This is a genomic window from Gordonia sp. KTR9 (genome assembly GCF_000143885.2).
Taxonomy (GTDB): domain Bacteria; phylum Actinomycetota; class Actinomycetes; order Mycobacteriales; family Mycobacteriaceae; genus Gordonia.
In genome coordinates this window covers 4,531,441-4,646,783 of record NC_018581.1, presented here as the reverse complement: position 1 = coordinate 4,646,783, position 115,343 = coordinate 4,531,441, and the positions used below count along the sequence as shown (strand labels likewise).

The window sequence follows — 115,343 nt, the reverse complement described above, 5'->3', positions numbered from 1 at the left end:
TGCAGGAGGAGGTCGGCCCCGACGACGTGGCGCAGGTCGTGTCGGCGTGGACCGGAATCCCGGCCGGACGCATGCTCGAGGGCGAGACCGCCAAGCTGCTGCGTATGGAAGAGGAACTGGGACACCGGGTCATCGGCCAGAAGGACGCGGTGCAGGCGGTGTCCGACGCGGTGCGTCGTGCACGCGCGGGCGTCGCCGACCCGAACCGGCCACTCGGCTCGTTCATGTTCCTGGGCCCGACCGGCGTCGGCAAGACCGAGCTCGCCAAGGCGCTCGCCGAGTTCCTGTTCGACGACGAGCGGGCCATGGTCCGTATCGACATGAGCGAGTACGGCGAGAAGCACAGCGTGGCTAGGCTCGTCGGCGCACCGCCCGGCTATGTCGGGTACGAGGCCGGTGGTCAGCTGACCGAGGCGGTGCGGCGTCGTCCGTACACGGTGGTCCTGTTCGACGAGATCGAGAAGGCCCATCCGGACGTCTTCGACGTGCTGCTGCAGGTGCTGGACGAAGGTCGCTTGACCGACGGGCAGGGCCGGACGGTGGACTTCCGCAACACCATCCTGATCCTGACCTCCAACCTCGGCGCGGGCGGCGACAAGGACCACGTCATGATGGCCGTGCGCTCGGCGTTCAAGCCCGAGTTCATCAACCGTCTCGACGACGTCGTGATCTTCGACGCCCTGAGCCCGGAGGAACTGGTGTCGATCGTCGACATTCAGCTCGGCCAGCTCAAGAAGCGGCTCGCGCAGCGCCGCCTCGACCTCGAGGTGTCGACCAAGGCCAAGGAATGGCTGGGCGCACGGGGATTCGACCCGCTGTACGGTGCCCGTCCGCTGCGCCGGCTGGTGCAGCAGGCCATCGGTGACCAGCTCGCCAGGCAACTGCTCGCCGGAGACATCCGCGACGGTGACGTGGTGCCGGTCAACGTCAGTGCCGATGGCGAGTCGTTGGTACTCGGCTGAGTTCAGCTCGACAGAGTTCATCGCAAGACAAGGGACCCATCCTTCGGGATGGGTCCCTTTGTCGTCGGTGGGTGATCGTCGATGTGGGGGCGCGGTTCAGTGGGTGGCCAGGAGCGTCATCAGGTGCGCTTCGACGAGGGAAGGCCGGGGTGGGAGTGGGCCGGTTCGTGGCGGTCGGACGTCGATGACGTGGCTGGTCTTCAACCATGAGCGGCGCGGGTCGTGGTGGTGTGGCTTCTCCGGGCGAGCTTGATCGCCGGGCCGGGTGGTCGGTCCGTGGATCTCGTCGCGCACGGTGTTCAGATGTTCTGCGAACCGCCGGGGTATGTCGGGTCGGCGGTTGATGTGTTCGGGGTTGGGTGGGGCGCCGGGTTCGGCGTTGAGTTTCCAGGCGCAGCGGCCTTCGTCGGGTCCGGAGCGTTCGATGCGGGTGGTGTACTGGCCGGGCTGGTCACCGACCATGCGGTTGTGTCGTGGGCATGCGGGTGCGAGGTCGTCGATGTCGGTGAGGCCACCGTCGGCCCAGTCCCGTTGTGCGTGGTGCATGTCGACGTGGGTGGCCGGTTGGTCGCATCCCGGTGCCGAGCACACCTCGCCGTCGGGGCGGGCGAAGGACACGAGCCGCTGGTTCCGCGTGGCGAAACGTTTTCCGCGCCCGAAGTACAGCGGAACGGTGGTGGCGTCTTTGAAGATCGCCAGCCATGGTTGCGTGTCGGCGGCGAGTGCGATGACGTCTGGGATGGGCAGCAGGGTTCCGGTGGCGGTCGTGGCGAGTCCGGCTTCGCGGACGAGGTCGCCGAGGTCGGCTTTGATGATCAGTTGCACGGGCAGGCCGCGGTGTGTCGTGCCGAGCGTGCCGTCGGCGAAGCCCGCGGTGAGTGCGGCATCGAGAGCGTCGTGGTTGATCTGGGCGAGGGTGCGGCCGTCACGATCGGCTGCGGTGGCCACGGCTTCGGGGTCGGCGGTGCCGGCCGGCCCGCGGGGCGAATGAGGGTCGTCGGGGTTGTTGAGTCCGGGTTTGCCCCAGACCGCGAACATCATCGTCATACGGGCGACGAGTTCGGGGGTCAGTGTGCCAGAGATCTTGGCGGTACCGTCGGCGCGCTGCCGGCCGATCCACAGGTTGCGGCGTCGTTTCTGGTCGGTGTCGTCGGCCAGGGTGCCGTCGGGGTCGAGATGCGCGAGGAGCCGCGAGCCGAGTTGGGTGATGTCGGCGGGGGTGTGGGCTTCGGCGATCTCGGCCATCTGTCGTTCGGCGGCGACCCTCACGTCGTGGTCGACGGCTGTCGGGATGCGGTCGAGGACATCCAGTGTGGCCTGCACGTGCGCGGTGCCGACCGTGCCTTGAGTGAAAGCCTCAGCCAGGCAGGGGTGTTCGGGTGGCAGGACGTCGCCGCCGAGGCTGGTCCGGTTGGTGGTGGCGTCCATCTGCTTACGGCGACGCATCGGATTCGACACTCGCAGCCGGTGGGTCATGAACTGCATGAGGGTTCGGCAGCCGGTCTTGCGGGGGAGGTCGCGGGCCTCGGCCTGGTCGATCTGCCGGTCACCGGCGACTGTCAGTCGTGCGATGGCGCGTTCGGTATCGACTGCGACGTCGATGAGTTCGGCATCGGTGCACGGCGACAGATCCACCGACTGCAGCTCGTCGAGCACGCGGTGGAGATCGGCGAGCAACGCGACCGCACGAGGGGATGGCACGTCGGTGCCGACGTCTCGTTGGGAATCGAACATGACCGTCACCCCCCCGTGTGCGGTTCGAATATCGTTCAAGTGTACATCAATGTCGACGCATGGCAAGCCCAAACACCGTGTTGTGCAACGCTATTCGGCAGCCTCAACTTGTCGGTGCCGTGTGGTAGAGGGCTCGGGCGGGAGTGTTCTCTCGCGACTCACGCTGCGATCTGACCGACAGGCGGCCACCGCGCCACCGCTCAGACGAAGATCGCCTGCAGGGCTCGTACGACGTCGTGGTGGTCCCGTATCGGCCGGCATCGCCCGTGGCCGATGAGCGCCAGGTCCTGGGCGAGTTCGGTGTCGTGTTCACCCGAGGTGTCGAGTAGCACGTCGAGGCGGGGGAGCCGTCCGGCCACGTCCCGGGGATCGGGTCCGGCGTTGTGGACGCAGTCGCTCAACAGGATCACGCGGGCATCGGCGGACGGTACACCGGAAAGCTGTTCGAGGGCGGTCTGAAGTGGGAAGGCCACATTGGTCAGGCCCTGCGCGGGCAGGGCGAGGAGTTCGTCGACGAGACGCTCGGTGGTCACCGGCCGGCCGAGGGGGACGATGAGCGCGGCGTCGGACCAGAAGGCGATGACGGCGAGATCGTCACGCCCGAGTTCACCGGCGAGAGCGCCGGCAGTCGCTGCCGCGGTGCGGACCTGTTCGCCACGGGTCGAGCCGGACACGTCGACCGCGAGCACGATCGAGCGCCGGCGCCGGACCCGCTCGCGCACGCGGATGTCGTCGTCCTCGGGGATCGGGTTGCCGATGAGTGCTTCGAGTGTCGCGTCGAGGTCGAGTTCGTCGGAGCCGCCACGCCACCGCTGGGTGGTGAGGGTTCCGTTGGCGCCGCGACGTGCCTTCAGTGTGTCCACCGGACGCGCGAGACGGAGGCGCCTCGCGAGCTGTACGGCTCGCTCGCGCGCGATCGGGTCCGGTTGTGTCGCGGCGGATTCGTCGTCACGGGCACCTGCGTCGTCGGTGACCGTGCCGATTCCTCGCGTCGAGCCCGACGGTGCGTCTCGCGTCCTTCGGCGATGTCCCACCTCGGAGAGGGCTCCGCCACCACCGGAGGATTCGAGCAGCACGGGGTTCTCCGACAGCTGTTTGGGTTTGCGCCGCAGGGGTTTCCGGCGACGGGCCCGTGCGGTGACCGAATCACGCCGGAGGGGTGAATCGGCCTCGACCTCTCTTCAACCCGGCTCAGCCGCCGCCGGCGCCAGCAGGAAGTGGTTCTGCCAGATCTCGGCGAGCACCTGCTCGGCAGTCGTGAACACGGTGTCGTCGAGGTGGATTCGGCCGGACAGGGCGACCTGCATGGCGTCGAGGAAGGTCGCGGTGTAGTCGGACGGCAGGTCGCGCGGCGGTGCGATCGCGTCGTCGGCCGGAATGGTGATGCCGCGCATCTCGCACAGCTGATGTGCGAGCAGTGCGGTGTCGATGGCTCCGCGTACGCTGCTGCCCTGTCGGACGGCGTCGTTCCGGCGGGTGTCGCGGGTGACGCCCACGGCGTCTGCGACCACCCGCCTCGACGTCAAACCCGTCCTGCGCGAGACGATATCCCGTTCGGCCGCATCGTCCTGGTAGTCGACGACCAGCCGGCACATCCGGTCGTAGACCGAGGTCGACAGGCGTGTCGTCCCGACGTTGTCGAAGGGGTTCATCGACGCAACGATGCGGAAACTCGGCTGTGCGGTGATGGTGCCGACGCGTGGGACGGTGATGGTGCGCTCGGCCATCGCGGTGAGCAAGGTGTCGATGGTGTCCTCGGGTGCCCGATTGAATTCCTCGACGTAGAGGAACCCGCCGGCGCGCATGGCCTCGATCAGTGGGCCGTCGACGAAGTTGTCGGGCGAATAGTCCTCCCGCAGAACCCGTGCCGGGTTGTGGTGACCCACGAGGCGACCGGGGGTCAGGTCGGCATTGCCCTCCACCAGTACGAGCGGAATGCCCCAGTCGGCGGTGATCGATCGCAGCAGCGTGCTCTTGGACGTGCCCGGCGGGCCTTCCAGGATCAGGTCCCGGCCGGCGGCGACCGCGGCCAGAACCAGATCGAGCTCGCGATCGCGGCCGACGACCTCGGCGGCGATCCGGGCCCGGATCGCCGCGAGGCCGTGGGTCTCCAGCGTCCGAAGTGCGGTCATCTGACCGGCTCCTGATTGACTCCGGTGAGGAGCAGGTGACCGGCATCCACCGGGATCGTCACGCCGGTGACGGACGCTGCCAGATCCGAGTTCAGGTACAGCGCTGTGTTCGCGATGACCTCGGGTGGCATGAACGAGTGTCCCTTGAGGGCGTGGAAATGGTATCCGCCTTCGATCAGGTCCTCAGGAGTACCGCCCTCGTGGCCGGCGAACATGTCCCACGCGCCCTGCTGATCGGTCATCGGAGTGCGGATGGCGCCCGGATTGATCGAATTACACCGGATTCCGTGCGGCGCGAGTTCGAGTGCGATGTTCTTCATCAGCCCGATCACGCCGTGCTTCGTGGCGACATAGTGCGCGTAGTTCATCCCCGGTTCGAGTCCGTTGACCGACGAGGTGATGACGATCGACCCGCTCTGTCGCTCGATCATGTGCGGCGCAACCGCTTTGGCAGATTTCCACACCCCGGTGAGGTTGACGTCCATCATGTCCGACCACATCTGCTCGGACATCTCCCAGAACGGTGCGCGGGTCCAGATGCCGGCGTTGGCGATGAGAACGTCGATCTTCCCGATTTCGGCGATCCCCGCAGCGACCGCGTCGTCGAGTTGGGTCTGGTCCCGGACGTCGGCGTCGAAGGTGAGTGCCCGCCGGTCGAGCGCCTCGACCTGGCGCACGGTCTCGGCCATGTCATCGGCTGTCGCCAGTGGGTAGTCGACGGAGTCGAGCTGCCGGGTGATGTCGAGCAGGATCACGTCCGCACCCTCGCGGGCGGAGGTGAGCGCGTGCGCGCGACCCTGGCCGCGCGCTCCGCCGGTGATGAGTACGGTCTTGCCGTCGAGTAGTCCCATGTCGGTGCCTCTTCTAAAGTCGTCCGCCGGCGTCGACGACATGGGTGGTCCCGGTGACATAGCGGCCGTCGTCGGAGACGAGGTAGAGGATGGCGTTCGAGATGTCGACCGGTTCGACCATCGAGACCGGCAGCCGGTTCATCTCTCGGGCGGCCTCTTCGAAGTCGGACAGCTTCGGGCTTTCGAGGTCGGGTCGGAAGAGCTGGTAGGTGGCGTCATTGAGGATCATGTCGGTCGCCACCGTCGTCGGGTGGACGGTGTTGACCCGGATGCTCTGTGGCCCAAGCTCTTTGGCGAGAACCTGCATCATTCCGACCAGCCCGGCCTTCGCGGCGGTGTAGTGGGCGATGTTCTCGTAGGCGATCAGCGCGGCCAAGGAACTCGTCAGGACGATCGAGCCGCCGCGCCCGCCCGCGACGATGTGTGGTGCCGCGGCGCGCACGGTCTTCCACACGCCGGTGAGGTTGATGTCGATCATGGTCTGCCACATCTCCTCCTCCATCTCCAGCGCAGGTGACATGGCGCTGATACCGGCGTTGGCGAGGACGATGTCGATACGCCCCAGTTGTGCCATGCCGTCGTCGGCGGCCTTCTGCAGCGCCGGCAGGTCGCGAACGTCGGCTTCGGAGGCGACGATCCGGCGGTCGAGTGCCTCCACTTGACGCACGGTCTCCTCGAGGTCGCCCGGCCGGGCGGTGTCGTAGGGGACGGTGTCGACCTGCTGGGAGATGTCGACCGCGATGATGTCGGCGCCCTCCTGCGCCAGGCGAACCGCGTGACTGCGTCCCTGACCGCGCGCTGCTCCGGTGATGAAGGCGACTTTGCCCTCCAGCTTGCCCATGGTGATCCCTTCGACATGACGTGCGACCAGTGATGCACGTCTCCCCGACGACGATATGTCACGGCGTGCCATAACGGTGGCGAAACAATCTTTTCGATGTCAGGTGGGTGCGGTCGGGTAGGGGTGACACGATGGCGGGCATGGAAACCGCACGGTCCTCGGAGGCGCGCGCCGACCGGGGTGGCCGTCCCGCGACGACCAGCGCACATGAACTCGCCGCCCGAGCTCAGGAACTGTTCCTCGAGCGAGGCTTCGAGAAGACGAGTGTGGGCGACATCGCCGACGCGGCGGGGGTCAGCCGCCGGACCTTCTTTCGCTACTTTCCGACCAAAGCCGACGTCGTGTGGGTCGAGTCGGCGGCCGAACTCGATCACTTCCGCCAACTCGTCGCCGCGGCGGCCACCGACGCCCCTCCCCACCTGATCGTGACCGAGGCGTTCATCGCCTCAGTCGATCACGGCCGGGCCGAAGCGCGGTGGGCGCGCCATCGGGCGCAGCTCATCCTCACGGTCCCCGCGGTGCAGGCGCAGGCGAACGTCGTCTATCGGCAATGGCGGACGGTCATCGCCGATCTCGTCCGGACGCACTCGGCCGGCCGTGACGACGACGCGTACCCGACCGCGGTTGCATATGCAGTCATCGCGGGATCATCTGCCGCACACGAGATGTGGCTCGAGCGTGACGATCTGGAGCTCGGTGACTGTCTCCGACGCATGTTCGAGCTGATGGTGCCGGAGCCTCCGTCCGACCGGTGACGTCAAGTGGCCACCGCCTGAGTGGCACTCAGTGCTGCGCGGCCGTGACATCCGTGCCGCGAGGCACGAGCGTGAAAACGGCCACGGCGACGACGATGAGTGTGAGTCCGCCGATCAGGCTCGTCTCCTGCATGGCGTCGGTGAACGCCGTCGCCGCCCGCTCGGCGAGACCCGGGGCGCCGGCCGACTCGGCGAGACCCATGGCGGCGCCGAGGGATTCGGCGGCTGCGTCGGTCACCTCGGCGGGAACGCCGGGGATCGGGTCGGTCGTCAGCGTGGACCGGTACAGGATCGAGGCGACGCTGCCGAGGATGGCGACGCCGAGCACGTTGCCGAGGTCATAGGCGGTCTCCTCCAGCGCGGCCGCATTGCCCGCCTTGGCATCCGGGGTGCCGGCCATGATCATCGCCGACGCGATCGCCAGCGAGCCGATACCGGATCCGACGAGCACCTGGGCGACGGCGACCGTGCCGTAGCCGAGCCCGTCGGAACCGACGGACATCAGCGCCATGCCGACACCGGCGATGCCGATGCCGCCGGCCACGACGGCGCGCGCGCCGATCATGCGGGACAGCGGGGCGGCGATCATCGAGGAGACCATCGCCGCCCCCGCCACCGGCAGCAAGCGGACACCGGCCGCGATCGGGGAGTGTCCCTCGACCAGCTGGAGCCATTGGGCCAGCAGCAGCAGTGCCGCGGCGAGTCCGAACATCGAGCCGAGCGCGGCGAGGACTCCCGCGCTGAACGGGCGGCTGCGGAACAGGGAGATGTCGAGCAGTGGTTCCGTGCGACGCCGGCAGCGCCGCACGAACAGGGTCAGGATGAGGACCGCGCCGAGGAGGGCCAGCCAGGCGGCCGGCGCGAGGAGGCTCTCTTCTTTGGCGAACCGCTTGATCGCCCAGACCAGTGCGACCATGCCGGCGATCGACATCAGGGCACCGACGGCGTCCCACCGGCCTGGTTGCGGGTGCTTGGACTCGGGCAGGATCACCAGGGCGGCGACGATCGCGACGACCATCAGCGGGACGTTGACCAGGAACGCGGCCCGCCACGAGAAGTACTCGAGGAGAACACCGCCGACGATCGGGCCGACTGCCGCGCCGAGACCCGACACCGCGGCCCACAGCCCGAGGGCGGTGGCGCGCTCGGCGGGGTCGGTGAAGATGCTGCGCAGCAACGACAACGTGGTCGGCATGATCATCGCGCCGCCCACGCCCAGCAGCACCCGCACCGCGATCACCGCGCCGGGCGAATCGGCCAGCAGGACCAGTGCCGAGGCGCCGCCGAACACCGCGAAGCCGGTGACCAGCATTCGCTTTCGGCCCCACCGGTCGGCCAGCGAACTCATAGAGAGCAGCAGCCCGGCCAGGACGAGGGAGTAGGCGTCGATGATCCACAGCTGCTGATCGGCGGTCGGGCGCAGGTCGGCGGCCAGATCAGGCAGCGCGACGTTGAGGATCGTCAGGTCGACCGTGATCACCAGCAGACTGGCCGACAGCACAGCGGCCGACGCCCATCGGCGCCGGAAGGACAGGCCCGGTGCGGTGCCTTTCGACGAGCTGGTCGTCGACGGGTGTTGCGTCATCATCGGCTCCGGTTCTCGTCGGTCGGCGAAGTCAGCCCGGTCAGGGCCGTCAGGGCGGCGGTCAGGTCGTCGATGGACAGCGGTGTCCCGTAGAGGAGTGCGTGCATCGCCACCCCGTCGGTGTAGGCGGCGATCGCGCGGGCGGCCGTGTGACCGACGCGGGGCGCCAGCATCTCGACCAGTCCGTCGGGCCAGCGGACCGCGAGCGGACGCAGCGAGGGATCGATCACCGCAGCCGACACGAGTGCGAGGTCGGCGCGGATCAGCCGTTCGTCGGACATGTACTCGTGGAGCGCCTCGGCGAAGACCGCGGCCGAGGGCCCGTGTTCGTCGAGTGTCTCCGCGACCTCGGCAAGTCCGGAGTCGATGTCATCGGCCAGGCGGCCGAGCGCTGCCTCGCGCAGATCGTCGAGCGTGGCGAAGTACTGCGTCGTCGAACCGAGTGGCACGCCGGCACGTCGGGCGACGAGTCGGTGTGTGAGACCGTCCGAGCCGACCTCGGTGATCAGGGTGGCGGCGGCCTCGATGATCGTCCGACGGCGTTCCTCGGGATCTCGGCGGCGGCGGGCCGTGGCCTCCGTCATGACTGTCCTCTCGGCGATAATGTACGTATGTACATGTACAAAAGTACATTAAGGCTTGCCGGTGTTCCAGGTCAAGTGCTGGCATCATGCGACCATGGCGGTACGCAGGATGGATGCGGTCGAGCTGCCCCGGACGGCCCTCGAGGCCTTCCTCTCGTCGTCGGCCTTCGCGGAGATGCTCGATCCAGACGACGAGCGGACGGCATCGCGCGGTGCGGCGGCGCGACGTGCCGAGGTCGCCGACGTCGTGCGCGCCGTCGACCGTTTCGCCGGCCGGCGGTTCGTCGACCGGGAGCGAGCCGGTGAGGTCGTCTTCGGCGGGGTCACCGGTGGCGGGCTGGGCGTCCGGCCGTCGGTCGTCGACGAGGTGCTCGCCCTGTTGCGGCCGGTCGCGGTCCCGCCGCCCGGTCCCCCGAAGCCGGTTCCGCACGAGGCTCGGTCGGCCCTCGGGGTGTACGCGTACGCCCTGATCGATCCGCGCGACGCATCCTTGTTTTATGTCGGCGCGGGCCGCGGCGACCGCGTGCACCGCTACTCGGCTGCCGCGCTGGCGGGGGTCGTGCCCGATCCGGCCGACGTCGTCGGTGATGACGACCCGGCCGCGGTCGCGGACGCGATCGCCGAACGCATCCGCGACATCGATGCCGATGGGTTCGGCGTCGAGCACTGGTTACTGCGCTACGGCATCGGCAGCGCCGATTCGGCTGAACTGCATGCTCTTTCGCTGAGGCGCTCCGGGCTCGACGTCGCCGCCCTGGCCGCATCGGACCTACCGGCCGCGCCGGATGCACCCGGGCCCTGGCGCATCGAGGAGCTCGTCCTGCGATACGCGGCGCCGGTGTCGCCGCCGCTGCCGGACCCGTGCGTGCTGGTGAAGGTCGACGCATCGGCTCGCAGCGACGCGACCGCCGAGGTCATCTACGAACATTCCCGCAGCGCCTGGCGTGCGGGGCCGCACCGGACCGTGCCCGACCTGCCCGTGCTGGTCTTCGCCGATGATCTCGTCCGCGCGGTCCACCGCGTCGACTACTGGGAGTCCTATCGCGACGCCGAGGGCAATCTCGACCCGAAGCGATGGGTGTACACCGGCAAACCCGACGCGGAGCTCGAAGCCCGATATGTGGGCACGAGTCTCCGGGAGGTGCGGCAGGAGCGCGGCGGGAAGTGGAACCCGTCCGGGTGGCACCCCTACGGACACGTTCCCTGAACCCCGGCCTCACCCCCGATGGAACAAATCCGCTTCGTCGTCCAGAGCCGGGGCGTGCGGCCTGGTAGAACTCGCGGCATCGTCCGTCGACAGAAGGCCACCCCATGTCACCAGATCGCCGCACGACACCAGACCGCCGCACAGCTCTGATCACCGGCGCCTCCGCGGGTATCGGCAAGACGTTCGCGGCGCACCTCGCCGCGGAGGGATACGACCTCATGCTGGTTGCGCGTCGAGCGGACCGGCTCGACGAGTTGTCCGAGCGACTGGGTCGAGAACACGGTGTCCGATGCGAGGTCTTCGCCGGGGACCTGTCCGACCCCGCGACACCGGGCGCGATCATCGAGCACGCCGAGGAGGCCGGGCTGGGCATCGATGTGCTGATCAACAACGCCGGGATGTCCCTCAGCACCAAGTTCGCCGAGACGCCGTGGGAGGAGGTGGGAGGCCAGCTGCAGTTGATGCTGACCTCATTGACCGAACTGTCCCATCGAGTGGCTCCGGGGATGAAGGAGCGGCAGTGGGGGCGGATCGTGAACCTGTCCTCCATCACGGCGATGTTGCCTCCCGCGGAGGGCCTGCTCTACAGCGCCATCAAGTCCTATGTACTGCTGATGTCCCAATCCCTGGACATGGAACTGAAGCCGCACGGTATCCACGTGACGGCGCTCTGTCCCGGATTCACCAGGAGCGAGTTCCACGATGCGATGGGCGCGGAGACCCGTCAGACCGCCGATCGATTGCCGGGTGTGCTGTGGCAAGACCCCGAAGACGTCGTGGCCGAAGGGTGGAACGCGGTGATGAAAGGCGACGCGGTGTGCGTGACGGGGATGGTGAACAAGCTGGCCACTGCGGCCGTGCGGCCCATTCCGCCGGGTATCCAGTACTTCCTCGGCCGGACGCTCAACCCGTTCAAGTAGAACCAGCTCGCTACTTCTCGAGGCGTCGGCTCCCGCCGTGCCAGTCCTCCTCGGCGCCCGTCTCGTCATCGGTCACGCCGAAGGCACGCAACTGTGGCTTCTCCCGCAGGCTGTGCTTGAGCTCGGCGAAGCCGGGGAAACTCGCCAGTCCGATCACGTGATCCCACAACGTGATCGCCTCGTCGTCGCCGGGTAGGCGGCTGATCACGGGCCCGAAGAACGCAACTCCGTCCGGTGGCCGGAAGTGGATGATCGGCGTACCCACGTCGCGCCCGGTCAAGGTCAGGGCCTGATCGGTCTCGGCCTGGATCTCGGCGTCGAAGCCGGTGTCGTCGAGTGCGTTCAGGTGATGCGCGGGCAACCCGAGCTCGTCGAGGACCGGTCCGAGGAAGTCCGCGGTACCGCGGAAGTCGGTGTCGTCGACCGTGTAAGAACCGGTGTGTGCGTCGAAGATCCGCGTGCCCAGCGCCTCGTAGAGCGGGCCGATGGCAGCTCGCCCGTGGTCGCCGCGGATGCTCGCCGCGGCCCGCAGCAGTCGTAACCCGGCCGTGTGTCCGGCCTCGTACTCCGGTGGGAACTGAGCGTCGTAGTCGACGTGCGCATTCAGCAGGCGTAACGAGATGAACCGCCAGTCGACCGTGTAGTCGCGCTGGGACTGCACCTTTCGCACCCATTTGCTCGTCATCCACGCGAACGGGCAGACGGGGTCGAAGTAGAAGTTGACGTCGGCGTCGGTCATGCGTCCCGACGGTAGCCGACGAAGAAAGCCGACGCGGGCGGGAGAGGTGTCGTGACAACCTCTCCCGCCCGCGGCGGTACGACGATCAGCGCTGGGCGCTCGCGAGTGCCTCGTTGAACGTCGTGCTCGGACGCATGACGGCGGCGGTCTTGTCCCAGTCGGGGTAGTAGTAACCACCGATGTCGACCTGCTCACCCTGCACCGAGTTGAGCTCCTCGACGATCTTGTCCTCGTTGGCGGCGAGGGTCTCGGCCAGCGAGGCGAAGTGCTTCGCGAGGTCGGAATCCTCGGTCTGCGCGGCGAGTTCCTGTGCCCAGTAGAGCGCCAGGTAGAACTGGCTGCCGCGGTTGTCGAGTTCGCCGGTCTTGCGCGACGGTCCCTTGTCGTTCTCGAGCAGCTTGCCGGTGGCGGTGTCGAGGGCCTTCGCGAGGATGACCGCGCGCTTGTCGTCGAACTTCTTGCCCACGTCCTCCAGGCTCACCGCGAGCGCGAGGAACTCTCCGAGCGAGTCCCACCGGAGGTGGTTCTCCTCGATGAGCTGCTTGACGTGCTTGGGTGCCGAGCCGCCCGCGCCGGTCTCGTAGAGTCCGCCACCGGCCATCAGCGGGACGATGGACAGCATCTTGGCGCTGGTGCCCAGCTCCAGGATCGGGAACAGGTCGGTGAGGTAGTCGCGCAAGATGTTGCCTGTGGCCGAGATGGTGTCCAGGCCGCGGACGACGCGCTCGAGGGTGTACCGCATCGCGCGGACCTGCGACATGATCTGGATGTCGAGGCCCTCGGTGTCGTGGTCGGGCAGGTACTTGTGAACCTTCTTGATCAGCTCGTTCTCGTGCGGGCGGTATGGGTCGAGCCAGAAGAGGACCGGCATCCCGGAATCGCGGCACCGGTTGACGGCCAGCTTGATCCAGTCCTGGATCGGGGCGTCCTTGACGATGCACAGACGCCAGATGTCACCCTCTTCGACGGTCTGGGTCAGCAGCACCTCGCCGGTCTCGAGATCGGTGATGTTGGCGGTGCCGCCCGCGGGGACCTCGAAGGTCTTGTCGTGTGAGCCGTACTCCTCGGCCTTCTGCGCCATCAGGCCGACGTTGGGGACAGTGCCCATCGTGGTGGGGTCGAACTGCCCGTTGGTCTTACAGAAGTTGATCATCTCCTGGTAGATGCGGGAGAAGGTCGACTCCGGGTTGACGGCCTTGGTGTCCTTGAGCCGTCCGTCGGCGCCGTACATCTTGCCGCCGGCGCGGATCATGGCCGGCATCGAGGCGTCGACGATGACGTCGCTGGGGGAGTGGAAGTTGGTGATGCCGCGGGCCGAGTCGACCATCGCCAGCTCGGGGCGATGCTCGTGGCACTTGTGCAGGTCGTCGATGATCTCCTCGCGCTGCGCGCTGGGCAGCGACTCGATCTTGCTGTAGAGATCCGACAGACCGTTGTTGACGTTGACGCCGAGCTCGTCGAAGAGTTCGCCGTGCTTCTCGAACGCCTCGCGGTAGAAGACCTTCACCGCATGCCCGAAGACGATGGGGTGCGAGACCCGCATCATGGTGGCCTTGACGTGCAGCGAGAACATCACGCCGGTCTTGTAGGCGTCCTCGATCTGCTCCTCGTAGAACGCGATCAGGGCCTTCTTGCTCATGAACATGCTGTCGATGACGTCACCGTCGGTCAGCGACACCTCGGGCTTGAGGACGAGGGTCTCGCCCGAGTCGGTGAGCAACTCCATCTTGACCTTGCGGTCTCCGGAGACGGTCATCGACTTCTCGCCGTGGTAGAAATCGCCTTCACGCATGTGGGCGACGTGGGTGCGCGAAGCCATCGACCACTCGCCCATGCTGTGCGGGTGCTTCCGGGCGTACTCCTTGACCGCCTTGGGCGCGCGGCGATCGGAATTGCCCTCGCGCAGAACGGGATTGACCGCGCTGCCCAGGCACTTGGTGTACCGGTCGCGGATCGCGCGTTCTTCGTCGGTCTTCGGGTTGCCGGGGAAGTCGGGGAGGTCGTATCCCTTCTCCTGCAGTTCCTTGATGGCGGCGAGGAGCTGGGGAACCGACGCGCTGATGTTCGGGAGCTTGATGATGTTCGTGTCGGAAGCCTGTGTCAGCTTGCCGAGCTCACCGAGATTGTCGGTGACCTTCTGGTCGTCGGGCAGGAGGTCGGAGAACTCGGCGAGGATGCGAGCCGCGACCGAGATGTCACTCGTCTCGATGGCGATCCCAGCCGCTCCGGCGAACGTACGCACCACCGGCAGAAACGCGTGAGTGGCGAGCATGGGTGCCTCGTCGGTCAGCGTATAGATGATGGTCGGCTGTTCGGCACTCATGCGATGTGTTCTCGATTCTGTCTTGGTTGACGCTGCAGTGTGCGGCCTTGTGGGTCCGGCTTTACCGATATCACGACGGGGATGGACTCGTGTGACATCCACCCATGATTTTGCCTGTCCTCACCGGACGACGGGAGACGTGGTGGGTGGAATCGGACAGAACGCGTGGTGCTAACGGCTGTGACCTGGCCTGAGTCCCAAATTTTGTGTGGCCGACGACACAGCGGTTTCTGTCCTGGTCCGGACGTGAGTCGACCCCACTCGGGTGGCGTGGTCGCCGGCGAGCGGGGTCGGTCGGAACGGTGGAACGGGAGGTGTCAGGCGGCGCGACCGGGGACGGTCTGCCGGAGCCGGATCAGGCCGTCGCGAATCCGGGACTTGACGGTCGGCAGGGCCACCTCGAGGTGTTCGGCGACCTCCCGGTAGGTGAGTCCGTGGAAGTAGGCGAGTTCGATCGCCTGTCGCTGCAGCGGGGTGAGTGTCTCCAGGCCGGTGTGGATGAGACGGGCGATCTCGCGCCGCTCCACCGACTCGCTGACCTCGTCGATTTCGCGGCCGGTGTCGGCGATGCCGTAGGCGACGGTGCGGCGGGTCGCGGCGGACTCCGACCGGACGCGGTCGACGGCGCGGCGGTGCGCGAGCGTCAGAATCCAGGAGAGTGCCGAACCGGAGGCGGGGTCGTAGGCATCGGCGTTGCGCCAGACCGCGAGGAAGGTTTCCTGCGTTGCCTCTTCGCTGTACCCCGGGTCGCGCAGCACGCGGAGCGTCATTCCGTAGACGCGGTCGCAGGTTGCGTCGTAGAACTGCGCGAACGCGTCCATGTCGCCGGTCGCCACCCGGGCGAGGAGGGCGCTCAGATCGGTGTCTTTCATCACGAAGCTCCTTGCCGCAGATGTTGGTGACGCTCTCGGAGTCCGCTCCGGCGATCACTGCCCGGGGTGTCCTGCGATGCGATGTGTCCAACGCTAGGCGGGCCACCGTCGGAAGTGATCATCGCGAGACACAACGGGATGGATTCGCAATGCTTGGTAACGGTGAGATAACGGTGGCGATCGAGGCCTCATACCGGCGATGAGCAGGGATGTCGGCGTCGCGGAGTAGCCTCCTCGCGACGAGAGGGACATGCATGCCTGACGACACGATAACGATCGCCGACGGCCGGGCGCGCTGCTCGTGGGCGGCGCGCGAGCCGGAGACCACCTACCACGACACGGAGTGGGGTTTCCCGGTCGCGGGCGACACGGCGTTGTTCGAACGCGTCTGCCTCGAAGGTTTCCAGTCAGGGCTGAGCTGGCGGACCATCCTGATGAAGCGGGACAACTTCCGTGCGGCGTTCGCCGGATTCGACATCGAGCAGGTGGCACGGTTCACCGATGCCGACGTCACCCGGCTGCTCGGCGACGCCGGCATCATCCGGCACCGCGGCAAGATCGAGGCGTCGATCAACAATGCACGACGCGCCGTCGAACTCATCGATGAGCACGGGTCGTTGGAGTCGTACTTCTGGGGTCACGCGCCGAGCGGGGACCATGTGCCGGGCTCGATGACGACCTCGCCCGAGTCGGTCGCGTTGTCGAAGGACTTGAAGAAACGCGGCTGGCGGTTCGTCGGTCCGACGACGATGTTCGCCCTCATGCAGGCGACGGGGATGGTGAACGACCACGCATACGGCTGCGTGATCCGTGCGGAGGTGGACGCGGCGCTGCGGGACGCGCACCCACAGAAATTGTAGACAATCCGACAATGTGTCATCATCCCTGCATGACGGCCCAGATCGGCATCGGGATGGTGTGTCCGTTCGACATGGCTCTCGACCGTGAGCTGTGGCGATGGATGCCGGATTCGGCGTCGTTGTATTTCACCCGCACCGGGTTCATCGACGCGCCGGTCGACGTCGAACTGTGTCGCGACCTGAACAATCACGCCGAGATCGCCGCTGCGGTGCGAGCCGTGTCGTCGGTTCGACCGCGTGCGTTCGGCTACGCCTGTGCGTCGGGCAGCTTCGTCTACGGGATGGCCGGTGCGCTCGAGATCTCGAACTGCATGGTCGCGGCCGGTGCCGACCGGGCGGTGACGACCTCCGAGGCATTGATCCGCGCACTCGACGCGCTGGACATCGGCACGCTCTCCGTCGCCACCCCGTACACTGCGGCTCTCACCGGATTGCTGTGTGACTTCCTCGCCGAGTCCGGCCGGAGCGTCGTGGCGCAGGCCGGACTCGGTCGAGACCACGAGATCTGGACGATCCCGTACCACGTGACCGCCGATCTCATCCGGGCCGCGGACCATCCCGACGCCGATGCCATCTTCGTGTCCTGCACCAACCTGTGGACCTACGACATCCTCGCCGGCCTCGAAGACGAGCTCGGCAAGCCGGTCCTGTCGGCGAACCAGGTCACCGCCTGGGCGACCCTCCGCGACGCCGGGGTTCTCGGAGAATTCACCAGGCCCGCAGGCTCGTCGAGCGGCCATGCGCAGGCACTGTTTGCCCGTAGCATTGCCGCATGACCTCGAGCGCGGCGACATTCGGCGAAGCAGGCACCGCCAAGTACGTGAACCTGACGACCTACCGCAAGGACGGAACCCCGGTGACCTCACCGTTGTGGGCGGCGCTCGACGGCGACCGCCTGGTCATGTGGACCGTCGCGGACTCGTGGAAGGTCAAGCGTCTGCGGCGCGACCCCCGTGTGGTCGTGCAGGCCTGTGATGTGCGGGGAAACAAGACCTTCGGCGCACCAGTCAGCGGTACCGCCGAGGTGCTCGACGAGGCCGGCAGCGACCGCGTGAAGCAGGCGATCGCTCGCAAGTACGGACTCCTCGGCAAGATCAGCATCTTCGGCAGCAAGATCCGCCGCGGCAAGCACGGCAGCGTCGGGATCGTGATCACGCCTGGGGCGTAGAACTTCACGACCGGGCGGGTCGAGCGCGTCGTCAACGCGACGTCAATAACCGCGCGGTCCGCGTATGGAATGCGTTAAGGACTCTCCCGCGGACCCTGGGGCTGCGTGATCCTTCGATGAGGCCACCGAACGGGTGGATGTCGAAGTGATCGGAGAGTGACTCTCGTGGCGGACCTCGTCTACGTGCTGCTGGCGATCGCGGGGTTCGCCCTGTGTGTGCTGGCCGTGCGTGCTCTCGATGTCAGGACCAAGTCGTGACCGCCGACGGGGTGATCAACGTCGTGCTGCTGGCGCTCGCGGCCGCGACGGTCCTGTTCCTCCTCGGTGCGCTCGTGTTCCCGGAGAGGTTCTGATCGGTGAACACAACTGTTGCGGGGCTGCTCCAGGTGGTCGCGCTCGTGACGATCCTTGCCGTGGCATACGTCCCGTTGGGCGACTACATGGCACGCGTGTACGCCGGTGGGAAGGACCTACGCGTCGAGCGCGTCCTCTACCGGATGGCGCGCGTGGACCCCAGCCGCGAACAGACTTCGACGGGATACGCCCTGGCGGTACTGGGCTTCTCGTTGATCTCGTTCCTCGTCGTCTACCTTCTGCAGCGACTCCAGGGGGTCCTGCCGTGGTCCGACGGCAAACCGGGCGTGTCCCCGTCGATGGCGTTCAACACCGCGATCTCCTTTGTGAGCAACACCAATTGGCAGTCCTTCTCGCCCGAAGTGGTGATGAGCAACTTGACGCAGATGATCGGGTTCGCCGTCCAGAACTTCGTCTCTGCGGCGGTGGGCATGGCGGTCGCGATGGCCGTCATCCGCGGCATCATGAGCCGACGCGGAACCGGTGAGATCGGGAACTTCTGGGTGGATCTCGTGCGTGGGTCGATCCGAATTCTGTTGCCGCTCAGTCTCGTCCTGGCGACACTGCTGATCACCCAGGGTCTGGTGCAGTCCTGGCACTCCGGATTCGGCTGGACCACCCTCGACGGAGCCGATGCGCGGAGCGTGGTCGGTCCGTTCGCCTCCCAGGAGGCCATCAAGGAACTCGGCACCAACGGTGGTGGCACCCTGTCGGTGAACTCGGCGCACCCGTTCTCGAACCCCACGCCGCTGTCGAACCTCCTGGAGATCGTCGCACTCCTGCTGATCCCGGTCTGCCTGACGCGCACGTACGGGACGCTGGTCGGCGACCGGCGGCAGGGCCTGACGTTGCTCGCCGTGATGGCCGCGATCTGGTCGCTGATGCTCACGCTCGTGTGGGCCTTCGAGACCCGCACCGCCGGAAGCGCTTCCGCGGCCGCCGGGGCCATGATGGAAGGCAAGGAGGTCCGATTCGGGATTCCCGGATCGGCACTGTTCGCGGTCTCGACCACCGGCACGTCGACCGGCGCGGTGAACTCCGCGCACGACAGCTTCTCCGCGGTAGGCGGCGGCGCCGTCCTGTGGAACATGCTTCTCGGCGAGGTCGCGCCCGGCGGGGTGGGATCGGGTCTGTACGGCATTCTCGTGATGGCGATGATCACCGTCTTCGTCGGCGGTCTGCTCGTCGGACGCTCGCCGGCCTTCCTCGGCAAGCGCATCGGGCAGCACGAGATCACGATGGCCGCGCTGTACGTGCTGGTGATGCCGGCACTGGTGCTGACCGGGGCCGGGATCTCCATGATCCTGGGTTCGACGACCGACGCGCAGGGCAACAGTGGGGATCCGGGCAGCCCGGGTTCGATCCACGGGTTCAGCGAAGTCCTCTACGCGTATGCCTCGGCAGCCAACAACAACGGCAGCGCCTTCGGCGGCCTCACGGCGACCGGTGACTGGTTCCAGGCCTCCCTCGGCATCGCGATGCTCCTGGGCCGATTCCTGCCCATCGTGCTCGTGCTCGCGCTCGCCGGCCTCCTGGCACGCCAGACCCCACGCGGCGGTGGCACGAGCACCGGTACCGCCTCGCCCGTTGCCGTTTCGCCCGTTGCTGTTTCGCCCGTTGCCGGTGCCGTGAACAGCGACGACCCAACGACAACCGCAGTCCTGCCTGCCCCCGCCGGCACCGCCCCGAATGCCGTGGAGCCGGACACGCGTTCGACGCTGCCCACCTCCGGGTTCCTGTTCGGATTCCTTCTGGCCGCGACCATCGTGCTCGTCGCCGGACTCACCTTCTTCCCGGCCATGGCGCTGGGACCGATCGCCGAGGCACTGCTGTGACCACTCAACTCATCTCGACCGACGAACCCGCGAAGCGGCGCGTCGAGGACTCCGACGAACCGGGATCGGCGCTGGTGTCGCGAGGAGCCTTCGACGTCCGCTCCCTGGTGACGTCGATGCCGCTCGCCATACGGAAGCTCGACCCGCGAGATCAGGCCCGGAATCCGGTGATGTTCGTCGTGTTCCTCGGAGCCGTCGTCACCACCGTGCTCGCGGTGGTGCGTCCGTCTTGGTTCAGCTGGACCGTTGCCGCCTGGCTGTGGTTCACCGTCCTGTTCGCCAACCTCGCCGAGTCCGTCGCCGAGGGGCGTGGACGGGCGCAGGCCGACAGTCTGCGGAAGGTCAAGCGCGACACGGTCGCTCGTCGGCTGTGTGCCGACGACGACCTCGCCGGTACCGGGACGACCGAGGAGGTCGCCGGCAGCGACCTGCGGATCGGCGACCTCGTCGTGGTCGAGGCCGGCGAGATCATCGCCGGTGACGGTGACGTCGTGGACGGGATCGCCACCGTGGACGAGTCGGCGATCACCGGCGAGTCGGCGCCGGTCGTCCGCGAGTCCGGTGGGGACCGATCGGCGGTCACCGGTGGAACCGTGGTGCTCTCCGACCGCATCGTCGTCCGGATCACCACCACCCCGGGAGAGACCTTTGTCGACCGGATGATCGCGCTCGTCGAGGGGGCGGCCCGCAAGAAGACCCCCAACGAGATCGCTCTCGACATCCTGTTGACGAGCCTGACGGTGATCTTCCTGCTCGCGGTGGTGGCCGTCGCGCCGATGCAGGAGTACGCCGGACAGTCGCCCGACCCGGTGAAGCTGATCGCGTTGCTCGTGTGCCTCATACCGACGACCATCGGCGCCCTGCTCAGCTCGATCGGCATCGCCGGCATGGATCGTCTGGTGCAGCGCAACGTACTGGCGATGTCGGGGCGCGCGGTGGAGGCCGCCGGCGACATCGACACCCTGCTGATGGACAAGACCGGGACGATCACCTACGGCAACCGTCGAGCCACCGACCTGTACCCGGCGCCGGGAGTCCCCGTCGACGAACTGGCGCGGGTCGCCCACCGATGCAGCCTCGCCGACGACACACCCGAGGGACGCAGCATCGTCGACCTCTGCCGGTCCGCTTACGGGATCGCGCCGGACGGGGGAGTGAGCTCGGACCGAGCACACGACACGATCGTCCCGTTCACCGCCCAGACCCGGATGAGCGGGGTGGACTCGCCGACCGACGGCATCCTCGTCGAGTACCGCAAAGGCGCCGCCGACGCGGTCACCCGATGGGTCACGGCCGGGGAGGGGACGGTCGACGACACCGTCGCCGCCGACGTGGAACGGGTGTCGTCGGCGGGTGGGACACCGCTGGTGGTCGGCGTCCGCGCCGCCGGGGAACCGGCCGAGGTCATGGGTGTGATCGCCCTGTCCGATGTGGTGAAGCCGGGAATGACAACACGTTTCGCGCAGCTGCGCGCGATGGGCATCCGCACCGTGATGGTCACCGGCGACAATCCGCTCACCGCCCGGGCCATCGCGACCGAGGCCGGCGTCGACGATTTCGTCGCCGAGGCCACGCCCGAGCAGAAGCTCGACCTCATCCGCTCCGAGCAGGCCGCCGGGCGCCTGGTCGCGATGACCGGTGACGGCACCAACGACGCGCCCGCACTGGCGCAGGCCGACGTGGGGCTGGCGATGAACACGGGGACGTCGGCGGCCAAGGAAGCCGGCAACATGGTGGACCTCGACTCCGATCCGACGAAACTCATCGAGGTCGTCGGCATCGGCAAGCAGTTGCTCATCACCCGGGGTGCCCTGACGACGTTCTCCCTGGCCAATGATCTCGCGAAGTACTTCGCGATCCTCCCCGCGATGTTCACCGCCGTCTACCCGCAGCTCGACGCCCTCAACATCATGGGCCTGCATTCGGCGCAGTCGGCCATCGTCTCGGCGGTGATCTTCAATGCGCTGATCATCGTGGCACTGATCCCGCTGTCGTTGCGCGGGGTGCGCTACCGGCGGGACTCGGCGTCGAAGTTGTTGGGCCGCAACCTACTCCTGTACGGGGTCGGCGGGGTCATCACCCCGTTCGTCGGCATCTGGCTGATCGATCTCGTCGTTCGACTACTTCCGGGAATGGGATGACTCCATGAACACGATCTGGTCCGGCTTCGTCCGGCAATGTGTCGCCGCCGCAGGCATGATCCTGGGTCTCACGCTGATCCTGGGGGTCGCCTATCCCGCTGCGGTGTGGGCGGTCTCGCGAGTGAACACCGACGGCGCGGAGGGCTCGCAGGTCTCCGACGCCGCGGGCTGTCCCGTCGGGTCCACGCTGATCGGCGTCGATCCCCTGGTCCAACCGGGTGCGCCCGACCCGTACCTGCATGCCCGGGTCCTGGGTGCCCCGGGCGAGCCGATGGCGACCGGCGACCCGTCGGCGTCGGCGGCGTCCAACCAGGGGCCCAACAGCGAGGTCCTGCTGACGAACGTCACCGCGCGTCGAGCGCTGATCGCAGAGCGGGAGAAGGTGGCGCCGTCCGCGGTGCCCGCCGACGCGGTGACCGGGTCGGGATCGGGACTCGACCCGCACATCAGTCCCGAATACGCCGAGCTACAGGTTGCCCGGCTGGCCCGCGAGAACCGTCGTACGCCGGCCGACATCCGGGGAATCATCGACGCCTCCACGCAGGGCAGGCAGTGGGGGTTCCTCGGTCAGCCCCGCGTGAACGTCCTCGAGGTGAACCTGGCGCTGGGGCACGCACCGGCCGAATGTCGGGCCCCGTGACCGAGGCTAGAATCGATCGATGAGCTCTGCGGCCGGACACCCCGAGGGACGGGGCAAGCTGCGAGTGTTCCTCGGTTGCGCGCCCGGAGTGGGGAAGACCTACGAGATGCTCGCGCAAGCCCGAACCCTCGTCGACGAGGGAACGGATGTCGTGATCGGCGTCGTCGAATCCCACGGCCGGGTGGCCACCGCCGCTCTCGTCGAGGGTTTGGAGACGATCCCGCGCATCAGCCGGTCGTACCGCGGGACGCCACTGGAGGACATGGACCTCGACGCGGTGCTGGCGCGCCGGCCGGAGGTGGCGCTCGTCGACGAACTCGCCCACACCAACATCCCCGGGTCTCGAAATCGCAAGCGGTGGGAGGACATCGAGGAACTGCTCGGCGCCGGCATCGACGTCTACTCGACGATCAACATCCAGCACCTGGCGAGCCTGAACGACGTCGTCGCGCAGATCACCGGCGTGGTGCAACGGGAGACCGTGCCCGACGACATCGTGCGCGGTGCCGACGAGATCGAACTCGTCGACATCGATCCACAAGCGTTGCGGCAGCGCCTGTCCGCGGGCAAGGTCTACCCGGGCGGACGGGTGGACGGCGCCCTCGCCAACTACTTCCGGCAGGGCAACCTCACCGCGCTACGCGAGCTCGCGCTGCTGTGGCTGGCCGACCAGGTCGACGACAAGCTCGCGGATTACCGTGCGGCACATTCCATCACCGAGACATGGGAAGCGCGTGAGCGGGTCGTCGTCGCCGTCACCGGTGGCGCCGAATCGCCGACGCTGCTCCGACGCGCGAGCCGGATCGCATCGCGTTCGAGCGCGGAACTGCTGGCCGTCCACGTGGTCCGGGGCGACGGGTTGACCGGTGTGGGGGTCGACCTCGCCGCGCTCAAAGAGCTCGCCGCGGGATTCGGGGCACGGATTCACACCGTCGTCGGCGACGACATCCCGGACACGTTGTTGGAGTTCGCACGCGGGGTCAACGCCACCCAACTCGTCCTCGGCACCTCACGGCGACCGAGGTGGCAGCGGATCTTCGACGAGGGTGTCGGGGCGGCGGTGGTCAGCGACAGCGGCCGCATCGACGTGCACATGGTGACCCACGACGAGACGTCACGACGGTCGCGCCTGGACATCCGGGACACCCGTTTCCGCCGGCCGTTGAGCTGGCTCTTCGCCGTGCTGGTGCCCGCGGGCGTCACCGGTGTGCTGCAGCTGCTCGACCCGTGGCTCGGGTTCGCCAGCCAGTCGGCGTTGTACTTCGTTGCGGTGCTGGCGGTGTCGATGCTGGGCGGAATCCTGCCGGCAGCCCTGTCGGCGGTGATCTCGGGTCTGCTGCTGAACTTCTTCTTCACCGATCCGAGGTTCACGTTCACGATCAGCCAGCCCGACAACCTGATCACCATCCTGGTCATGCTGATGATCGCGATCGCGGTTGCCGCGCTGGTCGATTCGGCGACGGTACGCCGGGCGCAGGCGCAGGACGCCGCGCGCGAGGCCGAACTGCTGGCGCTGTTCTCCAGCGTCGTGCTCGGCGGCGCCGACGTCCCGGTTCTCCTGGAGCGGTTCCGGGAGACCTACGATCAGTCCGCGGTGTCGGTCGTGCGGCGGACCTCACGCGCCGGCCGCGTGGTCGAGGCCGCCGTCGGCGAGTCGCCTCCGGTGTCGCCGGAAGACGCCGACACCGTCTGCGTCGTGCCGGGTGAGAAGTTCGAACTGCTCTTGCGCGGACCGAAGCTCGGCGCGCGGGACCGGCGCGTCCTGGCAGCCGTGGCCGGGCAGGCCGCGGGCGCGGTACAACGCCACGCGCTGGAAGCAGAGGCGGCGACGGCCGAAGCCCTCGCGCGCACCGACGAGCTTCGGCGGGCACTGTTGTCAGCGGTCGGCCACGACCTCCGGACACCACTGGCCGCGGCGAAGGCCGCGGTGTCGAGTCTGCGCAGTGACGATGTCACGTTCAGTCCCGAGGACACCGCGGAACTGCTGGCGACCGTCGACGAGTCGGTCGACCACCTCACCTCGCTGGTGGGTAACCTGCTGGATTCATCGCGGCTCGCCGCAGGTGCGGTTCGGCCGCACCGGCAGCGGACCTTTCTTCCCGAGGTCGTCCACCGCGCCGCCGCGGCCGTGGCCCGAACCGACCGGGAGCCGGCCCTGACCTTCGATCTCGGTCACGCCTGGGCGTACACCGATCCCGGGTTGCTCGAGCGTGCCCTGGCGAACCTCATCGACAACGCGCGCCGTCACGGCGGTGGGCATGTGGAGGTCACCGCTCGGTTGACCCCCGCCGACCCGCCACGATGCGAGATCCGGATCATCGACCACGGACCAGGGCTCCCGGTCGTGGACCGCGACCAGATCTTCGCGGCGTTCCACCAGGGCGGCGACACCAGCGGTGCGTCGTCGGGGGTGGGTCTGGGGCTGTCGGTGGCACAAGGGTTCGTCACGGCCATCGGGGGAGTGCTCGGCGTCGAGGACACGCCGGGCGGCGGCGCCACGATGGTCGTCGACCTGCCCGCGACCGACGACCTCGACGTCCCCGTCGAGACGGCAGGACCGGTCCGATGAGCACGGACAAGACACGCGTCCTGGTCGTCGACGACGAACCGCAGTTGTTGCGTGCCCTGCGCATCAACCTCAACGCGCGTGGCTTCGCGGTCACGACCGCCGCCACCGGCGCGGCCGCGCTGGCGGCAGCGGCTCGGGAGAACCCGCACGTGGTCGTGCTCGACCTGGGACTGCCCGACATCGACGGTCTGACGGTTCTCGAGGGACTGCGCGGATGGACGACGGTTCCGGTCATCGTCCTGTCGGCGCGAACCGATGCCGCCGACAAGGTGGTGGCCCTGGATTCCGGGGCCGACGACTATGTCACCAAACCCTTCGGTATGGAGGAGTTCCTGGCCCGGCTGCGAGCCGCGCTCCGGCGCGGTGCCGCGTCGCACGCGACGTCGGAGTCGCCGGTGGTGGACGCGGGTGCGTTCGTCGTCGACCTCGCCGCCAAACAGGTGACGCGCGGGCAGGCGCCGGTCCATCTCACGCCGACCGAATGGGGCATCCTGGAGCTGCTGGTACGCAACGAGGGAAAGCTGGTGTCGCAGAGCGACATCCTGAGCGCGGTCTGGGGTCCGGGATATCTCGGGCAGAGCAACTACCTGCGCGTCTATCTGGCGAGTCTGCGGCGCAAGCTCGAAGAGGATCCGGCGCATCCCCGCCATCTCATCACCGAGGCGGGAATGGGTTACCGGTTCGTTCGCGGGGCGCCGTGATCGGCGCTGCCGGAGTGTCCCGATGATCACCGCGGCGGAGATCCCAGACGGACTGTCGGAGCAGGCCGCGCTCGGTCCGCTCTGGGCGGACTGGCTGCGGCGACTTCCGGGTGCCGTCTCGGCGCTCCTGGACGAGTGGGGTCTGCGCCGTGACGGTGAGGAGTTGTGGCACGGTTTCGAGTCGCTCGTGGTTCCGGTGATCGATCGGCACGGCACGCCCGCGGTCCTCAAGGTGGCGTTCGACGGTGACGACGAAGGCGCGCAAGAAGCACTGGGACTGCACCATTGGCAGGGTCGTGGGGCGGTACGCATGCTCCGCGCCGATCCCCGTCGCCGCGCACTGCTCCTCGAACGTCTCTCGCGGCGTGACCTGACGACGGTCGACGACGACGAGGCCTGCCTGGTGGTGGCTGATCTGTACGGCCGGTTGCACATTCCGGCACCGGGCCGGCTCACTCCGCTCACCGCGCATCTGGAGCGCTGGCTGGGCGATCTGGCCAGTATCCCGCGGGACGCGCCGGTGCCGAGGCGCTTCGTCGAACAAGCGCTGTCTCTAGGACGAGACCTGCTGGCCGACAATGCGACCGTCGGTGTCATCGTGCACGGCGACCTGCACCATGAGAACGTCCTCGCCGATGCCGACGGGCGGTGGGTAGCCATCGACCCCAGCCCGATGTCGGGTGACGCACACTACGAACTCGCCCCGATGCTGTGGAATCGTCTGGGCTCGCGCGCGTCCGACGTGCGCTACGACATCCGTCGGCGGTTCTACACCATCACCGACGCGGCCGACCTCGATCAGGATCGTGCACGCGACTGGGTCATCGTACGGATGATCCTCAACGCGCACTGGGCCATCGTGGATGCCGAACGCGCGGCGCGCCCCCTTCGCCCGACCGACCGCGAATGGATCACCACCTGCGTCACCGTTGCCAAAGCGGTGATCGACTGACCTGCGCCCGATGTCGTCGACTGTGCGTCGTGTGGCGAGCCTCCCGCTGGTTCGAGTGGGTGCCCTTCTCCGCTGGTTGAGCCGGCACCGAGCGAAGCGAGGGGCCGAGTCGAAACCATCTGGCGACCCGAGAAACTCAACTACCGAGAATCAGGCCGTCCCCACCCCAACTACGTCGACCCGTGAATCCGGATGCGTCGCAACCCGTCACGACAATGATGCGATCTACTGTGGAGACTCATCCGGAATTGTCCGTGGTCGGGTCTAGATTGGTCGTAACAGATCACCCAGCTCGGGGTGGGTGATCGGTACAGCCGTCGGGGGGGCGTGGTGAAGGTGTGGACCGATCTGCCAGGCGAGTTCGTCGCCGGGGCCGATCCTGCCCACGCGACCGAGACCGACATGGTCACGTTGATGGGCGGCCTCGACGCCACCCGGCGCGGAGAGTCCTACCTGGCGTGGCATCGATATCAGACGATCGCGGCGATGGCCGACCGACTGATCACCACCAGCGCATCGGGATTCGTCATGGACGGTCATGCTGACTGCGCCGCCCGCATCGCCCGCCAGGCCGGGGTGTCGCGTCGACAGGCAGAGATCCTGATCGATGAGGCGATCGCGCTCCGTGACCGCTTGCCCGAGGTCGCCGACACCCTGCGTGACGGGATCTTGTCGTTGTGGCAGGTCCGGTTGGTCATCTCCCGGACCGAGTTGATCCCTGCCGATGACCCGATCACCCCCGGGCTGGATGCCGAGATCGCCGATACTTTGCGCCGCCGCACAGGTGTGTGGGACCGGGCCCGACTACGAGACATGGTCGACCGCCTCGTCTTCCGCCACGACCCGGATGCGGTGCGGCAACGTCGCCGCGACGCTATGGACCAGCGTGGGGTGTGGACCCACGAACTGCCCGACGGCACCGCCGAACTCACCGCCGTGATGTCGGCGGAGAATGCACGGATCTCGGCGAAAGCCGTCGCCATCCTGGCCGACGCGGTGTGCAAGCGTGACGGCCGCACCAAAGGGATACGGCAGTCCGATGCGATGTTCGCCCTGTTGACCCGCACCAGCTTCGACTGCCAGTGTCACGACGAACAGGAGTGCACCGCCGTCATTCCGGAGCCACAAGATGTGCTCGACGCGGTGCGCACCGAGATCGTGATCCACGTGGTGACCGATGCCGCGACCCTGGCTGGGGCGCCGGGGGTGGGGTTCCTCGACGAGCACGGCATCATCTCCGATGAACATGTGCGGGACCTCGCCGCCCGCCCGGATGCCACCCTCACCACCGTCACCCCGGCCCGCACCCCACCCACTTATGTGGCCGGCAGTAGCGACGACGATGCGCAGCGGCGGAGCGCCCAGCGCTCGGCACCAGCCGAGTACACCCGAGCCGACAGCGAAGACGACCCCGCCACAACGCACTCTCACGACACCACCGCATCAGTGGCGGTGGTCTATCCGGCGACTCACCCCGGTAATGGGTATCGGCCGACCGCGTCGTGTGCCGATTTCGTGCGGGTCCGGGACGGGTATTGCACCGAACCTGGCTGCACCCGTTCAGCCTTCGCCTGCTATCTGGACCACGTCACCGAGTACGACCACACCGACCCTTCCCGGGGTGGTGCGACGTCGAGTGAGAACCTCAACGCCAAATGCCGGGCCGGTCACCTACTCAAGACCCATGGGGATTGGGTGGATGTGCAGTACCGCGACGGGGAGGGTCGCCTGGTCACCGAGTACGAGACCCCCGAAGGTGTCATCCTGCCCGGGGATGCCGAAACCCTCGAGGACACCTTTCCCAACCTGCGGCGTATCCGGTTCGAACAGGCCGCCCAAGCCCCACCCGCCCCGCGGGTGATCACCTCCGACAACCCGGAGCGCGCCCCCAGCCGACTGGACGCCAAGCTCGCCCGCCGGCGGAACGAACGCGCCCGCAACAAGAGAGCCCGCGAAGAACTCGACCGCCTCGACCCACCACCGTATTGAGCGAGTGGGGGTCGCTCAACCGGCAGCGGAGGTGAACAGGCTCCCGAGGCCGGGGACCTCGACGGAGAGACCGGTGAGTCGGAGCCCCTCCCACGCGGTGACCTGGTTTGCGGTCAGCACGGGTTTGCCGAACCTGGCCTCGAGGTCGGTGATCCACATCGCGGTGTGCAGCGCGGTGTCGGGAACCAGAATCGCCTGTGCTGATTCACAATCGGCGCGCGCCAGCATCTCGAACAGGCCGTCGCCGTCGAACGTCCCCGCCTCGGTCGCCGTCCCGATGTCGTTGGCGCGCAATGCCACCACCTCGACACCGGCGTCGGCGAGGAATCCGGTGAAGCGGGTCGCCAGCGGCTCCGGGTAGGTCGCGGCGATCGCGATCCGCGACAGGCCGAGATGCCGGCACGCCTCGGCGAACGCCAGTGACGTCGACGACGCCGGGCGACCCGCCCGCCGGGCGACGTCGGCCGCCTGGCGTCGGGCACCGTCGAAGCCGTAGACGAAACTGCCGGAGGTGCACGCCCACATCACGGCGGACGGGTGCAGATCATGCGCGCGACGCACGCCGTCGGCGAGGCGGTCCTGCTCGCCGACCGCGGCCATGGCCTCGATGGTGTGGTCGTCGGAGTCCACTGCGGTGATGAGGACCGGCAGCCGGACATCGAGTGCGGGTTCGGCGGCGCCGATGGCCGCCTCGATGAGTTCATAGTCGTCCTCGGCGGCGTGGCCGGGATAGAGCATCGCGACGGCAGTTGTCACGCCCACACCTCCGAGGTAGATTGTCAACAATCTACCAACTGTCTCCGAGGGGGCGCATGTCGGACGCCACGCGATGGCTCAGCGCCACGGAACTTGCCGAGGCCTACCGTACCGGTGCGCTCACACCGGAAACGGTGGCCACGGAACTGCTCGACGCCATCGAGGCTGTCGATCCGTCGATCAATGCGTTCTGCCTGGTCGACCCCGACCGCACGATCGCCGAGGCCCGGGAATCCACTGCGAGGTTCGCTGCCGGGACACCCTTCGGCCCACTCGACGGCGTCCCGGTCTCGATCAAGGATCTCCTCCTGACGGCGGGATGGCCGACACTGCGCGGCTCGTTGATGATCGAACCCGACCAGATGGTGTGGGACACCGACGCGCCCGCGGTGGCACGCCTGCGCGAAGCCGGCGTGGTGCTGCTCGGAAAGGTCACGACGCCGGAGTTCGGCTGGAAGGGTGTGACCGACAGCCCCCGTACCGGAATCACCCGCAATCCGTGGGACACCTCGTGCACGTCGGGTGGATCGAGTGGTGGCAGCGCCGCCGCGCTCGCCGCCGGCCTGGGACCGCTGTCGGTCGGCACCGACGGCGGCGGTTCCATCCGGATACCGGCCGCGTTTTGCGGCGTCGTCGGATTCAAACCGACGCTGGGACGGGTGCCGATGTATCCGCCGAGTCCGTTCGCACCGGTCGCCCACGTCGGGCCGATGACGCGGACGGTATCGGATTGTGCTGCGCTGCTTGATGTCCTGAGTGGATTCGATGCCCGCGACTGGTCGGCTCTGCCTCCGCCGACGACAGGTGCGGTCGCAGCGATCGCCGATGTCCGCGACCTCGCGGACCTGCGTGTCGGTTACAGCGCCGATCTCGGGTTCGGCTCCAATGACCCTGGCGTGCAGGCCAACACCGATCGAGTGGCGTCGGTTCTCGAGCAGCTCGGCGCGACCGTGGAAAAGGTGGACCTCGGATGGGATGACCCGGCCTGGGCGTACCACGTCATCTGGTACGCCGGGGCCGATGTCGTCGTCCGCGGGCTCGGACCGCGTGCGGCCGAGAGCGTGGATCCACTGCTGATGGAGGCTCTGGAGCGCCACCGCGATCTCAGGGCATCCGATGTCGTCGGTGCCACCGCCCTGCGGATGGAGATGGGTACCCAGATGAGCCTTCTCCATAAGGAATTCGATGTCCTGCTGACGCCGTCGATGCCCACCGTGGCATTCGGGGCCGGTCGCACCGTTCCGGATGGGTCGCCGTCCCCCGAATGGACCTCGTGGACTCCGTACACCTACCCGTTCAATCTCACCGGACAGCCGGCGATCACCGTGCCGAGCGGATTCGCCGACGGCCTGCCGACCGGGGCGCAGTTCGTCGGCGCACGGCACCACGACGCCACGGTGCTGCGTGTCGCCGCGGCATACGAGGCCGCTGCCGGGTTCACCATGTTGGGGGATCGGGCGTGACCGATGAACAGCGGGGCGGCGTGCGGTCCCGGGATGACCGATTCATCACCGTCACACTGGAGAGGCGAGGCGTCCGCGCCGTGGCGCGGATACTGGACACCGAGGCGCCGCGCACCGCCGCCGCGGTCTGGGACGCTCTGCCGCTGGGCGGGCAGGTCTTTCACGGCAAGTTCGCGCGCAATGAGATCTACACGTTGCTGCCGGCCTTCGCCCCGGCGGAACCGGGCATGGAGAACACCACCATCACCCCGATACCCGGTGACCTGTGCTACTTCACATTCGACGGGGTGCTCGAGAATCCGGCGTACGGCTACGAGCTCGGATCGGCGCCCGCCGAGCACCGGCTCCTCATCGACCTCGCGGTCTTCTACGGTCGCAACAATCTGCTGGTCAACGGCGACGTGGGCTGGGTCCCGGGCAACGTGTTCGCGACGATCGTCGAAGGACTCGACGAGTTCGCCGCAGCCTGCAACGACGTCTGGATGGGCGGCGCGCGCGGGGAAACACTGACTTATGCGCGCCATTCACGGTAAGAAAGAGGGGATGACGGTGACGATGAAGGTGGGGGCCGAGGCTCCGGGTCCGGAGGACCCGGGGACGAACAGAACCGTTGTCCACCAGCCCAAACAGGGTAAATCGCCACGTCGCCGGGTGTTGTCGCCGTTGGTTCAGGAATCGACACCGGCGATCATCGCGCGTAAGTTGCACGATGCGATCGCAAATGGGGACTTCGCACCCGGCTCGCAATTGACGGAGTCGGGCCTGGCGGCCGACCTGGGCGTCAGTCGTGGTCCCCTCCGCGAGGCCATGCAGCGTCTCACCGCTGAGGGGCTGCTGGTCAGCCACCGCAACCGCGGCCTGTTCGTGGTCTCGATGGAGGACGACGACATCCGGGACATGTACGTCGCGCGGACTGCCGTGGAACGCGCTGCCGTGCAGCAGGTGATCGCGCACGGCGAGCAGGAGACGGTACAGGCGCTGGCCGAGGCGGTCGACGCGATGCGTGACCACATCGAGGAGCCGAACGGCGCCGGGATGGCGGAGGCGGACATGGCCTTTCACCAGACCCTGGTGGAATATGCCGGAAGTCAGAGGCTTTCGCGTCTGCACGAGACAATTCTCGTGGAGACACGGATGTGCCTGCGAGCCATGCGAGGAACGTATTCCTCGGGAAAGGACCGGATCGACGAACACCAGGCGTTGGTGGACGCCATCGCCGCGGGAGATGCCGCGGCGGCGGATGCTCTGATGATCGAGCACATGGCTGACGGGTTGCGTCGCCTGATCGGTGACGGCGAGGACGTCGCCGGCCTTCAGGTGGCCAGGGGCTGATCGCCCGCGGCCGGAGGAAGCACGCAGCCGAGAACTCGCTGCCAGTGCACCTCGTGGGTCCACCGAGCGCTGCACGACGAGCTCGACCCTCAGCGGCCCCACGAATCAGGAAGCGCAGATGAGCGATACGACGACAGCAGACACCTACGAGCAGCTCGCACCGGACCCGAACTCTCCCGAGGGCAGGAGACTCCTCCGCAAGGCCATCGGTGCCTCAGCGATCGGCAACGCCACCGAGTGGTACGACTACGGCGTCTACGCCGCGGCCTCGGTCTACCTGACACAGGCATTCTTCCCCGGCGAATTCGGAACCGTCGGCACCATGCTGGGTTTTGCGATCTCGTTTGTCCTGAGGCCGCTCGGCGGCATGGTCTGGGGTCCGATCGGGGATCGCATCGGACGCAAATCTGTTCTCGCGATGACGATCCTGCTCATCTCCGGGGCGACCGCGCTGATCGGTCTGCTGCCCACACACGCGTCGATCGGTTTCTGGGCGCCGGTACTGCTGATCCTGCTCCGCGTGATCCAGGGTTTCTCCACCGGCGGTGAATACGGCGGTGCCGCAACGTTCATGGCCGAGTACGCGCCCGACAACAAGCGCGGCAAGTACGGGTCGTTCCTCGAATTCGGAACCCTCGCCGGCTTCTGCGGCGGCACACTGTTCGTCCTGTTGCTACAGCTGGCGTTGACCGACAGCCAGATGGACCAGTGGGGTTGGCGTATCCCGTTCCTGCTCGCGCTGCCGATGGGCCTGATCGGCCTGTACCTGCGGTCGCAGATGGAAGACACACCCGTGTTCCAGGAACTGGAGCAGGACAACGAGATCAAGGGATCGGCCTACAGCCGATTCAAGGATCTGCTGGTCAACTACCGGCGTCCGATCATCACCATGTTCGGTCTCGTGATCGCGCTCAACGTCGCGAACTACACGCTGCTGGCGTACCAGCCGACCTACTTGCAGAACACGATCGATCTGTCCGAGACCTCGGCCAGCGTCGTCAACCTCATCGGCCAGCTCGTGATGATGTTGCTGATTCCGTTCTTCGGGTGGTGGTCGGATTCGACGGGCCGCAAACCCATGTGGTGGGGTTCGCTGATCGGCCTGTTCGTCCTCGCGCTACCGCTCTATTGGCTGATGGGACAGGGATTCGCCTGGGCCATCGTCGCATTCGTCATCCTGGGCGTGCTCTACATACCCCAGTTGGCGACCATCTCGGCGACGTTCCCGGCGATGTTCCCGACCCAGGTCCGCTATGCGGGTTTCGCGATCTCCTACAACGTCGCGACCGCCGCTTTCGGCGGGACGGCGCCGCTGGTCAACGACGCTGTCGTGGAAAGCACCGACTGGAACCTGTTCCCCGCCGTCTACATGATGGGTGCGTGTGCCATCGGCATGGTCGCCCTGTGTTTCCTCAAGGAGACCGCGGGTGCTTCGCTCCGCGGCACCGAGATCCCGAGCCTCGAGAACGATTTCACGGCGCTGCAGAAGCAGGAGGCGAACTAGGGCCCGAGCAGGCGCATCGCGGCGAGGGTGTAAGCCCGCGCCGCGGTGACCAGATCGGCGATGGCGACCGACTCGTCGGGCTGGTGGGCGTCGGTGTTGATGTTGCCGGGTCCGAGCACGATCGACGGGACACCGAGGTCCCGGCTGACGAAACCGCCGTCGCAGGCAGCGGTCCACCCGCCGACGGAGGTGACGGCGCCGGCGTCGACGACCGAACCGACAGCCGTGGTGACAAGCGGATGCGCGCCGTCGGTCGCGAAACCAGGCATCTCCATGGTCACCCGGACGTCGACAGTGATGCCGTCGGTGTCGATCCCGCTGTCGCGGATGGCCGTTCGCAGGTCCTCGGCGATCCGATGCGGGTCCTCATCGGGCATCAATCGCCGGTCGATGCCGAGTGAACAACCGGGTGCGACCACCGAGATGCCGTGTCCGCCCGCGATGGTCCCGACATTCCAGGTGCCGTGGCCGAGCAGATCGTCGGCGGACTCGGCCAGCCGCTCGCCGTCGGCCCGGATGATCTCGACGATGGCCGCCGCGGCGTCGATGGCACTGCGTCCGTCCGAGGGGCGTCCGGAGTGTGCGGCGCGTCCGGTCACCTCGATCTCGATGTACGACGCGCCCCGGCAGCCCCGGACCACCTGCATGTCGGTGGGTTCGGCCACCACGCAACCGAGGAACTCGTGGTCGGCGGGACGGCCCACGAAGTCCCGCACGCCGGTTCCGTGTTCCTCCTCGTCGACCGTGCATACCAGGCGGACCGGTCCGGAGAGTTCGATGCCGGCCTCGCCGGCCCGGCAGAGGGCGTTCATCGCCGCGACGACGGCGGCGAGTCCGCCCTTCATGTCGGTGGCACCGCGGCCGTAGATCCGGCCGTCGCGGATACGGACCGTGTACGGATCGGCCGACCAATTCGGGCCCGCCGGGACCACATCCGAATGTCCGAGGAACATCAGCCCTGGTGCTGTCCCGGCGCGCACGGTGGCGACGAGATTGGGTCGCCCCGGGGACACTTCGTGCGTCGTGACGTCGAAACCGAGCGTGCGGCAGGCATTCTCGAGGACCGCGACTGCGGCCGACTCGGTGCCGCCGGGGTTCTCGCTGGACGCCTCGACCAGGGCCGAGGTGAGCGAGGTGATGGCGGCCTCGTCGATGAAGCCGAGCACTGCGGACTCGGCTGCAGTCAGGTCAGGTTCACCACTCACCCGACCATCTTCTCAAGACTGGCCGTGAGACGCCGGACACCCTCGTCGATCCGCTCCGGGGTGCTCGATGCGAAGCAGAGGCGCATCGAGTTCCGGAAGCGTCCGCCCGGCGACAGCGCGGGGCCGGGGATGAACGCCACACCGTCGGCGAGCGCGATCTCGAAGAGCTCCCGGGTGTCGATCTCGGCGAACTCCTCGCGCAACGTGACCCACAGGAAGAACCCGCCCTCGGGGTTCGTGGTCACCACGCGATCGCCCAGATGACGCGCGATGGCGTCGAGCATGGCGTTCTTGCGCTCTCGGTACAGCACCCGGATCCCGGCGAGGTGGTCCTCGAGACCGCCGCGGGCGATGTACTCGGCGACGATGTGCTGATTGGGCACGTTGGTGCACGTGTCCATCGCCTGCTTGCCGTTGATCAACAGCTGGCGCAGCGACGGATCCGCATCGACCCAGCCGACCCGCCAGCCCGGGGCGAGGATCTTGGAGAAGGTGCGCACGGAGAAGATCAGCGGATCGCCGGGGCTCAGGGTCTGGAAGGTCGGGATGTCGGTGCCGGCGAACCGCAACAGCCCGTACGGATCGTCGTCGATGACGACCGAACCCCAGGTGTGCGCCAGCCGTAGCAGTTCGCGGCGTCGTTCCTCGGACATGGTGACGCCGGACGGATTCTGGAACGTGGGGATGGTGTAGATCGCCTTGGGCGTTTGACGGGTGCGCGCGACGAGCGCCTCCAGCTGGTCGACCTGCATACCGTCGTCGTCGACGGGGACCTCGAGCAGCTGCGCGCCATACGACAGCGCGGTGGCGCTGCCGTTGGTGTACGTGGGGGACTCCACGACGACCAGATCGCCGGGGTCGACGAACAGCTTGCAGGCGAGGTCGAGTCCCTGCATCCCGCCGGTGGTGATGACCAGCCGGTCCAGGGTGGACGGGTCGGGAGTCGTGGCGAGATAGTCGACGAGGAGTTGCAGCAGCCGTGGTTCGCCCTCGGTGGCCCCGTAGGTGAACGACGAGTTGTCCAGGATCTCACCGGCGATCTGACGGAACTCGTCGGCCGGCACCGCCTCGTCCGCCGGGGACCCCATCGCGAAGCGCACGATGTCGTGCGACTGCGCGGCCAGCAGCGAGGTCGACGAATCGATCATCGAACCGACCAGGTCCTTGGCACGGCCCGCCAACGGTAGTGTTGGTGCCGAATGCCGGGTCTGATAGGCGGTTTCGGTTGTGGTCACTTTCTTCACCTCGTCTCTCTGTGGCTACTTCTGGATCAGTTCGCGGGGGAAGTCGGTGAAGGTCTCGACGCCGGTCGGGCTGACGCGGACCGACTCGGACAGCTCGAAACCATAGTTGTCCATCCACATTCCGCAGACGATGTGAAACGTCATGTTGGTCTCGAGCACCGACTCGTCCTCGCTGCGGATGCTGATGGTCCGCTCGCCCCAGTCGGGCGGATACCCGATGCCGATCGAATAGCCCAGCCGCGAGGGCTTCTCGAGGCCGTACTTCGCGAGCGTCCAGTTCCACGTGGACGCGAGTTCGCGCGTGGCCACGCCCGGTTTGATGGCTTCGAGCACGTTGTTGAGTCCCTCGGCGGTGGCCTTGGCGACGTAGTCGAGGTCCTTGCTCGGGGTGCCGAGCGACACGGTTCGGGCGAGCGGGCAGTGATAGCGGTTGTGTGCACCGGTCAATTCGATGACGACTGCCTCGTTCTCGACGAAAGTGCCCTGGTGCCAGGTGAGGTGCGGGGTGTCGGCCGCCGCGCCGGTGGGCATCATCGGGACGATCGCCGGATAGTCACCGCCGTACTCCGGGGTGCCGGTGATCTGCGCTTGCGAGATGGCCGCGGCCGCATCGCATTGCCGGACACCGATGTCGATGGTGTCGATGGCGGCGCGCATCGCCTTCGAGCACACCATTCCGGCCTGGCGCATCAGCTGCACCTCGGCGTCGGATTTGACCGAGCGTACCCAGTTGACGAGCTCGAAGCTGTCGACGAGCTTCCACTCCGGGATCGCGTTGAACAGTGCGCGGTAGGCCTTGGGGGAGAAGAAGTGTGAGTCCATCTCCAGACCCACCGACCCGGTGTTGGATGCCGGTGCGATGAGGTGCCGCTGGCGCAGCGACCAGGCGACCCAGTCGAACGGGTGCAGGTGCGGACGGTGCACGTAGCTCTCCGGATAGCCGACGATCTGATCGGCCGGCAACCACGTCGTCCGGTGTGCGCCATGCGCATCCATCTCGCGAGCGTAGAAGACCATCTCGCCGTCGATCGGCACGAACAGCATCTGCGGGGTGTAGAACGACCAGGCGTTGTAGCCGATCAGGTAGAAGATGTTGGCCGGATCGGTGACGATGATCGCCGACAGACCCTGACGGTCCATGAGCTCACGGACACGGGTCAGGCGCTGCTCGTACTCGCTGTCGGTGAACAGCTGAGCACCCAGGTACATGGTTTTCTCGCTCCTGCCTGTCTGAACCCAGACCGGTTCCGGAAATGTTGTCAGCGAAGGGGAATCGGCGTGGCCGTGTACTTCATGTCGAGAAACTCCTCGAGGCCCACGCGTCCACCTTCGCGTCCGAGTCCCGATTCCTTGACCCCGCCGAACGGGGCCGCCGGATTGGACACGGCGCCGGTGTTGACCCCGACCATACCGGTTTCCAGCGCGGCCGACAGTCTGGCGCAACGGTCGACGTCCTGGCTGAACAGATAGCCGACCAGCCCCCACGGTGTGTCGTTGGCCAGCGCGATGACCTCGTCGTCGGCCGCGGGATCGTCCGGTTCGTAGGCATTGCCGAACGGGACGATCGCGGCCACCGGCCCGAAGATCTCGGTGCGCATGAGATCCGCGTCGAGTCCGACGCCGGTCAAGACGGTCGGTGGATAGAAAAAGCCTGGGCCCTCCGGGTTCTCACCTCCACAGACCACCGTTGCACCCTTGGCCACGGCGTCGGAGACCAGCGTCGAGACCTTCTCGACGGCCGCGCGTTCGACGAGCGGGCCGACCTGGACGTTGTCGGCCGCACCGTCGCCGACCCGCAGCCCGGCCATCTTCGCGGCGAAAGCGGCGGTGAACTCGTCGATCACGCTGCGGTGCACGAAGACCCGGTTGGCGGCGGTGCAGGCCTGACCGATGTTTCGCATCTTGGCGAACATCAGACCGTCGACGGCTCGTGGGATATCGGCGTCGGCGCACACGATGAACGGCGCGTTGCCGCCCAGCTCCATCGATGTCCGCATGACCGTGCCCGCCGCCTGTCGCAGCAACAGTTTCCCGACCTCGGTGGACCCGGTGAAGCTGATCTTGCGGGCGAGGCCGCTCTCCATCCACTCGGTGACGACCGTCGACGGGTCGCTGGTGGTCACGACGTTCAGCACACCCGGTGGGAGGCCCGCCTCGACGAGGATGTCGGCCAGCAGCAGAGTGGTGAGCGGGGTGAGTTCGGCGGGTTTGAGGACCATGGTGCAGCCAGCCGCGATCGCCGGCCCGATCTTGCGGGTTCCCATGGCCAACGGAAAATTCCACGGCGTGATCAGGATGCACGGGCCCACGGGTTGCCTGGTCACCACGATCCGATGCGATCCGTCGCCGGTGGTGGTCGAATCGCCGCCGATGCGGACGGCCTCCTCGGCGAACCATCGGAAGAACTCGGCGCCGTAGGCGACCTCGCCCTTGGCCTCGGCGAGAGGCTTACCCATCTCGGCGGTCATCACCGCGGCAATCCCGTCGACCCGGTCCATGATGAGCCGATGTGCGCGATAGAGGATCTCGCTGCGGCTGCGCGGTGAGGTGGCCGCCCACCCGGCCTGATGCGCGGCCGCGGTCTCGAGCGCATGCCTGGCGTCGACGGCGTCGGCGTCGGCGACGCGGGCGAGCACGTCGCCCGTGGCCGGATTCACGACGTCGAAGCGCTCGCCGGAAGCGGCAGGAGTCCATGTGCCACCGATGAACAGGTCGGTGTTGACGCGGGACACGGCTTCGGGAGCGTTGTGCGGGGTCACGGGGGCGGGGGCCGTCATGGTCGTACTCCTCGGATGTCGGTGGCTGTATCGGGTGACGTGGCGAGCAGCTCGGCGAGATGGACTCCGCGTGGCCGCCCACGGGAGAGGTTGTCGTCGACGGTCGCGAGGTGTTCGACGGCCATCGCGCAGCTGAAACCGTCGGTGACGACGGGCCGATGCGGGCCGTCGCGCAGTGCAGGTGCCAGGCCGTTTTCCGCGACGGCCATGCTGACCTCGTAGTGCCCCTTCTCGAAACCGAAGTTGCCGGCGACACCGCAACACCCGTCTGCGGTGTGCACGGTGACCCCGAGGGCCTCGAGAGCGGCGACGCCGACCCGCGCGCCGAAGACCGCGTACTCGTGGCAATGGGTCTGCAGCGTCACCTCGTCGGGCAGGGCCGGTGGTCGCCAGCCCGCATCGAGCAGAGCGGGGAGGTGGGCGGCGAAACTCCGCACGCGTGCGGCCACGCGCCGCGCGGCCTCGGTCGGAATGAGTTCGGGAAGATCCTTCGCCAGCGCCGCTGCACAACTGGGTTCGACAACTACGATCGGCCTGTCCGTGCCGTCGTCGAGGTCGGCGACGGTGCGGCGCAGCACCTTTCGGGCGCGGCCCAGCTGCCCCGTCGAGATCCACGTGAGGCCGCAACAGTTGTCGGACGCACAGCCGACGGGATCGGACGCACGGTCGACGGAGTGGGCAGCGCGGAGGATCTCGGCCACGGCGGTGGCCACATGCGGGCGGAATGCTCGGGTGAAGGAGTCGACGAACAACACGACCGAGGAACTCGCGTCGACGGGGGTGAGAGGTCCGAGGTGGGTGCGCCGGGCCCGCCGCGAGGCGAAGGCGGGCATGGTGCGTCGGGGATCGAGGCCGCCGGCGCGTGCGGCGAGACCGCTGAGCCGGGACCGCAGTGCGCGGTTGAGAACCGGTGCCGCGAGCCCCGCCGCGGACAGCCACGCGGGCATCCACCCGAGGGAGTAGTGCGACAGCGGCCGGAGCCGCCGCCGATAGTGGTGGTCCAGGAACTCCGATTTGTAGGTGGCCATGTCGACCCCGGTCGGGCAGTCGGTGGAACACGCCTTGCACGACAGGCACAGTTCCAGGGCCTCGGCGACATCGGTGGACCGCCACCCGTCGTCGACGGTGGGAGCGGTGCGGACCATGTCCTGCAGCACGCGGGCTCGACCGCGAGTGGAGTCCTTCTCGTCGCGGGTGGCCTTGTAGCTCGGGCACATCACCCCGCCGGCATCCGCACGACACCGTCCGACACCGATGCACCCCTGCACCGCGTGGACGAACGGGTCGATGAGTGGGAGCTCCGCGGGATCCGGTCCGGCGGTGTCATGTCCGAGGGTGAAGCTGGTGGGCCAGCTGCGACGCGGCACGTCGGCGAGGGCGAGGTCGGTGGTGATGGGTGCCGGGTCGACGATGCTGCCCGGGTTGAGGATTCCGTGCGGATCCCAGATCGCCTTGAACCGTGCGAAGGCCGACATCATCGCCGGGGTGTACATGATCGGCAGGAGTGCCGACCGGGCCCGTCCGTCGCCGTGCTCGCCGGACAGCGAACCTCCGTGCCGCACCACGAGTTCCGCGGCCTCGGTACAGAAGCGCGCCATCACCGTGCGTCCCTCGGCGGACCGGAGGTCGAAGGTGATGCGGACGTGCATGCAGCCGGCGCCGAAGTGTCCGTACATGACACCGGTGAGACCGTGGTGGTCGAGCAGGCCGGCGAAGTCGTCGAGGTAGTCGGCGAGCCGCTCGGGCGCGACGGCTGCGTCTTCCCAGCCCGGCCAGGATTCGTAACCGTCGCCGATGCTCTCGTCGTCGGGATCGGCCAGTCGTGACGAGAGACCCGCGCCGTCCTCGCGGACACGCCAGAGCGCCTTGCGGTGGACGGGGTCGTCGACCACGGCGGCGCCGATCATCCGCCCCTGCGCACGCAGGTGGTCCAGGAGCCGCTTGGCGGTGGCCGACACATCGGATTCGGATTGTGTGGCGGCGCTGTGTTCGTCGAGGTCGACGAACAGCCAGGCCGATCCCGCGGGCAGGCCCGCGACGGACTCGCGGCCACGCCGGGCCGCCATCGTGGCGACAATCTTGCGGTCGATGCCCTCGATGGCCGACGGCGCGAACGGCAGGATCGCCGGTACGTCCCGAGCGGCGTCGGCGGGGGAGCGGTAGCCGATGCACAGCAGGAGCTGCGATGTCGCGACCGGCACCAGCGCGACGCTCGCCGACACGACGATCGCGCAGGTTCCCTCACTGCCGACGAGGGCGCGCGCCACGTCGAAACCGTTCTCCGGCAGCAGCTTGGCAACGTGGTAGCCGGAGACCTGCCGCGGAATGGTCTCGAGCTGGGTCCGCAGGATGGCCAGGTTCGCAGCGGTCAGCTCCCGCAGCGATCCGGTGATCTCGGCTGCCCGCGTCACCGCCGCACCGTCGGCGGGATCGGTGGCCCGCAGTCCGTCGCGGGTTGCGGTGAGCAGCAACCCCTCCGCCGTGACGAGATGCAATTCGACGATGTGATCGCTCGTGCGACCGTGGCGGACCGAGTGATTGCCGCAGGCGTCGTTGCCGATCGCACCGCCGAGGGTCGCACGCGACGCCGACGACGGATCCGGCGCGAACGTGAGCGTGCCGTCGGTCGCGGCCCGTGCCTCGGCGGCGAGGGAGGTCAACACGATCCCCGCACCTGCGACCGCGGTCGCGGATTCGGCGTCGACGGACAGGACCCGATCCAGATGCCGGGACAGGTCGATCACCACTCCGGGGCCGATCGCGTTGCCGCCCATCGAGGTACCGCCACCGCGAGGGACGACGGGTACCCGGTGTTCGTGACACCATCCGACCACAGTCGCGACCTCCCGGGCGGTGCGCGGGAAGGTGACGGCCAGCGGTGGAACCCGGTAATTGGAAGCGTCGTAGGAGTATTCGGCGAGGCGACGCGTCGAGGAGTCTGCGTCGACGCCGAGTCTGGTGAGTTCGGCCGCGATGTCCACCGGAACCGGGCTAACCGAGCGCGGTGGCGAGTGCGGCCGCGAACCGGGCGACACCGAGGTCGATCTCCTCGGCCGTGACCACCAGAGCGGGGATGAGACGCACGACGTTGGCCGAAGGCCCGCAGGTGAGGGACAGCAGCCCCTGGGCCGTGGTGGCCTGCTGGACGGCGAGCGCCGCCGCCGCGTCGGGCGTGGTGTTCCCGGCGGCATCCGTGGTGACGAACTCGATCCCGGCCATCAGTCCTAGGCCGCGCACGTCCCCGACCCCGGGGAACGCCGCACACACCTCTCGCAGGCCGGCGAGCAGCTGCTCACCGCGTACGCGAGCGTTCTCGACGAGACCCTCGGACTCGATCACGTCGAGGGTCGCGATCGCGGCGGCGGCCGCGACGGCGTTCCCGCCGTACGTGCCGCCCTGCGACCCCGGCCACGCCTTGCTCATCAGGGCCGTCGGCGCCGCGATCGCCGAGATCGGGAAGCCGGATGCCAGACCCTTGGCGGTGATGAGGATGTCGGGGATCAGTCCGTCGGCGTGCTGGTGACCCCAGAACCTGCCGGTGCGACCGAATCCCGCCTGCACCTCGTCGAGGACGAGGAGGATGCCGTGGCGGTCGGCTCGTTCCCGCAGACCCTGGAGGAACCGCGGTGGGGTGGGCAGGTATCCGCCGTCGCCGAGGACAGGTTCGATGAGGAACGCGGCGGTGTCGTTGGGTGCGACGCGCGACTGGAGCAGATAGTCGAGCTCGCGAAGCGCGAAGTCGACGGCGGTGTCGGTGTCCCAGCCGTATCGGTAGGCGTAGGGGAACGGCGCCATGTGCACGCCGCTCATCAGGGGCGAGAAGCCCGCCGAGAAGCGGGTCCCCGCGGTCGTCAGGCTGGCGGCCGCGACCGTCCGGCCGTGAAATCCGCCCTGGAAGACGATGATGTTGGGTTTCGCGGTGGCCATCCGTGCGAGGCGGATGGCGGCCTCGACGGCTTCGGAACCGGAGTTGGCGTAGAAGACGGAGTCGAGTCCGGCGGGCAGTACCGCCCCGAGACGAGCGGTGAGCTCCAGGAGCGGCGTGTGTATGACGGTGGTGTACTGCGCGTGGATGACCTTGGCGCACTGCGCCTGTGCGGCGGCGACGACGTGCGGGTGGCAGTGTCCGGTGCTGGTCACACCGATACCGGTCGTGAAGTCGAGGTAGTCGCGACCGTCGGTACCCCGGATCCACGAACCCGCCGCGGTGTCGACGACGACGGGCGTCGCCTGCTTCAGCGCCGGGCTCAGCGACGCGGTCTGGCTGTTGCGGATCGGGGAGTCAACGCTGGCGGTCATGCGTACACGGTGACGCCCGATCGTACGATTGTCAACAATTGGACATCAGCGCTGGCCGTCGAGTGTGTCGAGTGCGGCGCTGAGGTCCTGGAGTGCGTGCAATGCCTGTTCCCATCGGACGGGGTCGAGGACGGTCGCCAGTCGGTCGGCTGCCTCGCGGTGCCCGGGGTCGATGGCCCGCACGGCCGCGAGACCCGCGGCCGTGGGGGCGACGAGCTTGGCCCGCCGGTGGGCCGGATTGTCCCGGTATTCGGCCAGTCCGTCGGCGACGAGCAGGTCGGCGGTGCGCTGGACGCTCTGTCGCGTGATCCCCATCGCCCGCGCGACACCCGCGACCGGCAACGGTTCGTCGAGGACCGCACCGAGCACCTGCCAGCGCGTGGCGGTCAGGGCGGCGGGTTCGGCGAGACGTTCGGAGAGCGCGAGGAACTGGCCGTTGAGGCGGAAGGCGGTCAGCGCCGAGGCCGACAGCAGATCTTGGTGGTCGCTCACTGCTCGCCGGCCAGGGCGTAGAAGCCGCTGGGGTCCTGGTGGCCGTAGAGCTGATACCAGGCGTCGAGAACCGGCGGAGAGTAGATGCCGAGCAGTGCGAAGACCTCGCGTGCGAAATCGACGGGTGCGATGGCCGCGGCGGTGATGACTCCGCGATCGGTGACGGCAGGGGCGTCGACGTAGTGTGCGGCTCCGTCATAACCCGTAGGTGTCAGCTGCTCGGGCGCGTTGCTGGTGTGGCGTCGGTCGTCGAGCAGCCCCGCGCGTGCGAGGCCCATGGTGGCTCCGCAGATCCCGGCGACCGGAGTTCCGGCATCCGCCCAGCGCCGGGCGGCGTCGACGAAGGCGTCGTTGGACTCCCAGATCTGGGCGCCGGGCAGGACCAGCATCGCGCTGTCCTCGGGCCGGACGTCGTCGAGTGTGGTGTCGGGCACCATCGTGACCCCGCCGATGGTGCGGACCGGCTCCCGCGAGGCGCCGACGGTCACGATGCGGAACGACCCCGGCTCGGCCTGGTACTCGGGATTGTTGACACCCGATGCCACGTAGCCGAACTCCCAGTCCGCGAGGGTCGGGTACAGGGCGAGATGGACGGTTTTCATGATGCCTCCTCGAAACGATGATGACAGCATCCTGTCATTAAGACAGGATGCTGTCAATATCCGCCTCGGCTCAGCTCCGCAGACGCTGTCGTCGTGGCGGTCGTCCGGCGAGGGCCGGCGCGGTCTCCCGGATGACCATCAGGCAGCAGAGGCTGATCGCCATCAGTGCTGCCGCGTAGATCCCCACGGGGATCACACTGCCGGTGGCACTGACGATCCGGTTCGCGATCATCGGGGCGAGACCGCCGCCCAGCACCGCGCCGACCTGGAAGCCGATCCCGATGCCGCTGTAGCGCTGCGTGATCGGGAACAGCTCCGCGAAGGTCGTGAGCATCGGACCGTAGACGAAGCCGGTGAGTGCGAACCCGATCGAGATGACCGTGATGCAGGCCGCCAGGGACCCGGACGCGGTGACCCAGAACAGGATCGGCGCGAACAGCAGGGAGGTGATCATCCCGAATCCGATCACCGGTTTGCGGCCGAATCGGTCGGACAGGTGACTGCCGAGCACGACGGTGGCCGCATGGCACGCGAGCGCCAGCGTGCTGCCCAGGACCACCGGCGACCGCTCGAAACCGCGTCCCGGATCGGTCTCGGTCAAGAACGAGAGCATGAACGTGAACAACAGGAAGGCGTAACAGTTCTGACCGACGTTGATCCCGGCGGCCAGGGCGACACGACGCCAGTTCTGCCGGAGAACCGCGAAGGCCGGCGGCGAGTTCTCCTCTGCCCGCTTGGACTCGACGAAGTCCGGTGTCTCGCTGACCCGGGACCGCGTCCACACCCCGATCGCCAGTACGACGCCGCCGATGAGGAACGGGATGCGCCAGCCCCACGCCAGGACCTGCTCCATGGGCATCAGCAGCACGAGCGCGAACGACAGATTGGCCAGGATGCCGCCGACCGGCGAACCGAGGGTGACGAAACACCCGTACAGACCACGCCGGTGCGCCGGGGCGTGTTCGGCGGCGAGCAGGGCCGCGCCGCCGATCTCACCGCCTCGTGAGATGCCGTGCACCATGCGGAGGAAGATCAGGATGATCGGCGCCACGATCCCGATGGCCTGGTAGTCGGGGAGGACGCCCATCGCCAGGGTCGACCCGCCCATGAGGAGGAAGGCCGCGGTCAGCGCCTTGCGCCGACCGAATCTGTCCCCGAAATGTCCGAAGATCAGGGCTCCGATCGGCGCCATCACGAAACCGACCGCGAAGGTCGCGAATCCGAGGAAGGTGCCGAACCAGGGATCGTCGACGTTGAAGAAGATCTTGTTGAAGACCAGTGCCGTCGCGGTGCCGTAGATCGCGAAGTCGTAGAACTCCATGATCGTGCCGACGCCGGACGCGACGGCGACGCGGGTGGTGCGCTCCCGCCGGGGCGGGGCGGCACTCGGTGCCGACGGGTCGGGTGGTGCAGAGTTGTCGAGAGTTACCACGGATCACTCCTCATCGGTGGTCGAACGGGCCCTGGAGGCCGGCATTCGTTTGGCTGTACTCGTGGATGGATCGATTGTGTCGGACCCGCGGCTCGCGGGGAATCGGGAAAAGCTTTACCGCGCCGACTCATTGGACGCGACCGGGCGTGCTTCACCGCGCCGCCGGGGACTCCGGTGGCGGGACGTGGGCGTCTCCCGTCGGGTCAGTCGGCCTTGCTGAACTCCTCGTGGCGGGCGAGGCGTCCGACGGCGTCGAGCACTCGGGCGAAGTCGGCGATCCGCTGCGCCCGGTAGTCGGCGACGGTGGTCGGGTCGAACTCGTAAAAGCCTGCGCCGTCGGATATCCCACGGCGGCCGGACGTTATGTTCGTCTCGACCAGCGCTGCTGGTGCGAACCTCTCGCCGAGCTCTCGACGTAGGTAGTTCGACGCGTGGAAGAGGGTGTCGCAGCCGCCCCAGTCGATGAACTCGAGCAACCCGAGAACCGCGAAGCGCGAACCGAATCCGATGCGGACAGCGGTGTCGATGTCCGCGGCGCTCGCCACCCCCTCGGCCACCATGCGCGCGGCCTCGTTCATCACCAACGCCTGGAGCCGGGGGACGATGTACCCGGGCGAGGGGGCGCACACCACGGGGACCTTCCCGACCGCGACCAGCAGGTCGCGGGTGGCTTCGACGGCCCCGGGACTCGTCGCCGTGCCGGGCGCCACCTCGACGAGCGGCATGAGATCGGCCGGGTTGAGCCAGTGCGCGTTGAGGAATCGCGCCGGCGCCGCCAGCGAGCCGGCGAGTTCGTCGACGAGGAAACTCGACGTGGTCGACGCGATGGGGACGGTGTCGCCGACCATGGCCTCGATCCAGGTGAGCGTGTCGCGCTTGACCTCCGCGACCTCGGGCACGGCTTCGAAGACGAGATCCGCCCCGGCCATCGGGGCGAGGGCGTCGACCTCTCCGACGACCGTCACCAGAGCCGCGACGTCCTCGAGGTCCTCGACCGCCAGCAGACCGAGCGTGACCTTGTGCGCGAGTGCCTGCCGAACCGATGCGCGGACCCCGTCGAGATAGGCCGCTGCGCCGGCGCCGCGGTCGCGGAGGTCGACGACCGTCACCGCGACATTCCCGAAGGCCAGCGCAGCGGCGATGCCCTGGCCCATCCGGCCGGCGCCGACAACGGCGACGTGGCGGCCCGTCACTGCGCCGGCCCGTCGTGGAGAAATGCCCGCATGCCGGACGGGTCGAGGTCGGCCAGCCCCAGGTTCGCCAAGGTGCGCCCGCGGGTCGCGGCCGGGCGGCCGGTGACCGCCCCGGCGAGGGCGAGCAGGCCGTCGGCCACCGGAGACGGCACGTCCGCCCACGTCGCCACGGAACTCAGCAGCGCGAGACCAATCTCGACGTCCTCGGTCATGTAGCGGTGGGTCCGCAGGTCGATGCTCTCGCGCCAGTCGCCGCTGTCGGTGAGCTTCTCGTGGGCGGCGTTGCCGTACATCCACTCGTCGCCGTCGGCGGTGTAGTGGTCGGCGAGCGGGAAGTGCGGCGCACCGTAGCCGAGTGCCTCCCGGACCGCGATGCGCTCGGCGTCGAGCGCGGAGGTGACCCGCCGGATGGAGTCCTGGGTACCCTCGTTGTGGATATCCCACGACGGAAAGTGTTCCAGTGGACCGGCATTCATCAGGATGAGCGGCGGGTGGATGATGGGCCCGGCGTTCATCAGCGCGCCGCTGAGGGCGTCCTCGACCCGCTCGACGGCGGGGTAGACCTCGCCGAGAACCGCGAGCGCCCGATCGGTGTGCCGCGCCGGGAAGACCCCCGTGGGCAGACGCGTGGCGTATCCGCTGACCACGACGCGGGTGTCACCGTGTTTGCGCGCGAGGTAGGGCAGGGTGCCGGTCTCGGCGAACGCGACGTCGGCGGGGTTGCCCGCCGCGCGCACGGCTTGGGCGAACACGATCGACCCGAAGCTGCCCGGCGGCAGGTAGACGATCTGACCGTCGCGCAGGTGCGGCGCGAGTTGCCGGGCGAGCGATTCGTGGGCGAAGGCGGGCACCGGCGCGACGACGACCTCGGCGTTGGACACCGCCTCGGCGAGATCGGCGACGATCGAGATGCCACCGCCGGTTCCACCGCCCGTGTCGCCGTCGCCGAGGTGCAGACCGTCGACACCGATCTGCCGCCGGCCGAGGTGATCGTCGATGTCGAGCGTCCCGCGCTCGACCAGCGACGAGAACGCCGCGGAGTCCCGTCGCCACCAGGTGACATGGTGGTCCTTCTCGCTGAGTTCCGCCGCAGCCGCGTAAGAGCCGTGACCTCCGCCGATGACGCAGACTTTCACTGATCGTCCTCCTCGTTTCCGGACCGCCCGTGCGGCCACTGGGTGTTGGGAGGAAACGTAGGAGCGCTGCCGCGGGCTGTCCCGGCGACTGCCGATACCGAAAAAAGTTCACCGCGTGATGCAGGATTGTTGCGTGCCGGACGACCTCGATTATCAGATCGTTCACGCTCTGCAGGTCGCGCCACGGGCGCCCTGGGGCGTGGTCGGCGACGTCGTGGGCGTGAGCGCGGCGACCGCGGCCCGTCGCTGGGAGCGGCTCGTCGACAGTGGGCTCGCCTGGATCGTGACCTATCCCGGTGCCGCGTACCTCAACACCCGCTGCAGCGCCTTCGTCGAGGTCCAGGCGTCGTCGCGGCGCGAGGAGCTCGTCGAGCACCTCGCCGCCGACCGGCATGTGGCCACGATCCAGCGCACCGCGGGCGACGGCGACCTCCTGCTGACCGTGATGGTCCCGGACCTCGGTTTTCTCGGCGACTGGGTGCAGCGCCTCGCCGAGACCGAGGGCGTCGCCAGGACCCGGACGAGGGTGGTGATGCGGGTCTTCGGCGAGAGCGAACGCTGGCGGGTGCACACGCTCTCCGACGCCGACGAGTCGGTGCTCGGCGAGTACCGGCCCGAGCATCGTCCGCTGGTGCACGGACCCGACGAGATGGATCTGCGGCTCATCGCCGCGCTGGCCGAGGACGGTCGACGCTCGGCGGTCGACCTGGCTGCCGCGAGCGGACTGAGTGCGCCGACCGTCCGGCGTCGGCTGACCGCCCTCGTCGCCGAACGCGTTCTGTCGATCAGATGCGAAGTGGCCCATGTCATCAGCGGCTGGCCGGTCACGGCGAACGTGTGGGCGCGGGCGTCGTCGCGGTCGATCTCGGCGCTCGTAGGCGCGCTCGACGACCTGCCCCAGGTGCGGGTGTGTTGCGAGGTGACCGGCACCGCGAACATCGTGATGGGCGTGTGGTTGCACACCATCGGCGAGTTGTCGGAGTTCGAGCAGCAACTCGAGAGCCGGGTACCGGGGCTCGTCGTCGCGGACCGTTCGGTCACGCTGGAGACCCCGAAGCGACTGGGCTCGCTGCTCGACCGGTCGGGCTGCCGCACGGGGTCGGTTCCCGTCGTCCTGTGAGGATCCGTCAGCGGATGGACGATCCGATGCTGATGCCGCCGTCGACGTCGAGGACGATGCCGGTGATGTAGCGGGCGGCGGGGGAGCACAGGAATGCGGCGGCTTCGGCGATGTCCGCGGGATCACCGGTAGTGCGTTGGGGCACTTTGGAAACCAGCTTGTCGCGGGCTGCGGCGTCCATCGAGGCGAGCATCGGGGTTTCGATGAGTCCTGGCGCGATGGCGTTGACGGTGATGCCGTCGCGCGCGGTTTCCAGTGCGAGGGTGCGGGTGAGTCCGACGATGCCGGCCTTGGCCGCGACGTAGTTGGACTGACCGAAGTTCCCGCGCCAGCTCATCGAGGAGAACGACACTATCCGCCCGTACTGGTTGGCACGCATGTGGGGGAGTGCGGCGCGGGCGCAGAAGAAGGTGCCGGACAGGGAGACGTTGATCACCGCGTGCCAGTCGGCGTCGGAGATGTTCTCGGCACGGTTGTCGCGGATGATGCCGGCTGCGTTGACCAGGACGTCGATGCGACCGTGCCTTTCGGCGATCGAGTCGATCCACTCGGTCACCCGAGTGGAGTCGGTGACATCGATGGCGTCGGCGTGGCATTCCCGGCCGACGGCGGCGGCGATCGTGTCGGCGGTGGCCCGGGCCGTGTCGGCATTGACGTCACCGATGACGACAATGGCTCCCTCGGCGGCGAACTGCTGGGCCATGGCTGCTCCGAGTCCTTGGGCGCCGCCGGTGATGACGACCACCTGTGAGTCGAAACGGTTCATCGTCGTGCTCCTGTCTGAGATACCGCGGTCTGGGGCACTGCGGGTGCCGATGTTGTCGGTCGAGTGAGGAATTTCTTCAGTGCAGTGGGGACGTCGTGTGCGCGCCAGTGTGCGTCGAACGTGTCGAGCTCGAGGGCGAGGCCGGTGTGCGGGTCGACGGTGTCGAGGTCGAACAACAGTCGTTTGTAGCGTGCCTGGGCGGGACCGTGCTGATCGGTGAGGATGCGTGCGGCCGCCGTGGCGGCGTCGACGAGGGTGTCCTCGGTTACCACGCTGTGCAACCAGCCCGTGGGCATGAGTTGTTGTGCGGCAACGAGTTCACCGGTCAAGGCCAGCCAACGGGCCATCGAGGCGCCGAGTTTGCGCGGGAGTCGGACGCTGGCGCCGCCGGCGGGAAGCAGGTTGTTGCGGACATGGCCGTCGCCGATGAGTGCGGTGTCGGCGGCGATCACCACGTCGCAGGCCAATGCCAGCTCCATGCCGCCGGCGACCGCGTGCCCGTGGATCGCGGCGATCACGGGTAGCCTGCTGGTCTCCAGTCGGGTGCACAGGGCGGAGACGTCGCGGAGGAACTCGATGGGTGACTCGCCGTGTTCGTCGAGCTCGAGGAAGTACTTCAGGTCCGCACCGGCGCAGAACGACGGGCCGGCCCCGGTGAGCACGATCGCGCCTGCGTCGGGATCGGCTTCGGCGTCGCTCAGTGCGCGGTCGAGATCGGCGATGAGTTCGGCGTTGAGCGCGTTACGACGACGCGGCCGGTTGAGGGTGAGGATCCGGATCGGTCCATCGGCGGCGACGAGAACGGTCGGGGTGTCCCCGGTGCCCACGGGGTCTCCGGCGCTCACGACGGCGAGCCTTCGGTGGTCTGTTCGCGGCGCTGCTTGCGCAGTTCGGCGCGCTGGATCTTGCCGCTCGGGGTCTTGGGCAGGGTCGGGACCAGGTGCACTTGCCGGGGGTAGGCGTGGGCGGCGTAGTGGGTCTTGACCCATTGCTGCAGTTCGCTTTCCGTGGTCGCCTCGTCGACGGTCCAGTTCGATGCGAGCACGACGAAGGCCTCGACCACTTCACCCCGGACGCGGTCGGGTGCGGCGATGACGGCGCATTCGGCGACTGCGGGATGGGTGAGCAGCACCGACTCGACGTCGAAGGGCCCGATCCGGTAACCGGCCATCAGGATGACGTCGTCGTCGCGGGAGGAGAACCGGATGACGCCGTCGGAGTCGATCGTGGCGATGTCGCCGGTCAGGAAGTAGCGTCCGTCGCCGCGGAAGCGCTTCGCCGTCGCCTCGGCGTTGCCGGCGTAAGCGGTGAAGGTCATGAAGTCGCTGGCGGTGACGTCGACGGCCAGCTGTCCCACCTCACCGAAGTCCGCGGCGACATCGGTGTCGGTCCGCAGGACGGTCATCTGCCAACCCGGTAGGGACACCCCCATGGCGCCGGCGACGATGGGTCGTTCGAGGAGCCGGTGGTGGGGATAGCCGATCGGCATGCCCAGTTCGGTCTGCCCGTAATGGTCGTGGACCTGCAACCCGAGGACCTGTTGTGCCCACTCGTTGACCTCGGGTGTCAGTGGCTCGCCGGCGCTGGACAACCGCTTGAGGGACAACCCCTCCGGCGCGGCGTCCGACGAGGTCAACAGACCGCGATACACCGTCGGCGCGGCGGCGTAGTCGGTCACGCGCAGCTCGTCGAGCACTGCCCAGGTCGCCTGCGGGGAGAACCCTCCGCGGGTCAGCGTGGTGGTGATCCCAGCGGCGAGCGGTGCCACGATCGCGGTGTAGAGCCCGTAGGCCCATCCCGGATCCGCGCCGCACCAGAACACGCTCTCGGCGTCCACCCCGAGGCCGAACTCGAGGTAACTCTGCCACCCGGCGGCATAGCGCACCGGGTGCACGACGCCCTTCGGCTTGCCGGTGGTTCCCGAGGTGAACATGTGGACCAGGGGTCCGTCGCCGCCGACGGCCACCGAGGTCTGCCCGGCCACGTCACCGGCGGACACCGCCTGCGTCAGCGCGGCCAAGGATCCGTCGGAGGCCTCGGCGGTGTTGACGACCAGTTCCCATGTGCCGTCGGGCACTTTGTGGGCCTGGTCCTCGTCGGCGATCACCACCGTCACGTCGGCATCGACCAGCCGTGAGGACACCGCGGCCTCCGCGAACGCGGTGAACAGCGGCGCGTACACCGCGCCCAGGCGCCAGATGCCCACGACCACGGCCAGCAACTCCGGGCTCTTGCCCATCAGGGTCGCCACTCGGGACCCCTGACCGACCCCGCGCGCGGCGAGGACGGCGGCCACCCGCTTCGACGACTCGGCCAGTTCGCCGAAGGTGACCTGCCGGATCGAGCGGTCCGCGTCGACGAACGTCAGTGCCACGGCTTCGGTGGGGTGCCGGTCGCAGAGCAGGTGGGCGACATCGACGCCGTCGCCGGTGTAGGTGGCGAGGATCTCGCGCACGCGTGTGTCAACAGGGGATGCCATGGCCAACTCCAATGGTGAACTCAGGTCCGTGCCGGAAAAACACTGGGTACTTAAAAATAGCACAAAGTACCCACTTTTGTACCACGCCGATTACGTTCCGCCGTCGAGTTCGATTCGTGTGTCAGACTCGCGGGATGGCGGAAGTGGTGAATCGCGGGCGTGCGCAGGTGAAGACGCCGCGACGACGGCGGGTGGACGCGACTCGGCGCGCCGACCTGCTGGACAGCATCGAAGAGATCTTCCTCGCCGAGGGCTTCACCACCGTCACCGTCGGGGAGCTGACGGAACGTCTGCATTGCTCGCGGGCGACGCTGTACAGCGTCGCGCCGACCAAGGAGCAGATGGTCGTACTCGCGACCAAGCGATTCTTCGGGTCATCGGCCGAACTCATCGAGCAGCGTGTTGCCGAGCATGACGAGGCGCGCACGCGCATCCTCGTCTACCTCGGCGGTGTGGCCGAGGCGATGCGCCGCAATTCGCAGGCGTTCTACGACGACATGGTCGCCTTCGGGCCGACCGCCCAGATCTATGCGCGTAACACCGAGCGTGCCGCCGAACGTGTGCGCGAGCTGATCGAGGAAGGCATCGAGGCGGGCGACTTCCGGGCAACCGACGGGAACTTCGCCGCCCAGCTGGTGGCGCTGGCCATCGAAGGTGTCCAGTCCGGAGTTCTCCTCGAACGCACCGGGATGAGTGCCGCCGACGCTTTCGGCGAACTGGGAACCCTTCTTCTCAACGGACTTCTGGCCGATCGGTGAGGGCGCCGTCGCGTCTTCGGAGCTGACTCCGCCCACGGTTCGCCCTTGTGCACTCGACCAGTTGGGTCTTGTAGTGGCGAACACCTCACGGTACTTTCATCAACTACCGGGTACCAATAAAAGTACCTGGCTGGGTCGCCCGTCGAGCCGGGTGCTTCTGCCGAACGGGCATTTCCCCTGTCGCGTGTTGCCGGCGCGATCAGGTCTGACAAGGAGACGATGTGAAGTACTTGTACGAACCCGACGTCGAGGTCACGGCCCGTGACGGGGTGGCCCTGATGTCGGATGTGTGGCGCCCGCTGGAGGGTCAGGCGCCGACGTTGCTGATCCGGATTCCCTACGACCGGCGCATGTCGGGTCAATTCGGCGGGCCCAGCAGTCCCGCTCCCTCGCTGATGGCCCTTGTCAACGCCGGCTACGCGGTGGTGCTCCAAGACGCGCGCGGGACCACCGCGTCCGGGGGAACCTTCGAGCCGAAGGTCAACGAAATCGCCGATGGGCAGGACACCGTCGAGTGGATTCGTACCCAGGGCTGGTCGGATGGCAATGTCGCCATGTACGGCAGCTCGTATATGGGGATGGTCCAGTGGGCGGTGGCCACCAGCGGCGACGCTCCCGGCCTGCGCGCGATCGCGCCCACCAACGCGGCGGCGAATTGGTACACCAACCTCTGGTACTCCCCGGGCGGAGCGATGTCGCTGAGCCTGGACACGTGGTGGAACGCGTTGACCTACGCCGGGCAGGAGCAACGAGCTCTCGTCTCCGGCGCCGGCCAGGACCCGACAACTCTGTACCGTCTGGCCGGCTACCTGCGCGACCCGTTGCCGCTCAACGACGCCACACCCCTGGCCGACCTGCCGATCCACGGCAAGGGCCGCTGGTTCGACGACTGGATCGCCCATCCTGACTTCGACGACTACTGGGCGAGTCAGGACTGGTCGGGTCCGGAGTCCATGGGGAAGGTGACCGTCCCCGTCCTCTCGATCGGCGGCTGGTACGACCTGAAGATCAACGGCACCGTCGAAGGGTTCATCGGCGTCCGCACGCAAGGCGGCTCCGACGACGCCCGCGACAAGTCACGCCTGATCATCGGCCCCTGGGATCACCTGAACTGGACCGGCCTATACACCGACCGGCACTTCGGCAACGAGGCTGCGGCCGACGTCACGCCCTTCCATGTCGCCTTCTTCGACGAACACGTCCGCGGCATCGTCCCCGACTCGCCGGCCCCGCGGGTGCGCATCTTCGTCATGGGCATCGACCAGTGGCGCGACGAAGCCGACTGGCCACTGCCTGACACCCAGTACACCGACTACTACCTCGCAGGCGACCGATCGGCGGCGACCCGCCACGGGGACGGCGCCCTGCAGACGGCGCCACCGGCAGCCGAGTTCGTCGATGAGTTCACCTACGACCCGCGCAACCCGGTCCCCACCACGGGCGGAGCCCTGTTGCCCGCCGAACCGGGACTGATCGGACCTGTCGACCAGTCTGTCGTCGACAACCGCGACGACATCCTCTGCTACGTGACCCCCGTCCTCGACGAGCCCCTCGAGGTGACCGGCCACGTCGAGGCGACCGTGTTCGTCTCGTCCAGTGCGGTGGACACAGACATCACCGCCAAGCTGGTCGACGTCTTCCCCGACGGCCGCGCCATCAACCTCTGCGACGGAGTGCTGCGGCTTCGCTACCGAGACGACCTCTCCCGGCCGACGCCACTGACCCCCGACGAGGTCTACGAAGTCACGGTGAAACTGGGTGTCACGTCAAACGTGTTCCTTCCCGGACATCGCCTGCGCCTGGACATTTCGAGCAGCAACTTCCCCCGCTTCGACCGCAACACCAACACCGGCGGGTTCATCGCCACCGAGTCCATCGACGACGCGGTGATCGCCACCAACCGCGTGCTGCACGGACCCGCACACCCCAGCCGGCTGACCCTGCCGATCATCTCCCGCTGACACCGGCCGACCAGCGAACCTCGGCGTCTGTCCTGGCGACGACGCCGAGGTCACGCTTACGGTGGGGGCATGCACCCGCATCCACCTGTCGTCGCACTGCTGACCTCGCCGGACACCCTCCCCCCGGGAAACCTGGCCGAGATCGAAGAACTCGCGACGGTACGACTCTGCACCGCAGACGATCTCGGCGCCGCCCTGCCGGGCGCGGACGTTCTCGTGCTGTGGGACTTCTTCTCCCGCGGGCTCGCCGAGCACTGGGGTGAGGCGACGACATCCCTGCGCTGGGTGCATGTGTGTGCCGCGGGAGTGGATTCGCTGCTCTTCGACGAACTGCGGTCCTCGGATGTCGTCGTCACCAATGCCCACGGCGTCTTCGACCGTCCCATCGCGGAATTCGTCCTCGCCGCGATCCTCGCCCATCACAAGGGTTTACACGAGTCGATGGCCTTGCAGCGCGACCACGAGTGGCGACACCGCGAGACGGTGGCGACCCACCGCACCTCCGCGCTGGTGATCGGTACCGGCGGGATCGGTCGAGCGATCGCGAAACTGCTTCGCGCCGTGGGTATCCGGGTGGTGGGAGCGGGCCGGACCGCGCGCGCGTCGGATCCTGACTTCGGACACGTCGTCGCCACCGACGACCTCGCCGCGCACGTGGGCGGTTTCGACACCGTCGTCGCGATCGCTCCGCTGACCGAGCAGACCGCCGGCATGATCGACGCGAAAGTACTGGCGGCGATGAAACCCGGCGCGCACCTCGTCGACGTCGGACGCGGCGAACTGGTCGACGAGGCGGCCCTCGTCGCGTCGCTCCGGTCGGGGCATCTGGGGGCGGCCACGCTCGACGTCTTCGTCACCGAGCCGCTGCCCGCCGACAGCGAACTGTGGGACCTGCCCGGGGTCGCGATCTCGGCTCACATGAGCGGAGACGCCGTCGGATGGCGCGAGGCGCTGGCCGAGCAGGTCCTCGACAACCTCCGGCGCTACGTCGCGGCGGGCACCGAGGAGCCGGCCGACGTGCTGGTCAACGTCGTCGACAAGGAACGCGGGTACATCCGGGTAGGCGGATGACCTCACCGTGGGCCTGCCGATAGTAGGCTGTAGCGCGATGACCACCGTCTATTTCCTGATCGCCGCCGTGGCCCTACTGGGTGCGGGTGTCCTGTTGTGGCTCGACCGCCAGCGGTCGAGCGTTGCACGGCACCAGCGTGCGGTCTGGGGCGACGAGCACGAGTTCAAGTTCCGCGAGTCGGACACCAAGCTGCGCAAGGTCTTCCGTCGCGCCACCATGAACGTGGGCGACCACATCCCGGTGCAGGACGTCGCCTACGGACACTACGCCGGCGTGGAGGCCGTGGTCTTCGACCTCGCCGAGACCGCGACCGTGATCGCCGTCCGACGGTCCTCGCCGTCGCATGTCGTCGTCGACCTGCGGCACGAAGACGTCCTCGCCCCCGCGGAGGAGGACGTGGAACTGCTGGGCGCGATGGGCCCGCGCGTCATGTTCTCCAACAACCTCGACGTCGCCCGCCGGGTGTGCGACCGCCGGATGGTCGCGCTCGCCAACAAGGCGCCCGCGTTCGTCGAGGTCCTGTGGAACGAGGGCAACTGGGCGCTCGGTTCGATGCCGGTGACCAACGACCCGGCCAAGCTGAACACCGGCCTGGAGGTCGTCCGCCGGTTCGCCGACCTTCTCCGGGTGCTGCCGCCGACGCGGGAACCCGAGGACTCGCCGGATCCGCGCGACCCGCACGGACCCACCCGGGCCGAGCTCGCCGACGAGAAGACCGAGTCACTGCGGGACAAGCGCAGGAGACAGGCCGCGGGCGCGCCGACCGGCGGTGGGTCACCGGCCGGGGAGTCCGAGAACCAGGCAGCGACGCGGAAGCCGCCGGTTCCGTCCCCGGCGTCGCCGACGACCGGAGGCCGGCGGATGACCCCGATGCCCGTGCGCGGGTCCGGGACCCGCGGGTCGGCCGGAACGGCTGACGAGACACCTCGCCGGGACACCGGCGAGCGGCCCAACCGCCACCGCAACTGATCGCGCCACCACCCCACGCAGCCGGAGATCGAATCCCGGCACGTCGATCGAGAGGGAAGTCGCATGTCCTCGTCCGCACCGGTTCCCGCCGAGACCCCGCGGGTCGACCCGGCCGCGAAGGCACAGCTGGCCGAACTCGTCCGCGAGCTCGCCGTCGTGCACGGCAGGGTGACGCTGTCGTCCGGTAAAGAGGCCGACTACTACGTCGACCTGCGTCGGGCGACCCTGCATCACGAGGCCTCGCGGCTCATCGGGCGGCTGATGCGCGAACTGACCGCGGACTGGGACTACGTCGCCGTCGGTGGCCTGACCCTCGGTGCGGACCCCGTGGCGACGTCGATCATGCACGCCGACGGGAAACCGGTCGACGCCTTTGTCGTCCGGAAAGCGGCCAAGACGTACGGCATGCAACGCCAGATCGAGGGGCCCGACATCGAAGGCCGAGACGTCCTCGTCGTCGAGGACACCAGCACGACCGGCGCCTCGCCGTCCGCGGCTGTCGAGGCCGTGCGCGGCGTCGGCGGCAACGTCGTCGGTGTGGCCACCGTCGTCGACCGCGCGACCGGCGCCGATGCGGTCATCACCGCGCTCGGCGTGCCGTACCGCTCCCTCCTGGATCTCGGCGATCTCGGGCTTGCCTGACGCCGGGTCGGGGGACCCCGACGATCTCCCAGCCCCGGATCCCGCCGAGGATCCCGAGGTCGTGCCCGGTCCCACCGAGTGGCAGACCGGGCCGACCGTCGGCGTGGGGCCGTGGGCCGACGAACACCCCGGCCGTCCCGTTCCCGACGATCCGCGCCTCGACGGCGAGCTTCTCGCGCACGGTGACACGCGCAACGTCGTCGACGCCTATCGGTACTGGTCGCGGGAGGCGATCGTCGCCGACATCGACGCGCGCAGGCACCCGCTGCACGTCGCCATCGAGAACTTCGCACACGACGCGAACATCGGCACGGTGGTCCGCACCGCCAACGCCTTCGCGGTGGCCGCCGTCCACATCGTCGGACGACGCCGCTGGAACCGTCGCGGAGCGATGGTGACCGACCGCTACCAGCACCTGATGCACCACGAGACGGTGTCCGATCTCATCTCCTGGGCTCGCGACGAAGGGCTGACCGTGGTGGCGGTGGACAATACCCCCGGTGCTCGTCCCCTCGAGACAGCCGATCTACCCCGCGACTGCGTACTGCTGTTCGGTCAGGAGGGCCCCGGGGTCAGCGACGACGCCCAACGTGAGGCCGACCTCACGGTGTCGATCGCCCAGTTCGGCTCGACGCGCAGCATCAACGCGGGCGTGGCGGCCGGGATCGCCATGCACGCATGGGTCCGGCAGCACGCCGACCTCGACGCCGCGTGGTGAGAGGAGCTCAGTTCTTCGCGTCGTCGGACGCGGGGAGGGGCTCCTCCTCGACGACCTTCTTGCGCGAGCGAAGAATGCGCTTGACGATCTCGGTGATGATCGGCAGAACCGAGATGAAGACGATGAACAGGAAGATGTAGTCGATGTTGTCGCGGATGAACTCGATCTGGCCCAGGAAGTAGCCGAGCAGCGTGACTCCCGCACCCCAGGCGACCGCGCCGATGATGTTGTACGTGAGGAAGATCGGGTACCGCATCTTCGCGGCTCCGGCGACCAGCGGAGCGTAGGTCCGCACGATGGGGACGAAGCGCGCGAGGATGATCGTCACCGGACCATGCTTCTCGAAGAACTCGTGCGCCTCCTCGATGTAGACCTGCTTCAGGATCTTCGCGTCCGGCCGGAACAGCGAATACCCTGCCTTCTTGCCGATCCAGTAGCCGACCTGGTCGCCGAGGAAGGCCGCGATGGGGATCAGGACGAGGAGCACCCACAGCGGGGCGAAGGGCTCGATCTCCGCCGACTTCGCCGCCACGATGAGCCCGGCGGTGAAGAGCAGCGAGTCGCCGGGGAGCAGCGGGAACAGCAGACCCGACTCGATGAACACGACCAACAGCAGACCGGCCAGCATCCACGTGCCGAACGAGTTGAGCAGGTTCACCGGATCCAGGAATCCCGGCAGGAGCGCCAGGTTGGTGGTCGTGGTGGCAAGCGCGGAGTCGATCACGGGGACCCAGAGTACCTGCGCGTGGGGCGAGGACAGAATCTCACGGGTCCGCCACCGCCGGTTTCCAGCAGGTCCGGGCATGAATGGTGCCCGCGCCGGGTGATGTGGCACCTGCCATACTGAGTGAAGTCCGGCCGCGGGAAGTCCGGCTGCTCGCCACCGAAGCACCAATCGACGGCGAGAGAACCCGAACACCAGAGCACATCAACACCCTGGAGGATCCGTCGATGCCCATTGCAACCCCGGAGCAGTACGCCGAGATGTTCGACAAGGCGAAGAAGGGCGGTTACGCATTCCCCGCGATCAACTGCACCTCGTCGTCGACGATCAACGCCGCCATCAAGGGTTTTGCCGACGCAGGCAGTGACGGGATCATCCAGTTCTCGACCGGTGGCGCCGAGTTCGGGTCCGGACAGGGTGTCAAGGACATGGTGACCGGTGCGGTCGCGCTCGCCGAGTTCGCGCACGTCGTCGCCGAGAAGTACGACGTCCTCATCGGCCTGCACACCGACCACTGCCCCAAGGACAAGCTCGACACCTACGTCCGCCCCCTGCTGCAGGTGTCGCAGGAGCGCGTCGACGCCGGCCGCAACCCGCTCTTCCAGTCGCACATGTGGGACGGCAGCGCCGTGCCGCTCGACGAGAACCTGGAGATCGCCAAGGAGCTGCTGGCCAAGGCGGGTGCAGCCAACATCATCCTGGAGATCGAGATCGGCGTGGTCGGCGGCGAGGAGGACGGCGTCGAGAACGAGATCAACGACAAGCTGTTCACCACCCCCGAAGACTTCGAGAAGACCATCGAGGCCCTCGGTGCCAGCGACTCGGGCAACCGCTACCTGCTCGCCGCGACCTTCGGCAACGTGCACGGCGTCTACAAGCCGGGCAACGTGAAGCTGCGCCCCGATGTCCTCAACACCGGCCAGGAAGTCGCCGCGAAGAAGCTGGGCCTCGGCGACGGAGCCAAGCCCTTCGACTTCGTCTTCCACGGCGGATCGGGCTCGCTCAAGAGCGAGATCGATGAGGCCCTGAGCTACGGCGTCGTGAAGATGAACGTCGACACCGACACGCAGTACGCCTACACCCGCCCGGTCGCCGGCCACATGTTCAGCAACTACGACGGTGTGCTGAAGGTCGACGGCGACGTCGGCAACAAGAAGGTCTACGACCCGCGCAGCTGGTCGAAGAAGGCCGAGACCAACATGAGCGAGCGCGTCGTCGAGGCGTGTAACGACCTCAAGTCCAACGGCAAGTCCCTGACTGCCTGACGGAGAGTCCCACGATCGCTGCCCGCACCCCGAAGGGGTGCGGGCAGTTGTCTTTTCGCCTGATCGATCCCGTGCGTCGCGCCGGCCCGGTGGAGTGCCTCAGGTGAGGGCGAGCCCGACGACGACCGCGGCGGCGAGCGCGACCATCACCAGCGCCGCGATGACGACGGCCGGGTCGACGCGCGACCGGGACCGTTGCGGCGAACCGACGTCGTAGGGACGGATTCGATTGCTTCGGACCCGGTTGTCCGGCACGGGACGGATGTCCGTCGAAAGACCCCGGCGTGGCGCCGTGCCCGCGGGTGGTGCCGGTCGGGACGGGGGCGTGAAGTAGCCCGGCGCAGAACGGTCACCCGGGCCGGCCGGCGGTGGGCCGGACCGATGTCCGCTCGTCACGTGGGGTTGCAGACCTTCCAGTCGTCGCCGTCGCGCTGCAGGTTCAGCGTGACGGTCTCGGGCTGATCGGGTGAATTGGTGTGTACCGCGACCACTTCGACGACGGCCTGATCACCGCCTTCGACGACGCGGACCGCGTTGATCGCCTGCGTCTGCACGAGTTCGTTGCGGGCCCGTTGCGCCTCGTAGGTGCGCTGGTACGCGGCGTCGTCGAAATCGCTGTAGAACGCGTTGAGCTCGCCGCAGGTGACCGACCGCAGGGTCGAGAGGTCACCCTCGTACAGCGCGGTCGTGTAGTCCATGGCCACGGTCGCGGCCTCGTCGGCGGGCGCCGGTGCGCGCAGGCTGTTGTAGGCGAAGATCCCGCCGACGACGGCCACGATCACCACCACGACCGCTGCCGCCGCGATCAGCAGACCCTTGCCGCGCTTCTTCTTCGGTGACGTGGGGCCGCTACCCGGGATGACCTGCGGTTCGCGGTCGGTGGTCGTCCATCCCTCGGTCGATGCAGCAACGGCCGGCTCCGGTGTGGTCCGGGCCTCCTCCTCGGCCGGCGCGGACGTCTCGCTCCGCGCAGAGGCGGCGGCAGCGGCTGCCGCGGGGATCACGGTCGTCGCCGCGTCCGATCCGGAGTCCTCTGCGTCAGCCTCGGTCTCCGTGTCGGAGGTTTCCGTCTCGGTCGTGTCGTTGCTCCCACCGGCGGGGACGGCGATCGCCTCGGTCGGCGAGTCGGCCTCTGTCTCCGCCGTCTCGTCCGCCGCTGTCTCGTCCGCTGCTGCCTCGGGTGCCTCGTCCTCGAGAACCGCCGGCTCGGTCGTGTCGGTCGCGTCGGCCGGTTCGTCGTCCACCGGTTCCGCCTCGGCGTCCGGGTCGACGACGGGGTCCTGGTCTGCTTGTGATGCGATAACGGACTCGTCCGGTGCAGTCTCGTCCGGCGCGGATTCGTCCGTCGCCGTGTCGTCGTCCACCGGCTCGGCTTCGGCTTCGGCCTCCGCGTCGGCATCGGTCTCGTCGACGGTGTCGGTCTCGGCGTCGGAGTCACCGGGAGCCGATCCGGCTGCCACTGCGGCCGCACCCGCCGCTGCCACACCGGCGCTGACCGCGGTACCCGTCGACGGATCCGTGTCGTCGGGAAGCGTCGGTTCGGCGGTCGCCTCGGCATCCGAATCCGACTCGGACTCAGTGGATTCAGAAGCGGGGGATTCGGACTCGGGGGATTCGGATGCGGGGGTCTCGGACTCGGGAGCCTCGGCGTCGGGCGCCCCGGTCTCGGTGTGCGACACCGATGCATCGGAGTCGGCGAGCTCGGCTTCGGGGGAAGCTGCGTCGGGCTCCGGGGCGGTCGGGTCGATGTCGTCGAGGTCCTCGAGCTCGGCGGCGTCGGGGAGATCCGACCGTTGGATGACGGTGGTCGCCGAGTCGCTCGGGCCGAGGCGCTTCGGTGCAGGAGTGGCGTCGTCGGGGGCGCTGTCGTCGGCAGCGGTCTCGCCGGTCTCCGCGGACTCGGGTTCCGCACTCAGCGGGTCGATGTCGTCCAGGTCCTCGAGGTCCTCGGCCGACGGCAGGCTGTCGCGGTTGATCACCTGGGTGGCGCCGTCGATCCCGCGCCCACCCTTCGGTTTCGGTGCTGCGGGCTTCTTCGCGGCACCGTCCGCCGTGGACGCGTCTGCCGTGGACTCCGCGGCGGTCGCCTCGGTCGTCGCGGCCTTGTCCTCGGCGGTCTCGTTCTTGGTGGAATCGTCCACAGCTGGCTCGCGGCCCTCTCTGCTGGTGCTGGGTGGAGTGGCGTCGGTGCCGGCCGGAGTGGTGCCGGGCACCGGTCGTGCACCCGTCCGGCGAGCGCGACGATCTTCCCGAACCTGTTTCAGGGTCGACAATGCCCTGGTGACAGCAGCTCTCGGCCTCTCGGATCGCGCCATCGACTGTTTCACCCCGTATTCGCCATCGCACGACTTCGGTCCGGCCGCCCGACGACGCCGATCACCGGGGGCAGCAGGACCGATTGCGTCATTCACCCTAGCGAACGGCCCGACATTCCAGCACTAGGGCGTTTGATCGAACGGACGGCCCCGGGCGGCACGATGCTTGAATAGAGGACATGACGTCTTTCGGAGATCTTCTCGGCCCGCAACCGGTTCTGCTCACCGGGGACGACGACGCCGAATCAGACCTGCTCAACGGTGCCGCCGCGGCGGAGGTCGCGGCCGCGCATCCGACCGCCTCGATCGCCTGGGCCTACCTTGCCGAGGCGGCTCTCGAGTCGTCGAAGACCGCCGCGGCCGGTGACGACATCGACTCTGCCGCGGTGATCGCGGCGTACGCCTATGCGCGCACCGGTTACCACCGCGGCCTCGATCAACTGCGACGACACGGCTGGAAGGGTTTCGGGCCGGTGCCGTGGAGCCACGAACCCAATCGCGGCTTCCTACGGTGCGTCGGGGCGCTCGCCCGGGCCGCCGAACTGATCGGCGAGGAAGACGAACACCTGCGTTGCCTCGACCTGCTCAACGACAGCGATCCACGCGCGGCCGCCGAACTCGGCCTCGTGTGATCCGACCGGTCACCCGCGGATGACGTCCGCCTGATGGCAGCAAGACCCGCGAACCCGTCGTATCCGCGCCGGGTGTTCAACGCGATGCCCGCGCCGCTGAAGAACCGGCTGCGCCGGCTACGCGTGTCGTTGGTGCCGATCGTCCAGTGTGCGCTGGCCGCCGGGGTGTCGTGGTGGATCGCGGTGGAGGTCTTCGTCCATCCCGATCCGTTCTTCGCGCCCATCGCCGCGGTGATCTCCCTCGGCCTGTCCCTCGGGCAGCGGTGGCGCCGGGCCGCCGAACTCGTCGGCGGCGTCGCGATCGGCATCCTCGTCGGCGACCTCTTCATCAGCCTGGTCGGCGAGGGGGCCTGGCAGATCATGGTCGTCGTCGCCCTGGCGATGACGGTGGCGGTCTTCCTCGACGACGGCCCGCTCGTCCCCATGCAGGCGGCCTCGTCGGCCGCGCTGGTCGCGACGCTCCTCCCGCCCGGCGGCGTGGCGGGTTTCCATCGCGCGCTCGACGCGCTCATCGGCGGGCTGGTCGGCATCCTCGTGGGGGCGCTCCTGCCGGTGAATCCGGCGAGCCGGGCGCGCCGGGACGCGGCCGGCGTCCTCGCGACGGTCCGCGACGCCGCCCGCCAGCTGGCCACCGGACTGCGCGAGCGCGACGAGGAACTCATCGCCGCCGCACTCGAGTCCGGGCGCGGGACGCAGGCCGCGATCAACAAGATGCGGTCGGACATGACCGGCGGGCGCGAGGTCACGCGCATCTCACCGCTCTACTGGGGCTCCCGGATGCGGCTGGACCGGATCTCGGCGACCGCCGACCCCATCGACAACGCGGTCCGCAACTTCCGCATCATCGCGCGGCGTTCGCTCGGCATGACCCAGCGGGGTGTGCCGGTGCTCCCCGAGCTGATCGAGATCATCGACGATCTCGCCGGGGCCTTCGAGGTGCTGCGCGCGATGATGATGGCCGATCCCGGTGAGGAACCCGATCAGGCCGACGCGGCCCGGGTGATCCGCAGCATCGTGCGCAAGGCCCGCGTCGACCTGGTAACCAACAGCGAGTTGTCGGAGGCCGCGCTGCTCGCCGAGATCCGCTCGCTGCTCGTGGACCTGCTGATGACGGCGGGTCTGCGCAGGTCCTCCGCACTGGCGACCCTCCGGAGCTGACCGACCTGTTGCCACATATGCGAACTTCTGCATATATTGACCGGCATCATGGGGCACTCACATTCGCACTCGCACGCTCCCACGGCCGGGGGCCGGCGCCGCCTCTGGCCGATGGTGCTGGCCGTCGCGCTCATCGGCGGCTACTTCGTCGTCGAACTCGTCACCGGCATCCTGGTGAACTCGCTGGCGCTGATCGCCGACGCCGGACACATGCTGACCGACGTCGTCGCGCTCGTCATGGGCCTGATCGCACTGCTGCTCGGCCGGCACGGGCGGACCACCGACACCCGTAGTTTCGGTTGGCACCGCGCCGAGGTGTTCACCGCGGTCGCCAACGCCGTACTGCTGATGGGCGTCGCCGTCTTCGTGCTCTACGAGGCGGTCGAGCGGATCGGCAGCGATCCGCAGGTCCCGGGCCTCACCCTGATCGTCGTGGCCCTGGTGGGCCTGCTGGTGAACCTCGGGGTCATGCTGCTGCTGCGGGCCGACGCGAAGGAATCGATCGCGGTCCGCGGCGCATATCTGGAGGTGCTGGCCGACGCCGTCGGCAGCGTCGGCGTACTCGTGGCCGGCATCGTCGCGATGACGACCGGATGGGGTTACGCCGACATCGTCGTCGCGGTTCTGATCGCGCTGTGGGTGGTTCCGCGGGCGGTGCGACTGGCACTCGACGCGCTGCGCATCCTGAACCAGCAGGCGCCGGCCCACGTCGACGTCGAGGCATTACGGGCCGATCTGGCCGACATCCCGGTGGTCGACGACGTGCACGACCTCCATGTCTGGACGCTCACGACCGGGATGGATGTGGCCACCGTGCATCTCGGCAGCAGTCGGCCCAATGCCGAGGTGTTGCCCGCCGCGCAGGCCGTCCTGGCGCGCCACGGTCTCGAGCACGCGACGGTGCAGATCGATCCCGACGATCACCAGCGACGGTGCCGGGAGGAGATGACCTGGTGACCGCGCGCCGTCGAGCCGCGGACAGGCCCCACATCGCGGCCGGCTGACGCCCGAGCAGCGGTCGCAACTTTTCGTTCACGCTGATTCGTAGTCGCCGGATCGGGCGGCCGCGTCGTTACCGTGTGTCGGTCATGGCTACCTCCACACTCGCAGCTGCGCCGGTCGTCGAGACCGATGCCGAGCGTCGCAAGCGCCTCCGCACCGTCGTCGCGGCAAGTCTTCTCGGCACGACCGTCGAGTGGTACGACTTCTTCCTCTACGCGACCGCGGCGAGCCTCGTGTTCAACCAGCTGTTCTTCCCCGACCAGAGTTCGTTCGTCGGCACGCTGCTGTCCTTCGCCACGTTCGCGGTGGGCTTCGTGGTGCGTCCGATCGGCGGAATCGTGTTCGGGCACATCGGCGATCGCATCGGCCGCAAGCGCACACTCGCGATCACGATGGTGATGATGGGCGTCGCGACCGCCCTGATGGGCGTGCTGCCGACCGCGGCGTCGGTCGGTGTGCTCGCCCCGATCCTGTTGCTGCTCCTGCGGGTCGTGCAGGGGTTCGCGCTGGGCGGGGAGTGGGCTGGTGCGGTCCTGCTGTCGGTCGAGCACAGTCCGGACGGCAAGCGCGGTCTGTTCGGGAGCATCCCCCAGATCGGTCTGGCGCTCGGACTCGCACTGGGTACCGGTGTGTTCGCACTGCTGCAGGTGGTCCTCGACGAGCAGGCGTTCCTGACCTACGGCTGGCGCATCGCGTTCCTGGTGAGCATCGTCCTCGTGGTCATCGGCTTCGTCGTGCGCCTGAAGGTGGACGAGACGCCGGCGTTCGCCGAGGTCGCCGAACTCGCGAAGAAGTCCACGGCACCGCTGCGTGACGTCGTGGTCCCGCCGAACACGCGCAACACCGTCCTCGGTCTCCTTGCCCGGTGGGGTGAGGGCTCCGCCTTCAACACCTGGGGCGTCTTCGCGATCGCTTACGCCACCAGCGAACTCGACATGGAGAAGGTCCCGGTCCTGGTGGCCGTGACGATCGCGTCGCTGGTGATGGCGGCCCTGCTGCCGTTCTCCGGCCTGCTCACCGACCGCTATGGCGCCAAGACGATCTACCTCATCGGGATCACCGCCTACGGCGTGGCGGTCTATCCGGTGTTCGCCCTGTTCGGGACGGCGAACCTGCTGTGGTTCACCGTCGGGCTGGTGATCGTCTTCGGCGTGATCCATGCGCTCTTCTACGGCGCGCAGGGAACGTTGTTCGCGAGCCTGTACCCGACCCCGGTGCGATACACGGGCCTGTCGGTGGTCTATCAGTTCTCCGGCATCTACGCCTCGGGACTGACGCCGCTGATCCTCACCGCACTGATCGGCGCGGCGAGCGGGTCGCCGTGGCTGGCCGCCGGATATCTCGTACTCACCGCGATCATCAGCGTCGTGGCGACCGCGCTCATCCGGCGCGACGACCTCCACCTCACGACAGGTCCGGAGGCACGGCCGGTCGCCTGACCCGCCGGGAATCGGTAGCGACAATGCGCGTCATATCCGCACTGACGCTACGGATTCCGGTCAGGGGCGAACGAGCAACATATCGGTGACATGACGGTAGAACGTCGACCGCTTGAGGACGCGCGGGTTCACCACACCCTCACGTTCGACGACGACATTCGTGCCGCCGGTCTGGCAGGCACGTCCGGCGAACCACTTGCCCGGCAGCAACATCCGCTCGACCTGCGCGCGCAGCCCGGGCGCGACGAGGGTCGGTTCGATGAGGATCGAGCGCACCTCGCCGTCGAACAGGCGCTCGTTGTCGACATAGGTCTCACCGTGGAGTTTCGCGCCCTCGGCGCCCAGGTGACGGGCGCTGCCGACCACGACCGTCGCGGCGTCGTCACGGATGAGCGGGACCGCGACCGCGGTGCCGTGCTCGGCCAGTTCGCGCGCGGGGCGTCCGTGCGGCAAGCCGTAGCGGCGCGTCGCCGGGGTGGCCTCGGCGGAGACGTACGCGACCTCGACGTCGAGTCGTTCGGTGACCATCAGTGCGGCGAGCACCTGGGACAGGAAGATGTCGTTCTCGTGGGCCACGGTGGGCGCGAACCGCTCGGCGACGCGCGGTTCGACGACGAGGCGGGAGACCGCGGGATCGGTCAGGGCATCGGCGACCGCGGCACGGACGGCCTTCTTGTCGTCGGCGCGGCTGGTCTGGCTGAGAAGGGCAAACGGCACGCGGATAGCGTATCGAGCGCGCGGACCCAGTAGTGTTGGTCGGGTTTGGTCCCAAGCGCGCCACACAAAGGAGTACCGGACATGGCCGCGATCGTGCTTATCGGAGCCCAGTGGGGTGACGAGGGCAAAGGCAAAGCGACCGACCTCCTCGGAGGCCGGATCAACTGGGTTGTCCGCTACCAGGGTGGCAACAACGCCGGGCACACCGTCGTACTGCCGAGCGGGGAATCCTTCGCGCTGCACCTCATCCCGTCCGGCATCCTGACGCCCGGCGTGCAGAACGTGATCGGCAACGGCGTGGTCGTCGACCCCGGCGTGCTCCTCACCGAGCTCGGTGGACTCGAGGACCGCGATGTCGACACCTCGGGCCTGCTGATCTCCGCCGACGCGCACCTGCTGATGCCGTACCACGTCGCGATCGACAAGGTCACCGAGCGCTTCTTGGGCAACAAGAAGATCGGCACCACGGGCCGCGGCATCGGCCCCTGCTATCAGGACAAGATCGCCCGCGTGGGGGTCCGCGTCGCCGACGTCCTCGACGAGAAGATCCTGGCCCAGAAGGTCGAGGCCGCGCTCGAACTCAAGAACCAGATCCTGGTCAAGATCTACAACCGCAAGGCCCTCGACCCGGCGCAGGTCGTCGACGAGGTCCTCGGCCAGGCCGAGGGGTTCAAACACCGCATCGCCGACACCCGGCTGCTGCTCAACCAGGCACTCGAAAACGGCGAGACGGTGCTGCTCGAGGGTTCCCAGGGAACCCTGCTCGACGTCGACCACGGCACCTATCCGTATGTGACGTCGTCGAACCCGACGGCCGGCGGCGCGGCGGTGGGTGCCGGTATCGGCCCCAACAAGATCACCACCGTCCTGGGCATCCTGAAGGCCTACACCACACGGGTGGGCTCGGGGCCGTTCCCGACCGAGCTCTTCGACGAGTGGGGCGCCTACCTGGCCAAGACCGGCGGCGAGGTGGGTGTGACCACCGGACGTGCCCGTCGCTGCGGCTGGTTCGACGCCGTGATCGCCCGCTACGCCACCCGCGTCAACGGGATCACCGACTACTTCCTCACGAAACTCGACGTCCTCTCCAGCCTCGACACCGTGCCGATCTGCGTGGCCTACGAGGTCGACGGCGAACGGGTCGAGGAGATGCCGATGACCCAGACCGGTTTCCACCACGCGAAGCCGATCTACGAGGAGATGCCGGGCTGGTGGGAGGACATCTCCCAGTGCAAGACCTTCGAGGAACTGCCGCAGAACGCGCAGAACTACATCCTGCGGCTCGAGGAGCTCTCGGGTGCGCACATCTCGTGCGTGGGCGTGGGTCCCGGTCGCGACCAGACCATCGTGCGGCGCGAGATCGTCTGAGGACCGACGCTCCGGCGGTGGCTCCGCGAAGCTCGTCGCGGATCCGGGCACGGCTCGTGATTAGCTAGTGCCCATGCGTGCCAAGCGGGGGAGTCGCGACTACGGTTCCATCCTGCTCGGATCCGTCGGCGAGAGCAGCATCAAGCAGCGGGTCCGGATTCAGACCCTGCTGACCGCGTCGATCGTGGTGGCCAACATGTTCGGCGCGATCGTCGCGGTCGCGCTCACCGCGGTCGGCATCCCGCAGCCGACCGTCTTCACCGCCGAACTCTGGTGGGTCAACTTCATCGTGGTGCCCGTCTACATCACCGTGGCCTTCGTGGTCGGGATCGGGTGGGGTACCTACGTCGGCGTCCGCGACCTGCGCTGGGCCATCCGCGACGTCCCGCCGACGAAACGTGACGCCCGGCGGACGATGCGGCTGCCGTGGCGGCTGTCGCTGGTCCAGGGTTTCCTGTGGGGTGTCGCCACCGTCATGCTCACGATCATGTACGGGATCGTCGACCCGCAGCTGATTCCGAAGACGCTGTTCGTGGTGAGCCTCAGTGGCGTCGTGGTGGTGGCGATCTCGTATCTCTTCATCGACTTCACGCTGCGTCCCGTTGCGGCGGAACTGATCTCGGCCGGGCATCGTAGGCGTAAGCGCACTGGTGTGAAGGCGCGCTCGGTCGTCTCGTGGATGGTGGGTTCGGCGATCCCGATCATCGGCATCCTGCTGGTGCTGGCCTTCGGGCTCGCACGGGACGAGACCTCCAAGCTCGACCTGTTCGTCGGTGCCACGGTCCTCGGGGTCACCGCCCTGTTCACCGGTCTGCTCCTGACGCTGCTGTCGAGCATGAGTGTGACCGGACCCATCCGCAGCGTGCGTGCCGGGATGAACCGCGTGAGCGACGGCGACCTCGAGAACGCCGACCTCGTCGTCTACGACGGCACCGAACTCGGCGACCTACAGGTCGGTTTCAACTCGATGGTCACCGGACTCCGTGAGCGAGAACGGATACGGGACCTCTTCGGCCGTCACGTGGGCCATGAGGTCGCCGAGGCGGCGATGTCGTCGAGTCCCGAACTCGGTGGCACCGAACGTCTGGCCGCCACGCTGTTCGTCGACGTCATCGGTTCGACGACGCTTGCCTCGCAACGACGACCGACCGAGGTCGTCGAGATCCTCAACAAGTTCTTCGCCGTCATCGTACGGTCGGTCGAGGAACACGACGGCCTGGTGAACAAGTTCGAGGGCGACGCGGTGCTCGCCATCTTCGGCGCACCGATCGACCTCGCCGACGCCGCCGGCAGTGCACTCGCCGCAGCCCGCGACATCGCCTCCGGTCTGGCCGAGGAGGTACCGGAGCTGTCGGCCGGGATCGGGGTCAGCCACGGGGCCGTGGTCGCCGGGAACGTCGGTGCCATCGAGAGATTCGAGTACACCGTCATCGGCGACCCGGTCAACGAGAGTGCCCGGCTGTCGGAGCTGGCCAAGCGGGATCCGCGGCGCCCGTTGGCCTCCGGGCGCGCGGTCAAGGCCGCGCAGCCGAGTGAGGCGGCGCGCTGGGAGGAACAGGAGACCACCTCGCTGCGCGGCCGTACGGAAGAGACCGCCGTGTTCGCCGCGTTCGTCGACGAAGAATGACGTTCTCGCTCAGCCGATCGCGTCCTCGGAGCTGATCAGCAACCCGTCGGGGCCGACGATGCTCAGGCCCAGTCCGTCGAAGACGGAGTACTTGTATCCGTTGTTGTAGGCGACGTAGTAGTAACGGCCACTGCCGTTCTCCTGCCGGTGCACCTCGGACACCGGGATGCACAGGGCGTTCCCGCTGGAGCGGGCGACACCCCGGTATTCGAGCGTGCCGTCGGTGCGCCACTGGCAGATCGACGCCGCCGACTGCGCGGTGACGACAGAGGTGACGGTCCGTTGCCCGGCATCGCAGGACGGTGCGGACGGAGCGGCGGCAGCGGTGGAGGTGCCGACGGCGAGAGCGCCGGCGGCGAGGACGAGGGAGGCGCCGGCGGTGGCCAGGCGGGTCATGGTCGTGGTCATGGGAACCGAAGGTAGGGCAGGACTTCCGAACGCGGAATGGGCAGAACTCCCCGGGTTCGTTCGGGTGGGGGACTACACGTCGCGGTCGCCCTGTCCCTCGGCGAAGTCGAGGCGGCGCAACGCGATCCGCAGTACTTCGTCGTCGATGCGGCCGGCGTCGCGTTCGGCGATGAACACCGCGCGCTGGATCTGCAGGATCTCCGTCCGCAGACGGGCCCCGGCCGACGTCGGACTCTCGCCGAGATCCTCGGGTCCGCGGCCCAGCTCCTCCCACGCGACGTTGCGCTGCGTCGTGATCCACTTGCGCAGCATCGCCACCTGGAGGCGGCGCGGATCGTCGTCGGTCAGCTCGGTGGCGTATTCGTCGAGCCGGCGTTCGGCTTCGCGGGACGCCCGGTCTTGCGCGGACGCATAGGCCAGCCGGTCCTGGGCCCGCTCGTCGCCGCTGACGCCCAGGAACCGGATGACCCAGGGCAGCGTCGTGCCCTGGATCAACAGCGTGCCCACCACGACGACGAAGGTGAGGAACAGGATCTCCGCACGGGCGGGGAAGGGCTCGTTCGCCTCGGTGTACACGGGGATGGCGAACGCGGCGGCCAGCGACACCACGCCGCGCATGCCGGCCCAGGAGACGACGAAGACCGACGCCGGGGTGGGTGACGGTTCGCGGTCGCGGATCCGACGCGACAGCAGGCGGGGCAGATACGTCGCGGGGAAGACCCAGACGATCCGCACGAGGATCGTCGCCGTCAGGACCGCCGCGGCGTCGATGGCGATCTGCGTCCACGACTCGTTCTCGACGCCCTCGATGAGCATGGGCAGCTGCAGACCGATCAGCAGGAAGACGAACGACTCGAGGATGGTGTCGATCGACTTGCGCACCGCGTCGTCCTGCAGTCGCGTCGCGTAACCCAGCCGCACCGACCGGTGCCCGAGGTAGAGACCGGCGGTGACCACCGCGATGACACCCGAGCCGTGCAGTTCCTCCGCGGCGTAGTACGTGGCGAACGGGACGATGATGCCGATGGCGGTCTCCATCGGCGGGTCGGTCAGCCAGACGCGCACCCAGGACACCACCATCCCCACGACGAGCCCCACGATCAGGCCGCCGAGGGCCGCCACCGCGAACGTCAGGACCCCTTCGCCGACCGTCGCGGTGGCGCCGACCGCCGCGGCGAGCGCTATCCGGAACGCGGTCAGGGCCGTAGCGTCGTTGAGCAGGCTCTCGCCGCCGAGCAGCGTCATCATCCGGCGCGGCAGACCCAGCCGCCGACCGATGGCCTGCGCCGAGACCGCGTCGGGCGGTGCGACGACGGCGCCGAGGACCAGCGCCGCGGCGAGCGGGAGGTTGGGGACCACGAGATAGGCGACGTACCCCACCACCAGCGTCGTCACCAGCGGGAGTCCGACCGCCAGGAACCCGATCGCGCGCCAGTTGGCGCGGAACGCCTGGTACGAACTCTCCTGCGCGGCGGAGTACAGCAGCGGCGGCAGGATCAGGAACAGCACCAGCTCCGGCTCAAGGGCCACCGACGGCAGCTCGGGGATCCACCCGATCCCCAGGCCGACGGTGACCAGCACGAGCGGCGACGACAGTTCGTAGCGACGACACAGCGCGGCGACCGCCACGGCGATGACCGCGACCAGCAGTAGCGATGCGCCCATTCGAGCGACTCTAGTGGCGCCCTCCGCGGTGGATAATGTCGAGCATGCAAATCTTTCGCCGGAAGTCCTCGTCCCCGGTCGCGTCCGGTCCACCGGAGGCCGGTTCCGACAGTTCGACGGCTACCGCGCGCTGCGCTGAGCTGGAGGCGTTCGACGCCGCACCGGCCGGCGATCCGGCACCCGCGGCCGGCGACGCCCGCAGCTGCCAGGATTGCGTCGCGATCGGTGAGACCCACTGGGCCCACCTCCGGAAGTGCTTGACGTGCGGGCACATCGGGTGCTGCGATTCCAGTCCGCGCCGGCATGCGACGGGTCACTTCCACGACACCGGGCACCCGGTCATGCGTTCGGCCGAACCGGGCGAGGTGTGGCGATGGTGCTTCGTCCACGAGGTGACGGGATGACCGCGCGAGGTCGGCGGGTGTGTCGTATGCCGGGGGTGAGTGACATCAAGCCCGCTCCCGGCGCGACCGCGTCGGGATCTGTGCTGACGGCAAGTAGGATTTGAGGATGACGTCGAACAGCGAGAGCGCGACCAGCGCAGCCCAGCCGGCGCCGACGACCGGGCCCCCGGACGTCATCGGCACGCCGCTGAGTCCGACCGCGACCAAGGTGATGGTCCTGGGAGCCGGTGAACTCGGCAAAGAGGTAGTGATCGCGTTCCAACGCCTCGGGGTCGAGGTCGTCGCCGTGGATCGGTACGCCGACGCACCCGGCCACCAGGTCGCCCATCACGCCGAGGTCATCGACATGACCGATGCCGATGCGCTGCACGCCGTCGTCGACAAGCATCGTCCCGCGTACGTGGTGCCGGAGATCGAGGCGATCGCCACCGAGGCCCTGGTCGACATCGCCGAACGCGGTATCGCCGAGGTCATCCCGACGGCGAGCGCGGTCGTCGCCACGATGAACCGCGAGGGGATCCGGCGCCTCGCCGACGAGGAGCTCGGCCTGCCGACGTCGCCGTATCTCTTCGCCGACACACTCGAGGAAGTCACCGTCGCAGCCCGCCAGATCGGGTTCCCGTGCGTGATCAAGCCGGTCATGTCCTCGTCGGGCAAGGGCCAGTCGGTCGTGCGCGGTCCCGAGGACCTGGCGTCGGCGTGGGAGACCGCGAACACCGGCGGTCGGGTGCGTGGCAGTCGGGTGATCGTCGAGGGCTTCGTCGAATTCGATTACGAGATCACCCTTCTCACCGTTCGGGCGATCGATCCGGCCACCGGCAGGCTCACGTCCCATTTCTGCGCGCCGATCGGTCACCGCCAGATCAACGGTGACTACGTGGAGAGCTGGCAGCCACACGAGATGAGCCCCGACGCGCACGCGTCGGCGACATCGATCGCAGCGCGCATCGCCACTGCCCTCGGTGACGGAAAGCTGGCCGGGCGAGGCGTTTTCGGCGTCGAGCTGTTCGTCAAGGGAGATGACGTCTACTTCTCCGAGGTCAGTCCCCGGCCACACGACACCGGTCTCGTCACGATGGCGACCCAGCGTTTGTCCGAGTTCGAGATGCACGCTCGGGCCATCCTCGGTCTCCCGGTCGATGTCACGCTCGCGTCCCCGGGGGCGTCGGCGGTCATCTACGGGCAGCTCGACCAGCCCGCCATCGGGTTCGAGAATGTTGCCGCGGCGCTCGCCGTACCGGAGACCGACATCCGCCTGTTCGGCAAGCCCGAGAGCTTCCACCGCCGGCGGATGGGCGTGATCACGGCGACCGCCGACGACGTCCCGGCCGCCCGTGAGCGCGCCGTCCGCGCCGCGTCGCTGGTCACCCCGGTGCCCGGCCGCGCCGCCGTCCGCACGGTCTCCCCGCTCCCACCCGCCCCGGCCCCGGCGCCTCCGCGACGTCCCGGACCTCCGCCCGGCCCGGCCGGACCCCCGCGTGGACCCGCGGGGCCGCCACCCGGCGTGCCGAAACCGGTGGGCGCACGGCCGGGCCCGCCTCCCGGTCGTCCGGGTCCGCCGCCCGCACCCCGGCCCCCGGTCCCGCGGCCGTCGGGCGGTCCGCGCCCGATGCCCCCGGCCCCGAAGCCCCCGCTCCCGAAGTCCCCGTCCCCGATACCCCCATCAGGGACCCCTCCGCGACCGGCTGGCCCGCCGCCACGGCCGGCGCCCACCACACACGCCCCGAACACCCAGGCCCCGAACGCGCAGGCTCCGAACCCGCAGGGCCCGGACGATCAGTCCGACGCGATGACCTCGATGGTCAAGACCGGTGGCCGGTCCTCCTCCGATGCGCGCCCCGGCGCGTCGGGTTCCGGCGAGTGACCGGGCGACACTAGGTGCCGCTCTGGGGTGAGCTGCTCGTCGCAGCCGTGATCGTGGTCGGTCTCGTGGGCATCGTCGTGCCGATCCTGCCCGGGACCCTGCTCATCGTGGGCGCCCTGTTCGTCTGGGCGCTGGTCGTCGGCGGCTGGGCCTGGTCGGTATTCGCACTGGCGCTCCTGGTCATCGCCGCCGGCGAGGTGATCAAATACCTGGTCGCCGGGCGTTCCCTGCGGTCGGACGCGATCCCCAACCGGACCATCGTGGTCGGCGGACTCGTCGGCATCGTCGGGTTCTTCGTCGTCCCGGTCGTCGGGCTGCTGCTCGGGTTCATCGTCGGCGCCCTCGTGTCGGAGCTGATCCGCACGCGGAGCATCGAACGTGCGTGGCGAGGCGCGTGGGCGGCGCTGAAGGCCGCCGCGAAGACCATCGGCATCGAATTGCTGTTCGCTCTGATCGCCACCGGCATCTGGACCGGCGGCGCGTTCGCGTGGTAACTGCCGGAGCGTCGCGCCACCGGCGATGACCTGGCATTATCGATTCTTGTGACCGCGGTCACCGATGAATGTGTACAGTCGTGCACCGAAGGGTAAATACCCGCCAGTAACTCCAGCCAAGGGGATTCCAGGGGAGGAGTCTGCGTGAACCTATTGAAGTGGAGCAAGCGGCCGGCCGCGGGTGTCGAGGCCCGCAAGCCGGAGGTCAACATCCTCCGGGGGCTGGTGGCCCGGGCCACCACGCCGCTGCTGCCGGACGATTATCTACATCTGATCAACCCACTGTGGAGCGCACGCGAACTGCGCGGCAAGGTGCTCGACGTCACCAAGGAGACCGACGACACCGCGACCGTCACGATCCGGACGGGCTGGGGTTTTCCCGACTCGTACAAACCGGGGCAGTACGTCGGCATCGGTCTGCAGATCGAGGGCAAGTGGCACTGGCGGTCGTACTCGCTAACGTCCATCGGAGCCGGCGAGAACAAGACCATCGCGATCACGGTGAAGGCCAACCCCGACGGGTTCCTGTCGTCGCATCTGGTCGACGGCGTCAGCCCCGGGACGATCATCCGGCTGCAGTCACCGAAGGGCGACTTCCACCTGCCCGAACCGGTTCCGGGCAAGATCTTGTTCGTCACCGCCGGCAGCGGGATAACGCCCGTGATGGCGATGCTGCGACAGCTGAGTGCGCACGGCCAGACCCCCGACATCGTGCACATCCACTCCGCGCCCACCCGCGACGACGTGATCTTCCTCGACGAGATGGAGCAGCTCGCCGACGAGGCCGACGACTACGACCTCAACCTCCAGCTGACCAAGGAGATGGGCAAGTTCGACGTCTCGCGGATGGACGAGTGGGCGCCGGACTGGCGTGAACGAGAATGCTGGGCCTGCGGGCCGGTGGCGCTGCTCGACGCGATGGAGGCCCATTACGAGGACGGCGGTCTGCGCGAGCGGTTGCACGTGGAGCGTTTCGCCATCGCGCGTACCGATCACGGTGGCGAAGGCGGCACCGTGAAGTTCGCGATCTCGGACAAGGAAGCCGAAATCGACGGCGCCACAACGCTTCTGGAAGCAGGTGAGAACCTGGGAATCCAGATGGCGTTCGGATGCCGGATGGGCATCTGCCAGACCTGCGTCGTGCCGCTCGCCGGAGGTTACGTCCGTGACCTGCGCACCGGCGAGGAGCGTCGCGAAGGAGAACGAATCCAGACATGCATCAGCGCCGTGTCTGGTGAATGCACCCTCGATCTGTAGGAGGCTTCATGGCCATCACCGACATCGATCAGTACGCACATCTCACCGACAGCGACGTCGAGACCCTCGGCGCCGAACTCGACGCCATCCGTCGTGACATCGAGGAGTCTCGCGGCGAGGCCGACGCCAAGTACATCCGGCGGGCGATCACCATCCAGCGAAGTCTTGCGGCCGGCGGCCGCCTCGCTCTGATGTTCAGCAACAAGAAAGTCGCCTGGGCGGCCGGTACCGCGATGCTCTCGCTGGCCAAGATCATCGAGAACATGGAACTGGGCCACAACGTGATGCACGGACAGTGGGACTGGATGAACGATCCGGAGGTCCACTCGGCGTCGTGGGAGTGGGACACCACCTGTCCGAGCGTGCAGTGGAAGCACTCGCACAACTTCGTCCATCACAAGTACACGAACGTCGTCGGGATGGACGACGACGTGGGCTACGGAATCCTCCGCGTCACCCGGGACCAGCCCTGGGAGTGGTGGAACGTCGGTAACCCGATCTACAACCTGACGCTGGGCACGTTCTTCGAATACGGTGTCGCGCTGCATCATCTGGAGACGGAGAAGCTGCGCAGCAAGGAGAAGACCTACCGCCAGGCGGCCAAGGATCTGCGGGTGATCGGTACCAAAGTCGGCAAGCAGGCCGCCAAGGACTACCTGATCTACCCCGTCCTGGCCGGTCCGAACTGGAAGACGACCCTGACGGCGAACTTCACGTCGAACATCATCCGCAACTACTGGGCGTACATGGTGATCTTCTGTGGTCACTTCCCCGACGGTGCCGAGAAGTTCACGGTCGAGGAGTTCGAGAACGAGGACCAGCCGCGCTGGTACCTGCGGCAGATGCTGGGATCGGCCAACTTCAAGGCGGGTCCCCTGATGCGGTTCATGAGCGGCAACCTCAGCCATCAGATCGAGCACCACCTGTTCCCCGACCTGCCCAGCAGCCGGTACGAGGAGATCGGGGTGCGCGTCCGCGAGCTCTGCGACAAGTACGACCTGCCGTACACGACGGGGACCCTCTTGGGTCAGTATGCGCAGTCGTTCCGGACGATCGCCAAACTGGCACTGCCGAATTCACTGTTGAAGGCGACATCTGACGATGCGCCGGAGACGGCGTCGGAGCTGCGGTTCGCGATCCGCGAGGGTATGACCGACCACTTCGGCGTCGACCCGGAGACCGGCAAGCGCCGCGGGTTGCGGACCGCGTTGCGCGAACTGAAGAACTCGCCGGTGCGGTCGGCGCATGTGGGACGGGCCGCGTCCGGTAGTCCGGGACGGAACCAGAACTGACACAACAGATGTCGCGCATCGTTGCGTTTCCCGCAACGATGCGCGACATCTGCGAAACCACGTCCGGGCGCCGGGCGTCCGTGCCAGAATGGCGCTCGTGCGCATCGGGATGACGATGCCCGTGATGGAGCCCGATCTCGACGCGGAGACGCTCCACTCGTGGGCCACCACCATCGACGACGGTCCGTTCAGCTCGCTGTGCTGGGGTGAACGCATCGCGTTCGACAACCCGGAATGCCTGACCTTCCTCGGGGCCCTGGCGGCGTGGACGCGCCGGGTGCCGCTGGTGATGACGGTCGTCGTCCCGCAGCTGCACGACCCGGTGATGCTCGCCAAGTCGCTGGCGACCGGCGACATGCTGTCGGCCGGACGCCTCACCGTGGCGCTCGGAGTCGGTGGGCGACACGAGGACTACCGGGCGGTCGGCGCCGACCCGTCGACGCAGACGATGCGTCAACTGGCCGACCGGGCCGCGACGATGAAACGGGTGTGGGCCGGGGACAAGCTCACCGAGTCGGTCCTGCCGGTCGGTCCGCCGCCGCACCGGAAGGGCGGGCCGCAGTTGCATGTCGGCACCACCGGACCGAAGACCATCCGCAGCGCGGTCGACTGGGCCGACGGGATCGCCGGGGTCACCCTCGATCTCGACACCCGCAAGCAGAACGAACTCTTCGACGTCGCCCGGTCGGCGTGGGCAGACGCCGGCCGCGCGGCGCCGCACCTCGCGACCTCCTTCTGGTTCGCGATCGGTGACGGTGACGGACCCCGTGCCCAGGTGACCCGGCACCTGCACCACTACATGAACTGGATCCCGACGGAGTTCGTCGACGCGATCGCACCCACCACGGGGTGGGCGGGCACCGAGGCAGAGCTCACCGAGGTCCTCCGGCGCTTCGCCGACATCGGCACCGACGAGGTGCAACTCATCCCGACCAGTTCGGACCCCGAGCAGCTGAGACGCGCCGCAGACGTGGTCGCGGCATTCGCCTGACGAAACGGCGCCACCGGCTCTAGGGTGTGGCCGTGGCCTCCCTGCGCCGGATGCTCGGCATCGGCAAACTCCCCGACGACCTACGCGGCGAAGTCGTCGCCGAGCACGCCCATCACATCGTCGAATTCGTGCCCGTGACATTGCGATTCAGCGGCCGGGTCCCGGGCCGGAAGGCGCAGGGCAACGTCCGTCCCTTCACCGGTGCCCTTGCGCTGACCCAGCGCCGCGTGCTGGCGACCATGTCGACCGTGCCCGGCCGGGCGGGTCGATCCGTCGACTGCGAGTGGACGGCCGTGCCGGGTTCGATGGTCCGCGCGCGTCTCGACACCGACGGACTCGTCATCGAGATCCCCGCGCTCGATCGTGTCGACCCCGACTTCTCCGGCACACTCAGCCTGACCTACACGACCGAGCTGCCGTCCTCGGCGCTGCAGTTGGCACCGGCCCGCGAGGTCTGGTTCGACGTACCCGCGCGCTATGTCACCTCACTGGTCGGGGGACGCCGGGGTTGACCCGGCCGGTCCGGGAGGAGTCGTGAACTGCTCGCGCAGGGCACGTTTGAGGATCTTCCCGGTCGCTCCGAGTGGGAGCGTGTCCACGACGTGGACGGCCTTGGGCACCTTGTACCCGGCCAGCCGCGCCCGGGCGAAGGCGCGCAGGTCAGCGGCAGTGGCCTCGTGTCCCGGTGCGGCCACGACGAACGCCGTCACCACCTCACCCCAGGTGTCATGCGGCAGCCCGACGACCGCGACCTGTGCGACACCCGGGTGGTCGCCGAGAACCGCTTCGACCTCGGTGGGGTAGACGTTCTCGCCGCCGGTGATGATCATGTCCTTGAGCCGGTCGGTGACGTACACGTAGCCGTCGGCGTCGATCCGGCCGATGTCGCCGGTGTGCAACCAGCCGTCGGGATCGATGGTCGCCGCGGTCTCGGCGTCGCGTCGGTGGTAGCCGCGGGTCGCCTGCGGTGTCCGCACACAGATCTCGCCCTGCTCGCCGCGCGGCGCTTCCTTCCCCCATGCGGTCCGGATGCTCAGTTCCACCCAGGGGTACGGCCGGCCGACGGAGCGGAGCAGGTGCGCGCGATCGGGGTCGGTGCTGTGGTCCTCGGCGTCGAGTTGAGTTACTGCGCCGTGGGTCTCGGTGAGTCCGTACACCTGGAACAGCGGGGTGCCGAAGGTGCGCAGAGTCCGTCGCAGCAGCGCAGGGGTGATCGGTGCGGACCCGTAGGCGATCGAACGCAATGCTCCGACATCGGCCCGCTCGGCGCCCGGTACGTCCACGAGCATGCCGATGACCGTCGGGACCAGGAAGACGTTGGTGACGCGTTCGCCGACCAAAGTGTCCAGGAGTGACTCCGGGGTGAAGTCGGAGATCACGATGTTGTGTGCGCCGTTGGCGAGTCCCACCAGCGCCCAGCCCAGCCCGCCGATGTGGAAGAGGGGCATCGCGCACAGGCTGACCGACGATTCGTCGAAGCCCCACGGCCCACCGGCCTGGGTGCAGGCGCCCAGGTTGGTGTTGGAGGTGAGCACCCCTTTGGGGCGGCCGGTGGTGCCCGAGGTGTAGAGCTGGAGGACGACGTCGTCGGCGTCTCCGACATGACCCGGATCGCTCGAGGACGCCGTCGCCACCAACTGTTCGTACGACCGCGGTTGTCGTGGGTCGCCGTACACGATCGGTTCGATGAGAGTGTTTGCATTCGAACGTATCTCGGCGACCGAGTCGAGAAAGTCGCGGTGGCAGACGATCAGACGTGCTCGTGCGTCGGCGACGACCTCGCCGAGCTCGCGGACCGAGAGTCGCCAGTTCACTGGCACGGTGACCGCGCCGATCTTCGCGGCGGCGAGCACCGTCTCGATGATCTCCGTCGAACTCTTGCCCAACACGGCGATACGGTCACCGGCTCGGATGCCGCGGTCGCGCAACACGTTCGCGAGGCGGCTGGTGCGGTCGTCGAGCTGCCGGTAGGTGAGGTGGACCCCGGCCCCGGACAACGCCGGGGCGTTCCCCTGCAGACGGGCCCGGAGCCGGCTCTGCTCGGCGAGACGGTATCCGCCGGCCCGGGTCGCGGTGCGCGTCTCGGCGTCGTCCCGTTGTGTCGGAGCCGTCATTGCGCGGCCGAGATCTCGGCGAGATGTCGCATCACATCGGGGTACCGGCGCAGATGCGCGCCGCCGTTGATGTTGATCGTCTCCCCGGTGACCCACCGCGAGTCGTCGGAGGCGAGATAGAGTACCGCGTCGGCGATCTCGTCCGGTCGGCCGTTGCGCCCCAGCGGGGTGTTCGCGGTGAAGTCGTCCTGGATGACCGGAATGGAGGTGAGGGTCTGCACCAGCGGGGTGTCCACGAGTCCCGGCGAGATCGAGTTCACCCGGATACCGCGCGGGGCCAGCTCGAGTGCGGCGACCTCGGCGAGCATCACCATGCCCGCCTTGGCCGCGCAGTAGCCCGCGAAGCCGGCTGCCGGCTGGCGGGCGTTGAGAGAGGCGATGCCGATGAGTGATCCGCCGTCGTTCAGCGTTCGTCCCGCGTGCTTGGTCACCAGGAACGAGCCGGTGAGGCACAGCTCGATGGTCGTGTGCCACTGCTGTGCGTCGAGGTCGACGATGAAGCCGGGGACGTTCAGCCCCGCACAGTTCACCACGGTGTCCACGCCGCCGAGGTCGTCGGAGACACCGGCGAGGAGTGCGGCGATCGATTCCTCGTCGGTCACGTCGACCCAGTGAGCCCGCGCACCGCCCCCGATTTCTCGCGCAACCGATTCGGCGGCTTCGCGATTCACGTCGGCCACGGCCACCGTGGCACCGTGAGCGGCCAGGGTACGGGCCGCGGCTTCGCCGATGCCCGAGCCGCCGCCGATGACGACGGCGATCTTGCCTGCGACTCGTTGGTCTGCCATGGTCTTTCCCTCTCGATGGGTGTGGTCGGTGGTCACCGGGGCAGGTTCTCGTAATAGGGGACGACGATCTCGTCGGTGCTCGTCACGTCGCCGAGCATCATGGTCGTGATCGGATGGACGATGCCGGGTTCGATCTCGGCGTTGATGCAGGCGGGGACACCGGCGCCGAGTGCCTTGTCGACGGCCGGGGCGAGATCGTCGATGTGCTTGACGCGCATGCCGATACCGCCGAAGGCCTCGGCGATCTTCTCGTAGTCGCTGTCGGCCAGCTCGGACACGACCACGCCTCGGGGCCCGAAGACGGCCTCTTGTCCGTGGATCGACATGCCCCAGACGGCGTTGTTGAAGACGACCGTGGTCACCGGCAGGTGATGACGGGCCATGGTGTCGAACTCCTGCGGGTGGAAGCCGGCCGCGCCGTCCCCGGTGATCAGCACGACGGGTGCGCCTGGTCGGGCGCGGGCCGCTCCGATCGCGAATCCCGGTCCGACACCCAGGCACCCGAGGTAGCCCAGCCGCAGGACGCTTCCCGGAAGGCCGACGGCGACGAAGAACTCCGCCCAGGACGGGGCCTCGGCGCCGTCGAGCACGAAGATGGTGTCCGGCGGGCATGCTTCGACGATGGCCTTGGCGGCGAAGTAGGGGTGCATCTTTCCGGTGTCGGTGGCCGCGTCGGGGAAACCGGCGGCGTGAGCGCCCTTGGCGGCCTTGACCGTAGCCGCCCACTCCGACCAGTCCGGCCAGGTTCGTCCGGCGGCTTCGGCCGCGAGTTGTTCGAGCGCGGCGCGGCAGTCGGCGACGATGGGAACCTCGACGTCGTAGATCCGGCCGATCTCGGCGGCGTCGATGTCGATCTGGATGATCTTGGCGCCGGGGAACATGCTGGCGCGGCCGCCGGTGAACATCCCTGCCCGCGTGCCCGCCATGAGGACGACGTCGGGTGTCGGTGCTCCGAGAGCCGGGATGGTGCCCATCGACAGGAGTCCGCCACCGGCGAGCGGATGGTCGGCCGGGATGGCGCCGTCGGCCTTGCCAGGATAGAAGACGGGTACGCCGACGGTCTCGGCGAAGGTCACGAGCGCTTCTTCGGCACGCGAGAAGGTGACGCCGCCGCCGATCACGATCGCGGGATTCGATGCGGTGTGAAGCAGGTCGAGCGCGAGGGTGACGGCGTCGGGATCCGCCCCGGACCGGGTCGGTACCCGATAGTTGGTGGGGAAGCGCACCTGGTCGTCGTCGGCCTCGCCGAACATGACGTCGATGGGCAGCTCGAGCAGGACCGGACCGGGCACGCCGCTGGTGGCCTTGCGGATCGCGAGCGCCACGATCTCGGGGACCCGGGCGGCGTCGGTGATCCGGTATGCCCACTTCGTGACCGGATCGGCCGCGGCGATCTGATCGAAACCGCCCTGCAGCGGATTGGTCTCGGTCTCACGCAGCGGCGGGGCGCCCACGACGAACAGCGTCGGTGAGCGGTCCAGATAGGCGTTGGCCAGGGCGGTGTAGACGTTGGTGAACCCGGGTCCGGAGGTGACCACGCAGACGCCGAAGCCGCCGGTGACGCGTGCGTACGCATCGGCGGCATGGCCTGCGCTGGCCTCGTGCCGGGTGTCGGTGAGCCTGATCCCCTCACCCGCACAGGCGATCAGGAACGCGTCGAGGTGTCCGCCGTGGAGGGTGAACACCTCGGTGGTGCCGGCCTGGGCGAGCGCGCGGGCAAGTAGTTGACCGCCGTTGACAGTTGCCATTGTGGGGACCTTTCGAGAGCTGTCCAACGTGTGCGGCCGAGAGTAACTGGCATCACAGTGCGACGCCAGAGTCGCATTATGCAAACACTCTGGTCGATGGCACGATTGTGAGCATGGCTCGCTCCTCCCCACAGACCGAACGCATCGTCATGCTGATGCAGTTGCTGACCGATCAGCCGACGACGGCACGGAGTCTGGCCGACATCGCGCGCCACCTCGGGGTCTCCAAGCCCACCTGCTATCCGATGGTCATCGCGCTGACCGAAGCCGGGTGGCTGCTCCGCGATCCCGTCAGCAAGGGCTATCGGTTGGGCCCCGCGGTGGTCCCGATCGGGGATGCGGCGTCGCGGGCGATGGCTCCTGTCGAGGTCGCCCGTCCGCTGATGCGCGATCTGGCCGACGACAGTGACATGGCCGCAATCGCTTTCGTCCCCACCGGGGCCGACCTGGCGATAGGGGAGATCGTGCAACCCGTGACCGGTCGTCGCGGCACGCTGGGCCTGCGCCTGGGTGACACCCTGGAGATCGCGCCGCCGCTGGGCGCCGGGCTGGCCGCGTGGTACTCACCCGACCGGTTGGACGAGTGGCTGCTCCTCGGCGCGGACCACGTCGGAGTCGGCCATGCCGAACTGCGCGAGCTGTATCGGCCGATGCTCGAGGTGATCAGGGCACGCGGATATGCGGTGGAATGCGCCGATCAGCGAGAGCAGTCGCTGTCGGCGACGGTTGCCGGACTACGCGGGATGGGTGTCGCAGGTCAGCGCGCGGTCACCGCGTTACGGGAGGCGCAGCGTCGCTTGCCCACCGACGTCGTGGTCGGTGAGATCGATGCGGACACAGAGTATCGGCCCATCTCCGTCAATGCCGTCGCCTTCGCGCCCGGCGGAGTGCCTGCCGTCATCCTCGCGATCGTCGACGCGCGGACGTCGCTGAGCGGGCGCGAGGTCATCGGGCTCGGCGAGAAGGTCAGGGCCGCAGCAGATGCGGTGACCGAAGGGCTCGGCGGGACTTCGCCCGTCCAGCCGTAGGCCGGCGGCCCGACGGTCACCCGACCGGCTGCTCCTCGACGGCCCGACCGGGACGCAGCATCACGAGGGCGAGGATCGCGGCACCCGCCGTGAGGACGCCGGAGAAGGTCAGGCACAGGTGCATGCCGTCGAGGAAGGCGTCGCCGACGGCGCCCATCACGGCGGGGGTGTCGGCGCCGAGGTTCAGGCCGCTCGCGGCGGCAAGGCCGTCGGTGTCGACCGCGCCGACCACGCGGTCGCGCACGGGCTCGTCGACGCCGGCGTCGACGAGCTTCTGCGGCAACGAGTTCACCGCCCCGGCGGTCAGCAGGGCGCCGAGCACTGCCGGACCGAGCGCGCCGCCGACCTGACGGAAGGCGTTGTTGCCGGCCGCGGCCATACCCGACAGGTGATAGGGCACCGCCGACACCGCGGTCGCGGTCATCGGTGCCATCACCAGCCCCATTCCGAGTCCGAGCACGACCAGACGCCACGAGATGGCCGCGAACGAGGTGTCGGCATCGATGGTCAACAGTGCGAACTGCGCAACGGCGACCATGAGCAGGCTGCCGCCGATCAGGAACCGTGCGTGGATTCGATGCATCATCCTGCCGGCGAGGGCACCGACCAGCATCGAGGCGCCGTTCATGAGGGCCAGCCGCCAACCCGCCTCGATGGTGCCCAGTTGCTGCACCAGGCCGAAGTACATGCTCAGCACGAAGATGAACCCGATCAGCGCCAGGAAGGTGATCATCGCCACCAGCGTGGTGGCGGTGAAGGCGCGACTGCGGAAGAGGTCGAGGTCGAGCATCGGACTCGCCGAACGTTTTTCGGTGATGACGAAGACGACTGCGGCGACGACGGCGATCAGCAGTGCGAGAACGACCCGGGTGTCGCCGAAACCGTAGACGCCGGCCTCGATGACGCCGAACACGAGTGCGGTGACCGAGACCGCGGCCGAGATCTGACCGGGCCAGTCGAGGCGGCGGGCCCGGGGCGCGCGGGATTCCGGCAGCGTCGCCACCGCCACCGCGAACGCGATCAGCGCCACCGGGATGGGCAGCAGGTAGATCCAGCGCCAGCCCGCGGACTCGGCGACCGGGCCCGCCACCAACGGCCCGACCGTCAGCGAGAGCATCAGCGCCGACGCCCAGATGCCGATGAACTTGCCGCGTTCGCGGACGTCGGGGACCGCGTGGCTGATCAGCGCCAGGGTGGTCGGCAACAGTGCGGCCGCGCCGGTGCCGGCGAGCGCCTGTCCGATCCACACCATGCTGATCGACTGCGCGGACAACGCCACCAGTGCGCCCAGTGCGGTGAGGCACAGACCGACCAGATACACCTTGCGTCGCCCGTGCACGTCACCGAAGACCCCCGCAGTGAGGATGAAAGCGGCCATCGGCAGCACGAAAGCGTCTTGGACCCAGGACAATTGAGCAGTCGTCGCGCCGAACGCGGTGCCGATCGCCGGCAGGGTCACGGCGACGCTGGTGATGGGCAGGTAGGCGACGAAGACGCCGAGGCAGGCCATCACGATGGTGGCCGTCCGGCGTTCCGGAGGTGCGGACACGTCGGTGATGACGGGAGAGGTGGTAGCGGTCACGCGCTCGCTTTCGCTGTCGGGGAGGGAGGTCGCCGGTCGGCGCAGGAATCAATTGTCTGCACCACGTCCGCGAAACCGCGGACGGATTCGCTGAGGCGGTTCGAATATCGCACCATGCCCTCACCGACGGTAGGATTCCTCCACCATGGATGACATCGACGGCACGATCCTCCGCGCACTTCAGGTGTCGCCCCGGGCGACGTTCCGACAACTGGGCGAGGTTGCGGGGGTCTCGGAACAGACGGCGGCGCGCCGCTACCAGGCGCTACGGCGAGCCGGGGTGATGAAGGTCGTCGGGATAATCAAGCCCTCCGTGCGCGGGCAGTCGGAGTGGGTGGCGCGAGTGCGATGCCGTCCGGACCGGATGGAACCGCTTGCGTCCTCGCTCGCCCGCCGCCGCGATGTCGCCTTCGCCTACGTCGCGTCCGGTGGTGCGGAGATCATCTGCCTCATCCGGGCGCCGCTCGGCGCATCGGGCGAGGACGCGATCGCGAAGACGTTCCCGGCCCGCGCCTCGGTGACCGACGTCAGCATCGATCTCATCCTGCACGCCTTCGACCCCGGGCACCCGGCGTCGAGATGGACCGGATTCGGCGGCCACCTCGACGGCCGGGACCGAGATCTGCTCGCCTCCGCCGCCGCCGGTGCGGGCGACGACACGCCGGAGGACGCGGAGCAGGACGACTCGGTGTCGGATGCCCCGGCCGGCGGTGGGCGCCTCACGGCCGACGACGCGACCCTCATCGAGGCGCTGGTCCAGGACGGTCGGCGACCGCACCGCGAGCTGGCGCGTATCTGCGGATGGACGGTCGGACGGGTCCGTCGCCGGCTCCGCGCACTCGAACGCGCCGGGGCGCTGTTCTACGACGTCGAGATCCTGCCCGATCGCCTGGGTTTCGACCTGAGCGCCACACTGTGGCTGACGGTGACGCCGTCGGCTCTCGATCAGGTGGGAACCGAGCTGGCGGCTCACGACGAGGTGGCGTTCGCGGCCGCGATCAGCGGCGAGCGAAACCTCATGGTGTCGGTGATCTGCCGGGACACCGCGCATTTCTACGACTACCTGCGTACCCGGGTCGCCGCCATCGACGGTCTCACCGGGTATTCGGTCAGCATCCGGATGCGCCGGCTGAAGCAGAATGCCTCGCTTGTGGTGCAGGGGCGGCTGATTCAGCCGGTGTGAGGCCTCGACGAGGGTCCGGCGGCGGACGGTCGGCAGTCGGCTCTCGGGAGCGGGCCCGTCGGGGTAGCGTCCACGTGTGACCTCGCCACATCGAGCCGACCGGGGACTGGTGCGACTGAGTGTGCTGGCCGTCGTCGCCGGGCTCGCGACCGGGCTGCTGGGCGGCGCGTTCCGCTGGTGCCTCGGACACCTGGATCGCTGGCGCGTCGAGATGCTCGACTGGTCGGCGGGATTCGGTGTGCCCGGGTGGCTCGTCCCCATCGCGGTGACCGCGGCCGGCGCTGCGGTCGGCGCGCTCGCCGTCCGCCTGGTGCCGACCGCGGCGGGCAGCGGAATCCAACACGTGGAGGCGGTCGAGCGCGGCGAGGCGGTCCCGGCCCCGCTGCGGCTCATCCCGGCCAAATTCGTCGGTGCGCTCGCCGCGATCGGTTCGGGGCTCGTGCTCGGTCGCGAAGGGCCGACCGTGCACATGGGAGCCGTCGTCGGCTCGGAGACCGGCCGGCGCGGAGGGCTCGACGACGTCGACGTCCGGGTGATGCAGACGTCGCTGAGCGGCGCGGGGCTGGCGGTGGCGTTCACCGCCCCGATCGGCGGCGCCCTGTTCGCGCTCGAGGAAGTGGGACGTTCGTTCCGGCTGCGCCTCGTGCTGCCGACGGTCTTCGCCGTGGTTGCCGCGGTCGCCGTCGGACGGGTCATCCTCGGCGACCGCCCGGAATTCGACGTACCGTCCCTCGACGTGCCGTCGGTGACGACGCTGCCCGTCTTCGTCGTGTTCGGGCTCGTGTCCGGACTCATCGGGATCGCCTACAGCCGAACGGTTCTCGGCACGCTGGGCTGGGTCGGCCGGTTCTCGCGGGTGCCCCCGATCGGTCGCGCAGCCCTCATCGGCGCGGCGATCGGGGCGTTGCTGGCCATCGATGCACGCACCGCGGGCGGCGGCGACGGGCTCACCCAGGCGGTCGTCGACGGCGGTGTCGTGCTCCCGGCGCTCGTCGCGCTCTTCCTCGTCCGTTTCATCGCCGGCCCGCTGTCCTACGCCGCGGGCACGCCGGGTGGTCTGTTCGCGCCGCTGCTCGCACTGGGCGCGCTGTGGGGTGCGGCCTTCGCCGAGGTCGCCGACATCGTTGTCCAGCAATCGGACCCCGGTGGATCGGGATTTCGGGGCGCGATGATCCTGGCGGGGATGGCGGCGCTGTTCGGCGCGGTCGTCCGGGCGCCGCTCACCGGGATGGTCGTGGTGATGGAGATGACCGCGACGACCACGGTCGCCCTCCCCATGCTGGCCGCGACGGCCGCCGCGGTCCTCGTCGCACATCTGTCCGGGTCGCCGCCGGTCTACGACTCGCTCCGCGAGCGGATGCTCTCGAATTCGGTTCGGCGGGAGGACGAACCGGGTCCGGACTCCGCTCCCTGAGGGGTGAGCTCGCGAGCGTCACGCTCCTTCCTAAGGAGCGAGCTTGCGTCGTGGACTACGAAAGAACACTCGTGAGCGTCTGAATTTCTTGCTCCCTGAGGTGCGAGCGAAGCGAGCCACGAAGGGCATCGCAACGTGCCTCACCAGGCCCTTCGAGGCTCGTCGCTATCGCTCCTCGCGCCTCAGGGACCAGGGGTTATGCGGTTCTTTCGGATTAGGGAGCAGGGTGGGTGTCGCTATCGCTCCTCGCACCTCAACGAGCAGGAAGCAGGTCGTTCTTTCGGATAGGGGGCGGGGGCTCCACTCACGACTTGGCGTGGGTCCGCGAGTCCAGCGGCACGATGAGCGGGCCGCCGGTGACCGGATCGGTCATGACGTGCGCCCGGAGGCCGAAGGCCGCGTCGAGGGTCTCGGCGTCGATGACCTCGCTGGGTGAGCCGGTGGTGACGATCGCGCCGTTGCGCATGACGAACAGCGAATCACTGTACCGCGCAGCCAGATTGAGATCGTGCAGCACCATGACGACGGTCTTGCCGTGCTCGTCGCGGAGCTTGCGGACCAGGTCGAGGACGTCGATGGAGTGCGCGAGGTCCAGGTAGGTCGTCGGCTCGTCGAGCAGGATGAGATCGGTGTCCTGGGCCAGGGTCAGCGCGATCCAGACCCGTTGCCGCTGCCCGCCCGACAGGGCGTCGAGGGTGCGGTCGGCGAGGTCGAGGGTGTCGGTCATCTCCATCGCCTGCGCGACCGCGGCCTCGTCGGCCGCGCTGGCCTGCGCGAACCAGCGCTGGTGCGGATGACGTCCGCGCCCGACCAGGTCGGCGACGGTGAGTCCTTCGGGCGCGATGGGATTCTGGGGCAGGATCGCGAGGGTGCGGGCGACCTGTTTGGGGCGAACCGACGAGATGTCGTCACCGTCGAGGTAGACCGTGCCCGCCCGGGGCGGCAGCAGACGCGCGAGACACCGCAGCAGCGTCGACTTGCCGCATCCATTCGAGCCGATGATCGTGGTGACCTGCCCGTCGGGGATGTCGATGTCCAGGCCGTCGATGACGATCCGTTCGTCGTAGCCGACGGTGAGGCCGACGCCGCGCAATCGCGCGGTGGTAGCCGAGGTTTCGAGGGAGGACGCGGTCATACGCTCGCCTTTCGGGACATGACGACCATCAGGTAGATCAGGAACGGCCCGCCGATCGCGGCGGTCACGATACCGACCGGCAGACCACCCGGCAGCACCGTGCGGCACAGCAGGTCGCCGCCCAGGACCAGCGCCGAACCGATCACGCCCGACACCAGTGGCGTCGGCACAGCGGTACCGGCCAGCCGCAGGGCGATCTGCGGGGCGAGCAGTGCGACGAAGGCGATCGGGCCGGCCGCGGACACGCTCAGTGCGGCGACCAGGACCGCGGTCAGGAGCAGGGTCGTCGACACCGCGCCGGTGCGGACCCCGAGACCGCGGGCGAGATCGGGTCCGAGGCTGAGCATCCCGATCTGGCGGGCCAGCACGATCACCACGACGATGCTCGCGCAGACACCGGCGACGACCGGCCACACATTGGACCAGCCGACATTCGCCACCGATCCGACGATCCACACCTGTGCGCGGCCGACATCGCGGATGTCGGCGCGGGAAAGCAGGAACTGGGTCAGCGCCTGCAGCAACCACGTCATGCCGACGCCGATCAGCACGAGCCGGAACGGGTTGATGCCGCTGTTGGCCTTGCGCCCCGGCCACGCCAGGACGTACATCGCGACGGCGGTCGCCAACCCGCCGATCATCGCCGCCGCCGGGACGCCGAGATCGCCGAGCCAGGCGCCCCAGCTGGTGGTCGAGAACGCGATCGCGGTCACCGCCGCCACGCTCGCGCCGGCTGTGATACCGAGCATGTCCGGTGTGGCCAGCGGGTTCTGGGCGATCAGCTGGGTCAGCGAACCGGCGAGGCCCAGACCGAATCCCACGAGCAGCGCGACCAGCGCGCGGGGGAGCGCGACGTCGAAGACGACGACGTTCTCGACCCGGGTCCCGCCTCCGAGCAGGATGCGCGCGACGTCGATCGGAGTCAGGGGGAAGTCACTGACGCCGACGCTGGTGAGGAACAGGATGATCGTGATGGCCGTGGCCACCAGCGCCACGGCGAGCATGCGCGGCCGCACCACCATCGACATCGGCTCGATCGCGATCCGGTATCCGCCCGGATGAGGCGCGATCCGGGTCTTGGCCCTGATCCCGCTCTTCTCGGCGGTGTCGGTCTCGGTCTTGATGGAGGTCGGCGGGTTCACACGGTCCCCAATCTCTGTCGGCGGACCATGACGATGAGGAACGGCGCGCCGACCAGCGCCAGCATCACACCGACCTGCACTTCGCCGGGCCGGGCGACGATGCGGCCGAGGATGTCGCATCCGACGAGGAGGATGCCGCCCAGCAGCGCCGAGTACGGGATGATCCACCGGTAGTCGGCGCCCACGAACGCGCGCGCGATGTGCGGCACGACCAGACCGAGGAACACGATCGGCCCGCAGGCCGCGGTGGCGGCGCCGATGAGCAGCGTGATCGTCAGCACGCCGAGGGCGCGGATCAGCACGACCCGGGAACCGAGTGCCTTGGTCATGTCGTCGCCCAGGCTCAACACGTTGAGGAAGAACCCGCTCGCCAGGGCGAGGACGAGTCCCACTCCGATGAACGGCAGGCTGGCCCAGAACACGTCGATGCCCCGGCCCGCGGTGGAGCCGACGCTCCAGAAGCGCCACTGGTCCAGCGAATTGGTGTCGACGAGCACGATCGCGGATGTGATGGCGGTCAGCATCGCGGTCAGGCCGGTACCCGCGAGCACCAGGGTCAGCGGACTCGAGCCGCTCAGCGACGACAACCCGAACACGACGGTGGCCGCGATGATCGCGCCGATGAGTCCGAAAAACATGAAGGCGATCGGGCTGGTGATCCCGAGCAGGTAGATGCCGCCCACGACAGCACATGCGGCTCCGGCGTTGACGCCGAGCATTCCGGGATCGGCGATCGGGTTGCGGGTGTGACCCTGGGTGATGGCACCGGCCGCGCCGATCGCGAGCCCGGCGGTCAGGCCGAGCAGCGTGCGTGGGACCCGCAGATCCCACACGATCCCGTCGACGTCGGTGTCCTTCGGCACCTGCGGCATCCGCAGGTTGATCAGGGCGTTCCAGATCTCCTGGGCGCCGGCGGTGAAGCTGGGCCAGATCTCGTCGAGAGGGACCGGTCGGGTGCCGAAGAGCACGGACGCGACGACCAGCGCTGCAAGGGTCGCGAGCAGCAGCGGGATTCCGAGAACTCGGAGAGATCGACGCACAAAGGTAAACCTTACCAACCTTGGATTCGGCTCTTGCCCACCGTGTACCGATCGCGCGGAATGGGTGTCGTTCGGATAACGAATTGCTGACGAATCCTGAGGGAAGGCTGTGCGCGCGGTAACACTTCGCTCAGGCTGGGTCGATAATCCCGGTGTCGGTGGGCATCTCGGGCCGACAGCAGCAAGACCGGTTGCCGGTGGGACGGCATGAGTCGTCCCACGATGGTGACGTCGGGAAACACAGCAGTGTCGCCTACGAACGAGGAGGATCGATGAAATCGCTGAAACGGGCTCTCACGGGGGTTCTGGTCGCCGCAGGAATCGCGGGTGGATCGCTGGTGGGTGCCGCGCCTGCGCACGCCGCCGTTCCCAACCTCCAGATGACGGGCGGGGTCTACTGCCAGTTCGGAGCACCGGGCACGCCGTGGAATCAGGCGTGGAGCATGACCCGGTTCATGCGGGTCACCGCGCGTGACGGCGACTTCCGGAACGTCACACTGCAGGAGATCAACGGCGCGACGAAGTTCAAGTCGCAGCTGAAGAAGAACGAGTCGCTCACGATCAAGACCGTCTGGTTCGGCTGCTTCCCGTCGTCCATCGCCGGATACGCGATCTCTGATTACGCCGAGAACCTGACCGACAACGCCGGTTTCTGGTGGAACGTCCGGCGCATCGACAACCCGTTGGACCGGTTCGGAACGGGCTCGTCCGCGTCTGCGGCTGCGCTGACCGGTGGCGGCACCGACGTCGAGGGCGTCCCCGCGATCCCGGGCCGCTGACCGTAATCCGCCACGACTGAGCGTCCACGACAAGACATTTCGCGTCGGGCGGGTGCGGGGAGGACGCCTCCGCACACCGCCCGGCGCATGCGAAAGAGCGGCGACCGAGAAAACTCGGCCGCCGCTCTTGGCTTCGACAGGCTCAGCCGGCGGAGGTGGGCTCAGCCGGCGGGAAGCGGGGTCACGCGGAGGGGCGTGACACCTTGTTCGGCTCGGAAGCGGCGAGCATGTCCTCGCGTTCGACGACCTTGACGCGTTCGCGGCCTTCGGCGGCGCCGAGCGCACGCTCGTGCTCGTCGAGCCGGTACCAGCCGTCCCAGGTGGTGAACGGGATGTTCTTGGACTCGAGGAGTTCGACGATGGCGTCCTCACCGGGGTGGGCGGGCTCGAGCAGTGCGCCCGCTTCCATGTCCTTGAGGATGCAGTCGACGGTCTCGTTGGCGTCGCCCTTGGTGTGGCCGATGAGGCCCACGGGTCCGCGCTTGACCCAGCCGGTGGTGTAGATGCCGGTCAGCTGCTGGCCCTCGTCGAAGACGCGTCCGGCCTCGTTCGGGATGACCCCGGCCTGCGAGTCGAACGGGATCTGCGGCAGGTTGTCCGAGAGGTAACCGACCGCGCGGTAGACCGCGCCGACCTCCCAGTCGGTGGTCTTGCCGGTGGGCTTGACGTTGCCGGTGCCGTCGAGCTGGGTGCGTTCGGTGCGCAGTCCGACGACCTTGCCGTCCTCACCGAGGATCTCGGTGGGGCTCTCGAAGAAGTGCAGGAACAGCTTGTGGATCGCGCCCTGCTTGGGTTCGCGGATCGCGTAGTTCTCGATGATCGTGGCGACCTGGTCGGTGATCTTCGACCCGCGGCGCGCGACGGCCGAACCCTCGTCGTAGTCGATGTCCTCGGGATTGACGATGACCTCGATGTTGGGCGAGTGGTCGAGCTCCTTGAGCTCGAGCGGGGTGAACTTGGCCTGCGCGGGTCCGCGACGGCCGAAGACGTGGACCTCGATCGCCTTGTTGGCCTTAAGGCCTTCGTAGACGTTGGCCGGGATCTCGGTGGGGAGCAGTTCGTCACCGGTCTTGGCGAGCACGCGCGCGACGTCGAGGGCGACGTTGCCGACGCCGATCACGGCGACCTTCTCCGCCTCGAGGGGCCACGTGCGGGGGAAGTCCGGGTGTCCGTCGTACCAGGCGACGAACTGGGCGGCGCCGTAGCTGCCGTCGAGGTCGATGCCGGGGATGTCGAGAGCGCGGTCGTCGGTGGCGCCGGTGGAGAAGATCACCGCGTCGTAGTGGGCGCGCATCTCGTCGATGGTGATGTCAGTGCCGTAGTCGACGTTGCCGAGCAGGCGCACCTGTGGTTTGTCGAGGACCTTGTGCAGGGCGGTGATGATGCCCTTGATCCGCGGGTGGTCGGGTGCGACGCCGTAGCGGATCAGCCCGAACGGAGCGGGCATGCGCTCATACAGATCGATGCTGACGCCGCGGTCCTTGGCGGTGTCGGACTTCATCAACGCGTCGGCGGCGTAGATGCCGGCGGGACCGGCACCGACGATCGCAACCCGCAGCGGGCGGCTGTTGTCGCTCATGGAGTAGGTGTCTTCCGTTGCTCAGCACACGCGGAACGGTGATCTCGGCGACCCCGGGTCCGCGCGTATGGATAAGGCCTATCCCTTCTACGGTAGGCGCTTGCTGTCCACGACCAAAATCCGTCTGTGAGGTAACCCTCACCTCGACGAGGGATGGACGGTCGAGGTCGCGGCGGCTCAGGCCTTGCCGGCCGCGGCCGCGATCGGTTCGACGGCCTGGTCGGCGACCCACGGGATCGTCAGGACCGTCGGCACCGACATCGCGCTGCCCACCTCCTGGGGGAGGTAGACGACGCGGCCCGACTGCGCCACGGTCAGGCGGTTGAATGCCGCGTTCGCCTTCAGCCGATCGTTGGAGCCCTCCCAGTCGACGGCGACGACGACGTCGGCCGAGTCGAGCAGATTGAGGCTCTCGGCCGGCAGTTCACCGTAGAAACCGCTGGTCACCGAGGGTTGCAGCGCAGGCGGGAAGGTGAGTCCGTAACCTGCGACCGTCTGCCCGCGGCCGTCGCCGGGGCCGTAGATCGACACGCCGCCGGTCGGGCTGGCGGTCACGACGACAGCGGTCTTGCCCGCCAGTTGCGGGTTCTGCTCGCGAACGCCCGCGAGGAACTGTTCGGTCTCGGCCACCTTGCGGTCGGCGAGCTCGGGAAGCCCGACGGCGGTGCCGATCTGGCGGGTCTGCGCGTCCCACGGCACCTGCCACGGCTGGAACTGGGCGGGCCGCAGGATCGTCGGTGCGGTCTTGCTCAACAGGTCGAACTGATCGCGGGTGGGATCCGCGCCGACCGCGGTGATGAGGTCGGGTTCGGTGGCCAGGGCCTTGGGGATCTCGTCGCCGAAGGCGCCCGAGACGTTGGGGAGGACCACCGGCGTCGAGTCCGCGAGCAGCTCGGCGTTCCACGGCGCCGAGGCCTGATCGGGGTCGGCGAAGGGCGCGATGGTCGTGGGCGTGACCCCCAGGGCGAGCAGGGTGTCGCCGTCGCCCACACCCATCGCCGCGATGCGCTTCGGCGCCTGCGCGACCGTCGCCGGGGCGTAGGCCTGCTGCACGGTCACCGGGATCGCGCCGGCCTCGGGTGCGGGTACCTGCGCCGTGCCGGAGTCGACCGTCTCGTCCGGCGGCGAACACGAGGTCGCCAGGAGAGCTGCTGTCAGCAGCCCGACGAGAAGGGTGAGTGTGCGGTGGGTGGTAGAGCGCATCCGGGGTCCTCGCTGGTCGTTGCGTTCGGCGTCGTTGTTCTCCGCGGTACTTAGGGCCACCTTACTCACGGCCCTCCGATCGTCGACCACGCGCCGGTCCGTCGTCCGGCAGGTCACGCGCGTCGACGCCGGTCTCAGGTGCCTCCTGGTCGCTCGATAGACTCCCCGCCATGGCCGAAGCTGCAGGTGAGGGTGACCAGAGGCCCCCGTCGTGGAAGAACGCGTGGCCGTTCTTCGTCGCGGCGGGCGTCGTGGGCCTCGTCGTGCTCGGCGTCGTGCTGTCGAACGTGATCCGTCCTGCCGAGGATCGGGCCGGTGACTCGGCCCAGGTCCAGTACGCGATCAACGACGTCTACACCGCCCGCAACGGCCCGAACTACGCCGAGTACCGCGCCAACACCTGCGCGGCCGACGTCGAGGCGGCCGACTTCGTCTCCGAGGAACAATTCCTCGCCGACAACCGGGAGTCGCTGGTCGCCAACGGTCACATCGAGATCCCGGAGATCACCGAGCTGGTGGTCGACGGTGACCGCGCGACCGCGAAGGTTCATTGGCACTATGACAAGACCCCCGACGACGTGAATGTCGTCGACACGATCGTGGTGCGCGAGAACGGCGAATGGAAGGTGTGTTCCTCATGACCTATGCCGGAGATCTGACCCCCCGTGAGGCGTGGGAGAAGCTCGAGAACAACCCGGACGCGGTTCTGGTGGACTGTCGGACGCAGGCCGAATGGTCGTTCGTCGGCGTACCCGACCTCGAAGTCCTGGGGAAGCGCACGATCTTCGCCGAGTGGACCACCTTCCCCGAAGGTCGACGCAACGACGACTTCATCACGCAGCTGCGGGATTCGGGCGTCAGCGACGACCACGAGGTCATCTTCCTGTGCCGGTCCGGTCACCGTTCGATCGGCGCCGCGGAGGCTGCGACGGCGGACGGTATCGCCAAGGCCTACAACGTCGTCGACGGATTCGAGGGTGCCCTCGACGAGAACGACCATCGCGGGACGTCGGGCTGGCGTGCCGAGAACCTGCCGTGGAGGCAATCGTGACTTCTGATCTACCCGTGGGTCGTGAACTGCCCGAGGGGCTCTCGGCCGACACCATCGCGGTGCGCGGCGGGCTGGCCCGCTCGGGTTTCCACGAGACGGCCGAGGCGATGTACCTCACGAGCGGTTATGTCTACGACTCCGCCGAGGCCGCCGAACGCGCCTTCACCGGGGAGGACGAGCGATTCGTCTACTCGCGCTACGGCAATCCGACCGTCGAGATGTTCCAGGAACGTCTGCGTCGACTCGAGGGTGCCGAAGCGTGTTTCGCGACGGCCAGCGGGATGGCCGCGGTCTTCGTCGCGCTCGGTGCGCTGCTGAAGGCCGGCGATCGCCTGGTCGCCGCCCGCAGCCTGTTCGGTTCCTGCTTCGTGGTCTGCAACGAGATCCTGCCGCGCTGGGGGATCGAGACCGAGTTCGTCGACGGCGAGGACCTGGAACAGTGGGAGCGGGCGCTCTCCAAGCCCACCGACGCGGTGTTCTTCGAGACCCCGTCGAATCCGATGCAGAGCCTCGTCGACGTCGTCAAGGTCTCGGAGCTGGCGCACGCGGCGGGCGCACAGGTGGTGCTGGACAACGTCTTCGCCACCCCGCTCCTGCAACGCGGTCTCGAACTCGGTGCCGACGTCATCGTGTACTCGGGCACCAAGCACATCGACGGCCAGGGACGTGTGATGGGCGGTGCGGTACTCGGAACCAAGGAGTACGTGGACGGGCCGGTGCAGCAACTCATGCGGCACACCGGCCCGGCGTTGAGCCCGTTCAACGCCTGGACGCTGGTGAAGGGTCTGGAGACGCTGCGCCTGCGCGTCGACGCCTCGGTGTCCTCCGCGCTCCGGATCGCCGAGTTCCTCGAAGCCGATCCGCGGGTGCGATGGGTGAAATACCCGTTCCTGCAGTCCCATCCGCAGTACGAGCTGGCGCGGGCGCAGATGTCCGGCGGCGGCACCGTGGTGACCTTCGAGCTGAACGACCACGACGGCATCGACGGCAAGAAGCGGGCCTTCGAGGTCCTCAACGGCTTGCGGATCGTCGACATCTCCAACAATCTCGGTGACTCGAAGTCGCTGATCACGCACCCGGCGACCACCACGCACCGTGCGATGGGGCCCGACGGACGCGCGGCGATCGGTCTCAGCGACTCGGTCGTGCGGCTGTCGGTCGGTCTCGAAGGGGTCGACGACCTGCTCGGCGATCTGGATCAGGCGCTGGGCTGACCCGTCGCGGTGATTCCCCGCCGCGGTCTCAGTCGAGGCCGTCGATGCCCAGCGCGTTCAGGACCGTACGGAGTTTGAACGCGGTCTCCTCGAGCTCGCCCTGAGGGTCGGAGTGTTCGACGATGCCGCCACCCGCCCAGGTTCGGAGACTGCGGCGATCGGCTTCGAGCTGGAGGCACCGGATGGTGACCATCCATTCGCCGTCGCCGGCGGCGTCGCACCAGCCGACGGCGCCCGCATAGAAGCCGCGTTCTCCCTCGACTTCCCGGATGATCTGCGCGGCAACATCACTGGGTGTACCGCAGACCGCGGGGGTCGGTCCCAGCAGGAGGGCGAGATCCAGCGCGGTGGTCGACGGATCGCGAAGTGTCGCGCGGATGGGGGTGGCGAGATGCCACACCTCCCCGGTCGACTGCAATTGCGGGGTCGACGGCGCGTCGACGTCGTCGCACAGGTGCGCCAACCGGTCTCGCAGGTGATCCACGACGAACGCGTGTTCGGCGAGATCCTTTGCCGAGGAGAACAATCCGTCCGCGACGGCGCGGTCGACGACCGGATCCGGTGACCGCGGAGCCGAACCCGCGTACGGGTGGCAGGTGACGACCGATCCCGACTTGCGCAGCAGCACTTCGGGACTCGCGCCCAGCAGCCACGCGCCCGAGCCGGTGGCGGCACCGAGGTCGACGCCGAACGCGTTGTGTCCGGCGTTGCCACCCGCCAGGGCGTCGAGGAGTTCGTGGGGCGCGACCTCGGCGTCGAGCACGATGTCGACACTACGGGCGAGGACGACCTTGCCGACGTCGCCGGCGACGATCCGCTTGACCGCGTGCGCCACCCGCTCGCGGTGCTCGTCGGCGGTCGGGTGCAGGGTCGTCGAGACCGGGGTGCGCGACAGCGGTGGCCCGCCCGTCAGCGGTGCGTCGTCGAAGTGCAGGACCTCGGGTACCACCAGCGCGGCCGGGTCGGCGAGGTCGAACGGGATCGCGCCGGTCAGCCCGTCGATCGTCCCGGAACGCAGCGCGGCCGAGGCCGCGTCGACATCGGTGAACCCACGGACGGCGCCCCGGCCCCGCACGGTGCCGTGCGGGCGGGACAACACGAACACATCAGTCGCTGACACCCCTGACACGCTACAGGTAAGTGTGCCCTAACTTTGGATCACGATGAGTGAAAATTGACACGCCCGCGCGGCTTCGGCGAGGCTTGCACATAGGTCATGAGTGCCAGTGACAAGCCCCGGCTCGCTGGTCGGCAACCCTCCTCCGCGGTGGGGTGCTCCGGGTGACGACCTGGCCGCGTACCGACCGGACGCGGCAAGCGCGGAATTTCAGAGGAGCTCCTGCCATGACCGCTGTCCTGTCAGCACCCGACACGACCGGCCACGAGACTGTCGACACCCCCGTCATCGATGCGACCCACCATCGGTATCCGGCCATCCCCGGGCTGGCCCCGGTCGTCGGCGCCGATGTGTCCGTACCGCTGGCCCACGGCGGCACAACGCGGTACGTCAACCTCGACTACGCGGCGAGCGCGCCGGCTCTGAGCTCGGTGGCCGCCGCGGTCGCCCATGGACTCGGCGAATACGCGAGCGTCCATCGCGGCGCCGGTCATCTGTCGCAGGTGACCACCGCCCGGTACGAGGCCGCCCGGGACACCGTGCGCCGGTTCGTCCGCGGACGGGTCGACGACACCGTCGTCTTCACCCGCAACACCACCGATGCCATCAACCTCGCCGCTCACATCACACCCGGGGACGTCGTCGTGCTCGACATCGAGCATCACGCCAACCTGCTGCCGTGGTGCGCGCCGCGCGACGGCCGCAACCGGGCCCGAATCGTCCGCACCTGCGACACGATCGAGGACACCCTGGTCGCGCTCGAGGCGGAGCTCGCGTCGGCGCCGGCAGCGCTGCTCGCGGTCACCGCGGCGTCGAACGTCACCGGCGAGGTGCTGCCGATTAGCCGGCTCGCCTCGATCGCGCACCGGCACGGAGCCCGGATCCTGGTCGACGCCGCGCAACTCGTCGCGCACCGGCCCGTCTCCGTCGTCAGTCACGGCATCGACTACCTGGCCTTCTCCGGGCACAAGGCATATGCACCGTTCGGTGCCGGGGTCCTGATCGGCCGGACCGACTGGTTCGACGCCGCCGACCCCTATCTGGCCGGCGGGGGAGCGACCGCCGACGTCGACCTGAGTCCGCGCGGTGGCGTGACCTGGCACACCGGAGCCGCGCGTCACGAGGCCGGTTCGCCGAACGTGCTCGGCGCGGTGTCGATCGCGGCGGCCTGCGAGGCGCTGGCCGACCTCGGTCCCGAGGCCATCGGCCTACACGAACTGCGCCTGGCGCAACGCCTGGACTCCGGCCTGGCCGCCATCCCCGGGGTCGTGCCCCTGCGGATCTTCGCCGATTCCACCGACCGGGTGGGAATCGCGGGGTTCACCGTCGACGGGATCGCGCCGCGGGTCATCGCCGAGTATCTCAGTGCGCAACACGGAATCGGCGTGCGCGACGGCCGGTTCTGCGCTCACCCGCTGCTCGAGCGCCTCGGACATCCGGCCGGCGCGGTCCGCGCGAGCTTCGGGGCGGGTACCACCTCCGACGACATCGACCGCCTCCTCGGCGCTCTGCGCGCACTGACCGAACACGCACTGACCGAGCACGCACCGATCGACCATGCACTGACCGAACAGACCATCCGACCGAACTCGAATGAGGGGTGATGAGATGACCATCGAACTCGACGCACCGGCCGATCGCGCAACCGTGATCGCCGCACCGACCTCCGCTCCGACGGCCCCGATCAGCATCGGACGACCGGGGTTCCAGATCGCCATCGCCGGAGACGAACTGGCACAGACGTTTCCGATCGTCGTGCGGCGTGAGACCCTCCGCGATGCGCAGCGTGCCCGCTCTCTGCTCCGGGCCGGCACCCACGATCAGGCGAAGTTCGTGGTCGCCCTCGAGGTGGAGGTGACCGTCGCGCCGGATGCCGCGTCGGCGCGTGCCGCGGCCGCTGCCGCGGTGGACGCATCGTCGGAGACAGGCTCCGGGACCATCCGCTACATCGGCACGACACACGGACTGATCACGCTGGTCCGGGACATCTACGCGGCCGAGGTCGCCGACGCGGTGATCCTCGTCCCGATCGACGGCGCTGCCACCGAAGGCCGCATCCGCGAACAGATCCTGCCGGTTCTCGCCGAGCAGCGGCACCGCGTGGCCTGACGGGCGGCCCGTCATAGGAGCGCGACTTCGGAGCATGCGCGCTATCTGCAACTGCCGCAGTTGAACTCAAGTGGCGCATCTGCGCCGTAGACACCCCCGCCGGCACCATCTCACGATGGTGCCGGCGGGGGTGTCTCGACGGTGATCCGTCAGCCGCGCGAGGGCTCGTTGGCAGCCTCGGGGTGCGATGCGAGGCGGTCGATCGCATCCTGCGCGATCTTCTCGGCCTGCTCGCGGCCGACCCAGCCGCCCGGCTGGACCTCCTTGCCGGGCTCGAGGTCCTTGTAGTGCTCGAAGAAGTGGGCGATCGGGCCCAACTCGTACTCGGACACGTCGGAGATGTCCTTGATGTGGTCCCACCGCACGTCCTTGGCCGGGACGCACAGCAGCTTGTCGTCGCCGCCGGCCTCGTCGGTCATGGTGTACATGCCGACGACCCGTGCGCGCACGATGATGCCGGGGAACACCGACTCGGGGAGCAGGACCAGCGCGTCGAGCGGGTCGCCGTCCTCACCGAGGGTGCCGTCGATGTACCCGTAGTCGGCCGGGTAGCCCATCGAGGTGTACAGGTAGCGGTCGAGGTAGACCTTGCCGGTCTCGTGGTCGACCTCGTACTTGTTGCGGCCACCTTTGGGGATCTCGATGGTCACATCGAATTCCACAGTTCCTCCTGGCAGTCTTGATCGGGGATGCCGCGTCGGGCCGAAACGCCCGCACGCTGCCCCAACGATACTGTTGGTCCGGCGACCTCGATGTTCGTACCCCTCATTGTGCGTACATCCGGCCGTTCCATCGACCGTGAACCGCGAGAGACCCGGAGGTTTTGTGGGCGCATCCACCCGAAACGGCGGTCGCCGCGGTCGGAGACTCCTGTGGTGGACGGTCACCGCGGTGGTGATCCTGGCCCTGGTCGCCGCGGCCTCGGTCGTGATCGCACTCCGCCTCGATCGGGAACCGGAGCTCCCGCCGGGAGTGCCACCGCAACCCGCCGCGGTCGCCGTCGATCCGCGGATCGACCCGGTGGTCGCCTCGGCGCCCGAGTCGACGCCGCAGGGTGTGTCACGCGCGATCGCTCCGGCACTGCGCAACCCCGCCCTCGGCGAACTCTCCGGAATGATCAGCGACTCGCTCACCGGCGCGGTCCTGTGGACCAGCGACCCGGAGCGCCCGCGGATTCCCGCGTCTAACGCCAAGATCCTGACCGCCGCCGCCGTCCTCGACGCCGTGCCGCACGACCAGCGACTGACGACGACGGTGGTGGCCGGCAGCAACGGACAGGTCATCCTCCGCGGTGCCGGTGATCCCACCCTGTCGGCCCAACCCGCCGGGACCGACACCTTCTACACCGACCCGGGTCGCATCGCCGACCTCGCGCGCCAGATCGAGGAGACCGAGATCCCGGTGACCTCGGTGGCCGTCGACCTGAGCGCCTTCTCGGGACCCACGATGGACACCACCTGGGATCGCCGGGACATCCAGGGCGGCGACATCGCCCCGATCGAATCGCTGATGGTCGACGGTGCCCGGCTGGAACCGCTGGACGAATACTCGCCGCGTACCGCGACCCCGGGCCTCATGGCGGGGGAGGCGCTCGCCGCCGCCCTCGACGTCGAAGCGCCCGTCACCGAGGTGACCGGTACCGCGCCGACCGGGTCCGGGGACGAACGCGTGATCGCGAAGGTCCAGTCGGCCCCGCTGGTGACGCGGGTCAACGACATGCTGCGCTACAGCGACAACGTGCTCGCCGAGACGCTCGCCGTCGAACTCTCGGTGCACCGCGGCGGGCCGCCCACGCACGCCGGCGGCGTCGACGCGATCGAACAGGTGCTGTCGTCGATGTTCCCGGACCAGTGGGCCGGTACCGCGCTGCACGACGCGTCGGGAATCTCCTACGCCAACCGGACCACGCCGGAGTTGCTCGACACGGTGATGACCGCGGCGAGCGGGCCGAGCAGGCCGGCGCTGCGCCCCATGCTCGACGGTCTGCCGATCGCCGGCGGTACCGGCACCCTCGCGGACCGGTTCGACGCCGCCGACAATCCCGGTGCGGGCTGGGCGCGGGCGAAGACCGGAACACTCACCGGGGTCAGTTCGTTGACCGGCATAGTGCAGACAGTCGACGGCCGCGTGCTGTCGTTCGCCCTGATGTCCGGCGGCACCTCGCCGGCGGACGCGCGACCCGCCCTCGATGCCGTGGTGGGCCAACTGAGAGAGTGCGGGTGCCGATGACCACGTCAGGAATCGCCGGGTCGGAGACCACGGACGCCGGGAACGCCGGAGCCGAGACCGGGACCGCTCCGGAATCGGGCGTCGAGGAATCCGCCGACCGGGAACGCCACCCGGGTATCGGCTCGCAGATCGACTGGTCGCTGGCGGCCTCGACGGCGAAACGACTCGCCCGGCCCGGCCCGAAGACGACGTCGTACACCTACGAGGCGGCCCGCGCGGAACTGGCCGATGCCGCCACCCGCGCCGAAGCCCCGGTGCGAGAGGTCACGGGCCTGGCCGACGGCCTGCGCGTACCGACCACCCGAGTCCTCGACCGGGCCGGCTGGATCGACGCGGCGTCCCTGTCGATGCGATCGATGCTCGGTTCGGACGACGAGTCCACCGACGCGGGATCGCCGGGGCTCGCGGCACGATTCGGCGGACTGCAGGCCGGTGGTCTGCTCGCGTTCCTCTCCACCGCGATCCTCGGTCAGTACGATCCGTTCACGCCCGATCCGGAGACCGGCGAGCCCGGTGTGCTGATGGTGGTGACGCCGAACATCATCAACGTCGAACGCCAGCTCAAGGTGATCCCGTCGGACTTCCGGCTGTGGGTGTGCCTCCACGAGGTCACCCACCGCGTGCAGTTCTCGGCCAACCCGTGGCTGCGGGACTACATGCAGGACAACGTCGCGGTGCTCACCTCCGACGCCGGCGAGTCGACCACCGAGATCGTCACTCGGATGACGAAGGCCCTCAAGGGTTCCGATGGTCCGCGCGAGAAGGGCGTGATCGGCGCGATGCAGCTGCTGCAGAGCCCCGAACAGCACGCCGCTTTCCAGCGCATGATGGTTCTCGGCACCTTGCTCGAGGGGCACGCCGACCACGTCATGGATGCGGTGGGCCCGGTGCATGTGCCGTCGGTGGCGCGCATCCGCACCGCCTTCGACAAACGGCGCACCGCACCGCAGAATCCGGTGCAGCGGATCATCCGGGCCCTCATCGGGATGGACGCCAAGCTCGCGCAGTACATCCGAGGAAAAGCCTTCGTCGACGCGGTGGTCGAGGCAGTCGGGATGGAGCGGTTCAACACGGTCTGGACCTCGCCGGACACGATGCCGCTGCCGAACGAGATCGACGACCCGCAGGCATGGATTCAGCGGGTCTTGTGAGGCGGGCGGTCGCGGAATTCGCGGCCGCTCATCGGGTCGGGCCGGAGGTCTGCGTCGGACTCTCCGGCGGGCCGGACTCGCTCGCGCTGACCGCGGCCGCCGTCGGTGCCGGTCTCGACGTCACCGCGCTGATCGTCGATCACGGACTCCAGCCGGACTCTGCGCGGGTGGCGGTGGCCGCGGCCGACGCGGCGCGTGTCCTGGGCGCCCGAGTCCATGTCCTGCGGGTGCGCGTCGGACGTGGTGGAGGTCTCGAGGCCGCTGCTCGCGATGCCCGGTACGCAGCCCTCGACGAGGCCCGCGGTGGTCGGCCGGTTCTGCTCGGCCACACCGCCGACGACCAGGCCGAGACCGTGCTGCTCGGGCTGGCGCGCGGATCCGGCTCACGATCGATCGCCGGCATGCGTGCCTGGAACGACCCGTGGGCCAGACCGTTCCTCGGGGTCCGGAGGCAGCAGACTCTGGCGGCCTGTACCGAACTCGGTCTCGCACCCCATCACGACCCGCACAACCGCGATCCGCGGTTCACCCGCGTCCGTCTGCGATCCGAAGTCCTGCCGTTGCTGGAGGACGTGCTCCACGGCGGGGTCGTCGACGCGCTGGGTCGCACCGCCGAGAGGCTGCAGGCCGACAACGATGCACTCGACGAGTGGGCGGCCCGCGTCCTCGCCGAGGCCGCACGCGGCGACGTCCTGGCCGTCGGCCCGCTTCGCGACGCGCCACTCGCGATTCGGACGCGAGCCCTGCGCGCCTGGCTGCTCGACATCGGGGCGACCGAGCCGACCCATCGGGTCGTCACGGCCGTGGCGGGCCTCCTGGACTCGGCCGCCGTCGCCGACCGGACCCAGATCGCCGTCGGCGGCGACCCCGACGTCCGCCGTGTCGTCGTCCGTACGGGCGAAACACTGACGGTCCGCCTCACCGCGAGGTGAGACGGACCGTCTTGGAGGTACTACGTTCCCTCAGCGCCGAGGCGGCACGAAGGGCGAGTTGATCGTCTGGAAGTACTGGATCCCGGCACCGATCAGGGTGCCGCCGCCGCCGAGGGCGAGACCGGCGATGCCGCCGATCGCGGCGGCCGGCGCGACGCCCACCAGGCAGCCCACCACCGCGGCGGCCAGGCCGATGACGCACCCGATCACGCCGCCGACGATTCCGCCGACGACAGTACCGACCAATGTGCCGATCGAGGTTCCGGCCCGGAGTTGTGATTGGAATCGTTCGAGAGCCTGGTCGTCGCGTTCTTGTCGCGTCTGCGGCGCCGCGACATTGTGCCGGGCGATGCCGCGCAAACTCTCGACCTCGGTCGGATTGACCGCCGACGAACGCGAGACCTCACGGGACGGAATGAGGGTCACGGCGTTCCCCGCGATTCGCGCGTCGATGGGAAACTGTCGGAATTCGCTGCGGTAGTTCAGCGGCATGCGGAAGAGTTCTGCGCCGGCGGTATCCCGAACCGTCACATTCCCGTTCTCCGTGCTCACGGATGCGTTGTGCACCGTGAGGGTGAGCGCCGAGGCATTCCAGGACGCGTCATAAGTGGCCGCCGGGGCCTTCTGAGGTGCAGCTTCGGCGGTCGCGGCGAACACCGTAACGACTGCGGTGGCCAGACACAGAATCACGCTGAGGCGTTTTTTGCGCAGGGGGATACGCGAAGTGGGGAACACGAGTGCTCCTTCTTGTCCACACAGGACAGGGCGTGAGAAGGGAGGGGATATCAGAGGTCTGGTGCTCAGCTCTCTGTTTTCGAGAATGTCAGACGCTTGATCCACATCGAAACGCAACCTCGAGGAATGGTGCCCGTGTGATGAGTTGTTATGTGACCGTTATCCGCATAGCAATTCCGCGAAATGTCGACGTGAATGGCCGTAAATGGTTTGAACTGGCAATTCAGCGAAAAACCGCAGGTAGGCCGCGGCCATTCCCGGCGTGCGTCCGCGGAGCCCCGGAGAGGTACCCCGTTCGCCGCGGCACCGCGAAAACATGACAAGCTGGGAGCGTGCAGTCTGCCGACCCGTACGCCGCTGACATCGACGCTGTGCTGATCACCGAAGAGGAGATCAAACAGCGAACCGCCGAACTCGCCCAGTCCGTGGCATCGCGCTACGCCGACATCGAAGAGGATCTGGTCCTCATCGGTGTCCTGAAGGGCGCCATCATGTTCATGACGGACTTTGCGCGGTCCCTGCCGATCCCGTCGCAGATGGAGTTCATGGCGGTGTCGAGCTACGGGTCGTCGACATCGTCGTCGGGCGTGGTCCGCATCCTCAAAGACCTCGACCGCGACATCGAGGGCCGGGACGTCCTGATCGTCGAGGACATCATCGACTCGGGCCTGACGCTGTCGTGGCTGATGAAGAACCTCGCGACGCGTTCGCCGCGCAGCCTCGAGGTGTGCGCCCTGCTGCGCAAGCCCGACGCCGTCCGCTCCACGATCCGGGTCGCCGACGTCGGTTTCGACATCCCGAACGAGTTCGTCGTCGGCTACGGCCTCGACTATGCCGAGCGCTACCGCGACCTGCCGTACATCGGCCGGCTGAAGCCGTCGGTGTACACGCACTGATGCTCCGGGGCGCCACACGTGTGCCCGACCTGCGAGGGAACGGTTTCACCAGCGCGATCGTTGACCGGTAGCCTCAATGTGTACGTCGACGGGAAGGACATGGGAACGGCGTCGGCACCGGGACTCGATCCCGCGAGCCCGCTCGACCCCCACCAACTGGCATGAACCGTAAGACAGTCTTCCGCAACCTCGCCATCCTGGCGCTCATCCTGCTCGCCCTGTGGGGCTGGAGCGTGATGAGCGACTCCGGCCGGGAGTACCGCGGCGTCGACACCTCCGTCGCACTGCAGCAACTCAACGACAAGAACACCAAGTTCGTCAGCATCGACGATCGCGAGCAGCAGCTCCGGATCGAGCTCAAGTCCCCGATCAAGGTCAACGACGCCGACGCCGGCAAGATCAGTGCCAAGTACCCGGCGCAGGCGGGTGACCAGGTCTTCGAGGCCGTCCAGGGCACGGGCGCGCCGTACACGACCAACGTCAACGAGCAGTCCGTCCTGTGGCAGATCCTCATCTTCGTGCTCCCGATGATCCTGCTGTTCGGCTTGTTCTTCTTCGTGATGAGCCGCATGCAGGGCGGCGGTCGCGGCGGCGTCATGGGCTTCGGCAAGTCGAAGGCCAAGCAGCTCAGCAAGGACATGCCGAAGACGACGTTCGCCGATGTCGCGGGCGCCGACGAGGCCGTCGAGGAGCTCTACGAGATCAAGGACTTCCTGCAGAATCCGGCGCGCTATCAGGCGCTGGGCGCGAAGATCCCTCGGGGTGTGCTGCTCTTCGGCCCACCCGGAACGGGCAAGACGCTGCTGGCCCGGGCGGTCGCCGGTGAGGCCGGGGTCCCGTTCTTCACGATCTCCGGTTCGGACTTCGTCGAGATGTTCGTCGGTGTGGGTGCATCCCGCGTGCGCGATCTGTTCGAGCAGGCCAAGAACAACAGTCCGTGCATCATCTTCGTCGACGAGATCGACGCCGTCGGACGCCAGCGCGGCGCGGGCCTCGGCGGTGGTCACGACGAACGCGAGCAGACCCTCAACCAGCTGCTCGTCGAGATGGACGGCTTCGGTGACCGCTCGGGCGTCATCCTGATCGCCGCGACGAACCGCCCCGACATCCTCGATCCGGCGCTCCTGCGCCCCGGCCGATTCGATCGCCAGATCCCGGTCGGCAATCCCGACATGGCCGGTCGCCGGGCGATCCTGAAAGTCCACGCCAAGGGCAAGCCGATCGATCCCGACGCCGACCTCGACGGTCTGGCCAAGCGCACGCCCGGGATGTCGGGCGCCGATCTGGCCAACGTCGTCAACGAGGCGGCGCTGCTCACCGCGCGCGAGAACAAGCAGACGATCACTGCCGAGGCCCTCGAGGAGGCGGTCGACCGGGTCATCGGCGGACCGCGCCGCAAGTCCCGGATCATCAGTGAGCACGAGCGCAAGGTGGTGGCCTACCACGAGGGCGGACACACCCTCGCCGCATGGGCGATGCCCGATCTCGCCCCGATTTACAAGGTCACGATCCTGGCGCGCGGGCGGACCGGCGGCCACGCGCTGGCCGTCCCCGAGCAGGACAAGGACCTGATGACCCGCTCGGAGATGATCGCGCGGCTGGTGATGGCCATGGGCGGTCGTGCGGCCGAGGAACTCGTGTTCCACGAACCGACGACCGGTGCGTCGTCGGACATCGACCAGGCGACGAAGATCGCGCGGGCGATGGTCACCGAGTACGGCATGAGTTCCAAGCTGGGTGCCGTGCGTTACGGCCAGGATCAGGGCGACCCGTTCCTCGGCCGGTCGATGGGCTCGCACACCGATTACTCCGCGGAGATCGCGAGCGAGATCGACGACGAGGTACGCCGGCTGATCGAGGCCGCGCACACCGAGGCGTGGGCCATCCTGACCGAGTACCGGGACACCCTCGACGTGCTCGCCACCCAGCTCCTCGAGAAGGAGACGCTGACCCGCAAGGATCTGGAGAAGATCTTCTCCGATGTGGACAAGCGTCCGCGGATCACCGCCTTCAACGACTTCGGCGAGCGCACCCCCAGCGACAAGCCGCCGGTGAAGACGCCGGGCGAGCTGGCCATCGAACGCGGTGAGCCGTGGCCGCCGCCGGAGCCGGCCAAGATCCCCGAACCGGTGGGAGCCGGTTATCCAGGTGCACCGCAGGTCCCGGGCCAGGTGCCGAACTATCCGCCGATGTACCCCGAACCGGGGACGTCGGGCGGACCGACACCACCGGTTCAGGGCAATCCGGAACCCCGGTACCCCGATCCCGGGTATCCGGATCAGCACCATCCCCCGCAGTATCCGAACCCCGGTTATCCGAACCCGAACTATCCGAACCCGGGTTATCCGAACCCCGGTAACCCGAACCCGCAGTACCCGGATCCGGGATACCGCGACTCGGGCTCCGGTCGGACGCCGCCGGAGCCGGGCGGGCCGTACGGTGGACGAACGCGTCCGGACTACGGCGCGCCACGAGACTGGTCCGCTCCCGGCTGGCCGCCCGAGTCGGCGCCGCGCCCGGGCCGTAACGGCGAGGCCAACGGGTGGGGACACCGCGCCGATGACGACGACTCGCGGCCGACTTCGTAAAGTGGCTGGATGAGCATCAACGAGCGGCAGGACGCCGAACTCGCCGGACCTCGAGGGGACTTCGACCAGGCGCGCGCCGAGGCCGCGGTCCGCGAATTGCTGCTGGCCGTCGGCGAGGACCCCGACCGGGAAGGTCTCCTCCGGACCCCGACGCGGGTGGCGAACGCATACCGGGAGATGTTCGCCGGTCTGTACAGCGACCCGGACGAGGTCCTCGCGACGACGTTCGACGAGGACCATGACGAGATGGTGCTGGTCAAGGACATCCCGATGTACTCGACCTGCGAGCACCATCTGGTCTCGTTCCACGGGGTCGCCCACGTCGGCTACATCCCCGGCGCCTCGGGTCGGGTCACCGGCCTGTCGAAGCTGGCCCGGCTCGTCGACCTGTACGCGAAGCGCCCGCAGGTCCAGGAACGGCTCACCAGTCAGATCGCCGACGCCATGATGCGCAGGCTCGAGCCCCGCGGGGTGATCGTGGTGATCGAGGCCGAGCATCTGTGCATGGCGATGCGGGGGATCCGCAAGCCGGGCGCGACGACGACGACGTCGGCGGTGCGCGGCATCTTCAAGACCAGTGCGGTCTCCCGCGGCGAAGCCCTCGACCTGATCACCCGGTGACGACGCCGCACGCGGTTCCCGCCCGCGGCGGAGTGCACCGGACCCTGGTGATGGGTGTCCTCAACGTCACCGCCGACTCGTTCTCCGACGGCGGTCGCTACCTCGACGCCGATGCGGCGATCGCGCACGGTCTCGAACTGATCGACCAGGGTGCCGACCTCATCGACGTCGGCGGCGAATCGACCCGCCCCGGCGCGGTCCGGGTCGACCCCGAACTCGAGACGGCGCGCGTCGTGCCGGTGATCAGCGAACTCGCCGCGCGCGGGGTGCCCGTGTCGGTCGACACGATGCGGGCGCCGGTGGCCGCCGCAGCGGTGGAAGCCGGTGCGGCCATCGTCAACGACGTCTCGGGCGGGCGGGCCGACGCCGACATGGCACGGGTCGTCGCGGACGCGGGGGTGCCGTGGATTCTCATGCACTGGCGCCCGGCCGGCGACAGCGCCGACCGTCGGTTCACCCACCGCAGCGGAGATGTCGGGGGTTATCGGGATGTGGTCGCCGAGGTCAGTGGTGAACTGCTCGCCCAGGTCGACGCCGCGGTGTCGGCCGGGGTCGATGCCGACCGCCTGATCCTCGACCCGGGACTGGGCTTCGCCAAGACCGCCGAACACAACTGGGCCCTGCTGCACGCCTTGCCCACCTTGACCGGGCTGGGCTTCCCGATTCTGGTCGGGGCCTCCCGCAAACGTTTCCTCGGCACGCTGCTCAGCCGCGACGGCGCGGACCGCCCGCCCGCGGGGCGCGATGTCGCGACCGCGTCCGTCTCGGCACTCGCCGCCGCCGCGGGTGCGTGGGGCGTGCGCGTGCACGACGTGGCGAGCAGTCGCGACGCGGTCGCGGTCGCCGCGGCGTGGCGCGCAGGCGGTTCCCGAACATCATCACCGGTAGGAGAGACGAATGGCTGATCGGATCGAACTGCGCGGGCTGAAGGTCCGGGGCAATCACGGTGTCTTCGACCACGAGCGCGCCGACGGCCAGGACTTCTTCATCGACGTCGTGCTCTGGCTGGATCTGCAGGCCGCGGGGGAGTCCGACGATCTCGCCGACACCGTCGACTACGGTGCGCTCGCGCAGCAGGTCGCCGGCATCGTCGGGGGCGAACCGCGCAACCTCATCGAGAAGGTGGGCGCCGAGGTGGCCGACTCGATCATGACCGACGAGCGCATCAGTGCGTGCGAGGTGACCGTGCACAAGCCGTCGGCGCCGATCCCGCTGACCTTCGACGACGTCGCGGTGGTGACCCGACGTTCCCGCAAGGGGACGCGATGAGCCGCGCGGTGCTCTCGGCGGGGTCCAACGTCGGTGACCCGACCGCGCACCTGCGTTCGGTCGTCGAGGGCTTCGCCGACGAGCTGGTCGCGGTGTCCGCGGTGTACTCGACGCCCCCATGGGGTGGGGTCGAGCAGGACGACTTCCGCAACATCACGCTCGTCGTCGACGGACCGTACGATGCCCGACAGTGGCTCGAGCGTGGTTTCGAACTCGAGCGGGCGGCCGAGCGGACGCGGGAGATCCGCTGGGGACCAAGAACTCTCGACGTCGACGTGATCACCGTGTCTGATTCTGACGGAGTTGTCGTGACCGACGGACCGGACCTGACGCTGCCCCATCCCCGTGCGGCGCAACGGGCTTTCGTCCTCGTCCCGTGGCTGGAGATCGAGCCGGACGCCACCCTGTGGACGCCGGCCGGCGAACGCGCGGTCGCCGATCTCGTCGCCGGGCTCGACGCCGCCGAGCGGGATGCGGTGCAGCCGGTCGGCCGCCTGACCGGGGGCGAGCCGTGAGTGCACCGGATCCGCGCCGGCCGGAGCAGGACGACGAGGAGGCCGGCCTCGGCCCCACCCGGGTCCGTGATCTGGCCGCGATCGCGGCGGTCACCGCGATCGTCGCGTGGATCCTGGTGCGGTACAACTACTCCGATCTCCCGCCGTTACCGCTGCTCGCCGGTGTCGTGCTGTATGTGCTTGCGGCACTCGAGATCGTCATCGCCTTCGTCGTCCGCTCCCGGGTCGAATCCCGCGATGTGGGTCGCGCCCGGGGACAACTCCATCCGCTCACGGCCGCGCGAGTGCTGGCCCTGGCCAAGGCTTCTGCGATCCTCGGTGCGATCGCGGTCGGGGTCTGGCTGGGATTGCTCGCGTTCCTGCTCGGTCAGCACGATCTGGCCGCGGCCGACCACGACCGGCCGGGTGCCATCGTCGGGCTGATCGGCGGGGCGGTCCTCGTCGGTGCCGCGCTGTGGCTCGAGTACTGCTGCCGGGCCCCCGACGACCCGTCCGCGGTGGGCGATTCGTGACGGTTGCCGGGAGCGGCGGTCGTCCCGTCGACGCATCGCCTAACATGCGGACTATCTGAGAAACTCCGCACCCGCCTGACGTCCGAATGTACTCACAGCCTGTAAATTCACGATCATGACGACCTCGAACGGCCGTGCCGCCGACTCGCGCCGCTCGAGTCGGTCGCCGGCTCAGTGGTTGCTCGGCCTGTTGATCGTGCTCGCGCTGGTGGCCAGCATCCTCATGGTCTTCACCGACCGTTTGTCGATCACCGGCTCGCTGGCGGTCATCGCAGCGCTCTGGGCAGCCGTCATCGGCGCGATCCTGGTGACCAAGTTCCGGCGGCAGGCCGAGAGTGCGGAGGCGAAGAGCCGGGACCTGCGACTCGTCTACGAATTGCAGCTGGAACGTGAGATCGCGGCACGACGTCAGTACGAGCTCGACGTCGAGACGACCATCCGCAAGGAGGTCACCGCAGAGTCGAACGAGGAACTCTCCGAATTGAAGGCTCAGGTCCTGGCGTTGCGGTCCAGCCTGGAGATGCTCCTCGGCGAACCGCTCCCGGACCAGCGGGCCGCGCTGTCCAGCGAGAAGATGCGCGAATTGGCCTCGGGCCTGAACGACGAATCCCGCACCGCCCGCCGATCCGGGACATCGTTCGGCGGCGACTTCGGCGGCGTGTCCTCCTATGGCGCCACCTACGCCGACGACGGGGCGCTCGCCGCCCGCGACTTCGCGGCCACCGCACCCACCGCGGACGACGGTAGACACACGGGTTCGGTCGACCCCAACGAGATGACCGAGGTGATCCCGATCGTCACCGACGATCCGATCTCCGGCCGTATCGCGACCGAGGTCTCGCCCGACGAGGTGGCCGAGACGAACGCGTCGGCCGGTTCCACGGCCGGCGACCGGGCGTCAGGCGGCGAGGCCTCCCAGGCCGATGTGTCCGACGCCGATGTGTCCGACGCCGAGATCGTCGACACCGAACATTCCGACTCGACCACCGGGGACTCGGGTGCGGGTAAGGCGGAGTCCACGTCGCTGCCGTTCTCCGGCGGCTTCTACCTCGGAAACGAGGCCGAGGAGCCGACACCCCCATCCGCCGAGACCCGGGCGCGGGTCGACCCCGCGGACCAGCCGCTCTACACCGACGACACCCCGACCGACGAGTGGTCGACCGGGGCGCAGCCTGTCGTCACTCCGGAGACCGATGCCCCGCCCGTCACCGACGCCCCGCCCGTCACCGACGCCGACGAGGTGGAGCCCCCCGCGTTCCTCGGTGCCGCGGGGCGCCATGAGAACCAGCCCGGCGGCCGGGCCGTGGAGTCCTACGGCGGTGGCCGCCGACGCCGTGCGGCCGACGACGACGCGGAGTCCGCACATTCGGCGGGGCTCCCGGTCTCCGAACTCCTGAACCAGCTGCGTTCGCAGACGGAGACGTCCGGGGGCGGGCGCCGGCGCCGGAACGGCTGAGGCCCGACACTCCGGGCGTTCTGGCGTGCGAGGACGCTCGCGGTCGATCGCTGTACGTTCTGTCATCCGTTCGGGTCACATCTGTGACGTCGCCACGGATTAGCCCGTGCGAGTTGGACGATCGCCCTAGTATTCCCGTATGAGCGAGACGCTCGCTGGTGGGGAGTTCGGTTTCGGGCCTGGGTCCGGTCCGTCCTTCGCCGCGATCCGCCACACCGACCGCGGGAACGCGGTCAAGCAGTCACTGGTGAGCGCCGCCCTGTTCCTGCCGGTGATCGCCTGGTGGCCGACTGTACTGTGGCTCTTCGCTTTCGACCCGCTCGACGGCACTCCGTTCCCCGAGTACTACGCGAACCTACAGGCCAACGGCCCCGAGGCCAGTCTGCTGCTCATCTGGTCGCTGACGGCGCTGATGCCGCTGTACATGGTTCTCGTGCTGGGGATCTGGGCGCGGAGCCCCCTTCGATCGGGTATTGCAGTGGTGATCGGTGCGGTCGGTGCACTCGGATTCTGGGGCGGGCAGGTGCCTGTCCTGGTGCGGTCGGGGGAGTACCCGATCCTCACCTTCTGTTCGGAGAACATGCCCGCCTTCGTCGTGTTGCTGATCGTGGCGTGGTCGGTCGCGCGGCGGCGCGGATTCTGGTGGTTGCTCGCGATACCGGTCATCGCGCTGTTGGCGATCAACGCCTACGAGGGCTGGGCGTCGAATCCGGTCGATGCGATCGTCGACGGCACGGGGAGACTGCTCGACGTTCCGGCCTCGCAGGTACTGGATCCGTTCTCGCCGAGGTTCCGTTCACCGTTCGACGATGTGGTCGACGTCGTGGCGGGGATCGTGACCCTCTGGGTGGTGGATTCGGTGTTCGGTGCCCTGTCCCGGCAGGGGCGCGATCCGCAGCAGTCCCGGCCGGATCGCGACCCGCGGCAGACCCGTGTCGCCGACCATCGACGCTGACG

Annotated in this window: 104 protein-coding genes and 1 riboswitch (1 of these 105 running past the window's edge); of the genes, 61 read left to right on the top strand and 43 right to left on the bottom strand. The window is 68.4% G+C overall.

Annotation, left to right across the window (positions count from 1 at the left end; genetic code table 11):
* On the top strand, nt 1-962 hold the 3' end of the coding sequence (clpB, locus tag KTR9_RS21490) for an ATP-dependent chaperone ClpB (RefSeq protein WP_010844726.1). Its footprint begins 1,591 nt before the window's first position; only the last 962 of its 2,553 coding nucleotides appear in the window; the start codon falls outside the window, past its left edge; the stop codon is at nt 960-962.
* Nucleotides 963-1,058: 96 nt separating this feature from the next.
* Here clpB and KTR9_RS21485 read toward each other — a convergent pair whose 3' ends face one another.
* The 5 genes from KTR9_RS21485 to KTR9_RS21465 form a co-directional block, all read right to left on the bottom strand.
* Nucleotides 1,059-2,696: an HNH endonuclease signature motif containing protein gene (locus KTR9_RS21485; RefSeq protein WP_014928098.1), complete on the bottom strand. Its 1,638-nt coding sequence runs from the start codon at nt 2,694-2,696 to the stop codon at nt 1,059-1,061.
* A 200-nt stretch (nt 2,697-2,896) separates the two neighbouring features.
* The gene (locus KTR9_RS21480; RefSeq protein WP_014928097.1) at nt 2,897-3,772 is read right to left on the bottom strand and encodes a vWA domain-containing protein; all 876 of its coding nucleotides are present in this window, start codon (nt 3,770-3,772) and stop codon (nt 2,897-2,899) included.
* A 105-nt stretch (nt 3,773-3,877) separates the two neighbouring features.
* Nucleotides 3,878-4,828 carry an AAA family ATPase gene (locus KTR9_RS21475; protein ID WP_014928096.1) on the bottom strand — a complete coding sequence of 317 codons (951 nt, stop codon included), beginning with the start codon at nt 4,826-4,828 and terminating at the stop codon, nt 3,878-3,880.
* Nucleotides 4,825-5,679 (bottom strand): mycofactocin-coupled SDR family oxidoreductase, encoded by an 855-nt coding sequence (locus tag KTR9_RS21470; protein ID WP_014928095.1) that lies wholly within the window; start codon nt 5,677-5,679, stop codon nt 4,825-4,827. Before KTR9_RS21470 ends, KTR9_RS21475 begins: the two co-directional genes overlap by 4 nt.
* Nucleotides 5,680-5,692: 13 nt before the next feature.
* Nucleotides 5,693-6,520 (bottom strand): mycofactocin-coupled SDR family oxidoreductase, encoded by an 828-nt coding sequence (locus tag KTR9_RS21465; protein WP_014928094.1) that lies wholly within the window; start codon nt 6,518-6,520, stop codon nt 5,693-5,695.
* Between the two features lie 131 nt (nt 6,521-6,651).
* Here KTR9_RS21465 and KTR9_RS21460 point away from each other — a divergent pair, with 131 nt between their 5' ends.
* Nucleotides 6,652-7,275, top strand: coding sequence for an acyl-CoA-like ligand-binding transcription factor (locus KTR9_RS21460; RefSeq protein WP_014928093.1), 624 nt, complete (start codon nt 6,652-6,654; stop codon nt 7,273-7,275).
* A gap of 28 nt (nt 7,276-7,303) precedes the next feature.
* Here the strand turns inward: KTR9_RS21460 and KTR9_RS21455 are convergent, their stop codons facing one another.
* Complete coding sequence (locus KTR9_RS21455; RefSeq protein ID WP_044507246.1) at nt 7,304-8,860, bottom strand: MFS transporter; 1,557 nt, start codon at nt 8,858-8,860, stop codon at nt 7,304-7,306.
* On the bottom strand, nt 8,860-9,444 hold the full coding sequence (locus KTR9_RS21450) for a TetR/AcrR family transcriptional regulator (protein ID WP_014928091.1): 585 nt from the start codon (nt 9,442-9,444) through the stop codon (nt 8,860-8,862). Before KTR9_RS21450 ends, KTR9_RS21455 begins: the two co-directional genes overlap by 1 nt.
* A gap of 109 nt (nt 9,445-9,553) precedes the next feature.
* On the opposite strand from KTR9_RS21450, the gene KTR9_RS21445 reads away from it, so the two are divergent.
* Both KTR9_RS21445 and KTR9_RS21440 read left to right on the top strand, forming a co-directional pair.
* Complete coding sequence (locus KTR9_RS21445; protein WP_014928090.1) at nt 9,554-10,651, top strand: hypothetical protein; 1,098 nt, start codon at nt 9,554-9,556, stop codon at nt 10,649-10,651.
* A gap of 104 nt (nt 10,652-10,755) precedes the next feature.
* The gene (locus KTR9_RS21440; RefSeq protein WP_014928089.1) at nt 10,756-11,571 is read left to right on the top strand and encodes an SDR family NAD(P)-dependent oxidoreductase; all 816 of its coding nucleotides are present in this window, start codon (nt 10,756-10,758) and stop codon (nt 11,569-11,571) included.
* A gap of 10 nt (nt 11,572-11,581) precedes the next feature.
* Here the strand turns inward: KTR9_RS21440 and KTR9_RS21435 are convergent, their stop codons facing one another.
* The 3 genes from KTR9_RS21435 to sigK form a co-directional block, all read right to left on the bottom strand.
* The gene (locus tag KTR9_RS21435) at nt 11,582-12,310 is read right to left on the bottom strand and encodes a mycothiol-dependent nitroreductase Rv2466c family protein (RefSeq protein WP_014928088.1); all 729 of its coding nucleotides are present in this window, start codon (nt 12,308-12,310) and stop codon (nt 11,582-11,584) included.
* An 85-nt stretch (nt 12,311-12,395) separates the two neighbouring features.
* Nucleotides 12,396-14,633, bottom strand: coding sequence for an NADP-dependent isocitrate dehydrogenase (locus KTR9_RS21430; protein WP_014928087.1), 2,238 nt, complete (start codon nt 14,631-14,633; stop codon nt 12,396-12,398).
* Nucleotides 14,634-14,950: 317 nt separating this feature from the next.
* A complete protein-coding gene (sigK, locus tag KTR9_RS21425; protein WP_014928086.1) occupies nt 14,951-15,505 on the bottom strand; it encodes an ECF RNA polymerase sigma factor SigK in 555 nt (184 codons plus the stop codon).
* 254 nt (nt 15,506-15,759) lie between these two features.
* Between sigK and KTR9_RS21420 the strand changes: the two genes are divergently transcribed.
* From KTR9_RS21420 to KTR9_RS21375, 11 genes are all read left to right on the top strand, one after another.
* On the top strand, nt 15,760-16,365 hold the full coding sequence (locus KTR9_RS21420) for a DNA-3-methyladenine glycosylase I (RefSeq protein ID WP_014928085.1): 606 nt from the start codon (nt 15,760-15,762) through the stop codon (nt 16,363-16,365).
* Nucleotides 16,366-16,394: 29 nt separating this feature from the next.
* On the top strand, nt 16,395-17,141 hold the full coding sequence (locus tag KTR9_RS21415; protein ID WP_044507243.1) for a maleate cis-trans isomerase family protein: 747 nt from the start codon (nt 16,395-16,397) through the stop codon (nt 17,139-17,141).
* The gene (locus KTR9_RS21410) at nt 17,138-17,533 is read left to right on the top strand and encodes a PPOX class F420-dependent oxidoreductase (RefSeq protein ID WP_044507241.1); all 396 of its coding nucleotides are present in this window, start codon (nt 17,138-17,140) and stop codon (nt 17,531-17,533) included. The genes KTR9_RS21415 and KTR9_RS21410 overlap by 4 nt, the downstream gene beginning before the upstream one ends.
* A 254-nt stretch (nt 17,534-17,787) precedes the next feature.
* Nucleotides 17,788-17,886, top strand: coding sequence for a hypothetical protein (locus KTR9_RS27070; RefSeq protein WP_010840794.1), 99 nt, complete (start codon nt 17,788-17,790; stop codon nt 17,884-17,886).
* 3 nt (nt 17,887-17,889) lie between these two features.
* Nucleotides 17,890-19,722, top strand: coding sequence for a potassium-transporting ATPase subunit KdpA (gene kdpA, locus KTR9_RS21405; RefSeq protein ID WP_014928082.1), 1,833 nt, complete (start codon nt 17,890-17,892; stop codon nt 19,720-19,722).
* The gene (gene kdpB / locus KTR9_RS21400) at nt 19,719-21,863 is read left to right on the top strand and encodes a potassium-transporting ATPase subunit KdpB (RefSeq protein ID WP_014928081.1); all 2,145 of its coding nucleotides are present in this window, start codon (nt 19,719-19,721) and stop codon (nt 21,861-21,863) included. Before kdpA ends, kdpB begins: the two co-directional genes overlap by 4 nt.
* 4 nt (nt 21,864-21,867) lie before the next feature.
* Nucleotides 21,868-22,503: a potassium-transporting ATPase subunit C gene (locus KTR9_RS21395; RefSeq protein WP_014928080.1), complete on the top strand. Its 636-nt coding sequence runs from the start codon at nt 21,868-21,870 to the stop codon at nt 22,501-22,503.
* A gap of 19 nt (nt 22,504-22,522) precedes the next feature.
* Entirely contained in the window at nt 22,523-25,072 is a 2,550-nt protein-coding gene (locus KTR9_RS21390) for a sensor histidine kinase (protein WP_014928079.1), read from the top strand.
* Nucleotides 25,069-25,773 (top strand): response regulator, encoded by a 705-nt coding sequence (locus KTR9_RS21385; RefSeq protein ID WP_014928078.1) that lies wholly within the window; start codon nt 25,069-25,071, stop codon nt 25,771-25,773. Before KTR9_RS21390 ends, KTR9_RS21385 begins: the two co-directional genes overlap by 4 nt.
* Before the next feature lie 22 nt (nt 25,774-25,795).
* Nucleotides 25,796-26,725: an aminoglycoside phosphotransferase family protein gene (locus tag KTR9_RS21380; RefSeq protein ID WP_014928077.1), complete on the top strand. Its 930-nt coding sequence runs from the start codon at nt 25,796-25,798 to the stop codon at nt 26,723-26,725.
* Between the two features lie 336 nt (nt 26,726-27,061).
* Entirely contained in the window at nt 27,062-28,714 is a 1,653-nt protein-coding gene (locus KTR9_RS21375; RefSeq protein ID WP_014928076.1) for an HNH endonuclease signature motif containing protein, read from the top strand.
* A gap of 15 nt (nt 28,715-28,729) precedes the next feature.
* Here KTR9_RS21375 and KTR9_RS21370 read toward each other — a convergent pair whose 3' ends face one another.
* Complete coding sequence (locus KTR9_RS21370; RefSeq protein WP_044508177.1) at nt 28,730-29,470, bottom strand: maleate cis-trans isomerase family protein; 741 nt, start codon at nt 29,468-29,470, stop codon at nt 28,730-28,732.
* A gap of 56 nt (nt 29,471-29,526) precedes the next feature.
* Between KTR9_RS21370 and KTR9_RS21365 the strand changes: the two genes are divergently transcribed.
* The 4 genes from KTR9_RS21365 to KTR9_RS21350 all read left to right on the top strand — a co-directional run bounded on the left by KTR9_RS21365 (nt 29,527) and on the right by KTR9_RS21350 (nt 33,769).
* Entirely contained in the window at nt 29,527-30,933 is a 1,407-nt protein-coding gene (locus KTR9_RS21365; protein WP_014928074.1) for an amidase, read from the top strand.
* A complete protein-coding gene (locus KTR9_RS21360; RefSeq protein ID WP_014928073.1) occupies nt 30,930-31,466 on the top strand; it encodes a DUF3830 family protein in 537 nt (178 codons plus the stop codon). The genes KTR9_RS21365 and KTR9_RS21360 overlap by 4 nt, the downstream gene beginning before the upstream one ends.
* Nucleotides 31,467-31,476: 10 nt before the next feature.
* Complete coding sequence (locus KTR9_RS21355; RefSeq protein ID WP_193363204.1) at nt 31,477-32,265, top strand: GntR family transcriptional regulator; 789 nt, start codon at nt 31,477-31,479, stop codon at nt 32,263-32,265.
* A gap of 118 nt (nt 32,266-32,383) precedes the next feature.
* Nucleotides 32,384-33,769 carry an MFS transporter gene (locus KTR9_RS21350; RefSeq protein ID WP_014928071.1) on the top strand — a complete coding sequence of 462 codons (1,386 nt, stop codon included), beginning with the start codon at nt 32,384-32,386 and terminating at the stop codon, nt 33,767-33,769.
* On the opposite strand, the gene KTR9_RS21345 is transcribed toward KTR9_RS21350, so the two are convergent.
* From KTR9_RS21345 to KTR9_RS21295, 11 genes are all read right to left on the bottom strand, one after another.
* Complete coding sequence (locus KTR9_RS21345; protein WP_014928070.1) at nt 33,766-34,974, bottom strand: M20 family metallopeptidase; 1,209 nt, start codon at nt 34,972-34,974, stop codon at nt 33,766-33,768. The genes KTR9_RS21350 and KTR9_RS21345 overlap by 4 nt on opposite strands.
* The gene (locus tag KTR9_RS21340) at nt 34,971-36,209 is read right to left on the bottom strand and encodes an aminotransferase-like domain-containing protein (protein ID WP_014928069.1); all 1,239 of its coding nucleotides are present in this window, start codon (nt 36,207-36,209) and stop codon (nt 34,971-34,973) included. The genes KTR9_RS21345 and KTR9_RS21340 overlap by 4 nt, the downstream gene beginning before the upstream one ends.
* Nucleotides 36,210-36,233: 24 nt before the next feature.
* Nucleotides 36,234-37,427: a M24 family metallopeptidase gene (locus KTR9_RS21335; RefSeq protein ID WP_014928068.1), complete on the bottom strand. Its 1,194-nt coding sequence runs from the start codon at nt 37,425-37,427 to the stop codon at nt 36,234-36,236.
* Between the two features lie 50 nt (nt 37,428-37,477).
* Nucleotides 37,478-38,995, bottom strand: a complete 1,518-nt coding sequence (locus KTR9_RS21330) for an NAD-dependent succinate-semialdehyde dehydrogenase (RefSeq protein ID WP_014928067.1) — start codon at nt 38,993-38,995, stop codon at nt 37,478-37,480.
* The gene (locus KTR9_RS21325; RefSeq protein ID WP_044508175.1) at nt 38,992-41,976 is read right to left on the bottom strand and encodes an FAD-binding and (Fe-S)-binding domain-containing protein; all 2,985 of its coding nucleotides are present in this window, start codon (nt 41,974-41,976) and stop codon (nt 38,992-38,994) included. Before KTR9_RS21325 ends, KTR9_RS21330 begins: the two co-directional genes overlap by 4 nt.
* Nucleotides 41,977-41,986: 10 nt before the next feature.
* Entirely contained in the window at nt 41,987-43,294 is a 1,308-nt protein-coding gene (locus KTR9_RS21320) for an aspartate aminotransferase family protein (protein ID WP_014928065.1), read from the bottom strand.
* 45 nt (nt 43,295-43,339) lie between these two features.
* Entirely contained in the window at nt 43,340-43,786 is a 447-nt protein-coding gene (locus tag KTR9_RS21315; RefSeq protein WP_014928064.1) for a MarR family winged helix-turn-helix transcriptional regulator, read from the bottom strand.
* Nucleotides 43,783-44,388: a DJ-1/PfpI family protein gene (locus tag KTR9_RS21310; RefSeq protein ID WP_010840774.1), complete on the bottom strand. Its 606-nt coding sequence runs from the start codon at nt 44,386-44,388 to the stop codon at nt 43,783-43,785. The genes KTR9_RS21315 and KTR9_RS21310 overlap by 4 nt, the downstream gene beginning before the upstream one ends.
* A 70-nt stretch (nt 44,389-44,458) precedes the next feature.
* Entirely contained in the window at nt 44,459-45,820 is a 1,362-nt protein-coding gene (locus KTR9_RS21305; RefSeq protein WP_010840773.1) for an MFS transporter, read from the bottom strand.
* Between the two features lie 203 nt (nt 45,821-46,023).
* A complete protein-coding gene (locus KTR9_RS21300) occupies nt 46,024-47,013 on the bottom strand; it encodes a 3-hydroxybutyryl-CoA dehydrogenase (RefSeq protein WP_014928063.1) in 990 nt (329 codons plus the stop codon).
* The gene (locus tag KTR9_RS21295; protein ID WP_014928062.1) at nt 47,010-48,149 is read right to left on the bottom strand and encodes an NAD/NADP-dependent octopine/nopaline dehydrogenase family protein; all 1,140 of its coding nucleotides are present in this window, start codon (nt 48,147-48,149) and stop codon (nt 47,010-47,012) included. Before KTR9_RS21295 ends, KTR9_RS21300 begins: the two co-directional genes overlap by 4 nt.
* Nucleotides 48,150-48,282: 133 nt before the next feature.
* Here KTR9_RS21295 and KTR9_RS21290 point away from each other — a divergent pair, with 133 nt between their 5' ends.
* A complete protein-coding gene (locus tag KTR9_RS21290) occupies nt 48,283-49,269 on the top strand; it encodes an Lrp/AsnC family transcriptional regulator (RefSeq protein WP_010840770.1) in 987 nt (328 codons plus the stop codon).
* Nucleotides 49,270-49,276: 7 nt separating this feature from the next.
* Here KTR9_RS21290 and KTR9_RS21285 read toward each other — a convergent pair whose 3' ends face one another.
* Genes KTR9_RS21285 through KTR9_RS21275 form a run of 3 tightly spaced genes read right to left on the bottom strand, consistent with a single transcriptional unit; the run spans nt 49,277 to nt 52,514 of the window.
* A complete protein-coding gene (locus KTR9_RS21285; protein WP_014928061.1) occupies nt 49,277-50,035 on the bottom strand; it encodes an SDR family NAD(P)-dependent oxidoreductase in 759 nt (252 codons plus the stop codon).
* Nucleotides 50,032-50,880 carry an enoyl-CoA hydratase/isomerase family protein gene (locus KTR9_RS21280; protein WP_238553964.1) on the bottom strand — a complete coding sequence of 283 codons (849 nt, stop codon included), beginning with the start codon at nt 50,878-50,880 and terminating at the stop codon, nt 50,032-50,034. The genes KTR9_RS21285 and KTR9_RS21280 overlap by 4 nt, the downstream gene beginning before the upstream one ends.
* On the bottom strand, nt 50,877-52,514 hold the full coding sequence (locus tag KTR9_RS21275; RefSeq protein WP_014928059.1) for an AMP-binding protein: 1,638 nt from the start codon (nt 52,512-52,514) through the stop codon (nt 50,877-50,879). The genes KTR9_RS21280 and KTR9_RS21275 overlap by 4 nt, the downstream gene beginning before the upstream one ends.
* 134 nt (nt 52,515-52,648) lie before the next feature.
* Here KTR9_RS21275 and KTR9_RS21270 point away from each other — a divergent pair, with 134 nt between their 5' ends.
* The 6 genes from KTR9_RS21270 to KTR9_RS21245 all read left to right on the top strand — a co-directional run bounded on the left by KTR9_RS21270 (nt 52,649) and on the right by KTR9_RS21245 (nt 58,634).
* A complete protein-coding gene (locus KTR9_RS21270; protein WP_035716912.1) occupies nt 52,649-53,272 on the top strand; it encodes a TetR/AcrR family transcriptional regulator in 624 nt (207 codons plus the stop codon).
* Nucleotides 53,273-53,493: 221 nt separating this feature from the next.
* Nucleotides 53,494-55,233 carry a CocE/NonD family hydrolase gene (locus tag KTR9_RS21265; RefSeq protein ID WP_014928057.1) on the top strand — a complete coding sequence of 580 codons (1,740 nt, stop codon included), beginning with the start codon at nt 53,494-53,496 and terminating at the stop codon, nt 55,231-55,233.
* Between the two features lie 69 nt (nt 55,234-55,302).
* Nucleotides 55,303-56,304 carry a D-2-hydroxyacid dehydrogenase gene (locus KTR9_RS21260; RefSeq protein WP_014928056.1) on the top strand — a complete coding sequence of 334 codons (1,002 nt, stop codon included), beginning with the start codon at nt 55,303-55,305 and terminating at the stop codon, nt 56,302-56,304.
* Nucleotides 56,305-56,341: 37 nt separating this feature from the next.
* On the top strand, nt 56,342-57,274 hold the full coding sequence (locus KTR9_RS21255; protein WP_010840763.1) for a hypothetical protein: 933 nt from the start codon (nt 56,342-56,344) through the stop codon (nt 57,272-57,274).
* A 63-nt stretch (nt 57,275-57,337) separates the two neighbouring features.
* Nucleotides 57,338-57,916 carry an orotate phosphoribosyltransferase gene (pyrE, locus tag KTR9_RS21250; RefSeq protein ID WP_014928055.1) on the top strand — a complete coding sequence of 193 codons (579 nt, stop codon included), beginning with the start codon at nt 57,338-57,340 and terminating at the stop codon, nt 57,914-57,916.
* A 61-nt stretch (nt 57,917-57,977) separates the two neighbouring features.
* On the top strand, nt 57,978-58,634 hold the full coding sequence (locus tag KTR9_RS21245; protein ID WP_014928054.1) for a TrmH family RNA methyltransferase: 657 nt from the start codon (nt 57,978-57,980) through the stop codon (nt 58,632-58,634).
* 7 nt (nt 58,635-58,641) lie between these two features.
* Here KTR9_RS21245 and KTR9_RS21240 read toward each other — a convergent pair whose 3' ends face one another.
* Nucleotides 58,642-59,358 carry a VTT domain-containing protein gene (locus KTR9_RS21240; protein WP_010840760.1) on the bottom strand — a complete coding sequence of 239 codons (717 nt, stop codon included), beginning with the start codon at nt 59,356-59,358 and terminating at the stop codon, nt 58,642-58,644.
* A 227-nt stretch (nt 59,359-59,585) separates the two neighbouring features.
* On the opposite strand from KTR9_RS21240, the gene fbaA reads away from it, so the two are divergent.
* On the top strand, nt 59,586-60,623 hold the full coding sequence (gene fbaA / locus KTR9_RS21235) for a class II fructose-bisphosphate aldolase (protein ID WP_010840759.1): 1,038 nt from the start codon (nt 59,586-59,588) through the stop codon (nt 60,621-60,623).
* A 99-nt stretch (nt 60,624-60,722) separates the two neighbouring features.
* Here the strand turns inward: fbaA and KTR9_RS27760 are convergent, their stop codons facing one another.
* Complete coding sequence (locus tag KTR9_RS27760) at nt 60,723-60,878, bottom strand: hypothetical protein (RefSeq protein WP_014928053.1); 156 nt, start codon at nt 60,876-60,878, stop codon at nt 60,723-60,725.
* 137 nt (nt 60,879-61,015) lie between these two features.
* Nucleotides 61,016-62,836 carry an Rv0361 family membrane protein gene (locus KTR9_RS21230; RefSeq protein ID WP_238553962.1) on the bottom strand — a complete coding sequence of 607 codons (1,821 nt, stop codon included), beginning with the start codon at nt 62,834-62,836 and terminating at the stop codon, nt 61,016-61,018.
* 281 nt (nt 62,837-63,117) lie between these two features.
* Here KTR9_RS21230 and KTR9_RS21225 point away from each other — a divergent pair, with 281 nt between their 5' ends.
* The 4 genes from KTR9_RS21225 (at nt 63,118) to KTR9_RS21210 (ending at nt 67,169) form a co-directional block, all read left to right on the top strand.
* Nucleotides 63,118-63,570: a DUF3151 domain-containing protein gene (locus tag KTR9_RS21225; protein WP_010840755.1), complete on the top strand. Its 453-nt coding sequence runs from the start codon at nt 63,118-63,120 to the stop codon at nt 63,568-63,570.
* Between the two features lie 33 nt (nt 63,571-63,603).
* Nucleotides 63,604-64,728, top strand: a complete 1,125-nt coding sequence (locus KTR9_RS21220) for an FUSC family protein (RefSeq protein ID WP_014928051.1) — start codon at nt 63,604-63,606, stop codon at nt 64,726-64,728.
* 48 nt (nt 64,729-64,776) lie between these two features.
* On the top strand, nt 64,777-65,685 hold the full coding sequence (locus tag KTR9_RS21215) for a cation diffusion facilitator family transporter (protein WP_044508171.1): 909 nt from the start codon (nt 64,777-64,779) through the stop codon (nt 65,683-65,685).
* Between the two features lie 131 nt (nt 65,686-65,816).
* Entirely contained in the window at nt 65,817-67,169 is a 1,353-nt protein-coding gene (locus KTR9_RS21210; RefSeq protein WP_014928049.1) for an MFS transporter, read from the top strand.
* A 60-nt stretch (nt 67,170-67,229) separates the two neighbouring features.
* Here the strand turns inward: KTR9_RS21210 and KTR9_RS21205 are convergent, their stop codons facing one another.
* Nucleotides 67,230-67,886, bottom strand: coding sequence for a hypothetical protein (locus tag KTR9_RS21205; protein WP_044507235.1), 657 nt, complete (start codon nt 67,884-67,886; stop codon nt 67,230-67,232).
* An 81-nt stretch (nt 67,887-67,967) separates the two neighbouring features.
* Here KTR9_RS21205 and KTR9_RS21200 point away from each other — a divergent pair, with 81 nt between their 5' ends.
* Both KTR9_RS21200 and KTR9_RS21195 read left to right on the top strand, forming a co-directional pair.
* On the top strand, nt 67,968-69,254 hold the full coding sequence (locus KTR9_RS21200; protein WP_010840750.1) for an adenylosuccinate synthase: 1,287 nt from the start codon (nt 67,968-67,970) through the stop codon (nt 69,252-69,254).
* 73 nt (nt 69,255-69,327) lie between these two features.
* On the top strand, nt 69,328-70,881 hold the full coding sequence (locus KTR9_RS21195; RefSeq protein ID WP_014928047.1) for an adenylate/guanylate cyclase domain-containing protein: 1,554 nt from the start codon (nt 69,328-69,330) through the stop codon (nt 70,879-70,881).
* 9 nt (nt 70,882-70,890) lie between these two features.
* On the opposite strand, the gene KTR9_RS21190 is transcribed toward KTR9_RS21195, so the two are convergent.
* Nucleotides 70,891-71,289: a hypothetical protein gene (locus tag KTR9_RS21190; RefSeq protein WP_044507233.1), complete on the bottom strand. Its 399-nt coding sequence runs from the start codon at nt 71,287-71,289 to the stop codon at nt 70,891-70,893.
* 72 nt (nt 71,290-71,361) lie between these two features.
* Nucleotides 71,362-72,954, bottom strand: coding sequence for a Na+/H+ antiporter (locus KTR9_RS21185; RefSeq protein ID WP_014928046.1), 1,593 nt, complete (start codon nt 72,952-72,954; stop codon nt 71,362-71,364).
* Between the two features lie 44 nt (nt 72,955-72,998).
* Here KTR9_RS21185 and KTR9_RS21180 point away from each other — a divergent pair, with 44 nt between their 5' ends.
* The 7 genes from KTR9_RS21180 (at nt 72,999) to KTR9_RS21150 (ending at nt 79,768) form a co-directional block, all read left to right on the top strand.
* Nucleotides 72,999-73,358, top strand: coding sequence for a UBP-type zinc finger domain-containing protein (locus KTR9_RS21180; protein ID WP_014928045.1), 360 nt, complete (start codon nt 72,999-73,001; stop codon nt 73,356-73,358).
* Between the two features lie 106 nt (nt 73,359-73,464).
* A complete protein-coding gene (gene purT / locus KTR9_RS21175) occupies nt 73,465-75,222 on the top strand; it encodes a formate-dependent phosphoribosylglycinamide formyltransferase (RefSeq protein WP_014928044.1) in 1,758 nt (585 codons plus the stop codon).
* Between the two features lie 14 nt (nt 75,223-75,236).
* A complete protein-coding gene (locus KTR9_RS21170; protein WP_010840744.1) occupies nt 75,237-75,716 on the top strand; it encodes a DUF456 domain-containing protein in 480 nt (159 codons plus the stop codon).
* A 144-nt stretch (nt 75,717-75,860) separates the two neighbouring features.
* Nucleotides 75,861-76,973 (top strand): ferredoxin reductase, encoded by a 1,113-nt coding sequence (locus KTR9_RS21165; RefSeq protein WP_014928043.1) that lies wholly within the window; start codon nt 75,861-75,863, stop codon nt 76,971-76,973.
* 8 nt (nt 76,974-76,981) lie between these two features.
* Entirely contained in the window at nt 76,982-78,265 is a 1,284-nt protein-coding gene (locus KTR9_RS21160) for a fatty acid desaturase family protein (RefSeq protein WP_014928042.1), read from the top strand.
* Between the two features lie 88 nt (nt 78,266-78,353).
* Nucleotides 78,354-79,256 (top strand): LLM class flavin-dependent oxidoreductase, encoded by a 903-nt coding sequence (locus tag KTR9_RS21155; protein WP_231742211.1) that lies wholly within the window; start codon nt 78,354-78,356, stop codon nt 79,254-79,256.
* Between the two features lie 32 nt (nt 79,257-79,288).
* Complete coding sequence (locus KTR9_RS21150) at nt 79,289-79,768, top strand: hypothetical protein (protein ID WP_238553960.1); 480 nt, start codon at nt 79,289-79,291, stop codon at nt 79,766-79,768.
* On the opposite strand, the gene KTR9_RS21145 is transcribed toward KTR9_RS21150, so the two are convergent.
* The 3 genes from KTR9_RS21145 to KTR9_RS21135 are packed head-to-tail and all read right to left on the bottom strand — an operon-like array spanning nt 79,742 to nt 83,906.
* Nucleotides 79,742-81,370 carry a long-chain-fatty-acid--CoA ligase gene (locus KTR9_RS21145; protein ID WP_044507231.1) on the bottom strand — a complete coding sequence of 543 codons (1,629 nt, stop codon included), beginning with the start codon at nt 81,368-81,370 and terminating at the stop codon, nt 79,742-79,744. The genes KTR9_RS21150 and KTR9_RS21145 overlap by 27 nt on opposite strands.
* On the bottom strand, nt 81,367-82,158 hold the full coding sequence (locus KTR9_RS21140; protein WP_175404244.1) for an SDR family NAD(P)-dependent oxidoreductase: 792 nt from the start codon (nt 82,156-82,158) through the stop codon (nt 81,367-81,369). The genes KTR9_RS21145 and KTR9_RS21140 overlap by 4 nt, the downstream gene beginning before the upstream one ends.
* A gap of 32 nt (nt 82,159-82,190) precedes the next feature.
* A complete protein-coding gene (locus tag KTR9_RS21135) occupies nt 82,191-83,906 on the bottom strand; it encodes a thiamine pyrophosphate-binding protein (RefSeq protein ID WP_014928037.1) in 1,716 nt (571 codons plus the stop codon).
* A gap of 113 nt (nt 83,907-84,019) precedes the next feature.
* Here KTR9_RS21135 and KTR9_RS21130 point away from each other — a divergent pair, with 113 nt between their 5' ends.
* The gene (locus KTR9_RS21130) at nt 84,020-84,934 is read left to right on the top strand and encodes a helix-turn-helix domain-containing protein (protein WP_014928036.1); all 915 of its coding nucleotides are present in this window, start codon (nt 84,020-84,022) and stop codon (nt 84,932-84,934) included.
* A 16-nt stretch (nt 84,935-84,950) separates the two neighbouring features.
* Here the strand turns inward: KTR9_RS21130 and KTR9_RS21125 are convergent, their stop codons facing one another.
* Nucleotides 84,951-86,516 carry an MFS transporter gene (locus KTR9_RS21125; protein WP_014928035.1) on the bottom strand — a complete coding sequence of 522 codons (1,566 nt, stop codon included), beginning with the start codon at nt 86,514-86,516 and terminating at the stop codon, nt 84,951-84,953.
* Nucleotides 86,517-86,661: 145 nt separating this feature from the next.
* Here KTR9_RS21125 and KTR9_RS21120 point away from each other — a divergent pair, with 145 nt between their 5' ends.
* Complete coding sequence (locus KTR9_RS21120) at nt 86,662-87,699, top strand: Lrp/AsnC family transcriptional regulator (protein ID WP_014928034.1); 1,038 nt, start codon at nt 86,662-86,664, stop codon at nt 87,697-87,699.
* Between the two features lie 76 nt (nt 87,700-87,775).
* Complete coding sequence (locus KTR9_RS21115; protein ID WP_014928033.1) at nt 87,776-89,113, top strand: ClC family H(+)/Cl(-) exchange transporter; 1,338 nt, start codon at nt 87,776-87,778, stop codon at nt 89,111-89,113.
* A 304-nt stretch (nt 89,114-89,417) separates the two neighbouring features.
* Here KTR9_RS21115 and KTR9_RS21110 read toward each other — a convergent pair whose 3' ends face one another.
* Genes KTR9_RS21110 through KTR9_RS21100 form a run of 3 tightly spaced genes read right to left on the bottom strand, consistent with a single transcriptional unit; the run spans nt 89,418 to nt 92,430 of the window.
* Entirely contained in the window at nt 89,418-90,248 is an 831-nt protein-coding gene (locus KTR9_RS21110; RefSeq protein ID WP_014928032.1) for an ABC transporter ATP-binding protein, read from the bottom strand.
* Entirely contained in the window at nt 90,245-91,390 is a 1,146-nt protein-coding gene (locus KTR9_RS21105; protein ID WP_014928031.1) for a FecCD family ABC transporter permease, read from the bottom strand. Before KTR9_RS21105 ends, KTR9_RS21110 begins: the two co-directional genes overlap by 4 nt.
* The gene (locus KTR9_RS21100; RefSeq protein WP_044507228.1) at nt 91,387-92,430 is read right to left on the bottom strand and encodes a FecCD family ABC transporter permease; all 1,044 of its coding nucleotides are present in this window, start codon (nt 92,428-92,430) and stop codon (nt 91,387-91,389) included. Before KTR9_RS21100 ends, KTR9_RS21105 begins: the two co-directional genes overlap by 4 nt.
* A gap of 272 nt (nt 92,431-92,702) precedes the next feature.
* Here KTR9_RS21100 and KTR9_RS21095 point away from each other — a divergent pair, with 272 nt between their 5' ends.
* A complete protein-coding gene (locus KTR9_RS21095) occupies nt 92,703-93,209 on the top strand; it encodes a hypothetical protein (protein WP_014928029.1) in 507 nt (168 codons plus the stop codon).
* Nucleotides 93,210-93,390: 181 nt separating this feature from the next.
* On the opposite strand, the gene KTR9_RS21090 is transcribed toward KTR9_RS21095, so the two are convergent.
* Nucleotides 93,391-94,788, bottom strand: coding sequence for an FAD-dependent oxidoreductase (locus tag KTR9_RS21090; RefSeq protein WP_014928028.1), 1,398 nt, complete (start codon nt 94,786-94,788; stop codon nt 93,391-93,393).
* 177 nt (nt 94,789-94,965) lie between these two features.
* Nucleotides 94,966-95,991: an ABC transporter substrate-binding protein gene (locus tag KTR9_RS21085; RefSeq protein ID WP_014928027.1), complete on the bottom strand. Its 1,026-nt coding sequence runs from the start codon at nt 95,989-95,991 to the stop codon at nt 94,966-94,968.
* Between the two features lie 170 nt (nt 95,992-96,161).
* On the opposite strand from KTR9_RS21085, the gene KTR9_RS21080 reads away from it, so the two are divergent.
* The 3 genes from KTR9_RS21080 to KTR9_RS21070 are packed head-to-tail and all read left to right on the top strand — an operon-like array spanning nt 96,162 to nt 98,256.
* The gene (locus KTR9_RS21080; RefSeq protein ID WP_010840726.1) at nt 96,162-96,632 is read left to right on the top strand and encodes an Rv0361 family membrane protein; all 471 of its coding nucleotides are present in this window, start codon (nt 96,162-96,164) and stop codon (nt 96,630-96,632) included.
* Nucleotides 96,629-97,042 (top strand): rhodanese-like domain-containing protein, encoded by a 414-nt coding sequence (locus KTR9_RS21075; protein ID WP_014928026.1) that lies wholly within the window; start codon nt 96,629-96,631, stop codon nt 97,040-97,042. Before KTR9_RS21080 ends, KTR9_RS21075 begins: the two co-directional genes overlap by 4 nt.
* Nucleotides 97,039-98,256: an O-succinylhomoserine sulfhydrylase gene (locus tag KTR9_RS21070; protein WP_010840724.1), complete on the top strand. Its 1,218-nt coding sequence runs from the start codon at nt 97,039-97,041 to the stop codon at nt 98,254-98,256. Before KTR9_RS21075 ends, KTR9_RS21070 begins: the two co-directional genes overlap by 4 nt.
* A gap of 28 nt (nt 98,257-98,284) precedes the next feature.
* Here KTR9_RS21070 and KTR9_RS21065 read toward each other — a convergent pair whose 3' ends face one another.
* On the bottom strand, nt 98,285-99,361 hold the full coding sequence (locus tag KTR9_RS21065; RefSeq protein WP_014928025.1) for an isochorismate synthase: 1,077 nt from the start codon (nt 99,359-99,361) through the stop codon (nt 98,285-98,287).
* 107 nt (nt 99,362-99,468) lie between these two features.
* A riboswitch (SAM riboswitch) is annotated at nt 99,469-99,582 on the top strand.
* A gap of 18 nt (nt 99,583-99,600) precedes the next feature.
* Here KTR9_RS21065 and KTR9_RS21060 point away from each other — a divergent pair.
* Nucleotides 99,601-100,977 (top strand): aminotransferase class V-fold PLP-dependent enzyme, encoded by a 1,377-nt coding sequence (locus KTR9_RS21060; protein WP_014928024.1) that lies wholly within the window; start codon nt 99,601-99,603, stop codon nt 100,975-100,977.
* Between the two features lie 4 nt (nt 100,978-100,981).
* Nucleotides 100,982-101,482 (top strand): hypothetical protein, encoded by a 501-nt coding sequence (locus tag KTR9_RS21055; RefSeq protein WP_014928023.1) that lies wholly within the window; start codon nt 100,982-100,984, stop codon nt 101,480-101,482.
* 149 nt (nt 101,483-101,631) lie between these two features.
* Here the strand turns inward: KTR9_RS21055 and KTR9_RS21050 are convergent, their stop codons facing one another.
* Complete coding sequence (locus tag KTR9_RS21050) at nt 101,632-102,144, bottom strand: inorganic diphosphatase (protein ID WP_010840705.1); 513 nt, start codon at nt 102,142-102,144, stop codon at nt 101,632-101,634.
* A gap of 163 nt (nt 102,145-102,307) precedes the next feature.
* On the opposite strand from KTR9_RS21050, the gene dacB reads away from it, so the two are divergent.
* Genes dacB through tilS form a run of 3 tightly spaced genes read left to right on the top strand, consistent with a single transcriptional unit; the run spans nt 102,308 to nt 105,794 of the window.
* Nucleotides 102,308-103,711, top strand: a complete 1,404-nt coding sequence (gene dacB, locus KTR9_RS21045) for a D-alanyl-D-alanine carboxypeptidase/D-alanyl-D-alanine endopeptidase (RefSeq protein ID WP_014928022.1) — start codon at nt 102,308-102,310, stop codon at nt 103,709-103,711.
* Nucleotides 103,708-104,862, top strand: a complete 1,155-nt coding sequence (locus KTR9_RS21040; protein WP_014928021.1) for a zinc-dependent metalloprotease — start codon at nt 103,708-103,710, stop codon at nt 104,860-104,862. Before dacB ends, KTR9_RS21040 begins: the two co-directional genes overlap by 4 nt.
* Nucleotides 104,841-105,794, top strand: coding sequence for a tRNA lysidine(34) synthetase TilS (gene tilS, locus KTR9_RS21035; RefSeq protein ID WP_044507225.1), 954 nt, complete (start codon nt 104,841-104,843; stop codon nt 105,792-105,794). Before KTR9_RS21040 ends, tilS begins: the two co-directional genes overlap by 22 nt.
* Nucleotides 105,795-105,824: 30 nt before the next feature.
* On the opposite strand, the gene KTR9_RS21030 is transcribed toward tilS, so the two are convergent.
* Nucleotides 105,825-106,529 carry a hypothetical protein gene (locus tag KTR9_RS21030; RefSeq protein ID WP_010840701.1) on the bottom strand — a complete coding sequence of 235 codons (705 nt, stop codon included), beginning with the start codon at nt 106,527-106,529 and terminating at the stop codon, nt 105,825-105,827.
* Nucleotides 106,530-106,861: 332 nt separating this feature from the next.
* Between KTR9_RS21030 and hpt the strand changes: the two genes are divergently transcribed.
* From hpt to KTR9_RS20985, 9 genes are all read left to right on the top strand, one after another.
* Complete coding sequence (hpt, locus tag KTR9_RS21025; RefSeq protein WP_010840700.1) at nt 106,862-107,425, top strand: hypoxanthine phosphoribosyltransferase; 564 nt, start codon at nt 106,862-106,864, stop codon at nt 107,423-107,425.
* A gap of 161 nt (nt 107,426-107,586) precedes the next feature.
* Nucleotides 107,587-110,013 (top strand): ATP-dependent zinc metalloprotease FtsH, encoded by a 2,427-nt coding sequence (ftsH, locus tag KTR9_RS21020; protein WP_014928019.1) that lies wholly within the window; start codon nt 107,587-107,589, stop codon nt 110,011-110,013.
* Between the two features lie 9 nt (nt 110,014-110,022).
* Nucleotides 110,023-110,634, top strand: coding sequence for a GTP cyclohydrolase I FolE (gene folE / locus KTR9_RS21015; protein ID WP_014928018.1), 612 nt, complete (start codon nt 110,023-110,025; stop codon nt 110,632-110,634).
* Between the two features lie 50 nt (nt 110,635-110,684).
* Complete coding sequence (gene folP, locus KTR9_RS21010; protein WP_044508168.1) at nt 110,685-111,539, top strand: dihydropteroate synthase; 855 nt, start codon at nt 110,685-110,687, stop codon at nt 111,537-111,539.
* Nucleotides 111,532-111,903 (top strand): dihydroneopterin aldolase, encoded by a 372-nt coding sequence (folB, locus tag KTR9_RS21005; RefSeq protein WP_010840696.1) that lies wholly within the window; start codon nt 111,532-111,534, stop codon nt 111,901-111,903. Before folP ends, folB begins: the two co-directional genes overlap by 8 nt.
* Nucleotides 111,900-112,418: a 2-amino-4-hydroxy-6-hydroxymethyldihydropteridine diphosphokinase gene (folK, locus tag KTR9_RS21000; protein WP_014928016.1), complete on the top strand. Its 519-nt coding sequence runs from the start codon at nt 111,900-111,902 to the stop codon at nt 112,416-112,418. Before folB ends, folK begins: the two co-directional genes overlap by 4 nt.
* A complete protein-coding gene (locus tag KTR9_RS20995; protein ID WP_014928015.1) occupies nt 112,415-112,930 on the top strand; it encodes a DUF3180 domain-containing protein in 516 nt (171 codons plus the stop codon). Before folK ends, KTR9_RS20995 begins: the two co-directional genes overlap by 4 nt.
* 115 nt (nt 112,931-113,045) lie before the next feature.
* Nucleotides 113,046-114,386: a DUF6779 domain-containing protein gene (locus KTR9_RS20990; protein WP_014928014.1), complete on the top strand. Its 1,341-nt coding sequence runs from the start codon at nt 113,046-113,048 to the stop codon at nt 114,384-114,386.
* Nucleotides 114,387-114,525: 139 nt separating this feature from the next.
* Nucleotides 114,526-115,341, top strand: a complete 816-nt coding sequence (locus tag KTR9_RS20985) for a hypothetical protein (protein ID WP_044507221.1) — start codon at nt 114,526-114,528, stop codon at nt 115,339-115,341.
* Nucleotides 115,342-115,343 lie beyond the last annotated feature (2 nt).

Coding starts and splice junctions, on each gene's coding strand:
- KTR9_RS21485 (WP_014928098.1), bottom strand. CDS start 2,696: ATGTTCGATTCCCAACGAGACGTCGGCACCGACGTGCCATCCCCTCGT.
- KTR9_RS21475 (WP_014928096.1), bottom strand. CDS start 4,828: ATGACCGCACTTCGGACGCTGGAGACCCACGGCCTCGCGGCGATCCGG.
- KTR9_RS21470 (WP_014928095.1), bottom strand. CDS start 5,679: ATGGGACTACTCGACGGCAAGACCGTACTCATCACCGGCGGAGCGCGC.
- KTR9_RS21465 (WP_014928094.1), bottom strand. CDS start 6,520: ATGGGCAAGCTGGAGGGCAAAGTCGCCTTCATCACCGGAGCAGCGCGC.
- KTR9_RS21460 (WP_014928093.1), top strand. CDS start 6,652: ATGGCGGGCATGGAAACCGCACGGTCCTCGGAGGCGCGCGCCGACCGG.
- KTR9_RS21455 (WP_044507246.1), bottom strand. CDS start 8,860: ATGACGCAACACCCGTCGACGACCAGCTCGTCGAAAGGCACCGCACCG.
- KTR9_RS21450 (WP_014928091.1), bottom strand. CDS start 9,444: ATGACGGAGGCCACGGCCCGCCGCCGCCGAGATCCCGAGGAACGCCGT.
- KTR9_RS21445 (WP_014928090.1), top strand. CDS start 9,554: ATGGATGCGGTCGAGCTGCCCCGGACGGCCCTCGAGGCCTTCCTCTCG.
- KTR9_RS21440 (WP_014928089.1), top strand. CDS start 10,756: ATGTCACCAGATCGCCGCACGACACCAGACCGCCGCACAGCTCTGATC.
- KTR9_RS21435 (WP_014928088.1), bottom strand. CDS start 12,310: ATGACCGACGCCGACGTCAACTTCTACTTCGACCCCGTCTGCCCGTTC.
- KTR9_RS21430 (WP_014928087.1), bottom strand. CDS start 14,633: ATGAGTGCCGAACAGCCGACCATCATCTATACGCTGACCGACGAGGCA.
- sigK (WP_014928086.1), bottom strand. CDS start 15,505: ATGAAAGACACCGATCTGAGCGCCCTCCTCGCCCGGGTGGCGACCGGC.
- KTR9_RS21420 (WP_014928085.1), top strand. CDS start 15,760: ATGCCTGACGACACGATAACGATCGCCGACGGCCGGGCGCGCTGCTCG.
- KTR9_RS21415 (WP_044507243.1), top strand. CDS start 16,395: ATGACGGCCCAGATCGGCATCGGGATGGTGTGTCCGTTCGACATGGCT.
- KTR9_RS21410 (WP_044507241.1), top strand. CDS start 17,138: ATGACCTCGAGCGCGGCGACATTCGGCGAAGCAGGCACCGCCAAGTAC.
- KTR9_RS21395 (WP_014928080.1), top strand. CDS start 21,868: ATGAACACGATCTGGTCCGGCTTCGTCCGGCAATGTGTCGCCGCCGCA.
- KTR9_RS21390 (WP_014928079.1), top strand. CDS start 22,523: ATGAGCTCTGCGGCCGGACACCCCGAGGGACGGGGCAAGCTGCGAGTG.
- KTR9_RS21385 (WP_014928078.1), top strand. CDS start 25,069: ATGAGCACGGACAAGACACGCGTCCTGGTCGTCGACGACGAACCGCAG.
- KTR9_RS21380 (WP_014928077.1), top strand. CDS start 25,796: ATGATCACCGCGGCGGAGATCCCAGACGGACTGTCGGAGCAGGCCGCG.
- KTR9_RS21365 (WP_014928074.1), top strand. CDS start 29,527: ATGTCGGACGCCACGCGATGGCTCAGCGCCACGGAACTTGCCGAGGCC.
- KTR9_RS21355 (WP_193363204.1), top strand. CDS start 31,477: ATGACGGTGACGATGAAGGTGGGGGCCGAGGCTCCGGGTCCGGAGGAC.
- KTR9_RS21350 (WP_014928071.1), top strand. CDS start 32,384: ATGAGCGATACGACGACAGCAGACACCTACGAGCAGCTCGCACCGGAC.
- KTR9_RS21335 (WP_014928068.1), bottom strand. CDS start 37,427: ATGTACCTGGGTGCTCAGCTGTTCACCGACAGCGAGTACGAGCAGCGC.
- KTR9_RS21330 (WP_014928067.1), bottom strand. CDS start 38,995: ATGACGGCCCCCGCCCCCGTGACCCCGCACAACGCTCCCGAAGCCGTG.
- KTR9_RS21320 (WP_014928065.1), bottom strand. CDS start 43,294: ATGACCGCCAGCGTTGACTCCCCGATCCGCAACAGCCAGACCGCGTCG.
- KTR9_RS21310 (WP_010840774.1), bottom strand. CDS start 44,388: ATGAAAACCGTCCATCTCGCCCTGTACCCGACCCTCGCGGACTGGGAG.
- KTR9_RS21285 (WP_014928061.1), bottom strand. CDS start 50,035: ATGAACCGTTTCGACTCACAGGTGGTCGTCATCACCGGCGGCGCCCAA.
- KTR9_RS21275 (WP_014928059.1), bottom strand. CDS start 52,514: ATGGCATCCCCTGTTGACACACGCGTGCGCGAGATCCTCGCCACCTAC.
- KTR9_RS21270 (WP_035716912.1), top strand. CDS start 52,649: ATGGCGGAAGTGGTGAATCGCGGGCGTGCGCAGGTGAAGACGCCGCGA.
- KTR9_RS21260 (WP_014928056.1), top strand. CDS start 55,303: ATGCACCCGCATCCACCTGTCGTCGCACTGCTGACCTCGCCGGACACC.
- KTR9_RS21255 (WP_010840763.1), top strand. CDS start 56,342: ATGACCACCGTCTATTTCCTGATCGCCGCCGTGGCCCTACTGGGTGCG.
- pyrE (WP_014928055.1), top strand. CDS start 57,338: ATGTCCTCGTCCGCACCGGTTCCCGCCGAGACCCCGCGGGTCGACCCG.
- fbaA (WP_010840759.1), top strand. CDS start 59,586: ATGCCCATTGCAACCCCGGAGCAGTACGCCGAGATGTTCGACAAGGCG.
- KTR9_RS21225 (WP_010840755.1), top strand. CDS start 63,118: ATGACGTCTTTCGGAGATCTTCTCGGCCCGCAACCGGTTCTGCTCACC.
- KTR9_RS21220 (WP_014928051.1), top strand. CDS start 63,604: ATGGCAGCAAGACCCGCGAACCCGTCGTATCCGCGCCGGGTGTTCAAC.
- KTR9_RS21215 (WP_044508171.1), top strand. CDS start 64,777: ATGGGGCACTCACATTCGCACTCGCACGCTCCCACGGCCGGGGGCCGG.
- KTR9_RS21210 (WP_014928049.1), top strand. CDS start 65,817: ATGGCTACCTCCACACTCGCAGCTGCGCCGGTCGTCGAGACCGATGCC.
- KTR9_RS21200 (WP_010840750.1), top strand. CDS start 67,968: ATGGCCGCGATCGTGCTTATCGGAGCCCAGTGGGGTGACGAGGGCAAA.
- KTR9_RS21195 (WP_014928047.1), top strand. CDS start 69,328: ATGCGTGCCAAGCGGGGGAGTCGCGACTACGGTTCCATCCTGCTCGGA.
- KTR9_RS21190 (WP_044507233.1), bottom strand. CDS start 71,289: ATGACCACGACCATGACCCGCCTGGCCACCGCCGGCGCCTCCCTCGTC.
- KTR9_RS21185 (WP_014928046.1), bottom strand. CDS start 72,954: ATGGGCGCATCGCTACTGCTGGTCGCGGTCATCGCCGTGGCGGTCGCC.
- KTR9_RS21180 (WP_014928045.1), top strand. CDS start 72,999: ATGCAAATCTTTCGCCGGAAGTCCTCGTCCCCGGTCGCGTCCGGTCCA.
- purT (WP_014928044.1), top strand. CDS start 73,465: ATGACGTCGAACAGCGAGAGCGCGACCAGCGCAGCCCAGCCGGCGCCG.
- KTR9_RS21160 (WP_014928042.1), top strand. CDS start 76,982: ATGGCCATCACCGACATCGATCAGTACGCACATCTCACCGACAGCGAC.
- KTR9_RS21155 (WP_231742211.1), top strand. CDS start 78,354: ATGGCGCTCGTGCGCATCGGGATGACGATGCCCGTGATGGAGCCCGAT.
- KTR9_RS21145 (WP_044507231.1), bottom strand. CDS start 81,370: ATGACGGCTCCGACACAACGGGACGACGCCGAGACGCGCACCGCGACC.
- KTR9_RS21140 (WP_175404244.1), bottom strand. CDS start 82,158: ATGGCAGACCAACGAGTCGCAGGCAAGATCGCCGTCGTCATCGGCGGC.
- KTR9_RS21135 (WP_014928037.1), bottom strand. CDS start 83,906: ATGGCAACTGTCAACGGCGGTCAACTACTTGCCCGCGCGCTCGCCCAG.
- KTR9_RS21130 (WP_014928036.1), top strand. CDS start 84,020: ATGGCTCGCTCCTCCCCACAGACCGAACGCATCGTCATGCTGATGCAG.
- KTR9_RS21120 (WP_014928034.1), top strand. CDS start 86,662: ATGGATGACATCGACGGCACGATCCTCCGCGCACTTCAGGTGTCGCCC.
- KTR9_RS21110 (WP_014928032.1), bottom strand. CDS start 90,248: ATGACCGCGTCCTCCCTCGAAACCTCGGCTACCACCGCGCGATTGCGC.
- KTR9_RS21095 (WP_014928029.1), top strand. CDS start 92,703: ATGAAATCGCTGAAACGGGCTCTCACGGGGGTTCTGGTCGCCGCAGGA.
- KTR9_RS21090 (WP_014928028.1), bottom strand. CDS start 94,788: ATGAGCGACAACAGCCGCCCGCTGCGGGTTGCGATCGTCGGTGCCGGT.
- KTR9_RS21085 (WP_014928027.1), bottom strand. CDS start 95,991: ATGCGCTCTACCACCCACCGCACACTCACCCTTCTCGTCGGGCTGCTG.
- KTR9_RS21080 (WP_010840726.1), top strand. CDS start 96,162: ATGGCCGAAGCTGCAGGTGAGGGTGACCAGAGGCCCCCGTCGTGGAAG.
- KTR9_RS21075 (WP_014928026.1), top strand. CDS start 96,629: ATGACCTATGCCGGAGATCTGACCCCCCGTGAGGCGTGGGAGAAGCTC.
- KTR9_RS21060 (WP_014928024.1), top strand. CDS start 99,601: ATGACCGCTGTCCTGTCAGCACCCGACACGACCGGCCACGAGACTGTC.
- KTR9_RS21055 (WP_014928023.1), top strand. CDS start 100,982: ATGACCATCGAACTCGACGCACCGGCCGATCGCGCAACCGTGATCGCC.
- KTR9_RS21040 (WP_014928021.1), top strand. CDS start 103,708: ATGACCACGTCAGGAATCGCCGGGTCGGAGACCACGGACGCCGGGAAC.
- tilS (WP_044507225.1), top strand. CDS start 104,841: ATGGATTCAGCGGGTCTTGTGAGGCGGGCGGTCGCGGAATTCGCGGCC.
- ftsH (WP_014928019.1), top strand. CDS start 107,587: ATGAACCGTAAGACAGTCTTCCGCAACCTCGCCATCCTGGCGCTCATC.
- folE (WP_014928018.1), top strand. CDS start 110,023: ATGAGCATCAACGAGCGGCAGGACGCCGAACTCGCCGGACCTCGAGGG.
- folP (WP_044508168.1), top strand. CDS start 110,685: ATGGGTGTCCTCAACGTCACCGCCGACTCGTTCTCCGACGGCGGTCGC.
- folB (WP_010840696.1), top strand. CDS start 111,532: ATGGCTGATCGGATCGAACTGCGCGGGCTGAAGGTCCGGGGCAATCAC.
- folK (WP_014928016.1), top strand. CDS start 111,900: ATGAGCCGCGCGGTGCTCTCGGCGGGGTCCAACGTCGGTGACCCGACC.
- KTR9_RS20990 (WP_014928014.1), top strand. CDS start 113,046: ATGACGACCTCGAACGGCCGTGCCGCCGACTCGCGCCGCTCGAGTCGG.
- KTR9_RS20985 (WP_044507221.1), top strand. CDS start 114,526: ATGAGCGAGACGCTCGCTGGTGGGGAGTTCGGTTTCGGGCCTGGGTCC.